This is a genomic window from Halosimplex marinum, assembly GCF_051414075.1.
GTDB lineage: Archaea > Halobacteriota > Halobacteria > Halobacteriales > Haloarculaceae > Halosimplex > Halosimplex marinum.
Map to the genome: position 1 here is coordinate 821,828 of NZ_JBLKNY010000003.1, position 112,114 is coordinate 933,941.

Consider the following 112,114-nt stretch of genomic DNA (forward strand, 5'->3'; position numbering starts at 1 on the left):
GCCGTCGCTCCGGCGGTCGAAGCCGTCGGGGAGCGGCCGGACGGACTCGTAGCCCGCCCGGAACGCCGAGAGCGTCGGCCGCGGCGGGCCGTCGGGGCGACGGAACACCGGGGTGGCGGTCCGCCAGTAGTCGTACTCGCCGGGTGCGACCAGCGCGTGTTCGAAGTCGACGACGGCCGCGAGTTCGGCCGCCCTCCCAGCCGGGTCGGCCGGCTCTCCCGCGGGGTCGGTCGCGAACCCGACGTGGGCGGGCAGGAAGTTCCCGTGACAGAGGACGGGAGCGCCCCCGCCGGCGAACAGGTCGGGGCGGTCCGCGACCAGCCGGCGCACCTCGCGCACGGGTTCGACCCACTCGGTGTCTGCGAGGTCGTCGGCCACCCGGTCCAGATACGCCCGGAGGACCTCGGGCCAGCGGCCGCGCCCGTCGACCCGCAGGCCGCGCTCGTTCCCCTCGGGTTCGCTGCGGGTCCCGCCCGCGGGCCGTGGAAATCCCGGCCGGGCGAAGGTGCCGGCGGTGGCCTCGTGCAACCGCCCGAGGCCGGCCCCGAGCGCTCGCGCGTAGCCGTCGTCGACTTCGCCGGGGTCGGGGGACTCGTCCGCGGCGGGGAGCCCGTCCAGCCACGAGGCGACGAAGTACCCCTCGCCGCTGGCGAGGACCGTCGGGACCGGCAGGTCGGTGCGGCGGGCGAGGTGGTCGACCACGGCCGCCTCCGTCGCGGGCTCGGCGGTCGGCCCCCGGGCGACCTTGCAGACGGCCCGGCGGCCGTCGACGCGGACCTCGTAGACCGCGTGGGGCGGTACGTCGTGGAGCTGTGCGCGGATCTCGTGGCGCTCGAACTGTGCGGCGAGCGCCCGGTGTACGTCCTGTGTCATAGGTTCCGCCGCGTGACGGGCGGCGGCCGGCCAGTGCCGGTGCTGCGGCTCTGACCCCGCGAGAACACGGAGTCAGATCGCACCGTTTCCGACAAAAACGTTACGGGACCGTCTACGCGAACCGCTCGACGACGTTGTACAGCCCCAGCCCGGCCACCGCCGGCCCGAGCGTGACGACGACCGCGAGCGTCAGCCACGCGAGGGCGGCGGCCAGCCCCTCCAGAAAGAGGACGTTGGAGCGGCCGAACCCGCCGGGCGCGACGAAGAGGACGGCGCTCGTGACCATCGCGACCGGCCAGCCGAGCGTGGCGTACTCCAGCGCCTCGTCGGCGTCCAGCAGCGTCCAGCGGCCCAGTAGCTGTCGGCCGATCACCACCGGGAAGACCGCCAGCACCAGCGCCGCGCCGGCGGCGACGCCGGCGAACGTCAGCCCCGCACCGGGGTCGACGAACAGCGCCAGTCCGACCGCGCCGGCGGCGGCCAGCCCGACCGCCACCGCGACGACCGAGCCGAGGGCGTCACCGAAGTAGTCGGTCCGCGTCGAGAGCGCCCACGCCCCGAGCGCGAGGACCGGCGACGTCGCGACCAGCCCGAAGGGGACCACGAGCGCGACCGCCCCGACGAACCCGTTTGCCATCGCCGAACCCTCGGCGCGCCCTCGCATAAGTTCCGGGGTCGCTCGCCGGCGATTTCGACCGAATTCGGCCGTGATCCCGTCGAGCCTGCCGTGCTCGTCACTCGAAGGCCGGAATGCCGGTCGCTGCCCGCCATTCCACCGGCTCGGACACGGGCGTCACTCGAAGGCCGGAATGCCGGTCGCTACCCGCCATTCCACCGGCTCGGACACGGGCGTCACTCGAAGGCCGGAATGCCGGTCAGGTCCTCCCCGAGGATCAGCGTGTGGATGTCGTGGGTGCCCTCGTAGGTGTAGACGGTCTCGACGTTCGCGAGGTGGCGCATCGGCGAGTAGTCCGTCGTGATGCCGTTGCCGCCGAGGGTCTCCCGGGCGGTGCGGGCCACGTCGCGCCAGGCCGCGACGTTGTTGCGCTTGGCCATCGACACCTGCTGGGGGCGAAGCTCCCCCCGCTCCTTGAGGTCGGCGAGCCGGTGGGCCAGCAGCTGGGCGGTCGTGATGGAGGTGGCCATCTCCGCGAGCTTCTCCTGCTGGAGCTGGAAGCGAGCGATGGGACCGCCGAACTGCTCGCGGTCGGTCGCGTACTCGCGGGCGGCCTCGAAGCAGTCCCGGGCCGCGCCGACGGCGCCCCACGCGATGCCGTAGCGGGCCTGCGTGAGACACGACAGGGGCCCCTTCATCCCCGACACGTCGGGGAGAACTGCCGAATCCGGGACGTAGCAATCGTTCAGCCCGATCTCGCCGGTGACGGAGGCGCGCATCGAGAGCTTGCCGTCGATGTGGCTCGTGGTGACCCCCTCCCGGTCGGTCTCGACGAGGAACCCCCGGACCGGGTTTCCCTCCGCGGAGCGGTCCTTCGCCCACACGAGCGCCACGTCGGCGATGGGGGCGTTCGTGATCCACGTCTTCGACCCGTTCAGGACGTAGCCCTCGCCGTCGTCAGCCCGCTCGGCGCGCGTCTCCATCGCGCTCGGGTTCGACCCGTGGTCGGGCTCCGTGAGGCCGAAACAGCCGACGGCGGATCCGTCCGCCAGATCCGGGAGCCACCGCTCGCGCTGCGTCTCGGAGCCAAAGGCGTGGATCGGGTACATCACCAGCGCGCCCTGGACGGAGGCCATCGAGCGGATCCCGGAGTCGCCCGCTTCGAGCTCCTGCATCACGAGCCCGTAGGCCCGCTCGCCGAGGTTCGCCGTCGCCTCGTGGTCGAGGTTCGGAGCGTAGAAGCCCAGCTCACCCATCTCCGCGATCAGCTCCTCGGGGAACGTGCCGGCCTCGAAGTGGTCGCCGATCGTCGGCCGGACCCGCTCGTCGACGAACTCCCGGGCGGTGTCGCGGACCAGCCGCTCCTCCTCGGTCAGGTCCGCCTCCAGGTCCACGTAGTCGAGCATGGCGACCCTTCGGCGCGGGTCGTGAAAAGCGCTCGCTGGGTCGGTCGGCCGAACACGACAAAGCACTTACCTGACGGGGCCGCCCTTCGACCGATGCGCTCGCTGGGTTCCGCACTCGTCTGTCTCCTCGGGGTCGCAGCGGGCTGTGCCGCGCCGGGCACACAGTCCTCGCCCGCACCGACCGACGCTCCCGGGACCGCGTCGCCGGTCGACACCACGTCGACCGCGTCCCCCGCTGGCACCGCTACGCCGAGCGCCACCGTCGCGGGAACGCCGACCGCGACACCGACGAGGACGCCGACGCCGGTCGCGGCCACGCCGGTCCCGCTCCGCGCGGCGGGACGGCCCTGCGACGAGGACCTGTGGATCGACTTCTGGCGCCCGCAGAACGACACGGGCGGGTGGACGGCCAGCAACGTCCGCGTGAGCTACACCCTGCCCGCGAACACGAGCATCTTCCTGGTGGCCTACGTCGACGGGCGGGTCGCGGGCGTCTCGTTCGACGCGGACTACGGGTCCGACCACTACCACGTCGACGGGTTCGGGTTCGATCTCGATCGGGCGTTCACCGGACCGCACCTGGTACAGGTCGCCGTCTACACCGACAGCAACGGGAACGGACGGTTCGACCGCGGCGTCGACAGCCCCTGTCTCGTCGACGGGGAAGTGCTCCAGGCGGGACCCGCGCATCTGAACTACAGCCGGTACGGGACCGGGTCGTAGGCCCGGACTCGGTCAGGAACGCCCGGCGACCTCGCGCTCCTCTTCGAGCGCCACGTCGATCAGGAACTCGGCGAGTTCCCGCCCGTCGGCGGGGTCCAGCCCCCGCTCCTCGAACAGCGACGCGTGGTGGTCCTCGACGACCGCCTCGCGGTCCTCGTCGACCAGGTCCCGGCCGGCCCTCGATTTCACGTCGGCGACGGCCTCGGCCGCGTCGACTCGCTCGGCGACGAGGTCCGCGATGCGCTCGTCGAGCCTGTCGATCTCCTCGCGCAGCGCCGCCAGTTCGTCGGGCTCGTCGGTCATCTCAGTACCTGTCGGTACGGTGTCGCGTCGGCGTGAAAAACGGCGGTGGTCCGGTCGTCGCCGGGTGTCGAACGGCGGTCTGCGGGTCAGTCGTCGGAGGCGACGGCGTTCTCGGAACCGCCGGCGGTCCCGTTCGCGTCGACCTCGCGGACGAAGGCGAGGAAGTTGTCGAAGACCTGCTTGGCCTCGCAGGCGGCGTCGTAGTTCTCGGGGGTGATCCCGTCGAGGACCGACTGGATGCGCTCCTCCGAGAGCTGGCCCTCCTTGCCGACCGTCACCTCGGCGGCGGCGTCCATGTCGTACTCGGGGTGGAACTGGACGCCGAAGGCGCGGCCCTTGCGGAAGCCGTGGACGCCGTAGTCGTTGGCGGCCAGCCGCTCGGCGCCGGGCGGGAGCTCGGCCACGTAGTCCGAGTGGGTGGTGAAGACGGTGAACTCGTCGTCGATCCCGTCGAACAGCACCGAGTCGCCCGAGTGCTCGACGGTGCGGTAGCCGATCTCGTACTCGCCCATGTCCTCGACGGTCCCGCCGAGCACGTCCGCGAGCAACTGGTGGCCGTAACACACGCCCAAAAGCGGCAGCCCGCGGTCGATCGCCTCGCCGACCCACTCCTTGGTCGGCGGGATCCACTCCTCGTCCCAGTAGACCGAGGCGCGGGAGCCGGTGACGACGCACCCGTCGAACTCGAACGTCTCCGGGAACTGTCCCGTCGGGAGGTGAAACTCCGTCAGGTCGGCGTCCAGTTCCCGGCGGAAGTTGCGCCGGTTGCCCTCCGCCTCGTGGGCTGCGTTCAACAGGGCGATGCGCGGCCGTGTCATCGTCGTATCCCAGCGGCTCGGCGACCAAAAGCCTGTCCACACTGGCAGCACTACGTCCCGTGCGATCGATTCTCGTCCGCGTTCCCGACGGGGTCGTCGGTTTCACTCCCCCCGGCGTGCTCGTGCTCGCCACCGTCGCCACCCCCGCCCGTCCGCGACCGGACCAGCAGCGCCGCGGCGACGCCGCCGTAGCCCGCGGCGACCGCGAGCAGCCACGACGGCCGGGCCGTCAGAAACCACGGGACTGCGACCCCGTATCCCAGCCCAAGGAGCGCGCCCGAGGCGGTCCGGACGGCGTTGACCCCTCGCCGCCGTGTGAACGTCGTGACCGCCCAGTCGACGAGCGCCGGCGCCGGCCCGCAGGCGACCAGCCAGGGCCACGCCGCCGGCGCGGTGCCGGTCAGGACGAGCGCGACACCCGACAGAATCCCGGGGTAGACGCCGCTGCAGCGGGCGCAGAGGTGGACCGTCCGGCCGCCGAAACGGAGGCGGTGACAGCGGTAGTACTCGGCGGGTTCGTGGTGGCTGAGGAGGTACCGACCGGTGCGCGCGAGGCCGGTGCGGAGTTCGCCGGTCGCTCGACGGGCGCGGGCGACGCGCCGGGCGTCCGGCCGTCCGGAACCGCCCGATCTAGTCGGCCATGTACTGCTCGTGAAACTCCTCGTCGCTCTTGGTGAGGTAGATGATCCCCTCGACGAGGCCGATGAGCGCCGGGATGAGCGTCCAGGAGAAACACAGGTAGACGATCCCCTGGCCGACCTTGCCCATGTAGAACTTGTGGGCGCCGAGACCGCCGAGGACGATCGCCAGGACCGCGGCGATGAGCCGCTCGTCGCCGCCGCTCGACCCGGCCCCCGGCTGGCGGACGCCGCACTCCGGACAGATCTCGGCCTTCTCGTTGATGACCGCGCCGCACTCGGAGCAGAACTTCTCGTTCGGCCCTTTCTGCTGGCCGCCGTCCGAGCCCGCGGACTGGCCGCCGGCGTCGCTACCGCCCGCGTCGTCGACGGTGCCCGCATCGCCCGGACCCCCCTCGGCGCCGGTCGACTCGCTCTCGTCGACGCTGTCGCTCACCCAGCTATCGTCGCTCCCGTCGTCGGTCCGGTCGCCGCCGTCGTCCGTCGGCTGCTGTCCGCCGCCCTGCCCGGATTCGGTGTCGCCGCCGTCGTCCGACGGCGGCCAGTCGCTGTCCTCGCCGGACTCGGTGTTACCGGGGTCTCCGTCCCGGTCGTCGGGCTCGTCGTTCGACATATCCCCGACGACGACTGTCGCCGCCGTAAAACTACCGGGGCCTTGCGAGTTCCGGCCGACGACCCGTCACTCGCTCCCCTCGAACGCGCCGAGCAGCGCGTCGTTGACCGCGGCGCTCTCCTCGACGAAGCAGAGGTGCCCGCCCTCCACGGCGGTGAACTCCCCGCGGGGGAGTCCCGCGGCCAGGTCTCGGCCCGCCTCGGCCGGGACGACCGCGTCGTCGGCGCCGTGGAACACCCGGGCGGGCGTCGTGACCTCGTACAGCGAGTCCGAGCGGTCGAAGCGCCGCATCGCGGCGGCCTGGGCCTCGAAGCCCGCGCGGTCGGCGTCCTCCTCGCGGCGCCAGCCGACGATCTCGTCGACCACGTCCGCGTGGGCGTCGATGTCGGCCGCGAAGGCGTTGCGCAGCGAGGCCCGGAGCGCCCCGGGGTCGTCCCGGGGCGCGAACAGCGAGTCGAGCGCGTCGGCGTCGACGCGGTCGCCGCTGGCCGCGGTCCCGAACAGCGCCAGCGACGCCGCCCGCGAGTACTGGTCGGCGTACTCCAGCGCGACCATCCCGCCGAGGCCGGCCCCGACGATGTGGGCGTCGGCGACGCCGTGGTCGGCGAGGACCGCTTCGAGGTCGCCCGCGAGCGTCCGGACCTCGTAGGGGCCGGCGGGCGCGTCCGAGCGGCCGGTCCCGCGCAGGTCCCAGGTGACCGTCTCGAAGCCCTCGGCGAGGGCGGCGTGTTGCCAGCCCCACACCCACGCGCCGTAGCCCGCCGGCTCGACGAACACCACGGTGTCCGCGGCGCGGTCCCCGTCTTCGGGCGGCCGCGGGTCGCCCCGCGCCTCGTAGTAGAGGTCGACCCCGCCGTTCGTGACGACTGTCATGGGTCACTCGTTGGCGCGGTCGCCGTAAGGGCGACTCGGTTCGCGGGCGTCCCAGGCGGCCGGAAGAAAGCACTTCACACCGGTGGACGGGTCCGGCGACCGCCATGGCCCTCCACAGACGCCGCGTCCTCGCGAGCGCCGCCGCGGCCGCCGGGAGCGTCGCGGCGGCGGGCTGTGCCGGGTTCGGGTCGAGCGTGACCGACATCACGCTCGACAACGAATCCGACGGCGAACAGACGGTGACGCTGGTCGTCACACCGACCGACGGCGGCGACCCGCTGCTCGACGAGACGGTCACCCTCGACCCGGGCGGGGGCACCGGCTACGACGAGGTGGTCGGGGCGGAGACCGTCGAGGTCAGCGTCTCGGTCGAGGGCGGTCCCGAGGAGACGCGCGAGTGGTCCGACACCGAGGCCGACTCGCGGGGGCTGCACATCGAGGTGACCGCCGAGGCGATCTCGTTCACAGAGGGGACGGCGTAGCGGTCGAGCGGGCGGCGCCGCGGCCCGTCGGGGTCCGCGACCGTCCGGGACTTATAGGTCGGCCGACCGTACCGTCCGGCGATGAGGTACCGGCGACGACTGGCCGCGAACCTCGCGTCGGAGTCGGAGGCCTACGGCTACACGCTGACCATCTGGGGGAGCGGGGCGCTGTTGATCCACGCATACAGCGTGCCCGGCGTGGCGCGCATCCTGTCGTTCGTCGCGGGCGCGCTCGCCGGGTTCGCCCTGCTCGCCGCGGTCGCGTTCGAGGGGTTCTCGACGCAGATGTCCGTCGAGGGATCGCCCTCGTCGCTGGTCGTCTCCGCGATCCACGTCCTCTCGACGGGCGGGGCGCTGGCGACCGTCAGCCTCTTTCTCGACGTGGCGCCCCAGCGGTGGCCGCTGGTCGTCTTCTTCGCCGTCGGCGCGCTCGCGACGGCGACCTACAACGTGCTGTTGCTGTTCGAGGCGCTCGCGGTCCGCGCGGTCGCCTGAGCGGCGGCCGCCGGTCGGAGAACGGAACGTAACGAACCGCACGAGGAAACGAACGGAACCGGACGACGACCGCCCACCCTACAGGGCGGTGTCGTCGGGAAGCCGAGGGTCGCCGCCGGGTCGGGAGTCGCCGCCCTCGGTCGCGGCGTCCGCGGGCGCGGCGCCGAACAGTTCCGGGGCCACGTCGAAGGCAGCCTCCGGGACCGACGCCGTGTCGGCCGACTCGGCCGCGATAGCGTCTCGCTCGGTCGGTGCGTCGACCATGGTCAGTCGTCCGCCGAGAGCGGCTGGCCTTCGGCGTCGGTCGGCGCGGGACTCTCGCCGTCGGCGAAGGGGTACCACGACTGCTTGCCGTCGGCGAGACAGGGGTCCTCGTAGCCCTCGACCTCCTCCGGTTCGGCGAGTTCGACGATGGTCTCGTGGCCGGTGGCGTCGACCCACTCGCGGAAGGTCTGCCCTTCCTCGCGCAGGGCGGCGTAGGCCTCGACGAGGTTGGCGATCATCCCCGGCACCTCGTCGGCGGGGACGCGCTGGCGCACCCACTCGATGAAGGTCGGGTCCTCGCCGATGCCGCCGCCGACGCCCACGTCCATGGCCTCGACCATCTCGCCGTCCTTCCGGGCGCGCATCCCCTGCAGGCCGATGTCGGCGGTCATCGCCTGGCCACAGTCGGCCGTACAGCCCGAGTAGTGCATCTTGATGCGGTCCACGTCGTCGGGCAGTTCGACCTCCCCGGCGAGCCACTGGAGCATCCGGGCCATCCGCGCCTTCGTCTCGGTCAGCGCGAGCGAGCAGAACTCCGTCCCCGTGCAGGCCATCGCGCCCTGCTCGAAGGGGTTCGGTTCGGGCCGGTAGGTCTCGAGCAGGTCCTCGTTGAGGAGGTGCGCGAGCTGGCCGTCCGGCACGTCCGTGATCAGCGGGTTCTGCCGCCGGCTCAACCGGATCTCCCCGGAGCCGTACGCGGAGGCCAGGTCCGCGAGCTCGATGGCGTCCTCGGCGGGCATCCGGCCGACCGGGACCGAGAGGCCGACGTAGTTCTTCCCGTCTTTCTGGTCGTAGACCCCGACGTGGTCGTGGGCGCCCTGCTCGGTGGGCTTGCCGGCGTTGTAGGTGTACTCGCGGCGGAAATCGGTGCCGGCCCGCTCCAGCTCGAAGTCCAGCCGCTCGTCGAGTTCCTCGCGGATGGCGTCGGTGCCGTGCTCGTCGACGAAGAAGCGCGCGCGGTTCTTCGAGCGGTTCTCGCGGTTGCCCGCCTCGTGGTAGTACTCGACGAACGCTCGCACGGTCGCCTTGGCCTGGTCGCGCGTGACGAACAGGTCGAGCGGGCGGGCCTCGCGGGGTTCGCGGCCGCCGAGGCCGCCGCCGACGCGGACGTTGAACCCCCTGACTTCTTCCCCGTCGATGAACTTGTGGGCGGGTTCGAGGCCGATGTCGTTGATCGAGTCCTGGGCGCAGCCCTGGCGACAGCCGGTCACCGAGATGTTGAACTTCCGGGGCATGTTGGCCAGCTCGTCGTCGCCGCGGATCTCCGCCTGGATCTCGTCCAGGAGCTCGCGGGACTCGACGTACTCCTCGGCCTTGCCGGCGACCGGGCAGCCGGAGATGTTGCGCATCGTGTCGCCCCCCGCCGAGCGCGAGGAGACGCCCACGGCTTCCAGTTTCTCCCAGATCTCGGGGATGTCCTCGAGCTTGAGCCAGTGCAGTTGAATCGACTGCCGCGTCGTGAAGTCGATCCAGCCGTTGCCGAACTCGGGGTTCTCGACGGGACCGTTCGCGTAGTCGCGGGCGACCTCGCCGATGGCCTTCAGCTGACCGGGTTCGAGCACGCCGCCGCAGTTGGTGAGCCGCATCATGAAGTACGACTCCTGGCCCCCGCGGTGGTGGAACACCCCCCAGAACTTGAACCGGGAGAACCACTCGTCGCGCTCCTCCTCGGGGATGGCGTCCCACCCCTTCTCCGCGAACTCCTCGATTTTCTCGCGCACCTCGTCGCCGTACATCTCGTCCTTCCAGGCTTCCTTCTTGTGTGGCATGGATTTCCTCGTTTTGATTTTGTCCGCAATTTCGGCAAATACCCAAACGTTCGTCTTCTGATTTACGTTTCAACTAGCCGACTGCGATGCATATAAGCATAATCGTTTAATAATTCGCGATATCGATACGGGATCCGGACGAACGCTCGAAATACAATGACCTTAAACGCATTTGGGTGGGGGCCACGCGGCGGTCGCGGTCGCGGCTCAGGTGCCGAGGCGGTCGGTCGCCGGCGCGAGGTCCGCGTGCGAGCCGGCGGTCAGCGGGTGGGCGTCCACGTCGGGCGCCTGGGCGTCGACGACAACGGGGTCGAGCCGCGAGAGCACGTCGTAGAGCCGGCCGGAGCCGGCCGCGAGCGTGTGGTCGCAGGCGACGCGGGCCGCGTCGGCGTCGTAGACGGCGTGCAGCGGGTGGAGTCGGCCGTCGCTGCGGGGTACCGCCGCCGTGTCGTCGCAGGCCTCGAAGCAATCGTCGAGCAGGGACGTGTCGACGGTGGGCACGTCGCCGGCGACGACGGCGACCGCGTCGCCCGACGCGACCCGGACGCCGGTCCGGATGGCCGCGACGGGGCCCTCGTCGGCGATGGGGTCGACGGCGAGGCGGTGAGGCAGGTCGCCGAGCGCCTCGGCGGCGTCGCTCCGGTCGTCGGCCGAGCAGGCGACCACGACCTCGTCGACCGCGGGCGCGACCGCGGCGGCGACCCGGCCGAGCGGCGCGTCGGCCGCCGGCGCGCCGAACACGTCCCCGACACCGGTCAGCAGGAGTGCGGAGCGCATCTCAGTCGTCCCCCGGGGCGGCCGACTCCGAGCCGCCGCTCGCGGCCACGAAGCCGCTCTCGGTCGCGATCTCGGCGATGTGGGGCTGGAACACCCACGCCGCCAGCAGGACGATCGGGACCATCGAGACGGCGACGACGGAGTAGCCGATGTGCAGGCTCGCCAGGAACGGCGCCGAGTAGACCAGCGGGTAGACGATCCCGCCGACCGTGCCGACGCCGCCGACGACCCCCGCGACCGCCCCGGAGCTGTTGGGGAACATCGCCGGCACCTGCGCGAAGATCGACCCCTCGGCGAACGCGCAGGCCATCCCGACCATGAACCCGGCGCCGACGGCGACGAGCACCTGGCCCGACAGGCCGGCCAGCGTCATGCCGAACATCGACAGGACGACGAAACACAGCGTCACGAACGTCCACTGCTCGCGGTAGCGGCCCTCGAACAGCGGGATGATGTTCTTCTCTTTCCGGGCGAGCACGTCGCTGACGTACCCGCCGATGGGCCGGAGCAGGCCGGCCGCGACGGAGAACGTCGCCGCGAACGTCGAGGCGAGCACGAGGTTGTCGGTGTCGAAGCCCTCGCGGTAGTAGGTCGCGAGCCAGCCGTTCATCGACAGTTCGAGGCCGAACGTCATCACGTACGCGAGCGCGAGGACGACCGTCCCGTAGCGGGTGGCGGTGTAGAACCAGCCCTTGAAGCTCGCGTTGTCGGCGGTGGCCTGCCGTTTCTCGTCGCTCTTTGCCGCCTCGCCGAGCGTGTAGTAGACGACCGCGAGGACGATCGACACACAGCCCGTGTAGAAGAACGCCGCCCGCCAGTTCGTCTCGAACAGCGGCCCGCTCCAGTTCGTGCCGAACACCCGCGGGAGGATCAGCGCGCCGCCGGCCGCGCCGGCGTTCCCGATGCCCGCGTAGACGCCCTCGGCGGTCCCGAGGTTCTCCTCCTCGAACCACTCGGAGACGTGCTGGATGCCGATGACGAACGTGATCCCCGCCGTCGCCACGATGAGCCGTTCGACGAAGAACACGGCGTAGCTCTGGGCGAACGCGCTCGCGATCGAGAACACGCCGACGTACGTCAGCACGATGGCGAAGACGGCCGGCGCCCCGAACTTGTCGGAGAGCCAGCCCGTCAGGATGCGGCCGAACGGCGCCAACCAGATGGCCGCGCTCGCCAGGATCCCGATCTCCGCCAGCGAGAGGCCGAACTCCTCGGCCATCGGCCCCGTGAACGGGGCGAACGAGAACCAGATCAGGAACGAGAAGTTGAACCCGACCGTGGCGAGCACCAGCGTCCGCCACTTGGTCATCCTGATCAGTCCCATGCCGGCACCCCCGCCCCACCGGCGGCCACACCGACGACCGCCGAACCGTAATTAACTATCATTTCCGTTTGTTCGTCCAGTATTTTGTCTTTTCCCATATCGAACGTCCACCTTTGTACGGATATCAGTTGGATGCTCGTAACATATAACGCTAGTCGTTTAGAAAATAAATCCAGACCCTGGGCAGCTGGACGAACGGGAGATATTAGGACGGATACTGAAGATATAAGGTTGTAATACGTCGAACCGGCACTTCGAAAACCGGACGAGCGTCGAATTTCGGCGCCGGACGGGAGACGGTCAGTCCGTCGATACCTCGCGGCGGTGCGAGCCGGGCGCGCGCCGGCCCCACGAAGTCGGTTCAGTATAATACAGCCTCGAAAGCGGTCGAGCGGGGGAGATCGGTGCGGAGAAATCGGGTCCGGTCGCGGGTCAGTCGTCGGCGCGCGCGGGCGAGGTGGCCGCGGCGGCGGCCCGGTCGGCGGGCGCGACGAGTCGGACGGCGCACTGCTTGAAGTTCGGCTCCTTCGACTGGGGGTCCAGGGCGTCGACGGTGAGTCGGTTGGTCGCCGGGTGGTGGATGGGGAGCCACACCAGCCCCTCGGGGACGGCCGGGTCGTCGTCGACTGTCGCCGGGACCGCGTCGCGGCGCGTCTCGACGATCACCCGGCCGTCGGAGACGGCGTCGCTGGCGGCGACGGTCTCGGGGTTGATCCGCGCGACCACCGGGTCGGGGTCGTCCACGTCCCGGGTGCGGACGCCGGTGTTGTACTGTTCGGACTCGCGGGCGGTCGTCAGCGTCAGCGGGTAGTCCTCGTCGACCGGCTCGGGCAGCCCCTCCTGGCGGGCCGTCGAGAAGCCCGCCTTGCCGCTGGGCGTCGGGAACGACCACGACTCCTCGCCGGTGTCCGGCTCCGGTGCGACCCCGTTGTCGCCGTCCCTCGGGACGTACCCGCGGTTGCCGTCGTCGCCGTCGTAGTAGCGGTAGCCGGCGTCGGTCTGGGCGTCGGGCGCCGGCCAGCGCAGCGCCTTGAGGTCTTCGAGCCGGTCGTAGGTGATCCCGGACATGTCGGCGATGCTCCCGGCGGTGAGGCCCGCGAACTCGTCGAACAGCGCTTCCGGGTCGGGGTCGGGGTCGTCGAACAGCTCGGGGAACAGCCGCGCGCCGATCGTGGCGATGATCCGCAGGTCGGTCCAGACGCCGCTGGGCGCTTCGGTCGCCGCCCGCACGCGCGAGACGGTCCGCTCCATGTTCATCGCGGTCCCCTCGGACTCGCCCCAGGTCGCCGCCGGCAGGACCACGTCCGCGAGTTCGGTCGTCTCGGTCCGGAAGGCGTCCTGGGCGACGAGGAACGTGTCTTCGAGCGCCGCCTTCGCCGCGCTCGCGTCGGGCATCCCCGCGACCGGGTTGGTCGCGACCGTGTAGGCGACTTCGACCTCGTCGTCGAACGCCTCGAACATCCCGACGGGGCCGGGGCCGGCGTCGTCGGGGAGCCGCTCGACCGGGATCCCCCACTCGTCGGCGACGAACGCGCGCTCGTCGGGGTCCTGGAACGGACGCTGACCCGGCCAGCTCCCCTTGCACGAGCAGACCCGGGTCCCCATCGAGTTCGCCTGCCCGGTCAGCGAGAACGGGCCGCTGCCCGGCCGGAGGTTGCCCGTCGCGAGGCAGACGTCGATCAGCGCCCGCGAGATGTCGGTCCCCTGGACGTGCTGGTTGACGCCCATTCCCCAGTAACACAGCGCGTTCCGTGCGAAGGCGTCCGCGAGGCGGTTCACGTCGGCCGACGAGACGCCCGCCCGCTCGGCGGCGGTCTCGCTGTCGGGCAGCACCGCCCGCAGGTCGTCGAAGCCCTCGGTCGCCTCGGCGACGAACTCGGTGTCGACGCGGTCGGTCTCGACGATCCGAGCGAGCACCGCCCGCGCGAGCGCCAGGTCCTGCCCGGGCTCGGGCGCGACGTGGGCGTCGGCCGCCTCGGCCGTCTCCGTCTCGACGGGGTCGACCGCGAGTAACTCGACGCCGTCCTCGCTGGCCGCCTGGCGGATCCACCGGAACATGACCGGGTGGGCCGCCGCCGGGTTCGCGCCCCAGACGACGTGGGCGTCGGCCGCCGGGATGTCGTCGTAGCTGCACGGCGGCGCGTCGCTGCCGAACGCCTGGTAGTAGGCGGTGACGGCGCTGGCCATGCACAGCGTCGTGTTCGCGTCGTAGTAGCGGGTCCCGAAGCCGCCGCGGGCCAGTTTGCCGAGGGCGTAGGCGGCCTCGTTGGTCTGCTGGCCGCTACCCATAACGGCCACCTCCCCGTCGCTGTCGACGGTCCCCTGGAACGCCTGGAGCGCCTCCGACAGCGCCACGTCCCACGTCGTCGAGACGAGGTCGCCGTCGCGGCGCACCATCGGTCGGGTCAGCCACTCCCCCTCGGGGTCGGCCGTCTCGCGCACGCCGCGCTGGCAGGCCAGCCCCTGGTTGACCGGGTGGGCCGCGTCGCCGCGCACCACGTCGATCCCGTTCCCGATGTCGGCCCCCCGCTGGAGGTGGCCGCACCCGACCGCACACCGCATACACGTCGTCGGTACCCAGTCGCTCACGGCGCGGTCACCACCGATCGCTGCCGGCTACCGGTTTGTCCCGATCTTCCACTATATTGTAGACGAACGCAAACCATTCTGTCGTCTACTAGCCCATACGCGCCATACAAAACCCTAACCCTTGGAGAATTAAAACACATATCGAGGGTTTCCGCACGGGTGTCCGGATCCGGCCTCGGGTCGGCGGGGACGGGTCGGCGCGGCGCACCTGATCCGCGTCAGCCCGGCAGGTAGTCGGACATCGACGACGACTCGGGTTCGGGCAGGTCCAGGTCCGCGCCGGTGACCGCCTCTGTCGCCGACGCGACGGCGACGGCGAACTCGTTCGGTTCGACGGCGACGGGGGCCTCCGAGAGGGCCGTCGTCTCGGCGGTCGGAACGGCCGCGTCGGCCGCCCCCACGGACCGGTCGCCGTCCGCGAAGTTCGCGACCACGGCGTCGACCCCGGCGTCCACGTCGGCCAGCCGGTCGCACAGGCGGGGGACGGCGTCGCTCCCCCGTTCGGTGTCGGGGACCGCGAGCGCGACCGCGTCGGCGGCGGTCACGGCCGCGACCGCCTGGTTGGCCCCCACGGGCGGCACGTCGACGAAGACCGCGTCGTAGCGCTCGGTCGCCGCCGACAGCCGCTCGGCGAGCCGGCGGGCGCACTCGCTCGTCTTCGCGCGGGCCAGTCGCTCGAACGGCGCCCGCGCCGGCGCGACGGTCACCGACCCCGGCGCGGGGAGCCCCAGCCGCGTCTCCGCCTCGGTCAGCGGCCGGTCGTCGGTCAACACGCCCGTCACGTCCGGGTCGATCCGGCCGGGCACGAACGCCGACAGCCCCTGCGTCGCGAACGCCGCGTCGACGACCGCCACGTCGCGGCCGTCCCGGGCCAGCGTCGCCGCGAACTCGACCGACAGCCGCGTCGCGCCCGCCCCGCCGACGCCGCCCACGACCGCGTAGCTGTCACCCTGCCCCTGCGTCCCGTTCATGTGGGGAGAGTGTCACCTACTCGTTGAAAAACCTACGTGTTCCGCGGCGTCCGACCGGGCGCGGGTGTCGATCCCGGGGACGCCTCACTCGGCGCCGTCGGCGATGGTCGCGGCGATGTCGTCGAGTTCGTCGTCGTCCAGATCCGGTCGCTCGCCGAATATCGAGTGGATCGGACGGCTACCGTCGTCCTCGAAGCGCGGGACGACGTGGCCGTGCGTGTGGGGTACCTCCTGGCCGGCGGCCTCGCCGTTGTTGAACGCGACGGTCGACCCGTCGGCGTCGACCGCCGACTCGATCGGGTCGACCAGCCGTTGCATCGCCGCGAACACGTCCGACGCGAGGTCGTTCGGCATATCCTGGACGTGTTCGTGGTGGGCCTTCGGGATGACGAGCGTGTGGCCCGGCGCGAGCGGGTTCGCGTCCAGGAACGCCAGCACGTCGTCGGTCTCGTAGACGGTGCGACTCGGGATCTCGCCCGCCACGATCTGACAGAAGATGCAGTCCTCGCTCATGTGCGAAGCGTCGGAGCGAGCCCAAATCAAGGTTTGTCCACCATCTTTTTCGCCGGGGGGTTTCCTCGGTCGCTGCGCTCCCTGCGGGAACCCCCCGGCCAAAAGCATGGGTGAAAACACCGTCAGAGCAAGCTCTGACGAGCCCTCGTTCGCGTTGCTCACGAGGAAGGCCGCCTCCGCGGGGCTCCGCCCCGCTCCGGCGGTGAACCGGCGCCGGAGGCGCCGGATGCTATGTGCAGGCGGTAGCTGTTGCGGTGAGCGGTTGCGGTGCTGTCGGCGCGCGCTGTCGCGCGCTCTCGTGCGCGCGACCGTAGCCGCGCGAGGGATGAGACGCGCAGGAGCCTGCGACGAGCATCGAATCGGCTGGGGAGGTGTGTGGCTGTCTGCGGTGCTGTGCGCGGTGGTCGCGGTGCGGTTGCGGTCCTGGTGGACTGAAAGGGCGAGGCGCGCTCGCGTTTATGGAGTCGCCTGAGCGACCCCTATCCGAAGCGGCCTCCGGCCGCGAGGATATGTCGCTCAGCGACCGCGAGCGGGCCGAGGGCTTTCAGCGCTCACCATCGAGTGCTGTCGATCCGACTCAGAGCGAGCGGGCCGAGAGCTTTCAGCGCTCTCCGTTTCCTGCGCTCACTCTCGCAGGGATTCATTTCACGAGATGTCCGACAGAAACAGCGACTCAACTCACACGCGAACCGAACACGATCCGTCGCGGCCGCCGGAACGCTCATATCTCGCGGGTGGCAACCGGCAGGCAAGATGGATCCGGCGGTTCGGTTCTGGTTGCTGATCCTCGCGCTCGCGGGGACGATCTCGGCGTCGATCCTGCTGGTCGTCTCGGCGTTCCTGCCGGGGGCGGTCCTCGGGACCGCCGACTCGGTCGGCTACGTCGTCTCCGTGTTCGTCGCGCTGATCTCGCTGGGACTGCTGGTCTGGTCGCTGACCGCCGACAGCGAGAGTCAGAGCGGCGGGTCGCCGGGAGCGCGGTGAGGACGGGTCGCCTGGCTCACGCCGACAGCGGGTCGCCTGGCTCACGCCGACAGCGGGTCGCCCGGCGCGCGCTGACGGCGGCCGACGGAACCGTCGGTCGGTCGTTTCAGCTCCGCATCGTGCCGCCGTCGATGGGCAGGGCCGTCCCGGTGACGTAGCTCGCCCGCGGGCTGGCGAGGAACGCGACCACGTCGCCCAGTTCCCCGGGGTCGCCCATCCGGCCGAGCGGGACGCCCTCCCCCCAGTCGTCGAGGCCGGCCCCGTAGTCCTCGTACTCGCCGCGCTCGACGGCGTCGGAGATGAGTTCCTCCATGCGCGCCGTCTCGTGGGCGCCCGGCAGGACGGCGTTGACCCGCACCTCGGGCGCGAACTCCCGCGCCTGGGTCTTCACCATGCCGATGACCGCCCGGCGGACCGCGTTCGAGAGCACGAGGTCGTCGATGACCTCACGGACCGACCGCGAGGTGATCGCCGTGATCGAGCCCTGCTCGGACTCGGCCAGGTGGGGGTAGGCGAACCGGGTCGTCCAGACCGCCGACATGACGAGCGTGTCGTAGGCGCCGTACCAGTCCTCGTCGTCCATCTCCAGGAACGCGCCGCTGGGCGGCCCGCCCGCGCTCATGACGACCTGGTCGATCCCGCCGAACGCCTCGGCCACCTGCTCGACGTAGGCCTCGACCTCCGCCCGGTCCGTGAGGTCGACCCGGACGGCGAGCACGTCGCCGTCGCCCAGCGATTCCAGTTCCGCCTCGGCCGATTCGAGGTGCGATTCCGTGCGGCCGCAGACGGCCACGTCCGCGCCCTCGCGGGCGAGCGCCTTCGCGCTCGCGAGGCCGAGGCCGCTCGAACTCGCCGTCGTCAGTGCCGCGCTGCCGTCGAGTTGCAGGTCCATACGCGGGTGGTCGGGCCGGCGCCCCAAAGAACCGGGAGGTTTCCGATCGCCGGCGGCCGGAAGCGCACCGTCCGGAACCGCACCGGCTCAGCCCCGCGAGAGCACGGCGCGGTAGCGGTCGCGGAGCGTGCCGGCCAGCCGCCGTTCGGTCGGCGTGAACCCGAGGAAGCGGAGCGTCGCCGCGTACGCCGCCAGCCCGGCGACAACGCCGACGACCGGCGCCGCCGGCCCGGCGATCGCGGCCTTCGCGCTCCAGGCGACGACGCCGAGCGGGACCGCGCCGGCCAGCGGCTTCCCGTGCAGCGGCGTGAACGGCTGGAGTCGCTCGAAGTGATAGAGGACGGCGACCTCCAGCCCGTTGTTCAGCGTCAACATGAGCACGTAGCTCGCCACGAGCCCGGAGAGGCCGTACCGTATCGTCAGCGGCACGGCGATCGCGGCCAACAGGAGGGTGATACAGACGTTGACCGCGAGGTATGGCCGCTGGTTGTCGGTCATCATCAGGAGGATGCCGACGCTGCCGGCGGCGCAGGCGCCGAACTGCGCGAGGACGAACCCGACCAGCAGCGGCGCGTAGGGGACGAACGCCGGTCCGAACAGCGACATCACGGTCTCGCGGTAGACGACCACCGGGACCGAGAGGCCGACGACGCCGACGAGGACGAGCCGGCTGGTGACGTGGTAGAACCGCGAGAGCGCGGCCCGGTGGTCGTCCTCGTGGAGCGCGGCGGCGACCGGCGGGACGAACTGGTTGAGCCCGATCAGCGGCAGCCGCACCAGCGACCCGACGACCATCCCGACCGCGAAGACGCCGCCCGCCACGTCCGTCAGATACAGCGCGATGAGCGGGTAGAAGCCCAGCCGCTGGGTCGTCGTCGCGACCCCGCCGACGAACAGCGGGGCCGTGTAGCGGACGTAGCGCCGCCCCACTGAGCGGAGGTCGGGACCGCTCGCGTCCCCCGCTCGTTCGGTGTCGCCGCCGTCTCTATCGGGTCTCCGGAACCGGAGCCCGATCCCTCGCTCGCGGACGAGCCACGCGGTCGCGGCGAGGCCGGTCAGTCCCGAGACGGCGACGACGCCGACCGCGACGGCGACGAGGTCGCCCAGGACCACCGCGCCGACGACGCCGACGAGCAGCTGCGCGACCGGGAAGCCGACCCGGAGCGCGAGGTTCAGCGCCGCGACCTCCTCCAGCCCGCGGAGCACCTCCGTCGCGGTGAACAGCCACACCGTCGCCGGCAGTCCGAGTGCGAACACGCGAAGCGTCGTCTCGAACAGCGGCCGCTGGTCGGTGAGCGACGTCACGAGCGGCGCCGCCAGGTACAGCCCGGCGCCGAAGACGGTCGCGACGGTCCCCAGCAGCAGCCCGGCGACCGTCACCAGGGCGTCGCGCTCGGCCGGCGAGTCGGCGTTCGGCAGGAACCGGCTCAGCCCGCTCCGGAAGCCCAGCGCGACGTGCAGCAGGAACTGCTGGAGCCGGCGGGCGACGGCGAAGACGCCGTAGGAACTCGCCGCGAACCCGTTGGTCAGGACCGCGGTGAACGCGACGGTCAGCCCGCGCTGGACGAGGATGCTCGGCACCGAGACCGTCGCGCCGTGGGCGACCCGCTCCAGGGCGTCGTCCAGGCGCGCCTCGACCGGGTCGGCGGGCTCGTCCCCCTCGTCGGGCCGCTCGACGGTCCCGTCTGACCGCTCAGCGAGCTCGCCGGACCGCTCGGCAGCCTCATCGGACCGCTCAGTTGTCCCTGCGGAGTCCGTCGACGCGCCGCTCCCGTCGCTGGTCGGCGTCGACTCGCCGCCGTCGGACTCGTCGGGGGCCGTCGGGTCGGGGACCACTGAGCTACCGTGGCGGATCGGGCGACAAAAAACCGCTGGAAGGCGACGGCGGGGAAGATCGGTTCCGCCGCGGTCGCGGCGGCCGCGGCGGTACGACTGTCCAGTCGGGAGCGCCGGCCGCGGCCGGGGTTACGAGCCCCAGAAGTTGTCGCGGCTGCCGAGGCGTTCGCGGTCGTCTTCGTCCTCCTCGTCGGCCTCGTCGTCCGCCTCGTCGGCGTCGGACTCGTCCTCGTCGTCGGGGTCGTCCGGGAGGCGTTCGAGCTCCTCGGCGCGGGCGTGGTTCGAGCGGACCTTGGTGATCTTCACCTTCGCGCGGGCCGGCGGCAGGACGCCGTCGACCATGATGATGAAGCCGTCCTCGGTGCGGCCGACGCCGGCGCCGCTCTCGTGGATGTCCTCGACGGTGACCACGACCTCCTGGCCGGGCTGGACGGGTTGGCTCTTGAGGTCCTCGATCGGCTGGTTGTAGTGATTGCACCACTCGGCGCCGCCGCGGTCGCCGTAGTGCGTACAGCCCATCCCCTCGATGCGCTCCTGAAAACTGGGGCACTCGTCCGCGAGTGGACAGTCGGGCATGACGGCGAGTAGCGCTGGGGCGAAGTAAACGCTTGCGCTCTCGCCGCCAGCGCCCGAAATCGCCGTTTCGATCCGCCGAACGGTCGTTCGCGGCCCCTGCGGCCCGTCCGCCGGTCTCCGGACGCTGGGGCGACCGCGCCCGTCACCCGCCCGGCCGCACGTCCTCGACCGTCACCCGTCGGGGCGCACGTCCTCGCCTGCACTCTCCGGGCGCACATCTTCGCCCGCCCCGTCGGGGTCGATCCCTAGCGTGTTCCCCGTCTCGACGTGGTCGATCCCGTCGACCTCGCAGACCGCGCCGACCCGCTCGTGGGCGACGGACACCTTCAGGGTCCGGAACTCCAGTTCGTCTTCGACCGTCGCGCCGGCGTCCGCGACGGCCGCGGCCACGTCGTCGATCGCCGCGTCGTCGGCGACTTCCAGCAGGAGGACGACCGACTCGCCCTCGACGGGGTCGTCGCGGATGGTGCGGACCGCTGGCGAGACGTACATGGTCGCCCCTTTGGCCGTCACCGCCGAAACGCTGGCGGTCCGCCGGGAGCGCGTCCCGTCGGCCCGGCATCCTCCCAAGGCTGTAGCCGCGGGGGAGTCCAACTGGGGGTGGAGCCCACGGACACGGAGAGGTTCGCAGGTTCGTCGTCACGGTTGACAGTGACCTGCGTTTGGGGCCGTGCCAGTACGGCCCCCGCCCCGGACAGCGATCTCGAGAACTTGCCCAAGGGTCACTTGCCGATGTTAAGCGCATCGTTCTTACATGTTTCCCGTTCGTCGTTAGAGACAATTGTCCAATATGGAAAAAATTGATTAACTCTCCAGGTACAATGGGGCCATAGTAGGGAAGAGACACAGCCGAAAGCTCCAGTCGAGACGGCACTGGGTTCAGTTGCAGGCGCTAGATAGATTAAACACGAGAGCGGAAACACACGGCACAATGGCAGATAGTCCCGACGAGGAGTCGTACCTCGTGGTGGTCGATTACGCGGAAGACACCGAGCGCAAGCGAGCGGAGTATCTGCTCGACAACTGGGACGAGGGGGAGGTCGAGTCGGTCCGCGGGCTCTCGCGGCGGGTCGTCGGCGTCGACATCGAGGAGCTGTACGAGCGGCTCGTCTCGAAGGTCCCCGAGGACCAGGTGGAGACGTACGAGCTCGATCCCGTCGACGCGTCCGCGAGCGAGCGGACCGAGCCGTTCGAGTTCGCGTTCGACACCGACCGCGACCGCGTCGAGTGGGCGATGGAGGCGATCATGAACAAGCGCAAACGCGTGACCCAGGACGCCGAGCACAACGTCTACGGGATCTACACGAAGAAGGGACGGGCGAGGGTCAGCTACTCGATCACGGAACTGCCCACTGGCGAGGTACGGCTCACCGGGGAAGTCAGCGGCTACGGCGAGGCGCCGGCGTTTCTCCGCGACTTCATCGGCGACGAACTGGAGTACATGGTGTAACGGCGCGCAGACGACAACGAACCGCGACAGATGAGCTTCCGGCCCGAACTGAACGAACTACTGAGCACAGCCGAGGCCGTCCTCAGAGAGGACCCCGTCAGTCTCAGGCGGATGGCGCCCGAGCGGAGGACGCGACTCTACAGCTCGGGACCGCGGACAGCTCGGCTCTCGTCTCCGCGGGAAGTGGCACTATTGCTTACAGGTTTCGCCTTCTGGACCTTGATGATTGCTTTCGGTGCAATGGGGGAGTTCCGGTGCGCCGAGCCCTCTTCGACGGCCCGTTCCCGGTTCGGGTGGCACCGCCGCCCGCCCGGCTCGCCCGCGGGCCCGAGCGGTCGAACGGTCGGCTCCTGACAGCCGGCGGCGTCTGCACGGTCGGGCGGTCCCCATCTTTTCCGCGGTCCGCCTCCGAGCGCGAGCGGGCGCGTTCCGCATCGCCACGAGGTCGCCCACCGTCGACGGACAGCGCGGCGGGGTCGGCACGACTCGTCAGTGGTCGTGGGTGTGGCCGCCGTCCGAGGCGGCGTCGCCGGTCCCGGAGATGTCGCCGCCGGCGACCAGGGCGTCGTGGTCGCCCTCGATCATGTCCATGTTCTTGAGGTTGTCCCGCTCCTCGAAGTCCTCGACGGCGTCCAGCAGATCCTGCTGGGTGAGGGTAGTGCGCTCCTCGGTCAGCGCGTCGAGCACCGCCTCGCGGAGGACGAGCCGGAGGTCGCTGCCGGTCAGCCCCTCGGTCTCGCGGGCGATCGCCAGCGGGTCGAAGTCCTCGATCTCCATGTCGCGGGTCACGACTTCGAGGATGTCCGCCCGCATCTGGTCGTCGGGCTTGGGGAAGTTGACGATCTCGTCGAAGCGCCGCCAGGCCGCGGCGTCCAGCTGGTCGGGGTGGTTGGTCGCGCCGATGAGCAGGACCTCGTGCTCGATGAGGCTCACCTCGTCGATGCTCTTGAGCAGAGTGTTGACCGCCCGTTTGATGGCGGCGTGTTCGTCGCTGGCGCGAGTCTTGGCGACGAAGTCGAACTCGTCCATGAAGAGGATACACGGCGACAGGCGGGTGGCGACCTCGAAGACCTTCTCGACGTTCTTGGCCGTCTCGCCGAGGTACTGGGAGGTGATCATCGACAGTTTCACCTCGACGAACGGCAGGTCGAGTTCGCTGGCCAGCGCGCGGGCGACGGAGGTCTTCCCGGTGCCCGGCGGGCCGACGAACAGGAGCTTCCCGATCTCCCGGAGGCCGATCCGGGCGAGGTAGTCGCGGTGTTCGATGGCCTTGACGATCTTGTGGATCTCGCCCTCCTGGTCGGGGGTCAAGACGAGGTCGTCCATGGTCATCTCGACCTCCTCGGGGGCGCGGATGTCGACGAGGTCGAGCATCTCCTGTTCGTCCTCGTCGTCCTCGTCGAAGTACTCCTCGAGGAGCTGGTCGATCCAGACGCGGTCGGCCCGAACGGGGCGGTTCTCCTCGCGGGCGAGTTCGTAGTCGGCGCCGTCGACCCGGTCCTCGTAGACGCTGGCGAGGACGGGGTTGTCGTTGAGCCGGTCAGCGTCGACCCGGTCGAGGAACCACTCCTCGGCCATGTCCTCGTCGGTGAAGGTGATGGTGCCCGAGAAGTCGTCGCGGTCGGTGAACATCAGCCCCGAGATCGCCTCCCAGGGCCGGTCCACGTCGGTCGCCTCCCGGGCCGTGGTCGTGGTGGCCGAGAGCGGGCGCTCGATCTCCCCGTCGCTCCAGAACACCGCCCGGTAGGCGGGCGGCAGGTCGTCGGCGTCTAAGTCGCGGTTGTCGCTGTAGGCCTGCGCCGTCAGCACGAACTCCACGACCGCAAGCTCCGGATCGCTCATTCCCACCGAGATTCGTCCCCCGACCGGATAAGTCTCGCGAACCGTCCGCGTCGTCCGAATATTGCCGGCGATCCGGTATCTAATCTGATACGTCTCGCCACGTTTATGTCGCCGGGGAAACGACACGCCGGACGAACCATGGACGAAGTCCTCGAAGTCGCGGAAGTCGCGGCCGATTTCGGACTAGAGGGCGTGTTCCGACTGATACTGGGGCTCGTCGGGTTCCTGCTGTTGGTGGGCGGCCTGGGACTGTGGCTGCTCACCGACATGGGCCTGCTCGTGCTCCCGGCGGTCCTGATGGTCGTCGGCGTCCTGCTGATGGTCGCCCCGGTCGTCCTGTTCGTCGTCGGCGACCTGCTGTAGTTCGGCGCTCCGCCCGTCGTCGCGACGCCCGAGAAACTCCGCGCGACGCGTCCGTCGTTTGTGAGGACTTAACACGTCGCGGCCCCTCCACGGATCCATGAGCGACGCGACTCCGGTCATCGTGCAGGCGCGGCGGACGCCCCAGGGAAAGGAGGACGGCGCCTTCGCGGACGTACGGAGCGAGGACCTGTCGGTCCCGCTGGTGAACGAGATGCTCGCCGACACCGGTCTGTCGGGCGAGCAGGTCGACGACCTGCTGTGGGGCTGCGCCCAGCAGCGCGACGAACAGGGCAACAACATGGCCCGCGTGGTCGCGCTCCTCTCGGACCTGGGCGAGGAAGTCCCGGCCGCCACGATCAACCGCTGGTGTGCCTCCTCGGCGGAGGCGATCATGCGCGGCGCCGACGCCATCGCCGCGGGCCAGCGCGACTGCGTCATCGCCGGCGGCGTCGAGTCGATGAGCCGCGTCGAACTCGGGCAGAACACCCACAACGTCCACCCGCGGCTGGCGGAACTCTACAACATCGGCGAGCTCCAGATGGGCATGACCGCCGAGAAGGTCGCCGAGGAGTACGGCGTGAGCCGCGAGGAACAGGACGAATACGCGCTCCGTAGCCACCAGCGTGCCGCCGACGCCACGGACTCGGGCCGGTTCGACGACGAGATCGTCCCCGTCGAGACGGAGGAGAGTACCGTCTCCGCCGACGAGGGCATCCGGCGGGACACCTCCCTGGAGAAGCTGGCCGGCCTGCCGACCGTCTTCAAGAGCGAGGGGACGGTCACGCCGGGCAACGCCTCCCAGATCTCCGACGGCGCCGCCGGCACGATGGTCACGTCCCGCGCGTTCGCGGACGACCACGGGCTGGACGTGCTCGCGGAAGTGGGCGACCACATGGTCGCAGGCGTCGACCCGACGGTCATGGGCGTCGGCCCCGTCCCCGCGGTCCGCAAGCTCTGCGAGCGCACCGGCCGGGACACCGACGACTACGACCTCGTGGAACTCAACGAGGCGTTCGCCAGCCAGGTCCTCTATTGCCAGCGGGAACTCGGCTTCGACGACGATATCTACAACGTCAACGGCGGCGCCATCGCCATCGGCCACCCGCTCGGGGCGTCCGGCGCGCGCCTGCCGGTGACGCTGATCCACGAGATGAACCGCCGCGACGCCGACCTGGGCCTCGCGACGGAGTGCGTCGGCTTCGGCCAGGGTGCGGCCGTCGAGTTCTCGCTGCCGTAACGTCCGCGCGCCCCTGGCGCGCGGTTCACCGGGCCGAGCGTTGCGAGGCCCGCTTTTTGCCCCATCTTTTTCGAGGAGCGGTGCCCACAGCGAGCACAGCGAGCGAGGACACCCGACGAGAAAAAGGTGGTAGCGGCGTGGCCGTCGAGTTCTCGCTACCGTAACGTCCGCGCGCCCCTGGCGCGCGGTTCCCCGGTCGCGAGCGAGCGAAGCGAGGTGCGACTAGTGAGGGACCGAAGGTCCCTCATACCATGCGAACGGGCGGCGAAGCCGCCCGTGAGCAGACGAAGGGAGTACCTCGTTGCGAACGGGGAACGGAGCGACCCGTGAGCGGAGCAAGCGGGTCGACCGGCTTTCTGTCCCATCTTTTCGCGCGTGGAGAGCGGTCGTCCGCCCGGAGGGGTGACGGTCCCGAGTGCGATCGGCGGAAATCGTAATTCAGTTTCGAAAAAATATTTATACTGTCAGTGAGGGTACCCCTGGTGTGCTTTCGGGGCCGCTGGTGGGAGGGTCGATACTGGGGGCCGCGGCCGCCGCGTTCGGGTGGTACGCGTGGCGGTTGCGGGGGGCGCGCGACAGGCCGGGGGGAACCGGGCTGGTCGCGATAGCCGCGCTGCTGGCGGTCGTGACGCTGGCCGAGGCGCTGGTCGTCGGGCTGGGGCTGCCCGCGGCGGCGCTCGCCCCGCTGACGCAGATCGTCGTCTTCGGCGGGGCGGTCTGCTGGGCGAAGTTCGTCATCGCGTACACCGGCCGGGACCCGGGCGGGCCGGGCGTGCTGGCGCTGGTCGTGTTGCTCCCGGCACTCGGGCTGGTCGGCGCGCTGGCGCGGTTCACGCCCGTCCTCCCGATGACCGAGCCGGTGAGTTCGGCCGGGCCGGTGAACGTCCTCCTCAGCAGCGTCGCCAGCGCGGCGTCGTGGGGGATCCTGATCGGACTGTCGCTCCTGTTGATCTGGGACGCGACCCGGTACGCCTCCTTCGAGCGCTCGCGCGGGGTCGCGCTGTCGCTCGTCGGTTTCGCGGTCGCGGGACTGCCGCTGGTCACGTCGGCGCTGGAGCTGGCGGACACCATCTCCATCGAGACGGGCGCGGTCGTCGCCCAGACGGGCGTCCTCGCGGCGCTGACCGTCGGCGTCGCGGTCGGCCGACCCTACCGCTCGCTGCCCATCGCGGAGGCGATCGGCCGCGACGCGGTCGTCTCGAACCTCAACGACGCCGTCGTGGTGGTCGACGGGGACGCGCGGGTCGTCGACATGAACGAGGCTGCCGAGGAGCTGTTCGAGCGGCCGCTCGCGGCGACCGTCCGCGAGCCGCTGTCGGCGCTGGTCGACGCGGACCTGCTGGGGCCGGACGGCCTGCCCGACGAGTCGACGATCGAGATCGAGGGGGCGGTCGGCAAGCGCTACTTCGACGTGTCGGTCTCGCGGGTGCGCCGCAGCGGCGCCGCCGCAGCGGGCCACGCGGTGGCGCTGCGGGACGTGACCGACGAGCGGATCCGCGGCCAGCGCCTGGAGGTGCTCGGGCGGGTGCTCCGGCACAACGTGCGCAACGACATGACGGCGGTGTACGCGATGGCCGACGCCGTCGCCGACGGCGGCGACGAGCGGACCGCCCGCCGGCTCCGCGAGACGGCCGACTCGCTGGTCGAGGTGAGCGAGCGGGCTCGCGCCGTCGAGGAGAGCATGTGTCTGGACCCCGCGACCGACGAGACGGCCGACGTGGGCGCGCTCGTGGCGGAAGTCGCGGCCGCGCTCCGCGATCAGGGCCACGACGTGTCGGTGACGGCCGACGGCGACGCGGCGGTCCGTCGGTCGCCGGAGCTTGTCGCGTCGGTCTGCGAACACCTGCTGTCCTACGCGACCGAGAACGCGGCGGGGCCGATAGCGGTGACCGTCGAGCGCGACGGCTGCTACGTCGACGTGACCGTCGAGAGCGACGGGCGGCTGCTGGCCGAACAGGACGCGGCGGCGGTCACGAACGGCGGGGAGACTCAGCTGGAACACGCCGACGACCTGGACATCTGGGCAGTCTCGTGGGGCGCCGAGCGGCTGGGCGGCGAGCTGGTACCCGACTGCGAGCGGGGTCGCCGCGTCGGCGTCCGGATCCCCGTGGCGTGACCGGGTGTCGGTCCCGGTGGCGCGACCGGCTGTCGACACCGACGGGTGGGCGGCCGCCGAACGCCCGGCCGTCAGTCCGGGTCGACGAGCTTCATGGCCTCGTTGACCGACTCGCGCCGGCCAAGCAGGGTGATGTGGTCGCCGAGTTCGACGACGTAGTCGGCGGTGGGCACCTCCGCGGATTCGTGGTCCCCCTTGCTGACCAGCGCGATGAGGCAGGCGTCGGGGAGCATCTTGCCGATCTCCCGGACGGGCTTGCCGGCGACCTCCTCGCTGGTGACCTCGACTTCCTGGACGTCACCGGAGCGGCCCACGTCGGTCATCCAGTGAGCGATGGCGGGGCGTTCGATCTGGTTGTCGATGGCCCAGGCGGTCGCCATCGACGCGGAGATCGTGCGGACGCCCAGGTCCTCGAAGGCGTCGACGTTGTCGGGGTTGTTCGCCCGCGCGATGACGTTCTCCACGTCGAACTTCGAGCTCGCCAGCTGCGAGACGAGCAGGTTCACGTCGTCGTCGCCGGTGGCGGCCACGATCGTCTTGGCGTTGTTCGCGCCGGCCTCCCGTAGCACCTCCGTGTCCGTGCCGTCGCCGATGACGGCGGTGAACCCCTCGTTGCGCACGCGTTCGGCGATCGATTCGTCCTCCTCGATGATGACCACGTTCTCGCCGCGGTCTTCGAGGCGTTCGGCGAGCGAGCGGCCCACCTTCCCGCCTCCGACGATGATGACTCTCATTGGTATCACGTCCAGGTACTGCGCCACGTGCCGCGCCAGCCCGCCCTCGACGAGGGCGGTCGCGAAGATCGCCAGGAAGACGACGCCCAGAAGCAGGTCCGCCTGGCCGACGAGCGTCGCCGCCTCCGCGCAGTGAGCCGCCGCCTCGCCGCTCAGGTCGGGGCGACCGCAGACGCTCGCGGCGGTGGCCCCCTCGCCGACCACGTCGGCCGCGTCGGCCCGCAGGGTGTCGGCGACGTTGCCGAGTTCGACGGCGAACAGCGTCGCGACCGACGCCGGGATGATCCCCCGCGGGCCGACGGCGCTGATGAACAGCCGCTCGTTGAAGGTGAAGCGGTCGCCGACCGTCGAGATCATCACGAGCAGCGGGCGGATCACCAGCGCGACGGCCGCGACGACCGCGAGCCCGGGCACCCCGACCTCCAGCAGCGTCTCGGGGTCGAGCTGGGCGGCCAGCGCGATGAAGACGAACGAGAGGACGACCAGCGTCACGTCGCCCTTGAAGTCGGTGATCTCCTCCTCGTAGGGGATGTCCAGGTTGCCGAGCACCATCCCGGCGGTGGCGACGGCGGCGACGCCGGCCTCGCTGGCCAGCGTGTTCGCGGCGGCGTACGCCGTCAGCGCGCCCGCGAGCACGAGCAGGCGGGCGTTCCGGGGCGCGTCCCCCGGCGAGAGGTCGACGTACCGAAGCAGGTAGTAGACAAGGGCGGCGACGACCAGCCCGACGAAGATGCCGATACCGATGCGGGTGGCGAACGACTGGACGAAGCCGGCCTGCGAGGCCTCGGGGTTCAGCGCCTCGAAGACGACGACCGCGATGATCGCCGCGGTCACGTCGTTGACGATCCCCTCCGTCTCCAGGACGGCCGCCACGCGGTCGCGGACCGGGACGACCTGCAGGATCGGGGTGACGACGGTCGGGCCGGTCGCGACCAGCAGCGCGCCGATCAGGAAGGCCAGCTCCCAGGTCGCCTGTTCGAACGCGAAGTAGACGGCGATCGCGGTCCCGACCAGCGCGATCACGGCGCCGATCGTGACCATCCGGAACGCCTCGGCGGGGGCCTCCTTGATCCGGTCGAGGTGGAGGTGGAACGCGCCCTCGAAGACGATGATGGCGACGGCCAGTCCGACGATGGCCGGCAGCGCCGCGCCGAACGTCTCGCTGGTCACCCAGCCGAGCCCGGGCCGCCCGATGACGACGCCCACGAGCAGGTAGAAGATGATGCTCGGGACCTGCAGGCGCGCCGCCAGTAGCTGTGCCAGGATGCCGAGCCCGATGATCCCCGCGACCAGCGGGATCAGGAGCCCGCTACCGCCGGCCGCCACAGTTTCCCTCCATCTGGTCGGATGGACGGAATCGCGCGACATAAACGCACTCACTCGCCGCTGCCGCGCGCCGCTTCCGCCCTCGTCGCGGCCGTCCTCCGTCGCCGCCGGCGCGCTCACCCGGGACGGCCACCGCGTCGTCCGGCCTCGGTGGGTCGACGCCTACAGCGGAACGTCCCACTCGTGGTCGCAGCCCGGGCAGCAGAAGGTGACCCGGGTCCCGGACTCGGCGGTCGCCCGCTCGACCACGTCCCCCTCGCGGTCGCCGCAGTCGGGACACAGCGCCTTCATCGGCCGGCGCCGGCCGCCCGGCGGCGGTCCGGGAAGCGATGTCGGGCAGTGCTCGGCCCGGGGGGTTCGGCCCGGTCGGTTCCGGGTCGGGGACCGTTCGAGCCGGACGGGGCACCGTCGGTGACCACGCGGTCCCTCAGTCCGACCGCTCCCGCAGGGCGCGGACCGCATCCACGCGGTTCGCCCCCGCGTCGTAGTCGAGCACGCCCAGGTCGGCCATCCGCGGCAGGTGGACGTGGTGCAGCGAGACCGCGAGCCGGTCGTGCCCGTCCGCGGACCCGCCCGCCCTCTCGCGCTCCCGGGCCGCCACCGCTTCGGCGAGTTCGTCCAGCGGCGTCGGCGCGCCCCGCTCGTCGAGGACGGCCAGCACCGCCCGCCGCCGCTCGGCCGCCAGTAGCTCGTAGCGCTCGTCAGCGCCGAGTTCTACGACCGCGCGCCCGTCGTCCGTCGTCCGCGATGTAGTCTGTGACATTGGTAGTCTCCGTTGGCGTACTATCTACCACCGCCCTCACCGGCGTAAGGGATCGCTAGAAGTGATTAGGTTCGGTCCCGGCGCGATGATGTGACTCAGATTTCACCTGTACTGATCCGAAAGTGACTGCTTGCGGGCGGATACGTACCGGACGCTGATCCGTGGAGATCGGTTTGTGCCTCCGCCGGCGGAAGGTTGTAGTGGCGGCCGGCCCTGGGTCGGCACGATGGAATCGCAGGGGCTGACCGAGAGTCTCCGGGAGACGCTCGCGGCGTTCGACGGGGACGGGGAACCGAGAACGACCAGCGAGGTGGCCGAGCGCCTCGACCTCGGGCGCCGGAGCACCTACGACCGGCTGGACCGGCTGGTCGACCGGGGGTACCTCCGGACGAAGAAGGTCGGGGCGAGCGCGCGCGTCTGGTGGCGGGTTCCGGACCCGGTCGCCGCCGGCGACGAGCCGGAGTGGCCGGCCGCGGCCGAGTCGCTCGTCGAGGACGTACTCGGCAAGGCGGCGGTCGGGGTGTTCGTCCTCGACGGCGACTACGAGGTGGCGTGGGTCAACGACGCGGCCGAACGGTACTTCGGCCTCGACCGCGCCCGCGCGCTGGGGCGGGACAAGCGCGAGCTGGTCGACGAGCGGATCGCCCCCGCGGTCGAGGAGAGCGAGGCCTTCGCCGACCGCGTGCTGTCGACCTATGACGGCGACGCTGGGGAGTCGCGCTTCGAGTGCCACGTCACGGCCGGCGACGGCCGCGCCGAACGCTGGCTCGAACACCGCAGTCGACCGATCGAGTCCGGCGCCTACGCGGGCGGGCGCGTCGAGGTGTACGTCGACGTGACCGAGCGCAAGCGCGCGGAGCTGTCGCTGCGCGACCAGCGCGACCAGTTCGAGTCGCTCGTCGACGCCGTCGAGGAGTACGCCATCTTCCGGCTGGACACGGACGGCCGCGTGCAGACGTGGAACCCCGGCGCCGAGCGCCTCAAGGGGTACGCGGCCGACGACATCCTCGGCGAGCACTGCTCGACGTTCTACACGGAGGCCGACCGCGAGGCGGGCGTGCCCGAGCGGAACCTCGCGACGGCGGCCGAGGAGGGGTGGGTCGAGGACGAGGGGTGGCGCGTCCGGGCCGACGGGACGCGCTTCTGGGCGAACGTGACGATCACGGCGATCCGCGACGACGACGGCGACCTGGAGGGGTTCGCGAAGGTCACCCGCGACATGAGTGACCGCCGCGAGTTCGAGCGGGAGCTTCAGCGCGAGCGGGACCTGCTGGAACGGGTCTTCGACGCCATCCCGGTCGGGGTCGCGGTCCTCGACGGGGACGGCGAGCCCCTCAGGATGAACGAACGGACCGAGCGGTACCTCGGGGTCGACGGCGGTACAGACGCCGACGCTGACGGGGAGGGCGGCGAGAACGGGGAGTCGGAGGCGCTCCCCGCCGGGACCGTCTACGACGAGGACGGGGAGCCGGTCCCGCCGGGCGAACGGCCCTACGATCGGGCGCTCCGGACCGGTGAGTCCGTCCGGGAGTGGGTCGGCCGGTTCGCCCTCCCCGGGGTCGGCGAGCGGTGGCTCTCGATCAGCGCCGTCCCGCTGACCGACGACGACGGCGAGGTCGAGCGCGTCGTCGTCTCCGCCGACGACGTGACCCAGCTGAAAGAGCAGGCCGAGCGGCTCGAACGGCGGCGGGCGGACCTCGAACACGAGCTCGACGACCTGCTCGAACGGGTCGACGACGGCTTCTTCGCGCTCGACGAGCACTGGCGGTTCACCTACGCCAACGAGCAGGCAGCGCAGTTGCTCGACCGCGACCGGGGCGAACTGGTCGGGCGGAACGTCTGGGACGCCTTCCCGGCGGCGGTCGACACGGCGTTCCAGCGCGAGTACGAACGGGCCCGGGAGACCGGCGAATCGGTCTCCTTCGAGGCGTACTTCCCGCCGCTGTCGGCGTGGTTCGAGGTGTCGGCCTACCCCTCCGAGAGCGGCCTGTCGGTGTACTTCCGGGACGTGAGCGAGCGCAAGGCCCGCGAGCGGGAGCTGGAGCGCTACGAGCGGATCGTCGAGACCGTCGAGGACGGCATCTACGTCGTCGACGAGGACGGCTACTTCACGCAGGTCAACGAGACGTACGCCGCGATGGTCGGACGCGACCCCGGGGAACTGGTCGGCGAACACGTCTCGAGGGTCGTCGACGAGGAGGCGGTCACGGCGGCCCGGCGGCTCGAAGACGCCCTGGCGATCGACGAGCGGGCGACGGCGACGCTGGAGGCGACGCTCGCCGGCCCCGACGGCGAGGAGTGGATCGGCGAGGCGACGTTCTCGCTGATGGAGACCGAGGACCCCGTCGACGAGGACGGCGAGACCGCCCGCGAGCGCATCGCGGTCGTCCGGGACATCACCGAGCGCAAGGAACGGGAGCGCGAGCTCGAACTGTACGAGCGGATCGTCGAGACGGTCGACGACGGCATCTACGCCGTCGACGACGACGGCCGGTTCGTGCTCGTCAACGACGCGTTCTGCGAGCTGCTCGGGTACGAGCGCGAGGAGCTGCTCGGGATGGCGGCGACCGACATCTACGACGAGGAGTACGCCCCCGTCGTCGAGGAGCGGGCGGCGTCGGTCGCGGCGGGCGAGCGCGACGCGGCGACCATCGAGTTCGAACTCCGCCGCGCCGACGGGAGCGCCGTCCCGGTCGAGACCCGCTACGAGCCGTTCCCCTACGGCGACGGCGCCGGCCGCTGCGGCGTCGTCCGGGACATCTCCGACCGTCTCGACCGCGAGCGGGAGCTCCAGCGGCGGGTCCGCCAGCAGTCGGTCGTCACCGAACTGGGCCGGCGCGCCCTCGAGGAGCGCGACCTGGACGCCCTGATGGCGGAGGCGGTCGAGCAGGTGGCGACGACGCTCGACAACGACTACTGCAAGGTGCTCGACCTGGACGACGACGCCGACGAGTTGCTGTTTCGCCAGGGGGTCGGATGGGACGAGGGGATCGTCGGCGAGGCGACCGTCTCGGCCGTCGCGGACGACTCCCAGGCCGCCTACACCCTCCGGTCGAGCGAGCCGGTCGTCGTCGAGGACCTCCGCGCGGAGGAGCGGTTCGGCGGCCCGGACCTGCTGCGCGACCACGACGTGCGCTCGGGGATCAGCGTGATCATCGGCTCGCCCGACGACCCGTGGGGGATCCTCGGGACCCACGACACCGACCCGGGGGGCGTCTCCGAACAGGACGTGAACTTCGTCCAGTCGGTGGCGACGGTCCTCGCGACGGCGATCAACCGCCGCCGCTACGAGGAGCGGCTGGTCCGCCAGCGCGAGCAGCTGGCGGCGCTGAACAGCCTCAACGAGGTCGTCCGCGGGATCACCGACGCCGTCGTCGACCAGTCGACCCGCGAGGAGATCGAGCGGGCGGTCTGCGACCACCTCGCCGCGGCCGACTCCTACCGGTTCGCCTGGGTCGGGGCGGTCGACAGCGGCAGTCAGACCGTCCAGCCGCGGGCGAAGGCCGGGACCGACGGCTACCTGGACGGGGTCACGGTCTCGGTGGACCCGGACGACGAGCGCAGCGGCGGCCCGACCGGCCGGGCGTTCCGGACCGGCGAGATGCAGGTCACCCAGGACATCCAGGCCAGCGACGCCCACGACCCCTGGCGCGAGCGCGTCGACAGCTACGGCGTCCGGTCGTCGGCCGCGATCCCAATCGTCCACGAGGGGACGACCTACGGGGTTCTGAACGTCTACGCCGGCCGTCCGAACGCCTTCGAGGGCCAGGAGCGGACGGTTCTGTCCCAGCTCGGCGAGGTCGTCGGCCACGCCATCGCCGCCGCCGAGCGCAAGCAGGCGCTGCTCTCCGACGAGGTGATCGAACTGGAGTTCCAGATCACCGACCTGTTCGCGGCGCTGGATCTGAACGAGCGGCCCGACGGGCGGTTCTCGTTCGACCACGTCGTTCCCGTCGGCGACGACGAGTTCCTCGTCTACGGGACGGCCTCGGCGGCGGCCGTCGACACCGTCGAGCGTCTGGTCGAGCGCCTCCCCCACTGGGCCGAGGTGTCGTTCGCCGACGAGGAGGGCGACGGCGACAGCGAGGGCGAGCGCGGGTTCGAGCTCCGGATGGTCGAGCCGCCCGTGCTGTCGACGCTCGCCTCGCTCGGGGGCTCCGTCGAGGAGGCCGTCGTCGAGGACGGCGACTACCGGATGACGCTGCACGTCTCGCCCACGGCCGACGTGCGGCAGGTCATCGAGGCCGTGACCGGCGCCTACCCCCAGGCGACGATGCTGCGCCGCCAGCAGGTGACCAGGGAGGACGCGCAGGCCCGCTCGACGCGGTCGCTGCTGGAGGGGCTGACCGACCGCCAGCGGACCACGCTGGAGGCGGCCTACCACGCCGGCTTCTTCGAGTGGCCCCGCGACGCCTCGGGCGAGGACGTGGCCGAGTCGCTGGGCGTCTCCCCGCCCACCTTCCACCAGCACCTCCGCAAGGCCGAGGGCAAGGTGTTCGGCGGGCTCTTCGAGGGGACCGCCGACTGATACGGATTATTGCAAGCGTTTCCCGGGTCGACCGCACGACTGCGTGCGGTCGATCCCGGAATGACTTGCAATGATCCGTATGAGAGCGGCCCGCTCCCTCGCCCGGCGAGAGCGCCGTTGCACCGCGACGGCGGCCCACTCGGGGGGCGCGCGACCAGTCGCCGTGCCAACATTTATTGCGGTATCGATAAATTCCCCCGATAATGGATAACGCGGGTCACGTATCGGCCGGGTGGGAAGACGTGGCACGGGCCGTGCCGGGCGGGGTGGGGATCCAGGAGGGGGAGACGCTGGCGTACGTCTCCCCGACGTTCGCCGGGATCGTCGGGCGCAGTCGGGAGAAGTTGCGGGACAGTCCGTGGGAGTCGCTGTTCGAACCGGGCGAGACCGAGCGGATGCGGGCGGCGCTCGACGCGGCCCGGACCGGCGGCCGCTGGCGTGGGGAGGTATCGATCGTGGGGGCGGGGAGAGTGCCCGCCGAGCTGACGCTGTCCTCGCCGGAGGGGGTCGAGGCCGTCGTCTGGTGGGTGTCCGAGCGGGACCCGGACGCGGCCGACGAGGGGGACGCCGAGGCGCTCCCGCGGGGCACGTCCGCCCGGCTGGCGCGGACGGTCCTGAACACCATCGACGACGTGGTCTACGTCATCGCCGAGGACAGCAGTTTCTGGTTCTGGAACGAGCGGCTGGCCGAGACGACGGGGTACAGCTACGAGGAGATCGCCGCGATGGACCCGATGGAGTTCATCCCGGAGGACCAACACGAGTACGTCCCGGGGCTGCGCCAGGCGATCGAGAGCATCGAGGACCGCCGCGTCGAGGTGGACATCCTCACCGCCGACGGCGAGCGGGTCCCCCACGAGTTCAGCGGGACGACGTTCGAGGACCCGGAGACGGGCCGGTCGTTCAGGTGCGGCGTCGCGCGCGACATCGCCGAGCGGCGCGAGCGCGAGCGGACGCTGCGCCGCCAGCGCGACGAGCTTGCGACGCTGAACCGCATCAACGCCCTCCTGTTCGAGACGGCGCGGGAGGCGATCCGGACGGGCAGCTGGGGGGCGGTCACGCGGGTCCTCTGCGAGCAGGTCGCGGCGTCGGAGTTCTACCGGTTCGCCTGGGTCGGCCGGTTCGACCGGGGGACCGACCGGCTCACCCGCGTCGCCGCCGACGGCGCAGCGGGCGGGCTCGAGACGGTCAGGACGGACGGGTCGACCGACGGGGAGGCTCGCGACGTGGTGGCGCGCGCGGTGCGCACCGGCAACGTCGAGGTGACGACGCGACAGGACGGGCTCGCGTGGCAGTGGGACGACCCCGCACGGGACGGCGGGACGGAGTCGGTCGCGGCCGTCCCGCTCGACCACGACGGGACCGTCTACGGCTGTCTCGTGCTCGGGACGGAGCGGTCGGACGCGTTCGGCCCCCGCGAGCGGACCGGCCTGGAGGTGCTCGGCCGGCTCGTGGGGATCGTGTTGCACGCCGCCCGGACCCAGAAGCTGCTGTTCGCGGACTCGGTCGTCGAGCTGGAGTTCGAGGCGACCCGGGGGGAGTCGCCCCTGCTCCCCGTCGGTGACGAACTCGACTGCACGCTGTCGCTCGACGGGTACGTCCCGGGCGGCGAGGGCTGGGTGCTCTACCTGTCGGCGGAGGGGGTGGAGCCCACCGAGGTGGCGGACGCCATCGGGGAGAATCCGCGGGTCGAGACCGTCCGGGCGATCACCGCGGGCGACCGGTCGGGGCGGTTCGAGGTGGTCGTCTCGGCGTCGGCGTTGCTCGACGCCGTCACCGACGCCGGCGCCACCGTGCGGACGGCCACCGTCACGCCGACGGGGACGCGGTTCGTCGTCGAGGCCCCGTTCGACGCCGACATCCGCCGGGTCGCCGACCGGGTCGTCGCGGCGTTCCCCGAGGCAGAACCGCTCGCGACCCGCGAGCGGAACCGCGAGCCCGCGACCGTCGGTCGACCCGGGGGCGTCCTCGACGAGCTGACCGCCCGCCAGCGGGAGGTCCTCGAGGCCGCCTACCGGGCCGGCTACTTCGCCTGGCCCCGCGAGAGCACCGCCGAGGAGGTCGCCGACGCGCTCGGGGTCGCCCCGTCGACGGTCCACGCCCACCTCCGGAAGAGCGAGGCGGCCATCCTGGCGGAACTGCTCGACGCCGCGGAGTAGCGGTCGACCGAACCGCCCGGCGGGAGCGACGAGGTGCCGCGTATCGCCCGACACGAGGTACGTAGCGTCCCGATTTATTAGAGCTATCTCACATTCTCCGGGCAGGAAAATATGAGAATACTGCAAGCACACGGCCCGTACCGACGCGGATCGAACACCGAGCGGCAGACGAACTCCCTCCCGGCGCCCGGAACGCGAGGTGGTCTATGACCGACGACGAGTCGCGGGGTCCGAACCGGCGGTGGGTCCTGAAGGCGCTCGGGGCGTCGGTCGCGGCGTCCGCGATAGCCGGCTGTTCGGGCGACAGCGACGAGGGCGACGGCGGCTCGGACGGCTCCGGTGGAGGCGACGGCGGTTCCGGCGGTCAGGACGGCGGCGACGGCGGCTCGGGCGGATCCGACGGCGGCGACGACAGCGACGGCGATGCCGGTGGCGACGGATCGAGCGGTGGCGGCGGTGCAAGCGGCGGCGGTACCGACGGCGCCGACAGCCCGAAGGCAGCCGTCGAGCGGTACGTCCAGGCGAGCCAGGACGACGACGGCGAGGCGATGTCGGCCATCGTCCACCCCGACGGGACCGCGACGACCTCGCCGGAGTCCGGCGGGGGGTCGACCGGGGAGGTGACCGTGAACTCGATGACCGTCACGGCGGAGTCGGACACCGAGGCGACGGTCGAGGTGTCCTTCGATCTGACGGTCTCCCAGGACGGCGAGGAACAGACGAGTTCCGCCGTGACGACCTTCGAGGCCCGGACGTACGAGGGCGAGTGGTTCGTCTACTCGGTGTCGGAACCCACCTTCGAGGATGGGGGCGACACCGGCGGCACGCCGTCTGGGGGCGGGGAGAGCACACCGTCCGGGAACGGGGAGAGCACGCCGACCGACGGCGGCGGCTCCGAGGAGTTCGTCCGGGAGTCGATGGGCAGCGTCGGGCGCGACGACATCGACGAGCTGACGATCGTCGCCTGGCAGTCCGAGGCCACGGACAGTCAGTTCAACGTGCAGATCGCGGTCCGGAACGACGGCGACCAGCGGGCCGACGCGCGGGAGTACACCTACCAGATTACCGCCTACGACGACAGCGGGGCGGAACTGGAGAGCATGGGCACGGCGGTCGCGTACCCGATGGAGACGGCGATGGCGCCCGGCGAGGTGGCGTCCGTGGTCGCCACGCCCGACGTCAGCGCCGACCCCGAGACCGTCGCGTCCTACGAGATCAGCTTCCACTGCGACGGGCCGTTCGCAGAGGGCGTCTACTGTTCGGGCTGATAGCCAGTGGCGGCCGCGACCGGGCGAGAGCGTCACCGCGGTATCGAGTAGACGTAGTGGTCGGTCGCGCCGACGTACACCGTCTCGTCGGTCACGACGGGGTCGGCGTAGACGTCCGACCCGAGTTCGAACCGCCACCGCTCGGTCCCGTCCGCGCTGTCGAGCGCGTAGAGGTTTCCGTCGCCGCTGCCGACGTAGACGGTCCCGTCCGCCACGGCCGGCCGCGACCGCACCCCGAACCCGGTCTCGAACGCCCAGGTCACGCTCCCGTCGTCCCGGTCGAGCGCGTACGCGCTGTCGTCGGTGCTCCCGACGTAGACGGTCCCGTCGACGACGGTCGGCCGCGTCCGAACCGGCCCGGTCGGGGCCGTCCACACCACGCTCCCGTCGGCCGTCGAGAGCGCGTGGGACCCGACGTAGACGACCTCGTCCGCGACCGTCGCGGCGCACTCGACGGGGCGGTCGAACTCGCGGCGCCACCGCCGGTCGCCCGTCGCCGCGTCGACCGCGTACGCGGCGCCCCACTCCTCGTCGTCGGTGACGTAACTCCCCTGGTTACAGCCGGCGTAGACGGTCCCGCCGTCGACCGCCGGGCCGTAGAAGTTCGTCTGCTCCTGCCAGAAGGTCCACCGTCGGCTCCCGTCCGCCCGGTCGAGCGCGTACAGCCGGTTCCCGACGCTGGCGACGTAGACCGCGTCGTCGGTGACGGCCAGCCCCGAGACGGCGACCGCCTCGGGCAGTTCGGCGAACCACCGCTGTTCGCCCGCGGCGGAGAGCGCGACCACCCCCTCGGCGCCGCCCGCGTAGACGGTGTCGCCCCGGACCGTCGGGTCCTGAACGTTGTTCCCGAGGACGTGCTCCCACTCCCGGGTCCCGTCGGCGGTCGAGACCGCGTACAGGCTCCCCTCGTCCGCGCCGAACACCTCGCCGACGTAGAGCGTCCCGCTCTCGACAGCGGGCGACCCCGCCCACCCCGACAGCTCGAACCGCCAGCGCGGCTCGCGCCCGGTCGGGGTGTCGCTCCCCAACTGCTCCGCGGCCTCCGAGAGCGAGTCCGTACAGCCGGCCGTCCCGGCGAGGCCGAGCGCCGCGGCCGTCCGGAGGAACCGCCGGCGTCCCGCCCGCCGCTCGTCGTTCCCCGTCACGGGTCGTGACGCCGGCGAGAGTCGTCGATCGTGTACACGAGCCCGATGTCATTCACGCCGGTCACCCCGTCCCGGTCCGCCCGCGGCCGTCGGACACCCGGCACCGTCGTCGCGACGATCATGCCCGAACGTCCGCCGAGCGGTACTTGAAACGGCGCGCTAATTACGCCGTGTGCCCGGGCGAACCGGGTGGTTCACGACGAGAGGTGGGGGATCACCGTCGGGGACGGCGGCGAGCACGACGCGCTCTCGTGCGTGTCACTCCTTCTCGCCGGCGCCGACCGCTGTGTGTCGCCGGCGAGCCCGACGCGCTCCCGTGCGCGTCACTCCTTCTCGCCGGCGCCGACGGCGCTCTCGCCGACGGGTTCCTGGCCCTCGATGACCGCCTGGCCGTCCATGTAGGGGCGCAGGGCCTCGGGGACGGTGACGGTGCCGTCGTCGTTCTGGTAGTACTCCAGGATGGCGACCATGACCCGCGGGACCGCGACGCCGCTGCCGTTGAGCGTGTGGAGGTACTCGGCCGACTCGTGGCGCTCCGGGCGGTAGCGCAGACCGGCCCGCCGGGCCTGGAAGTCCTCGAAGTTCGAGACCGAGGAGACCTCCAGCCAGCGGCCGCCCACGTCGGGACCGCCCTCCATGTCGTCGGCCGGCGCCCACACCTCGATGTCGTACTTCTTGGCCTGGGTGAACCCCATGTCGCCGGTACACATGTCGAGCACGCGGTAGGGCAGGCCGAGCCGCTGGAGCACCGCCTCGGCCTCGCTCAGCAGGCCCTCCAGCCGCTCGTAGCTCTCGTCGGGCCGGACGAAGTTGACGAGTTCGACCTTGTTGAACTGATGGACCCGCACGTAGCCGCGCGTCTCGGTGCCGTGTTCGCCGGCCTCCCGCCGGAAGTTCGGGGAGAAGGCCTGATGCTTGAGGGGGAGGTCGTCGTCCAGCAGGATCTCGTCGCGGTACATGTTGGTGACCGGGACCTCCGCGGTGGGGAGCAGCCACAGGTCGTCGTCGTCGTACTCGTCGTCCTGGCGGGCCTCGACGCGGTAGGCGTCCTCCGCGAACTTGGGGAGCTGACCCGTCCCGCGCATCGACGCCGAGTTAACCGGAATGGGGGGCATCACCTCGACGTAGTCCTGCTCGCGGTGGACGTCGAGGAAGAAGTCGATCAGCGCCCGCTCCAGGCGCGCGCCGTCGCCCTTGACGAACTGGAAGCCGCCGCCCGACACCTTCGCGCCCCGCTCGAAGTCGAGGATGTCCAGGTCCTCGCCCAGGTCGTAGTGGGGGGTCACCTCGTCGGGGTCGACCCGCAGGTCGTCGAACCCCTCGCGGTAGCGTTCGACGTTGTCGCTCTCGTCCTCGCCGGTCGGTACGGACTCGTGGGGCACGTTCGGGATCTCGAGGAGTCGCTCCTCTAGTTCGGCCTCCAGTTCGTCCGCGCGGTCCTCGACGTCCTGGAGTTCCTCCTTGAGTTCCTGGGAGCGCTCGATGGCCTCCTGGGCCTCCTCGTCTTCCCCTTCCTGTTTGAGTTCGCCGATCTTCGAGGAGACCTCGTTGCGCTCGTGGCGGAGGCTGTCGCCGCGGGCCTTCAGTTCGCGCCACTCCTCGTCGATCTCGAGGATCTCGTCCAGGTCGACGCCCGTGACGCCCTTGCGCTCGATGGCGTCACGGACGGTCTCGGGGTTCTCCCGGACGAACTGCCTGCTTAACATGGTCGCCGGTTCTCGATGGAGGGAAGTAGGCGTGTCGGTCCGATGTGAATCAGTCTCGGACGGTGTCGGTGGCGTCGTTTCAACTGGAGTATATGCTACCGCGACCGTAGCGAGAACTGGACCGCAGAACAGCGTGAAAGCCCCCGCGTGCTCCGCTCGCGCGCCTCGCTGCGCTCCTCGCTCACTCCGTTCGCTGTGGTGCTTGCGTCGTCGTGCTTCCCGGAGCACGCGGCCCCTTTCATTCCCGCCCGTTTCGGCTGATCGACTGGTCTGTGCGGGCGGGAATAAAAGGGGCCGCTCGCTCGTCGCCGCCCCGGCGACGTAAGCACTGCAACGAGCGAGTGAAGCGCGCAGCGAGCCGCGGCGGCACGAGCGAGCGGGGGCTTTCACGCTGTTCGCGGCGGTCGTCGGGTTCGCAGTCGGAGCAGTCGCATTAGGAACCGTTACACCTCGGAACGACACCCGTTTGTATACAGACCCGTACGTACGAACACATGACGGAGCCGTCGACGATCGAGTTGCCGGACGGCCGCACGCTCGCCTACGCCGAGTACGGCGACCCCGAGGGGACGCCCGTCTTCGCCTTCCACGGGGTCATCGGGTCGCGGCTGATGTGGTCGCTGTGCGACGACGCCGCCCGCGAACGCGGCGTCCGCCTCGTCGCGCCCGACCGCCCGGGCTTCGGCGGGTCGGAGTTCCAGCGCAACCGGCGGCTGCTCGACTGGCCCGGGGACGTGTGCGCGCTCGCCGACGAACTGGGCGTCGACCGCTTCGGCGTCGCCGGCTTCTCCGGCGGCGGCCCGCACGCGATGGCCTGCGCCCACGCCGTGCCCGACCGCGTGCGCGCGGTGTCGCTCGTGAGCACGGTAACGCCCCCCGAAACACGGGACCGCGCGGACCCGTTCAACGAGGCGGTGCTGTCTGCGACGCGGTTCGTCCCGGGCTTCTCGCAGGCGGCGTTCGCCTCCTCGGCGTGGCTGGCAGAGAACGCGTGGCCGCAGTTCCGGACGGCGCTGAAGGCGGGTTCGCCGCCCGAGGACCGGGCGGTCTTCGACGGCCCGGCGGGCGAGACGCTGTTCGCCGACGGCGCCGAGGCGTTCCGTAACGGCGCCCGCGGGCCGGCTCACGACCTGCCGCTGGTCGGCAACGACTGGGGGTTCGACGCCCGCGAGTGTCCCCGCGACGTGGACCTGTGGCACGGGCGGAGCGACGCGACGGTCGGCCCCGACCTGGCGCGGGCGTTCGGCGACCTGCTGCCCGCCGCGGACCTGCACCTCGGCGACGGCGCCCACTACTCGACGTACGTCGACAACCGCGGGGCGATCCTCGACGCCGCGGCGGGCTGAGAACGCGGGCACCGGCCGCGGTCGGAGAGCCGTCAGTCCGCCATGCCGGCGGGCTGGCCGCTCTGGCTGCCCGTCCGCTCGGAGCGGTGGAGCCAGTACAGCCCGGCGAACAGCGCGGTGGCGAGGGCGTTCAACACCAGCTTGTAGTTCAGCTCGATGGCGACCTCGGCGACCTCCGCCGAGGACGGATCGGGGACGAGCCCGGCCCAGGTGAAGACGAAGTGGACGACGAAGCCGACGACCACCGCCGAGACGAAGATCATCCCCGAGAGGACGGCGGCGAACGTGGTCCCGTAGTACTCCCGGTAGGCGTCCATGATGGGCGGGACGATCAGGTCGGCGTAGATATAGGAGAGGACGGCGCCGAACGGCAGGCCGTTCGTGTACAGCACCGTCGCGAACGGGACGTTCCCGACCGAGCAGACGAACGTGGCGACGCCGATGACCGCGCCGACGACCGCCGTCCAGAAGACGTAGACGGGCAGGCCGAAGACGGGGCCGGAGAAGACGCTCGTCCAGACGGACTCGGGGACGAACCCGGCGATCAGGCCGGCGAAGACGAAACCGATGGCGATCTCGTCCCAGAGCATCGCCCACTCCTTCCATTGCTTGTCCGCCAGCGCCTTCCAGCCCTCGACGGAGGTCGCGCGCTCGCGGACCGAGGTGTTCGCTTCCTCGGGGTCGAAGCTCTCCATGCACGACGCCGAGCAGAAGTAGTAGGTCTCGCCGTCGTGCTCCGTCGAGTAGTCGGTCTCCTCGGGGTCGACCTCCATGCCGCAGACGGGGTCGCGGGCGGTCTCGGGGCCGTCGTCGGTGACGTTCTCGCGGGCCCGGTCGACCACCTCGTCGGGGACGACGTAGACGAAGCCGACGGCCATCAACCCGATGAGCATGAACCCGCCGACCACGTCCGCCAGGAGGAACTCCCAGCCGAGCAGGATCCAGATGACGGCGCCGATCTCGATGACGAGGTTCGTCGAGGCGAACATGAACGCCCCGAGCGTCGCCGCGGCCGACCCGCCCTTCTTGAAGAGGTTCTTCGCCGTCGCGATGGCGCTGTAGGAACACGACGAGGAGACGAACCCGAACAGGGTGCCGTAGCCGAGTTCGCGGGCGCCGTGGCCGTCGAGCAGGTCCGCGACCTTCTCGTCGGAGGTCCAGGCCTCGACGCCGCCGGCGATGGCGAACCCGACGACCAGCGCCCACCAGGTGATCCACGCCATCGTCACCGTCGTCGTGACGAACGCCCGGGTGCTCTCGACGAAGAACTGCCCCAGCGGCTGGGTCGTCGTGAGGAGGCCGACGACGACCGGTACCAGCCCGACGACTGCCAGTATCGGATACTCCGAGCGGTCCATGTGCGGCTAGAGGGTCGCCTCTCTGAACCCGGTTGCCACTAGCGATTCCCCGTCGAAGGGGCCGGGAGAGTCCGGGTCGCAAACCGAGCGCCGACGGTTCGGACGGGCGACCGAACCGCGAGCGTCACTCGCTCCCGTGATCCGGCGGTCAGTGCCGCCGTTCGGCCGCGGATCGGGGTTTGGATCCCCAAGCGAGCCGGCCGGTACCGAGGGCCCGGCCGAACGGTTAACTCGCCGCCGCTCGACTCGTGGATATGGCCATCGGCGACGTATTAACGGTCGGCGACTGCACGGACCTGTCCTACGTCGACACGGGGATGTACGACACCGAGGCGTACGGCGCGGTGTACCTGGTCGACGACGAGCGACCGGCGCTGGTCGACAGCGGCATCGGGACCAACTACGAGCGCGTCCTCGACGCCGTCCGCGAAGTCGGCCTCGAACCCGCGGACATCGAGGTGATCGCCCTGACGCACGTCCACCTCGACCACGCCGGCGGCGCGGGATTTCTGGTCGAAGAGTGCCCGAACGCCGACGTGTACGTCCACCCGGTCGGCGCGCCCCACATGACCGACCCCGAACGGCTCTGGGCGGGCACGAAATCGGCCGTCGGCGACCAGATCAGGTTCTACGCCGAACCCGAGCCGGTTCCGGAGTCGCGGGTCGTCGAGATCGAGGGCGGCGACACCGTTGACCTGGGCGAGCACGCCCTCGAAGTCCACCACGCACCGGGCCACGCCCCCCACCAGGTCGTCTTCCACGACCCCGCCAGCGACGCGGTCTTCGCGGCCGACGCGGCGGGGATCTACGCGCCCGGACCCGGCGAGATCTTCCCGACGAGCCCGCCGCCGAACTTCGACCCCGAGGGGTGTCAGGCCGACATCGACACCCTCCGCGATATCGACCCCGAGGTCCTGTGTTACGCCCACTTCGGCCCGGCCGAGCGGGGCGACAAGCTGGATCGGTACGCCGACGTGCTCGACTCGTGGGTCGAGGCGGTCGCGGCCAGGCGAGCGGAGCTGGGCGACGACGAGGCCGTGATCGAGCGTTTCGTCGCCGAGGCCGACGCCGAGCGGGCGGTGTGGGGCCGCGAGAAGGCAGACGCCGAGGTGGCGATGAACGTCCGGGGCGTATTGGCGGCGCTGGACCGGGACGACGAGTAGCCCCTGCGGGACCCCGCGGGTTCTCATACGGATCATTGCAAGTCATTCCGGGATCGACCGCACGCAGTCGTGCGGTCGACCCGGGAAACGCTTGCAATGATCCGTATCAGTCGGTGTAGGTCTCGATCCGCTCGATCCGGCCCTCGGCCACCGAGAACACGTCGACGAACCCGGTGATCTCCGACCCGTCGGCGGCGCGCAGGCGGCCCTGGACGGCGACGCGCTCGCGGTCGGTGCCCGCGGTGCCGTCGGCGTCCCGGCCGCCCGTATCGCCGCGGGCCGCGAAGATCGCGTCGACGCGGTGGCCGGTGTCTTTCTGCGGGCGGTCCTCGCGCATGAACCGGACGAAGCGGTCGCGGCCGTCGATGGTTCTGTCCGGCCGGTCGTGGACGAACCCCTCGTCCAGCAGGGTCGCGAGCGCGTCGTAGTCGCCCTCGTCGAGCGCGCGGTAGTAGGAACGGGCGCGCTCGGCGGCGCGGTCGGTCATACCGACGGTTGGCGGGGCCGGGACAAGAGGACGGCGGTCCAGGGCGTCAGCGCCCGGGGATGTCCCAGTCCGCCCGCTCGTCCTCCTCGTCTCCGTCGTCACCCTCGGTCGGGTCCGCCAGGTCGAGTTCCGCCACGGACGCTTCCCCGTCCGTCCCGTCGCCGTCGGTTTCCTCCCCGTCGGCCTCGGTCGTCGCCGGCGCCACACCGGACCCGGCGTGCTCCCCGTCGCGCAGACCGGACGCCCCGTCCGGTTCGGTCGCTCGACCGGCACCTGCGTCGGCCTCCCCCGCCGGTCCGCCGCTCGCGCCGTCCGGCTCGTCGTCCGCCCCGTCCGACTGGCCGCCCGCGGCGTCGTCGGCCTGCTCGGCGGCCGCCACCGCGTCGAGATCCATCTCCAGGTCGCCCTCGACGGTGTCGCCCTCGACGGTGTCGCCCTCGACGTTCGACTCCTCGGCCTCGTCGTCCTCGTCGGCGGCCGCCTCGACGGCCTCCAGGTCCATCTCCAGGTCGCCCTCGACGGTGTCGGGCTCGTCGCTCCGCTCGTAGTCGTCGCCCTCGCCGGCGACGGCGGCGTCCAGGTCGGCGTCGTCGACCCCCAGTCCGGTGTCGGCGCCGCCTGCGTCGTCGGCCCGCCAGTCGTACCCCTCGTCCTCGACGGCGTCTCGGTCGACGACGACCGACTCGCCCAGTTCCACGCCGTCGGCGGTCAGCCGAAACGCGTCGGATTCGGGCGGCTCCGGGAGGTCCGTCGCGGCGTCGAGCAGCCGCTGGGCGTCCTCGCGGTACTGCGCGCCCTGCTCGCCGCGGCCGCTGGCGAGCGCGTCGGCGGAGTCGGCCAGCCACCTGGCCGCGTGAGCCAGCGTGTCAGCCTTCTCCTCCGTCCGGTCGACGACCGTCTCGAAGTCCGCCGTCTCGGCGAACCGCACCGCCGTGTCGAAGTGGTCGGCCGCCGCGGTGAAGGCCGGCTCGGCGTCCTCGAACCCGCTCCGGGCGTCCATCCACTCGCGGTCCTCGTAGTCGTCCATCGCCGCCCGGAACGCCTCGCGGCCCTCGGCGTAGTGGTCGTGGCCGACCCGGTAGCGCTCCAGGGCGGTGTCGTCGCCGCCGATGTCGCCGACGGCCGCCTTGACCGGCGCCACGTCCAGCGACGCCTCCAGACCGTCGGCCGCCCCCGCGTACTGGACGGTCCCGCGGTGGTCGACGACGAAGACCGACCGCCGGACGAGAGGCTCGCCCACCTCGTTCTCGGTCGCCACGCCGTAGGCCTCCGCGGCCTCGCCCTCGCGGTCGCTCAACAGCGGGACGTGTAGCCCGTAGCGCTCGGCGAACGCCTCGTGGCTGTACGTGCTGTCCGGGGACACGCCGAAGACGGACACGTCCTTCTGCATCGTGAACAGGTCCAGATCGTCCAGGTCCGACTCCCCCATCGTGCAGGCGGGGTTGAAGTCGGCCGGGTAGAAGGCGAGGACGACGATCCCCTCCCCGAGGTAGTCGTCCAGATCCACCCGACGGCGCTCGCCGTCGACGTAGGCCGGCAGGTCGACCGCCGGCGCCTCAGCACCCTCCGAGAGCATTGGTACACACACTGAATGTATCGTATTTAGTCCTTCCCAGCGTTTTCACGCGCTGTATACACCGTATTGCGGTCGAAAGGGGCGGTCCGAGCGGCTTTTGTCACCGCGGGGAGTAGCACGGTCGTGGAGTTACACGTCCGCTACGAGGGCGACGACGACCCCGAGAAGTGCTCGGCCCGCCGCCTCGCGACGTTCGACGAGGCCGAGCTCCACCGCTCGACGCGGGCGACGCCGCCGGGGATCGTCCTCAACCCCTTCGCCGACCGGGCGCTCTCGCCCGCCGACCGCGAGGGGACGGGCAGTCGACGGGACCGGCTCGTCGCGCTCGACTGCTCGTGGGAGACCGCCGAGCGCGAGGCGTTCGACCTGGAGGGGGTCCACCGCTCGCTCCCATTTCTCGTCGCGGGCAACCCCGTCAACTACGGGACCGCCTTCCGGCTGAACACCGTCGAGGCGTTCGCCGGCGCGCTCTGCATCCTCGGCGAGCGCGACCGGGCCGAACGGATCCTCGACCGGTTCTCCTGGGGCCACACCTTCCTCGAACTCAACGAGGAACCCCTGCGCCGGTACGCTGACTGCGCCGACTCGACGGAGGTGCTCGCCGTGCAGGACGACTACCTCGCCGACGAGGGCGAGGAAGAAGCGTAGAACCGGTCGAGTCGCCGTCCGACGGCGCCGCTCGGCGGGCGCGGTGTCACGAAAAGCCGGTCGGTCCGGGTCGTCAGTTCGAGGCGGCGAACGAGCCGAGCACGGGCAACGCGTATCGCTCGCCCTGGTAGGCCTTGAATATGAGCAACACCCACCCGGCAAACGCACCGAGCCCGACGACCGGGTACAGCAACGAGACCAGCGGGACGAGGATCACGTCGACGAACGGCACTACCGAGACGAACCCGATGAAGGCCCCGATAGCCACGTAGAGGCCGATAAGGACCGCGCCGAAGCCGATGCTCTGGATCGAGTGAAAGCGCACGAAGTCGTCCTCGTCGCCCTCGACCAGCAGCATGACGACCCCCGTCAGCGGCGCGAACAGGTACGCGATCGCCGCCGCGACGTTCGGCTCCAGGCCCGTCCCGCCCGCGGCCGGCCCGGTCATCTCGCCGCTCGGCTGCGTGCCCGTGGACCCACCGGCCTGTCCGCCGGTCTGCCCACCGGCCTGTCCGCCGGTCTGCCCACCGGCCTGTCCGCCGGTCTGCCCACTGGCCTGTCCGCTACTCTGACCTCCGGCCGACTGACCGCCGGTCGACTGTCCGCTCGCGGACTGCCCGTCGGTCGACTGGCCGCTCGTGAACTGCCCGCCGGCCGACGTTCCTTCGGTTGATCCCTCGGTCTGCCCGTTCCCGTCGGACCCGGCCGTTCCGGCGGACTCGTCGTCCGTCATCGGTCGGCCTCCGCGACGCGCTGACCCCGTCGATACCCCGTTCCCCTCGGTCGGTGCTTCCCAACCATGTCAACACGGGCGAATGCGTGGCTTGTAATATTTTTCACTGTTCAATGGCAGATCATCGTATATTTCTCGCGGTCCCGCCCGAGCTGGACCGCGTGGCGACTCCGGGGCTACTCGGCGCTCACGGCCGACGCGGGGGTGAACTGCGCCAGCGCGACGACCAGCGGCGCGGCGTAGTCGATGGCCGGTTCGTTCGAGGCGTAGGAGGCCGTCTCGTCGAGGTAGCACTTCGCCGGCGGCGGGTCCTCGGTCGCGATCAGTTCGTCGAGCGCCGGGTCGCCGCCCTCGGCGTTGGGGCCGCCGACGAGGTTCCCGGGGACGTTGACCCCTGTACTCTCGACGGTCCGGCTGTGGGGGTGCTCCGGGGCCGCCTCGCCCGACCCCGTGACGTACGAGCGGGCCGTCGGCGTCCGCCCGAGGACGTAGTGGACCTGGTCGAGCGCGGCGTCGACGTACGCCTCCCGGGCCTCGACTTCGTTCGCCAGCAGGAGCTTCACCCCCTGGGCGACCGCCAGCTTCGCCGACGCCCAGTAGTACTGGTCGGTCGACAGCGCGACGCGGTACCCCTCCGAGCGCACGCGTTCGACCAGCCGGTCGGCGTCGGCGACGAGCCGGTCGCCGACCGCCGCCCGCCGCTCGGGGTCGGCCGCCTCCGACGTGTAGTACGCCCAGTGACCCAGCAGGAGCGTGTTCGCCCACGAGACCGCCGGCGGCGTCGCCTCGAACTGCGGGGCGAGTTCGCTCTCCAGGTACTCCGCGAAGCGTGCGTCACCGATGGTCTTCAGCAGTTCCGCCGCCGCCCAGAACCGCTCCGTGCGGTCGGTCTCCTTGGCGTAGCCGCCGGAACCGGCGTTCTGCCCGTCGTCGCGCCGGAAGATCGGCTCCGGGTTCGCCTCCAGAAAGGCGAAGGCGTCGCGGGCGTTCGCGAGCATCCGGTCGGCGAAGTCGGCGTCGAACTCGCGGTAGACGCGCGCGGCCATCGCCGACACGGCGGCGACCATCCCCGTCCCGTACGTCGAGAGGCCGAACACGTACCGCGGCTGGGTGTCCTCGCTCGGGCGGGTGTCCATCCCCGGCCAGTTCCGGCCCGCGACCTTGTGGTAGACCGCGCCGTCCGGCCGCTGCATCCGTTCGAGCCACTCCAGCTCGAACTTCGCCTCCGCGAGCAGGTCCGGCAGCCCGGCCTCGCGCTCGGCCGTCGAGACGCCCGCCGGCAGCGACAACTGGCCCGACTCGAAGGTGTCGGGGTCGCGTTCGTAGGCCAGCAGCAACTGCGCGACCGTGACCGCGCCGGGCGTCACGTACTTGCCGTAGTCGCCCGCGTCGTACCAGCCGCCGCGCACGTCGACCCGCTCGCCCTCGTCGCGGAACTCGCCGTCGAAGTACAGCCGGGCCTCCCGGTCCTGGGGGTGGCCCGGACCGTATTCGAGGCCGGTCACCGGGTCCTCGATCCGGGTATTCGCCCGCCGGAGGGTGTAACGGCGGCAGATCTCCGCCAGCGTCCGCCCGTAGACGCCGGGGCCGACAGCGAACTGGTGGGAGGCAACCGCCCCGTCGCCGGCCGCGAGTCGGTAGGTGCCCGGCCGGGTCACGCCGTCGAACGTCGCGTGGCGCACCGTGTCGCCCGAGGCGTCGTCGTCGGCCGGTGCCGAGAGGTCGCCGCTCGCAACCGTCTCGCCGGTCTCGGCGTCGGTGACCGCGAAAGTCGCCGCGTCGACGCGCACGACGGCTTCCTTCGGGTCGTCGGGGCGGTAGCCGACCTGGTCGACGAGGACGGCCTGCCCCGGGTCCGCCGCGTCGCCGTCGCTCCCGGGCGCGTCCGCCTCCGCGTCGTCGGTCGCTGTCTCGCCGTCATCGCCCTCTCCGTCGTCGCCGTCGTGGGACGCCGTCGGCGTGTCGCCGCCGTCCGCGCCGCTGTCGCCGTCGCTCGGTCCCTCGTCACCGCCCGGCGTCGCGGTCGACCCGCCCCCGCCGGGACAGCCCGCGACTGCCGCCGCGCCCGCCACGCCCGCAGCGAGCAACGCCCGCCGCGACGCCCACCGTTCGCTGTCGTCCACCATAGCAAACGGTGTTGCCGGAGCACCGACTAATAATTTGCCCACAGGAACGGTGAGAAATTTACAGCGCGTTGTTGTGTAGCGGGGTCGTCAGTGACTCGCGGCTGGAGCGGTGGGCCGGCGGCATCCGGGAAAGCGAACCCGCGGCCGTCGCCCGACTGCGGCGGGCCGGGTTCGGGTGACCACGGCCGCCCTGGCCGGCCAGGGTAACGCTTTACTCCGGCGGGGAGCAGGGTTCGGCATGGAGACGGAACGACTCCGGGAGGCGCTGGAGCGCGCGGGGCTGACGGAGTACCAGGCGGCCGTCTACCTGGGATTGCTCGACCAGGGGACGGCGCCGGTCGTCGACGTGGCCGAGCGGGCGGGCGTGCCCACCTCGCAGGTGTACGACGTGGTGCGCACGCTGGAGGACCGGGGGTTCGTCGAGACCGTCGAGGGGGACCGCCTGCACGCCCGCGCCGACGAGCCCGGCGACGTGCTCGACGAACTGCGCTCGACGGGGGAGCTGCTGGCCGACGCCGCCGACGAGATCGAGGACCGCTGGGAGCGGCCGGACCCGAGCGAACACCGGGTCAGCGTCGTCAAGCGCCAGCGGACCGTCGTCGAGAACGCCCGCGCCGCCGTCGAGGACGCCGAGGTGTCCGTCGAGTTCGGCGGCACCGCCGCGCAGTTCGCCGACCTCCGGCCCGCCCTGGAGGCCGCCGCCGAGCGCGGCGTCGTCGTCCACGCCTCGGTCAGCGGCCCCGTCGACGCGGCCGGCGTCACCCCCGAGGAGTTGGCCGACTCGCCCGTCACCGAAGTGCGCCACTCCCGGCCGCCCGGCTCCTTCCTCGCCGTCGTCGACCGCCGGCAGGGGTTCATCTCGCCGAACGTCCACGGCGACGAGGAGTACGGCGTCCAGGTCGGCGACGACCTGCTGACCTTCCTCTTCCACTGGTCGTTTCTCACCTGCAGCTGGGTCCCCGGCGAGCGGGTCCACGTCGCCGACTCCGACGAGACCGTCTACATCAGCATCGAGGAGTTCGTCCGCCACGCCGCCGTCTGCTGGCGGGAGGGCGCCACCCTCACCGTGAGCGTCCGCGGCCGCGACACCGACACCGGCGACCCCGTGCGAGTCCGCGGCGAGTTGGTCGACATCCGCCTCGGCCCCGGCAACGACGCCGTCGCCGACCCCACCTACGACCAGCTCGGCGGGACGGTCAACATCGTCCTCGACACCGGCGAGGGCGAGGTCGAGGTCGGCGGCTGGGGCGCCGTCGCCGAGGACGTGGAGGCCGAGATCGTCCGCGTCGAAGCGGTCTCGGAGTAGCCGGCGGCGCGGCCCGATGGTGCCCCGCCGCCCGACCGTTCGCTCTCACTCCCGGGACCACCGCAGCCCGACCGGATCTCCCGGCGCCGCGAGCGGACTCTTCGGCACGTCCGCGTGCGGTTCGGGGCTGTGGTAGGCGCTGGGCGCGATGTCGTTCGGGGCGTCGGGGTAGAACGCCGACGCGAGGGCGTGGAGGTGTTCGCGGCCGACACCGAGTTCGTACTGGCCGCCGCCGTACAGCGTGATATCCCGTTCCAAGCAGTACTCGACCGTGTCGAGCAGGTCCGCGACGGTCCCGAACCGCGAGGGTTTGATATTGAGCCACTCCGGTTCGACGGGGACGGCCTCGACGCTCGCCACGTCGGTTATCGGGTAGTCCCACGAGAGCCGGTCGACGACCTCGTTCAGGATCTCGCGGGTCTCGTCGGTGAACTTCGCGTCCTCCAGGACGGCGTCGGGGAACGCCTCGGCCACCTGTCGGTAGCGTTCGGGGTCGGCGTCCGTGTCGACCTCGGTGCCCTCGTAGTAGCTCTTCAGGTCGAGGATGCGCACCCGGTCGGTCGCCGCCAGCTCGTCCATCAGCTCGGGCGTCCACTCGGCGGTCGGGTCGAGCTTGAACTCCATGTCGGGGTCGATCTCCAGCCACTCGCGGATCCGGTCGGCCGACGGGTCGCCGTCGGTGTCGAGCCGCGTCGAGACGACGAACCGGACGGGGTCGTAGCTCCGGTCGAGCGCCGCGGCGAAGGTCGTGTCGGCCTGCCGGAGCGCGAGGTCGAGCGCCGCGCTCTCGACGGCCCACCGGCGGTAGTGCCGCGAGACCTCGCGCTCGGGCGGCTCGGGGAACAACTCGGCGTCGTCCAGCGTCGCCGAGAACTCGTCGAACGTGTACTCGCCGGCGAAGTCCCAGCCGAGGTCGCCCGCCTCGTGGGCGTCGCGCAGCCGGTCGTGGTCCTCGGTGTCGTAGGCCACGTCCTCGCCGCGGCCGACCGTCCCGTCCGGTCCGCGTAGCTCGACCACGGTCGTCACGCGCGTGAACCCGGCGGAGGTGTCCATCTCGTGGCGGCTCAACTCGAAGCCCCCGACTGTCAGCGGCAGGTCCGCGATCCGGTCGTACAGGTCGCTCATACTGTGACTTCGGACGGGCGCCGGTTAACGCTGGTTCTCCCGGCAGGGGACGCTCGCGGACGGCGGCAGGGTCGGGTCGGGGGTCAGGGCCAGGACCGTCCGGCCGCGTCCAGCCCGGAGAGGCAACGTTTAAATGCGGTGACGAGGTAGGGCGGGTATGCCCAAGTTCGAACCCGCGGAACGGCGCGAGCTCGAGAAGCAGATCTGCATGCGCTGCAACGCCCGCAACTCCGTCGAGGCGAGTAGCTGCCGGAAGTGCGGCTACGGGAACCTCCGGCGCAAGAGCAAAGAGCGCCGCAACGCGTAACTCGGTCGTTCTCTCTTTCGCTCTCCGCTTCTCGCCGCGCCAGCGACGCCCCCGTTTCGGGTGGAGTGCGCTTTCGCGCTCACTCGTTGAGCGGCCGCGACCCGCTACTCGTCGGGGTACTTCGGTTCGCGTCGCTCGGCGCGTTCGAGCGCCCGCTCGACGACCGCGCGCACGTCGCCCTCGAAGACGCCGCCGTGGCCGCTGTACATGTGTTCGACGCCGTCGGGCATCCGCGCCAGGAGGTCCTCGATGGACTCGATGAGCCGCTCGCGGGACTGGCCGGCCATGTCGGTGCGGCCGAAGCTGCCGTCGTCGAAGGCGCCGTCGTCGTGGACGACCACGTCGCCCGAGAACAGGGAGTGCTCCGAGACCAGCGAGACGTGGTCGTCGGCGTGGCCCGGCGTGTACACCACCTCGCAGGTCTCGTCGCCGACGGGCACGGTGTCGCCGTCGGCGAGTTCGTCGGTGCGCCGCGGGTGGTCGGCGTAGGCGAGCAGGTCGGCGTCGAAGGCGTCGAGCACGGCGTCCAGTTGCGAGACGTGGTCGCCGTGCTGGTGGGTGAGGACCACCCGGTCGAGTTCGTCGGTGTGGGCTTCGATCACGTCGACGACGCCGGGCATGGCACCCGCGTCGACCAGCGTCGGCGACTCGCCGAGCGCGAGGTAGGCGTTGCTCGTGAACGTCTCTGCGTCGGCGGTGACGTTGACGACTTCCATATCCGTGTGCTCGGACGCCGTGCGCTTCAGTCTGGTGACCCGGTAGCTTCCGCTGTCTCCGATTCGGCTCCGGCGACAGCGACCGCTCGACCTACTGCGACAGTAACCGCACGTTCGGCCGCGACCGCAGACAGCGTGAAAGCCCCCGCCCGCTCCGGTCGAGGGGCTCGCTGCGCGCTTCGCTCGCTCCGCTCGCTCCAGTGCTTGCGTCGCCCGTCTTCCCGGAGCGGGCGGTCCCTTTCATTCCCACCCGCATCGGCTGATCGGCCAGTCTGTGCGGGTGGGAATGAAAGGGGCGGCCGTCTGCACGAACCCCGGCGAAGTAAGCACCGCAGGGAGTGCAACGACCGAGGAGCGCAGCGAGCCGCGGGAGTGCAGACGGCCGGGGCTTTCACGCTGTTCGCGGTCACAGTAGTCCCCGCGGTAGCAGTGCTGTCGGTTCCAATTGTCGCTCAAACGGTCGACACACCAGATCATCAGACTCCGGAGAGGGTTTCGACCACCCACAGAGTCAAGCGTCGGCCGCGTGAGAACGCGAGCCATGGGTCCCGAGTACGACTTCGACCTGGACGAGGAGCCCCGTACCCTCGACATCAGCGATCTGGAACGCATCGAGCGGTTCAAGGAGGCCGGATACGGCGGCAGCGTCGCCGACGCGCTGTACAACGTCGGCGTCCGCCGGTTCGTCTTCGACCAGGACTTCTTCGGCGTCAACCGCGGACAGACCCTCGCCGGCCGCGCGCTCCCGGTGAAGCTCCACACCTACCCCAAGACCGACGAGGTCGAGGCGTACCTCGAAGAGAAGTGGGACGAGGAGAACGACGGCGTCCACCCCCAGAAGCGGATGATGCGGACCGTCGAGGAGAAGGAAGACGGGACGGTTCTCTGTTTCGACACCGGCGGGGACACCCAGCCGGCCCACTTCGGCGAGATGTCCTGCACGCTGGCGAAGGCCCACGGCGCCCGCGGGATGCTCTGCGCGGGCAACGTCCGCGACACGCGCTACATCAGCGAGCTCGAGGACTTCCCCGTCTACACGCAGGGGACGGTCCCGAACTGGCACGGCGGCTGGGAGATCATCGAGGTCGACCAGCCGATCCACGTGCCCGGCCACCTGTCGCACTACGTGACGATCCGGCCGGGCGACTTCGTGTTCGCCGACTTCGACGGCGCCCAGCTCATCCCCCGCGAGGTCGTCGACGAGGTGCTGCTGCGGGTCGAGGCGATCCACGAGGAGGAACAGGAGGAGCGCCGGAAGATCGAGGAGGGGATGCCCATCGACGAGGTCTACGAGGAGTACGGCGTCCTCTGAGCGGGCTTGCGCTCGCCGGCCAGCCGCGTGGGATACGTCCACAGATCACGGGACGTGTCCGTCGCTGGCAGCCCTCGCCACTCTCCGAGGGTTTCGTGTGCAGGCCGGCCGCCGGGTTCGCGGCGGGCGGTCCTTTTCCCGGGCTTTCCGTCGCGCCCCACAGACTCACCCCGAGAGTTCCCGTAACCGGGGCACCCGCGAGGGTGACTGAGTACGAACATGACCGATCAGGACACGACTACTGGCGAGACGCGGCGATCGATCCTCAAGAAGGGCGCGCTCGCGACCGGCGCGGCGGCCGGCGTGGCCGGCTGTGCCGGCCTCGGCGACGAGGGGCCGGCAGCCGAGACGGACACGGACGGCGCGACAGATACCGACGTGCTCGGCGACGGGACCGACACCGACGACGGAACCGAGACGGACGACGACGGCGCCGTCGAGGGCGACGGCGGCAAGGCGCTGATGTTCGCGGACGCGTTCCGCGGCGGCGCGCAGTTCCGCGTCACGTCGCCGGTCATCGAGCAACAGCCCGAGGTCGAGGGCGTCGAGGACGGCGCGGTCTGGAGCGACTACAACACGCGGGTCGTCGAGTACGTCAACACCGAGGAGGACGTGCTCCTGTTCCCCGCCCACGACGCGGAGATCACGGAGGGGCGGGTGTACGAACTCCACGACAACTTCACGTGGCTGAGCGACGACGCCGGCGACCAGGGCGTCGTCGACGTGCGGTTCACCGAACTCGACCAGGAGGAAGTCTTCGACCCGGACGACGTGAACGTCTTCGACGAGGGCGGCGGGAAGGCGCTCGTCCGGTGGTCGAACTACCGGCCGGGCGCGATCCTGGAGATCACCTCCGAGGTCGTCGAGTGGACGCCGAGGGACGACGTGGCCGGCTCGGACATCTTCTCCGACTACAACACCCGCTTCGCCCGGTGGATCAACGGCGGGACCTTCCAGATCTACCCCGCCGGCGACGCCAGTATCGAACAGGGCCAGGCATACCGGATGACCAGCGAGTTCGACGTGACCGACCCCGAGGGCAACCTCGTCACGACCGACCTCGAACGCGTCGAGCTGTCCGAGGGGATCGCGACCGGCGACGTGGCGACCGACCCCCCGACCGACGGGACGGCGCCGAGCGACGACACCGCGACCGGCGAGGCGGGGACCGACGGCGGGACGGACACGCCCACCGAGTCCTGACCGGCCGTCACACCGTCGCGGGGCACCACACCGTCGCGAGGCGCCACACCGTCGCGAACACGGCGGCGACCCGTCGACGGCCCGCGCCGCGAGCGAAGCGGATGATTTTTGATGGGGAGTGACGTGGGCTATGGTATGTCGACACAGAGCGCTCGCGACGGGGCGGCCGGGCGCGGCGAGGGCGGGCTCCCCGACGCCGTCCCCGTCTCGCTCGACCGGACGACGCGGCTCAGCTGGGAACTGGGCGACCGCGTGACGACCGGGACCGACGCGACGCTGGTGGGCGAGTGGCGCTGTCACGCGACGCCGTGGGCGGTGGCCGTCTTCGACGTGACCGACCACACCGCCGTCGTCCGCGTCCGGACGCCGGTCGGCCGCGAGCAGTTCTACGGCGTCGCCGACGCCGACCTCGTCGCGGCCCGCGACGCCCTCGCCGACGCCCCCGACTGGGGACGCCGGGACTGACGGCGCCTCGCGGCCGGCCCGGCGGATGACCGGACCGCCGCGCTCGAACCGCCCCGCCGGATGACCGGACCGACGAGCACCTGCGAAGACCTGCCCAAGTCTTTTCGCCGCTTCGGCCGATATCGCGGTATGGAGTACGTCACGGCCGCGGATGTCGACGTTCCCGCCCTGGGATTCGGAACCGCCCGGATGGACGCCCACGAGGAGCGCCGCCGCGCCGTCTCGGCGGCGCTCGACGCGGGTTACCGGCACATCGACACCGCCCAGATCTACGGCAGCGAACCCGCCGTCAGCGAGGCCGTCAGCGACGCGACGGTCGACCGAGAGGAGCTGTTTCTCACCACCAAGCTCGCGGACGACAACCGCGCGTACGACGACGCCGTCGAGTCGACCCGCGCGAGCCTCGACCGGCTCGACACCGACTACGTCGACCTGCTGCTCATCCACTCGCCCAACGACGAGGTGCCCCACGCCGAGACGCTGCGGGCGATGAACGACCTCCGGGACGACGGGCTCGTCCGCCACGTCGGCGTCTCGAACTTCTCCGTCGAACAACTTCGGGAGGCGATGGACGCCTCCGAGGCCCCGATCCTCACCAACCAGGTCGAGTACCACGTCCGGGAACGGCGGGACGACCTCCTGGGCCTGTGCGTCGAGGAGGGCGTGATGCTGACCGCCTACAGCCCGCTCGACGTGGGCGGGCTGGCCGACGACGGCGACCTCGGGGAGATCGGCGACCGCTACGGCAAGACGGCCGCGCAGGTCGCGCTCCGCTGGCTGGTCCAGCAGCCGATGGTCTCGGCGATCCCGATGTCCGCGAACCCCGAACACATCCGATCGAACCTCGACATCTTCGACTTCGAGATGACCGCCGACGAGATGGAACGGCTGTTCGAGCGCGGCGGCCCGGTCGACGGGATCAGGTCCGTACTCGGGCTGTAGGGGCGGGATCCGGTGGTCGCCGGCCGAGGGTCCGGAGCCGACCGGGCGCCGCTCTGCACCGCTACCCAGCCGGCCGCGCCGGCGGACGGTGACTCCGACCCCCGCCGTCAGTCGTCGGCCTCGGCCGCGGCGTGCGCGCCGACCCGCCGGTCGAGGAAGCCGTCGAGCAGACGGAACAGCCGGAGCTTCTGTTCCTGGTCGGAGGAGGCGTGGCCCTCCTCCCCGAGTTCGACGTACTCGAAGTCGCCGTTCGCGCCGTCGACGGCGCCGCCGCCTTCCCGTGACGCCGGCGGCGTCACGCCCTCCTCGTAGCCGGCGTCGTCGAGCGCTTCGCGGACGATCCGGGCCTGCGAGACGGGGACGCGCCGGTCGTTGACGCCGTGGACGACCAGCAGCGGCGAATCGACGTTCTCGACGTGGGTGACCGGCGACCGCTCCTCGTACAGGTCGGGGTTCTCGTCGGGGGTCCCGAGATACTTCTCCATGAGTTCCGTCCTGAAGTGGGGCATCGTGTTCTCGTACATGTCCTCCAGGTCGGAGATGCCGATCCAGGCGACTGCGGCGTCGTACAGGTCGGGGTACTGGACGGCCTGCCAGTAGGCGGAGTAGCCGCCGTAGGAGCCGCCGAAGACGACGACGCGGTCGTCGTCGATCCAGTCGCGCTCGGCGATGACGTGTTCGGCGGTGGTCGCCACGTCGCCCTGTTCGGCGCCGCCCCAGTCGTCGAGCAGCCGTTCTTTGAACTCGCGGCCGCGACCGGTCGACCCGCGGTAGTTGACCTGCAGGACCGAGTAGCCGCGCATCGCGAGCACCTGCGTGTAGAGGTCGAACGACTTCGCGTCGCGGGCCATCGGGCCGCCGTGGGGGTTGACGATCAGCGGCGACGGCCGCTCGCCCGAGTCGTAGAGGAGGGCGCCGATCTCGAGTTCGTCGTAGGGGTCGTGCTCGACGGCGCGCTGGGGCGTGTCGGGCACGCCGTCCGACTCGACGGTGACGTACTCGGCGTCGGCGAAGTCGTCGGGCTCGAAGGGGCCGTGGTCGGCCTCCAGCAGCGTCTCCGAGCTGTCCGAATCGAGGTCGTAGGCCAGCAGTTCCGTTCGCCGGGTCGCGGTGGTGTGCTCGACGAGCACGCGCCCGTCGCCGAGGTCGGCGCTGGTGTAGGTCCACCCGGTCGAGGCCACGCCCTCGGGCAGGTCGAGTTCGCGCCCCTCGCCGGTCTCCAGGTCGTAGACGACGGGGACCGTCACGGCGTCGCGGTCGCGGCTGGCGAGGGCGCGGCCGTCGTCGACGAACGCGACCGCGTCCTCGTCGTACTCGCCGTCGCCGAGCCAGGTCACCGCGTCCGCGTCGAGGTCGTAGACTCCGACTCGCCCCAGGTCGGGCGTGTTGTCGCTGACGAGGAGGCGGTCGCCGTCCGGCCCCCAGTCGGCGGGGCCGCACTCGGCGCCGACCTCGCCGAGTTCGAGATTTCGAGGGTTCGAGCCGTCGGCGTCGGCGACGTAGGCGTCCTGGTTGTCGAAGTCGTCGGTCTCGTTGGTGGCGTAGGCGATACGCTCGCCGTCGGGCGAGAGGTGCGCGCCCCACACCGCCCGCTCGTAGTCGGTGAGCTTCGCCGTCTCGCCGGTCGCCAGGTCGCGGGCGTAGACGTTCATCTGCCCGTCCCGGGAGGAGCCGAAGACGATCCGGCTCCCGTCCGCGGCGACGCTCGTGAGCATACACTGGCCGTCCATCTCGACGACCGGTTCGACCGTCCCGTCGCGGTCGATGGCGTAGATGTCGTTCTGCTCGTCGCCGTCCTCGTCGCGGTGGAAGAACACGCGGTCGCCGTCGGCGCCCCACTCGAGGAACCAGCGGGCGTCGCGCGGCACCTCGCCGTCGGACCACTGTTCGAGCTCGCCCGTCTCGACGTCGAGCACGTGGAGTTCGTTGCGCCCGGTGGCGTCGTAGTACAGCGCCACCTCGTCGCCGTCGGGCGAGGCGGTGGGGTGGGCGACCGTCGGCAGGCTCGCGAGTTCTTCGAGCACGTCGATGTCGTCCGTCGGGGACATACGCGTGCTGTCGACCCGCCATCACTTCAGCCCTCGCAGAAGCGGGGTTCGGTAACGGATCCGAGAGGTCGCCGGCCGAACGGTTTTCGCGCCGGAACGACAACCGGACGTATGGCCCGCGACCTCGACGACGTGGACCGGGGGATCCTCCACGCGCTGCAGGAGAACGCCAGGGAGGCGACGGCCGCCGAGATGGCGGAGGCGGTGGACGTCTCCGCCAGCACGGTCCGCAACCGCATCGACCGCCTGGAGTCGACCGGGGTTGTCCGCGGGTACCACCCCGACATCGACTACGAGCGGGCGGGGTTCCAGCTGCACGTCTTCGCCGTCTGCCGGGCGCCGCCGGCCGAGCGGTCCGCCGTGGCCGCCGAACTGCTCGAGCTGTCGGGGGTCGTCCGCGTCCGCGAGCTGCTGACCGGGACCGAGAACCTCCACGTCGAAGCGGTGGCCACTGACTCCGCCGCCGTCGACGACCTCCTCGCCGAGATCACCGAGCTGGGGATCGAGATCGGTAGCTCCGACATCGTCAAGACGGAGCACGTCCAGCCGTTCAACCACTTCGGGACCGGGGAACCGACCGACGACTGACGGGCCCCGGTGCGAGAACTGCGAGCCGGTCGGGGAGTCAGCGAACCGGTCAGTTCCCGGAGGGAACTGCGGAATCAGCAGATATATCGCCTCTCCCTACAGAATCTCGCGTGCGCACCGCCACCGTTAAGCCGATCCCTGTCGGACGGTCGCACGGTGATGGGTGATATGTTGAGCACCAAGGTGAGCGCAGAGATCGCGGCGCGGGAAGGCGTCGACCCGTTGCAACTGGACCGACCGCTCTACGACGTGATAGACGTCGGCGCGCTGGAACGGCTGGTCGAGACGGCCGGACGGGGCGACGGGGCGTTCGAGGTCGAGTTCACGTACTACGGCTACGACGTGGTCGTCGACGGGTCCGGCGAGGTGACCGTCACCGGCGACCCCGCGGTCGGCGACACCGACGGCGAGTCGGCCGACCAGCCGGCGACCGGCCGATAACCGCGACTCCGCGCGCGAGAACGAGCCGCGAGCGGCCGCGCCGCCCGTCGTCCGGGGGTGGGTCGACGGCGGCGGCGAACGGAGCCGGGCCGTCGGTTCACGCCCGGCCGTCCGTCCCGTGGGCCCGTTCGACCGCCCGCCGGAGCCGGGCGCCGTCGGCGGCGTAGGCGAGGTGGGAGTCGCAGTCGCAGTCCGAGGCGCCGAACCCGTCGACGCGCTCGAACCTCTCTTCGTCGGCGAGCGTCCGGCTGACCGCACACTCCACGTCCGCCTCGGCCGTCCGGACGACCGCGTCGATACCGGCGTCGGGGTGGCCCAGCAGGTAGTCGACGTGCCAGTGGCGGGCGTCGCGCTCGCCGGCGGCCAGCTCGCGGTGGCGCTCGACGCGGGCGAACCCGCCCGGACCGAACGCGCTCCCGGTGTAGGCGTAGGCCCCCGCCGCGAACTCGCGCTCGCCCAGCGCCCCCACCTCGACCGTCGCCGGCGCGGCCAGTTCGACGACCAGCGTGTACGTCCCCGCCGTCATCGCCGCCCGCTTGGCCCGGCGCCGACAAGTGCCTGCCGGGTTCGGCCGAGCCGGGGTCCGGCGACTCTCCGGCCGTCACTCGCCGGTGGGGAGCCGCCCGGCGCGGGCGAGCGCGAACATCCCGACGGCGACGACGCCGACGAGGGCGGCGTAGGCGCGGAAGACGCCCGAATAGGAGAGGCCGAACTGGTAGAACGTCCCGACGGCGACGCCGCCGGGGGCCTGCATGAGCATCATGACGGCGCTGTAGCCCGAGTAGGCGCTGGCGCGGTTGTCGTCGGGCAGCGAGTCCAGCAGGTAGGCGTCGGCCACGGGAAAGAGGCCGTGGATGACCAGGCTCATGACGACGGAGACGGCGGCGACCGCGACCCACGAGGAGACGAGGGTGAGCGCGAACAGGGTGACGACGAACCCCGCGAGGATCGCCAGCAGGACCGGGAGGTAATCGAAGCGGTCGGCCAGCCGGCCGGCGACGACGAACGACGGGACGCCGGCGGCGAAGGTGATCGTCAGCAGGGTGTTGGCGGGACCGGCAGCGATGCCCTTCGCGCTAAGGTAGGTGACGTAGAAGTTGAACACGCCCTGCCAGACGAAGCCCGTGAAGCCGACGAAGACGACGCCCGCGGCGACGAGGCGCCACTGGGCGCGGATCGCCCCCAGCAGGTCGCGGTCGTCGACGCCCGCCTCGGGCAGTTCGGCCCGCCGGACCGCGAGGACGAAGACGGCGGTGGCGGCCACGGCGAGGACGGCCAGCGCGCGGAAGGAGAGCTGCCACGACCCGCGGGCGATGGCGACCGAGACGAGGAAGGGGGCGGTGACGGCGGCGACCTGCGAGGACATCCCGCGGAGGCCGACCGCCAGGCCCACCCGCTCGGGGTAGAGTTCGCTGACCAGCGGGTTGGCGGCGATGAAGAAGACCCCGGAGGCGAGGCCGACGAACAGCGCGCCGGCGACGGTGACGCGAATCGACGGCGAGTACGCGGTGAACGCGGCGGCCGCGGCGAGGAAGGCGCCCATCCCGGTGATGACGCGGTGGCGCGAGGCGACGGTGAGCAGATAGCCCGTCGGGAGCCGCGGGAGCGCGCTGCCGACCCAGACGGCGGTGGCCGCCAGGCCGGCCGTCGCGGGGCTGACACCCGTGCGGATGAAGTAGTCGACCAGGGGTGCGAACGCGATCCGGCCGAAGTTCACGAGGAAGGAGAAGGCGCAGATGGAGACGAACACGCCGGCGCGGCCGCGGGGCTTCGCTGCGGCCGCGGCGGTCGAACCGGACGCATCGCTCGTGGTCACGGCTCACTGTCGCGCCCGCGGTCGGTTTAACCCCGCGCTCGCGGCCGATACTTCCCGTTTGCGGTGCGGTCACAGTGCCCGGCGGGGTCCCACCCGGGAAGGACGACCGGGCCGGGAACAACCGACGCGGTGGCGCTCACCGCAGACAGCGCGCCCGGAGGTCGCGGACCCGTTCGAGGCAGTCGGCGACGGCGGCCAGCGCGGGACAGCGCCGCTCGCGGTCGCCGTAGAGGAAGGTGACCAGGCTCACGCCGTCGACGCCGGAGAGCGGGACCGCGGGGCGGCCGTGGACGAGCCGCTGGCGCTCGTCGGCCAGGTCGGCGCAGGTCGCCTCCGCGTCGGCCAGCCGCTCGTCGAGGCGGCTCAGCCGCTCGGCGTCGGCGCCGTCGAGTTCGCCCTCGATTTCGTCGAGGCGGCGCTCGCAGGCGGCGAGTCCGTCGCGGACCGCCGCCAGGGAGTCGCGCTCGCGCTCCAGCGAGCGGCTGAACCGCCGCCGCTCGTCGACGGCCCGGTCGGCGGCCGCGCGGAGCGCGCGGTACAGCGGCGGTGTCAGGCGAGCCCCGTCGACGACCTGTGCGGCCACGTCCGCCCCGAACTCGGCGGCGAGGCTCGCCCGGAGCGTCTCGTCGTACTCGGCCTCGAAGTGGGGGACCGCCATCACGGTCTCGCGGTACGCCGCCCGCACGGACCGGAGCGCGGCCCCGGCCCGCGGTTCGGACCGCGCCGCGACGGCCGTCGGACCGGCGCCGCCGAGCGCGGGTCCGGTCGCGTCCCCGTCGGCCGCCGCGGGCGTCCACGGCTCGACGTTCGAGAGCCGGGCGCGAAAGCGGTCGAACGCCGCCCGCTCGTCGGTGCTGTACTCGATCTCCCGGTCGACGATCCGGAGGGCTTCGGCGACCCGGTCGTGCGGTGTCTCGGTCATCGGTCCCGAACCGGGTGGACCCTCGCCGCCGGACCGTGTAATCTGTGCTATGAGGTGCCCGTAGCGCTCCCGACCGCTATGTAGCCGAGGGGAGCCGCCGCGACCGGCGACGGACGATCCGTCGAGACCTGTCACAGACCGTACCAAAACGGGGTTCAGCGAACCTTTATTCGCGTAGTGCGTCGATCCGGGTACATGACCCGCCCCGACGTGGTCGCCGTCTGCGGCAGTCGCCGCGAGGGCAGTTACACCCGCCGGGCCCTCCGGATCGCGCTCGACGCGGCCGCGGAGGCCGGCGCCGCCACCGAGTTGCTCGACCTGCGGACGGTCGACCTGCCGCCGTTCGACCCCGACGCCGCGGAGGGCGAGGCGGTGACCGAGTTCAAGCGGCGCGTCCGCGCGGCCGACGCCGTGATCCTGGGGTCGCCCGTCTACCACGGTTCGTACTCGGCGACGCTGAAGGACGCGCTGGACTACTGCGGCAAAGACGAGTTCACCGACACGACCGTGGGGCTACTGGCGACGGCCGGCGGCGGCAGCTACGCGAGCACGTTCGACCACCTGCGGACCGTCGTCCGGTCGGTCCACGGCTGGACGGTCCCCACCCAGGTCGGTATCCGCGGCGCCTCCGGCAAGTTCGACGGCGACGAGGTCACCGAGCCCGGCCTCGAAGACCGGATCCGACAACTCGGGCGCGAGGTCGCCGCCAACGCGGCCGTCGACCCCGCGGCCCGCCGGGAGCGCGGGGTCGCGGTCCCCGCCGACTGCGACGACTGAGCGAGCGGCCGCGCGGCCGTCGGGGTCGGCGACCGCCGTCCAGACCGCTCAGATCAGGTCGAGCGTCCGCAGCGTCCGCTCCAGTTGCACTTCCTGCTCCTCGCTCATCCGCTGGAGCGGCCGGCGCATCGGCCCGGGGTCGAAGTCGACCTCGGGGTGCAGGTCCAGCGCGGACTTGACGCCGCCGAGATACGGGCCCTGGTCGATGGCCTTCCACACGTCGAACACGCGGCTCTGCAGCTCGCGGGCGCGGGTCTCGTCGCCGTCGACGTACGACTCGTACAGCTCGACGGTCATCTCGGGGAAGACGTTCGAGACGGCGCTCACCAGGCCGGTACAGCCGATCTCCAGCTCGGCGAACAGAAGCGAGTCGAGGCCGGCGAGGTAGGTGAGCTCGGGGTGGCGGTCGATGGCCTGGCCGAGCCACGCCACGTCGCCGCTGGAGTCCTTGACGCCGACGATCCCCTCGATGGCCGCCAGCCGGTCCAGCGTGTCCAGGTCGAGCTTGTTGCCCATCCGGGCGGGGAAGTGGTAGATGTACACCGGGATGTCGACGGCGTCGGTCACCTCCTCGTAGTGTTCGACGATGGCCTCGCTGTCGATGGGGTAGTAGTAGGGGATCCCCACGACGACGGCGTCGGCGCCCGCCCCCTCGGCGTCCCGGGAGTAGGAGACGGTGTTGCGGGTGCTGGGCGCGCTGACGCCGGCGATCACGGGGACCTCCTCGCCGACCTCGTCGACGACGGCCTCGATGACCGCCTCGCGCTCGTCGGGCTTGAGCATCGGGAACTCCCCGTTGGTCCCCAGCGGGAAGACGCCGTGGACCCCCCGGTCGACGACGAACCGCGCGTGGGCGGCCGTCGCGTCCAGCGCCAGCTCCTCCTCGTCGGTGAACGCGGTGATCGTCGGCGGGATCACCCCGTGTATCGATACGTCGTGCGTCGGGTTTGTGTTCGCCATCTGTCGATCACTGCACGACCCGCGAGTATGAACCTGTCGCCACAGGTCAGTATTCGCACCGTTCGAGCGCGGCGAACGGCCGGTTCAGACGACGGAGTCGGGGTCGGGGAGGTCGGCCATCCCGCCGGCGCGGGTGGTCGCGGCGGCGGCGACGGCGTTGGCGCGGTCGAGGACCGCGGTCAGGTCGCGCTCGCCGCCGGCCAGCGCGTCGACGACGCCGGCGGTGAAAGCGTCGCCGGCCCCGGTGGTGTCGACGGTGTCGACGGCGTATCCCCCGTGGGACGCGTCGGCGGGGCCCCAGGGCGCGTCGGCGGTCGCACGCGCGGCCGCGCCGCCCTCGCCGAGCGTCAGGAGGACGGTGTGGGGGCCGCGCTCGTGGAGTTGCGGTGCCACCGCGTCGATGTCCTCGGTGTCGCCCTCGACCCCCGCGGGCCCGAGGTCCTCGGGGGAGGCCTTGACCGCGTCGACGGCGGGGAGGAGCCGGTCGACCTGCCCGGCGAAGTCGGCGTCGGTCCACAGCTCGGGGCGGGCGTTCAGGTCGAAGACGACGGTGCAGCCGCGGTCGTTCGCGCGGTCGACGAGGTCGTGGATCGCCTCTCGCGAGGGCTCGCTGGCGAGGGGGACGCTACCGACGACGACCCACCCGACGGCGTCAAGGGCGTCGTCGGGGACGCGGCCGGGTTCGAGGCGGGTGTCGGCGGTGCCGTCGCGGTAGAAGGTGAAGCGGGGGCCGCTCGACGGGTCACCGCTGACGAACGCGAGCGTGGTCTTGGCCGAGGGGTCGCGCTCGACGAAGCGGTCGGGGACGCCGCGGTCGGCGAGCGTCTCCGCGAGGAACTCGCCGAAGGGGTCGCTCCCGACGCGGGTCCAGAACCAGGCGGGGCGGTCCAGTTGCGCGAGGCGGACGGCGACGTTGGCGGGGGCGCCGCCGGGCCGGCGGGCGAACTCTTCGGTGGCCGCCAGGGGCGTGGCGCTCCCCGGCAGGAAGTCGACGAGCGTCTCGCCGGCGACGAGAACGTCGGGCATGGCCGGGGCTACCGGGGCGGCGACGAAAAAGCGCGGGGGTCCGCGGTGTCGCGGCGGACCCGGGCGACGGCGGGGTCGCCGTCGCGAGTCACCGGTTCGACGCGCCGACGCGCTCGCGGCGGGCGGTCACTCCGGCGGTTCGAACTCGGTGTCGGTGCTGGCCTGGGTGAGCCCGGTCATGATGGTGCCGGTCGCGACGCTGGTGTTGCGGGCGTAGTCCAGCGCCTGCTGGTCCGCGCCGGGCCAGTCGAAGTCGCGGACGTTGCCCCAGACGCCGGACAGCGACTGTGCGAACACGAAGTCGGGGAGGTAGAAGTTGTAGTACTGCGCGCAGGTGCGGTACAGCTCCAGCACCCGTTCCTCGGAGTTGCCCGGCTGGCGGATCTCCTGGACGACCTCGAACATGTCGACCTCGCGGCCGTTCTCCAGGTCGGGGTCGATCCCGGCCTCGTCGGGCGCCTCGATGGAGCCGACCTCCTCGGGCAGCTCGACGTGGACGGGCTTGTTCTGGGTGTCGCGGTCGTCCTCCTCGGTGAGTCGGAAGACGCTGCTCGCGGTGGGACTGCCGCCCAGCAGGGCCTCGCCCCACCAGGCGCCGCGGTCGTTGTACTTGCCGAAGATCGTGTCGGTGTCCGACCAGAACAGCGACGTGTCGAAGTTCAGGCCGTCGCCCTCGGGGTTGAGGTTGTTCGACCACGTCGAGAATCCGGTCGTCGAGAGGTTGACGCCGAAGCCCCAGTTGGCGAGGTTCGCCCGGATGGTCTGGGAGCCCTGGACGTAGCTGTTGTTGCCCGACTGGGCCATCAGGTCGATCTGCGCGGTGTTCCCGTTGGGGTCGACCCACTGGCCGCCCTGCTTGCTGTAGCCCGCGTTGCGCATGTACTGGTTGGCGTTATCGAGGTTCTGCTCGCGCGAGTAGGTGTGCAGGCTGTCGAGGAACTCCTCGGAGAACGTCGACTCGTTCTCCGAGTCCATCAGGAACGTGTCGTAGGAGGTCGTGATGCCCGTCTCCTGGCCCCAGCCGTTGGCGACGACGGCGTTCCAGTCGACCGCCTCGACGAGCGCGCGGCGGACCCACAGCCGCTGGAGGTGCTCGTTGTGCCAGTTCATCAGCCACTGGGTCCCGAGCGTGGCGTTGAGCCACCGCGACAGCTCCTGTGCGTGGTCGGGGAGCATCTCGCGGCTGAAATCGGAGTTCGGCGTGACGGCGCCGCCGTTCATGTCGAGCGAGCCGTTCGACGCGAGCGTCTGCCGTCGGCTCGAGTCGGCCCAGTAGATCTCCAGCTTCTCGACGTTCGTGTGGCCGGCGTTGGGGTGGTCGTCGTCCTTGCGGAGGACCATCGACTCCGACCCCACGTCGTCCATGGACTCGAGGACGTACATCCCCGAGCCCCAGCCGTTCTCCTGGACCCGCTGGAGGGTGATGCGGTCGCTCCCCACGTCGTCGCTGACCTGCGAGACCTGGTCCGCGGAGCTGGCGTCCTCGTAGCGCTCGTGGTACGGCTCCGTGAAGTCGGGGTGCATCGGGTAGTTGAACAGGAGGCCGGTCGCCGTGTCCTCGAGGATGGGCCTGGCGACGGGGTTGGGTTCCTGTTCCGGCGTCTCGCCCTTGTCGTACCAGCCGTGGCGGACCCACTGCTCCTCGGCCTCCTCGTTGAACGTCTGCCCTTCGGTGAACGCGTTCCCGTTGAAGTACCACGCCACGTGGTTGTGCGTGACCAGCGTCGGCGCGTCGTAGGGGTCGCCGTTCCACCACGACGCCCGGTCGTCGTACGTCTGTCGCCAGTCGTAGGGCTCCTCGACCGACCAGTCCTCGATCCACGTCATCAGCTCGACCTCCTCGTGGTCGGGCTTGTGCGGCGTCGGCACCGTCGTCCCGCTGTAGCCGTTGTCGGGGATGTGGACGTTGTTGAGCCCGTTGAGCTCGAAGAGGAACCTGTCCCCGGTGGTGTTGTCCTGGGGGGTCCACGGGTTCGCGTCGAACACGTCCGGCGAGTTGTTGACCGCCACCCGGATCGTGTCGGTGACCGCCTGGCGGTCGGTGGCGGTCTCGCCGCCCTCGGACTCGGTCGGCGTACTCCCGCCGTCCCCACCGTCACCGCCGTCCCCGCCGTCCCCGGACTCGGTGTCGGCCGGACCGGAACCGCCCCCGCCGTCGGTCGGCGTGCCCCCGCCGCCGCTCGGGCACCCGGCCACGCCGGCCGCACTCAGGCCGGCGAGTATCTGCGCGTACTGTCGCCGTGACAGGTCCGAACCACTGCCAGTGTGATCGCGTGGCATACACCATTCGACCACCGTCGGATATATAACGATTTCCCACGTTATCGTAACAGATTTCGGCATTCTAAATCCGAACGCGCCAGTATACGGGGAAAAAGCGCTATCGAAGCTGAATCCGTTCGTACTTATATCACAGTTTCATCGTCGATACTGTTTGTCGATAGGGAACGCACGGCTATCGTCACCCGCGGCGGTTGCAGGAACCGGGGATTATTGCAGGTTCCGCGCGAGGACGGCGCTGCGGCCCGCCCGGCTCCCGGCGACGGAATCCCGCGGCGTGAGACGCTCCGCTGGGCCGTCCCCGGTGGTCCGGACACGGGTTCAACTCACCGGAACGGGAGGCGGGGTTTCCAACATGGATGGATCGTGAGGGGGCGTTCCAGAAGCGTATCAGCGCCTGAATGTCCGAAGTCGCGCTCGTTACGCCCTCTCGGCCCGGATCCAACATGAGTGGATCGTAGCGACGGGGACACTGAGTCGACAGGCGGACGGACACGCCCATGTCGGTGCGGGTGGAACCGGCGGCCATGGGAGCGACCGAGTTCGACTTCGCGGGCGAGACGGTTCTGGTCACCGGCGGCAGTTCCGGCATCGGTCGGGCGCTGGCGCTTTCGTTCGCCGACGCCGGCGCGGCGGTCGTCGTCGCCGACAGGCGGGAGGCGCCACGGGGCGACGACGCGGCTGTCCCGACCCACGAGGCGGTCGAGCGCGACGGCGGCCGCGCCGCGTTCGTCGAGACGGACGTGTCCGACCCGGCGCAGGTCCGGACGGCCGTCGAGGCGACACGCGAACTCGGCGGCGTCGACGTGATGGTCAACAACGCCGGCGTCCACCTGACCGAGTCGGTGCTCGACATCGACCCCGAGCAGTTCGACCGACTGCACGCCGTCAACGTCCGCGGCTGTCTGTTCGGCTGTCAGGCCGCCGCCCGCGACATGCGCGAGCGGGGCGTCGAGGGCTGTATCCTGAACATGTCCTCCATCTCGGCGACGATGGCCAAGCCCGAACAGATCGGCTACGAGTCGACCAAGGGCGCGATCCGGATGATCACCCGCAGCGCGGCGCTGGAACTGGCGCCCGACGTCAGGGTCAACGCGGTCGCGCCCGGGCGGACGGCCACCGAGTTCGGAGGCAGTTCGGCCGCCGAGAAGCGCCGCTCTGTCGAGACGGGCGACCTGCTGAAGCCGATCCCGATGGGGCGGGCCGGAACCGTCGACGACGTGACCGGCGCCGCTCTCTTCCTCGCCAGCGACGCCGCCGGCTACGTCACCGGCGAGACCGTCCACGTCGACGGCGGCTACCAGGTGGTCTGAGCGCCCCGGGGACGCCGCCGGTCGGCGGGCGCCGGATGGCCGGCGGGCGCTCCCGGCCGTGAGTCGTCGGCCGGCGCGGCTACGAGCCGTCCCCGGCGGGCGCGTCCTCGGGGCCGGTGACGCCGTCCAGATACGCGAAGAAGGCCTTCTTGCGGGGCGTGTTGGCGTCCCAGCGGACCGGCGGCGACTGGTAGCCGTGCCAGTAGTCGTTCCCGCCGGGGTCGAAGTAGCCCCACGAGGCGCCGGCCTCGACCGCCGCGTCGAGGTTCGACTCGGAGCCGAACGCGAAGTGGTCGTCCTCGTTGAAGACGACGGGCATCGGCTCGTAGGACGGACGCTCGCGGACCTCGGCGACCATCTCGCGGACCCGGTCGGGGTCGTCGACGCCGTTGCCGTGCAGGAGCGCGAAGTCCGAGTCCGCGACCACGTCGTCCGGCGGGACGACGCCGCCGCTGGTGCTCACGCCGACGGGGTATCGGAAGCCGTCGCGCTCGATCCCCTTCACGCGCTCGATCAGCTCCGTCACCCGCTCGACGTCGATGATGTCGTGGTCGTAGTTGATGTCGCACTCGTTTGCCACCTCGACCAGGACGTTCGTGTACTCCCGGTCGAGCAGCCACTCGACGGCCTCGTCCACGGCGCGTTTCACCGCCGCCTCGTCCTCGAGGACGCCGTCCTGACCGAAGTAGAACAGGCCGAGGATGACGACCAGGCCCAGGTCGTCGGCGCGGTCGAGGACGCGCTCGACGCGGGCCATCCACTCGGGCTTCAGCGAGCCGTCGGGCCGGAACGCCGAGACGGTCCAGGGCTGGGTCTCCGAGTACCCCTCCGGGCTGCCACACTGGAGGTTCGCGGCGACGGCCCGCAGGCCGTGGTCGCGGTAGTCGGGCAGCGCCGCGCAGAACTCGGCGACGTTGCGCTCGGGGTCCCACTCCCCGGTGTCGGGGTAGGCCCACTCGTCGCGCGTCTCGGGGTTGTCGTCGTCGAACCACGCGTGGACGAGGCGAGCGTTGAATAGCCGCCCCTCGATGGAGGTGCCTTCGTGGCTGCGCCCCTCGTAGGTCGGGCGGCCGTCGACCGTGAACCGCTCGCCGTCGATGCCGACGCGGGTCGCGCTGGATTCGCCGAACACGTCTCCCCTGTCACCAACCGCCCGTAAGACGGTTTCGGCCGTCCCGGTCCGCGGCTTCGACGGGACCCGGCTCGGCGCCCGACCGGGGACGGCCGCCGCGTTTACCCGTCTGCGGGCAGTCGGTGGCGACCATGAGCATCGCAGTCGGACTCGTCGGCGCGGGCGGCGTCGGCGAGACGCACGCCGAGAACCTGGTCGGATCGGAGCGGGCGTCGCTCGAGGCGGTCTGCGACCTCGACGGCGAGACGGCGCGCGCGGTGGCCGAGGCCGCCGACGCGCGCGCCTACACTGACACTGCCGAGCTGTTCGCGGACGCGGACCTCGACGCGGTGTACGTCGCGACGCCGCCGCGGACGCACGCGGACCTCGTCCGCGAGGCGACGGCCCGCGGGCTCGCGGTCTTCTGCGAGAAACCGCTGGCCGCGTCCGTCGAGGACGGGCGCGAGATCGTCCGCGCCGTCGACGAGTCCGGCGTCCCCTTCATGACGGGGTTTTGCCTCCGGTTCGCAGAGCCGTGCCTGCGGCTGCGCGACCTCGTCGCCGGCGGGGCCCTGGGGGAGCCGGTGACGCTGTTCAGCGCGCGGAGCGGCAGCGGCGTCCCGTCGGCGGGGAACTGGCGGGTCGACCCCGAGCAGGCCTGCGGCGTCACCGTCGAGTCGGCGTCGCACAACCTCGACCTGCTCCGGTGGCTCGGCGGCGAGGTCGCCCGCGCCGCCGGCGCGACGGCGAACGTGAGCCACCCCGAGATCGACGGGTTCGACGACAACGTGGTCGCGACGCTCACCTTCGAGTCCGGCGCCGTCGGCTGCGTCCGCAACAGTTGGACCTCGTCGGTCGAGACCCTCCGCCACGGCGTGATCGGCACCGAGGGCGCCGCCGTCCTCGAGGGCGACGGCTGGTGGCGCCACGACCGGCTCACGTACCGGACGGCCGGCGACCGCCACGCGACGACCGTCGCGTTCGACGACGGGACGGCGACCGACACCGGGTACCGCGGCGAGACGCGGGCCTTCCTCGACGCGGTGGCGGCCGACGCGGACCCGCCCGTCGACGCCCGCGACGGACTGCGCGCGCTCGAACTCTCCCACCAGATCCTGTCGGGGTAGGACCGCCCCGGCCCCGAATCGGCCCGGCCCTGAACCGGCCCGGTCCCGAACCGGCCCGTCAGTCCCCGTCGGCGCGTTCGGTCAGGTACGCCGGCGGGACGCGCTCGGTCGTGTACGTCGCCCGGCCGCGCCGGGTAATATCGTGGCCGTCGTCGGTCATCGCGGCCGCGTCGACGGCGAAGACGACCGGATCCGCGGCGTGGCGGGCGCCGACGCGGCGGGCTTCCTCGACGCTGCCCGACAGGTGGACCAGCTGGCGCGACATCGGCCTGAGCCCCTCGGCGCGGATCGCGTCGACGTTGCCGGGCGCGGTGCCGTGATACAGGGTGTCCGGGACCGGACCGTCGCCCGATTCGAGGTCCACGTCGACGGAGTGACCGTAGGCCGCCCGGACGCGGTCGTCCGACCCGTCCGGGTCGTCCGCCTGCGCGGCGTCGCCCGCCCGGGAGCCGCCGGTGCGCTCGAAGCGGCCGTTCGGGTCGGTGGCGACGACGGCCGCGACCCGCTCGCGGTCCGCCCAGTCGTACTGCCGCTCGGCCGCCGCGACCAGTTCCCCGAAGGCGGTCCAGCCCGCGTCGTCCAGCGCCAGGCCGGCGTCGTCGGGGAAGTGCCTGAGCGCCCCCGAGCAGAACTTCGAGAGCCGTCGGCGCCGCTCGCCGCCGAGGACCGCGCGGCCGGGGTCGTCGCAGACCGGGCAGGTCTCGCCCTCGAAGTAGCCGTGGTCGTCGCAGGCGCGCACGTCGCTCATCGGGAACGCGTTCGTCGGCCGACGGGAAAACACGCTCGCAGCGGCGACCCGAACCGCCGGACCAGACGAGGCCGGACGTGACAGGCGGTGACACGTCGCGGAGGCGAACACGACCGCACGGTTTTTCCCTCGGATGCTACTAGGTGACTTCGCAATGGGCTTCGGGAGCTACGACGAATCCGAACAGGAGAACCAGAGCGACGACGCGGACTACGACGAGGAGGACGCCGTCAACGTCCACGAACACGACCACGAGGGGGAGGTCTCCGTCGAGGGCGCCGACTCCGCCGACGAACTGGTCGACCGCCTGCAGGACATGAAGTAGCGCGCGGCGAACGACTCGATCCCCGCGACCGGACCGCGTCCGACCGCACGCGCGACCCCGCCGCGCCCGCTCAGTGGGCGGGCGCGTAGGCGTCCGAGAGGGCGTTCAACACGACGACGCCGGCGACGACGAGCGCCATCCCGGCGACCCCGGCCGCGTCGATGTTTTCTTCGAAGACCGCGACGCCGACCAGCGCCGTCGCCACGATGCCGACGCCGGCCCACGTCGCGTAGACCAGCCCGACCGGCAGTTCCTCCAGCGTCAGCCCGAGCAGGTAGAACGAGCCGACGTAGCCGACGACCACGACGGCGGTCGCCAGTGGCTCGGAGAACCCGTCGCTGGCCTTCAGCGCGGTCGTCCCCGTCACCTCCGCGGCGATGGCGAGCGCGAGCGTCAGGTACGGATGCACGACCGGGCGGTCGCCGGCCGCCGGAAAGTCGCTTGTCGAACCCGTCGCCACTTCCCGTCAGTTTCCGAGCACTTTTGACGGGGGCGCGCCCACCGCCGGGTATGTCGGAGCTGGGGGAGCTGGGGCTGTCGAGCTACGAGGAGAAGGTCTACCGGGCGCTGCTGTCGCTCGGGTCGGCGACGGCGGGGGAGGTCTCCGAGGCCAGCGGCGTCCCGATGGGGCGGATCTACGACGTGTTGAACGGGCTGGACGCTCGCGACATCGTCCGCAGCCAGTCGACGGAACCGACGCGGTACGCGGCGGTCGACCCGGAGCGGGCGGTCGACCGCCTGCTCGCGGAGCGCCGGCGGGAACTCGACGCGAGGGCCGAGCGCTACGAGTCGATCGCCGAGGGGATCGGCCCGGAGCTGGCGGCGACGAAACCGGCCGAGAGCCGCTTCTGGACGGCGCCGCTGGGCAGCGACGCGGCTGTCTCGCTGGAGCGGGACCTGTTCGCGACCGCCGGCGACACCGTCCGGTCGGCCATGAGCGACCCCTACGCCGCGGCGCCGTGGGAGCGCTACGAGCCGGAGGTCGACCCCTTCTACGAGGTGGTCGACGCAGGGGTCGACGTGCGGATGCTCGGCCACGCGGCGATGCTCGACGGGGCGCCCTCCGAGGCCGTCGAGCGGGCGGCCGACGCGCCCGCGAACGTCGCCGTGCGCGTGACGACGGACCTGGAGACGACCTTCGACGTGGTCGACGGCAACGAGGTGACCTTCCACGTCCCCCACCCGCTGGCGGCCGGCGAGCGCCTCGGGGTGATCCACGTGCGCGACGAGTCGATGGCCGGGCGGCTGGTCGAGGCCTTCGACCGCGCCTGGGAAGCGGCGACGCCGCTGTCGGCTGTGATCGAGGGGGAGGCCCCCGCCGGGGAGTGAACCCGGCGCCGCCGCCCCCACGGCGCCGACCCGGCGGACGCCGCCCCCACCTACTTGTCGCTGGCTCGGCTAGATCGGGGTGATGTCGGTCCCGGACGAGGTCGACCTCTCGGGCGACCGCAAGCGCCTCTACCGGTTCGTCGAGCGCCACGGGCCGGTCGAGCCCAGCGCGGTCGCCGAGCGGGTCGGCGTCGACCCCGAGTCCTTCCAGCACCACCTCTCGATCCTCAAGCGCGACGACCTGCTCGCGGAGGACCCCGACGGCCGCCTGCGTCCCCGCGTCCAGTCCGGCGAGGCCGAGGAGTTCGAGGAAGCGGGCGTCGCCTACACGGTCCGGCCGGCCCGCCCGGCCGACTTCTCGGGCGTCGTCGGCGTCATCCGCGAGGTGACGGAGGCGGGGACCTACGTCACCGCCGAGACGGTCGCCGAGGAGTTGACCTACGACGAGACGCTCTTCCGGCGGACCCCGACGGAGTGTCGCGTCGTCTTCGTCGCGACGGTCGCCGAGGAGGTCGTCGGCTGGGCGCACGTCCGCGGGCAGGAACAGGCCAAGCTCCGCGGCACCGCCGAGCTCACCGTCGGCGTCCTGGCGGGGTACCGCCGCCACGGCATCGGCAGCCACCTCCTCCAGCGCGGCGTCGCGTGGGCCGGTTCCCGCGGCTGCCGGAAGGTGTACAACGGCCTCCCCGCGACGAACGACGACGCCGTCGACTTCCTCGAACGCAACGGCTGGCGGATCGAGGCCGTCCGCGAGGACCACTACGAGATCGACGGCGAACTGGTCGACGAGGTGATGCTCGCCCGCCGGCTCGACGAGCGGTGAGCGAGGACCCGACCGCCGGCGGGGTTCACAGCGGCACAGCGCGGAATCCCTTTAGGGGTGGGAGCAAGCGCGTAAGCTCCGTGGAACAACCCACCGACATTGGCAGGCCCACTCCCCAACGCTGACACAGAATATATAAACAACCCGTTCGCACGTGAGGGTCTGATGGAGGTCAAACGCACCGTTCCCGTCAAGCTTGACGTGCCCGAGGAGCGGCGTGACGACCTCCACCAGACCATCCAGCAGTTCAACACCGCCGCCAACTACACCATCGCCCACGGTAGAGACGACGATGGCGACCTGATCCTCAACAAGTCCACCATCCACGACGAAGTATACCATGACCTGCGCGACGAAACCGACCTCCCCGCCAACCTCGTGGTACGCGCCTACTCGAAAGCCATCGAAGCGATCAAAAGCACCGTCGCCGAGTGGGAGAAAGCCAACAGCCGCCCGCTCCCATCCTTCGATGAACCTTCTGCCGTCTATGACAAACGCACCCTGACGATCAAGAACGAATACGCGACACTTTCAACGGTCAACGGGCGCGTTGAAGCCGAGTTCGTGCTTGGTGAGTACCAGCGGTCGTACCTCGAAGACGACGATTACGAGAAACGGATGGGAACGCTCCACTACCGTCCCGACGAGGATGCGTTCTCCCTCCATGTCGTCATTCAGAAAGAGGTCGACCAGCGGGACGGCGACCGGGTGCTTGGTGTGGATTTGAACCTGAAGAACGTCGCCGTGACCAGCACGGGACGATTCTTCGATGGCGGTGATCTGCTGTGGGGGCAGAACCACTACTTCCGCGTGAGGCGAAGCCTTCAGGACAAAGGCACCCGTTCCGCTCGGCAGGCGTTGCGGCGACTGTCGGGACGGGAAAACCGCTTCGTCCTGAACCGCCTGCACAATATCTCTCGCGGAGTAGTGGAGGAAGCCCTGCGTTACGACTGTTCGTACATCGTCGTCGAAGACCTGACCTACATCCGCGAGCGAATGGACGCTCACGATGACCGACTGAAACGACAGATGCACAACTGGGCGTTCCGCGAACTGCAAGAGCAAATCGAATACAAGGCCGCCGAGTACGGGATTCGCGTCGAGTCGGTCAACCCTGCTTTTTCCTCGCAGACCTGCTCGAAGTGCGGCCACCAGTCCAGCACGAACCGCGACACAGAGACAGGCTGGTTTGCGTGCAACGACTGCGGGTACGAGGTGGACGGCGATTACAACGCGGCGAAAAACGTTGGTCTTCGGTTGTTAGCTTTACCATCGGGCAAACGCCCCGATGGGTTGGGCAACGGTCAGCTTGCCCTGAAGTCGGGGACGTTGAACGTAAGCGACGTGTCCAACGTCCACTCCAGCTTGGAGTTTGAACGGGAGTCCACCGACAAGCCCACCGCTTCAGCGGTGGGTAGCTGACTCGTCCCAGTCGTCGCTGGACCACTCGGCCCCGTCGTCGGCGTCGGCGCGCTCGCCCGCCCGCGGGAGGACGCGCGACAGGACCACGTACTCGACGAGCGCGAGCGACAGGGCGACCGCGACCGGGAGGAGCGGCGTCTCGAAGACGAACAGGAGCGCGAGCGCGACGACGCCGGCCCCCGACAGCGCGTAGCCCGCGGCGCCGGGGTGGAAGCTCCGGGCGAGGTTCGGGTGGGCGTCACGCGCGTACTCGGGGTCGCCCCGCCGGATCGTGTAGGGAACCGTCAGGAAGATGCCGGCGCCGGAGAGCGCGCCGACGAGGACGCCGACCGCGATCCGGTCGAACAGCAGGACGGTCACGTAGGCGAGCATCCCGAAGGTCACGACCGCGGCGACCCCGCCGACCGCGGCGGGGCCGACGGGCCCGTCGTCCGCCATTGCGTCCGACATATGCGGGCCGTCGCGCCGCTCGGGAATAAACAGCGGGGCCGCCGGCGGTCGCCGGCGGTCGGGCCACCGACCGGCCCTCACCCCGTCCGGAAGGAGAGATCGAGCGTCGGCGCGGAGTGGGTCAGACTCCCCATCGAGACCACGTCGACGCCGGTCGCGGCGTAGTCGGGGACCGTCTCGACGGTGATACCACCCGACGCCTCCGCGAGCACCTCCCGACTCAGGTCGGCGGCAGCCTCGCGGAGCAGTTCGGCCGCCCGCTCGGTCGTCCCGGGGTCCATGTTGTCCAGCAGGACGATGTCCGCCCCGGCCTCGGCCGCGCGGGGGGCGTCCGCCGGGTCCTCGACCTCGACCTCGACCTTCGTGGCGAACGACGCCCGCTCGCGGAAGTGCTCGACCGCGCGTTCGAGGCCCATCTCCGCGACGTGGTTGTCCTTGACCATCACCATGTGCGAGAGGTCGAGGCGGTGGGTGTCGCCGCCGCCGGCCACCACGGCTCGCTTCTCGACGCCCCGGAGGCCGGGCGTGGTCTTGCGGGTGGCGGCGACGCACACGTCCTCGCCGTCCGGCGCTCCCGCCCGGGCCGCCTCGACGGCCTCGCGGGTCTTCGTCGCCACGCCGGAGGCGTGGCCGGCGATGTTGACGGCAACACGCTCGCCGCGCAGTACCTCGCGGGCCGGCCCCTCGACTTCGAGGACGGCCTCGCCGGCGTCGGTCCGGTCGCCCGCGGCCGCGCCGTCGACGACCTCGACGCCGAGGTACTCGAAGACGGCGCGGGCGGCCTCCAGGCCGGCGACGACGCCGCTCTCCGTGGCGACCAGCCGGCCGGTCGTCTCGCCGGGGACCTGATTCGTCACGTCGTGGTGGCCCACGTCCTCGCGCAGCCACCCCTCTATCTTCGAATCGGGGATCATTTCGGGTCGAACGCCCCGTTCAGTCGGCCCCCGGTGTCGCGGGCTCCTCGACGAGGTTGTGCGTTCCCACGGATTCGTCGTTCTCGGCGGCGGCGCGGGTCACGAGCAGCGCCGTCACCGAGGCGTGGCGGAGTTCGTACAGCGACCGCGCCGTGCGCGTGCGGACGTACGCGTCGACCTCGCCCTTGAGCCGCCGGAGCACCGCCTGGGCGCGCCCGAGGTCGTCGGGGTCCCGTTGCAGGCCGACGTACTCGTCCATCACGCGGCGCAGGCGGTGGAACTTCTCGCGGGCGAAGTTGTCCGGGAGCGCGGGGTCGCGGTCCAGCAGTTCCGGCGCCTCGACGACCGCCGGGTCGTAGGCGGCGGCGTCCTCGCCCGCGCGGAGGCCCCAGACGAGCCCCTCCAGCAGGGAGGTCGAGGCCAGGCGGTTGGCGCCGTGGACGCCCGTCCGGGAGCACTCGCCGACGGCGTAGAGCCGGTCCAGCGAGGCCCGGCCCCGGGTGTCCACGTCGACGCCGCCACAGAGGAAGTGCTCGGCGGGGCCGACGGGGATGCCGGACTCCCAGTCGACGCCGCGCTCCTCGCACTTCTCGGCGAGGTCGGGGAACTCCCCCGCGAAGTCGAGCGGGGACACGTCGAGGCGGACCTCGCCGGTGGCCTCGCGCTCTTTCTGGACGGCGCGGGCGACCACGTCCCGGGGCGCGAGTTCGGCGTCCTCGTGGTAGTCGGGCATGAACCGCTCGCCCTCGCCGTCGACCAGGCGGGCGCCCTCGCCCCGGACGGCCTCGCTGACGAGGAAGGGGCCGTCACCCTCCTCGTCACTGCCGGGATAGACCGTCGGGTGGAACTGCACGTACTCCATGTCCTCCACGTCGGCGCCCGCGAGCGCGGCCATGGCGATGCCGTCGCCCGTGGACCCGTCCGGGTTGGTCGACCGGGAGTAGAGGTCCCCGATGCCGCCCGTCGCCAGCACCGTCGCGCCCGCGAACGTCGGCGTGACATCGCCGTCGCGCTCCAGCAACGCGCCGTGGACGCGGCCCTCGTGGCTGACGAGTTCGAGCGCCGCGGTGTCGTCCAGGATCGTCACGCCGTCGCGCTCGTCCAGATAGTTCAGGAAGGGGACGTGGATCGCCTTGCCCGTCGAGGCGTCGACGTGGAGGATCCGCGGCTCGTCGTGGGCGGCCTCGCGGCCGAAATCGAACTCGTCGTCGGCCCTGTCGCCGGTGCGCTCGCCCGTGGTATCGAACTCGACGCCGAGCGTGTCGACCAGCACGTCCCGGACGGCGTCGTTGGCCTCCTCGACGAGCACGTCGACGGCCCCCGGATCGGCCGTGTCGGCGCTGGCGGTCAGGATGTCCTCCTTGAACTGGTCGGGGTCGTCACGGGAGACGGCGATGCCGCCCTGTGCCCACCAGGAAGACGCCCCTTCCGGCCGGGTGGCCTTCGTCGCCACGGTCACGTCGGCGCCCTCGCGGGCCGCGCCCAGGGCCGCGGCCAGCCCCGCGATCCCCGACCCGACCACGAGCACGTCCGTCGTCCGGTAGTCGTCGTAGTCCTCTAATTCTGTCCCGCTCATGGTCAGATCTCCAGCATCCGGTCGAGCGCGACCTGCGCGAGCTCCTTCTCCTCCGGGGCGACCTCGATGACGTTGCGCTCGCGGCCCTCGACCAGTTCTTCGAGGACCCACGTCAGGTAGTTGGGGTCGATCTGTCGCATCGCGTTGCAGTCCATGCAGGCGTCGCCACAGAGGGGTAGCACCTCCACCTCGGGGTGCCAGCGGTCGAGGTGCTTGGCGAGGTGGATCTCCGTGCCGATGGCCCACGCGTCGCCGGGGTCGGCCTCGGCGACCGTCTCGCAGATGGTCGAGGTGGAGCCGACCACGTCGGCCGCCTCGACGACCTCGCGGCGACACTCGGGGTGGACGACCACGTTCGCGCCGGGCCGTCGCTCGCGGAGGTCCTCGATGTGAGACTCGCGGAAGCGCTCGTGGACCTGGCAGTAGCCGTCCCAGAGGACGATGTCGTTTGCGACGACTTCCTCGGCCTCTTTGCCCTCCGGGTCCCACGGGTCCCACTCGGCGATCTCGTCTTCCATTCCTAACCTGTGGGCCGTGTTCTCCCCGAGGTGCTTGTCGGGGAGGAAGAGGACCTTGTCGCCCTTCTCGAAGGCGTACTCGAAGGCCCTATGGGCGTTCGAGGAGGTGCAGACCAGGCCGCCCTGCTCGGCGCAGAAGGCCTTGAGGTCGGCGTAGCTGTTCATGTAGGTGATCGGGATGATCTCCTCGTCGGGCGCCGCACCCGTGATCTCGGCCCACGCGGCGTCGACCTGAAGCGCCTCGGCCATCCCGGCCATCGGGCAGGAGGCCTCCATGCTCGGGAGGATGACGCTCTGGGAGTCGTCGGTGATGATGTCGGCCGACTCGGCCATGAACGTCACGCCGCCGAAGATCACGTACTCGGCGTCGGCGTTCGCCGCTTCCTTGCTGAGCTGGTAGGAGTCGCCGACGAAGTCGGCGTGCTCGACGATCTCCCGGCGCTGGTAGTTGTGGCCGAGGATGACCACGTCGTCGCCGAGTTCGTCCAGGGCGGCCTCGATGCGTTCGCTCCGCTCGGCCTCCTCTAAGTCGCGGTAGGCCGGCGGCAACTGTTCCAGGTTGTCGTACTTGAAGAGGCTCAGGTCGGTCTCGAACTGAGCAGTTTCCATCTCGGGCATGGTGGTCAGTTGGTTGCCGGTGCTATCGACCACCGTATTGAAAAAGTTTTGTCTTCAACACCCCAGACCGGTGACTCGCTCGGTTGGGACGAGTCGTCCGACGGGCGTATCGAGAACGATATCCGGGATTGTCGATTCGTGGTGTATGGTATCGCGAAACACACCGGAAAATGCGGACGGGCCGCCCGGAGCGTGCAGGTTGCCACACCGGACACCAGCGAGTGAGACGGAGGAATTATGCACGGGCGGCCCGGCGTTGGGACCAGTGAAACGCCGTCAGGCGCTGAAGGGCCTCGGCGCGGTCGGTAGCCTCGGGTTCGTCGGGTGTTCGTCCCCGCTCGGTTCCGGCGGGGTCGTCCTCGGGTGGATCACCGTGGTCAACCTGTCGACCACGCCGACGACCGTCCGGCTCGCGGTCGAGGCCGACGACACGCTCCTCGACCGCCGGATCTCGCTCGGTCCCGTCGACGGCGACGACGGGCGGGCCCGGACGACCATCGCACCGACGTGGACGGAGAGCCGGCCCGAGTACAGCGTCTGGGCGCTGTACCTCGACGAGGACGGCGAACGGGCGTCCGACTCCTGGGAGTACACGTTCACGCGCGAGGACTACGAGCGGTACTACGGGGACGAGACCGCGGACCCGGGGTGTATCGGCGCCGTCGTGACGGTCGGGGACACCTCGGGTTCGGAGTACCCGCCGATCGGGATCAGCCCGACCCGCGTGGCCGACCCCTGTGAGGCCTCGGCGTCCGAGTGACCGCCTACACGACCTGTTCGCCGTCGTCGTCGTAGACTTCGATGGCGTCGACGGGGCAGGCCCGTGCGGCGAACTTCGCGTCTAATTCTGCGCCGTCGGGCACCTCGCGGACGAAGATATCGTCCTCGCGCTCCTCGCCGTCGACGAGGACGGCCTTCCCGGCGTCGCTGTCGCGCTCGAACCCCTCCCACTCTGCCACGCACTGGAACATCCCGATGCAGGTGTCGCGGTCGTACTCGATTCGCATACCGGCGGTTCGGACCCGGCCGCCAAGAGGGTGGCGTCCGGCGGCGACCCGACCGCTTCCGCTCGGGGTTCCGGCGGACACGCCCGATTTTCAGGGGGAGACGGACGCCGTCGACTCGAAGAGGAGCCACTCGCCGGCGTACCAGAGCCCGAGCGCGGGGTCACCGCTGTCGGTGTTGGTTCCGTCGTCGACGGCGAGTTCCCACCAGTTCGTGCCCGACCGCTCGCTGAGGTCCTCCCCGAGCATCTGGAAGTACGCACGGCCGGGCTGGGGCCGCACCTGGCCGTCCTCGCCGAGGAGCAACCGGGTCCCGCCGTCGGTCTCGAAGACGACCCCGGGGTCGGAGGGTCGCACGATGAGCGTCGAACCGCTCCCGTACTCGACCAGTCGCAACTCGCCGCCCCGGAGGTCGAGCCCGACCGAGCCCTCGGCGTCGGCGGCCGTCGCCGCGTGGTCGGCGGCCAGGTCCGAGACCACCGTCACCCCCGGGCCCTCGACCGCGTGCTGGGACCGGTCCGGGTCGGCGTCCCAGATGCGGCCGTACACCGTCAGCGACGGCTGGTCGGTGGCGTTGCGGACGCCCACGGCCCCCTCGTGCCAGCTCGTCTGGACCGCGCCGTAGAGGTCGCTGAGCAACAGCCCGTCGCCGGTCCCGGTGTGGAGGAAGCCCACCCTGTTGCCGGTCAGCTCCAGGTCGAACCGGACGGAGTTGATCCAGCCGCCGTTCCGGACGTCGGCCCGGACCCCGCGCTCGAAGTGGGCCACCGTCCCCGCGAACCGACAGCCCATCGTGATCCCCGCGTCGGCGACGGACTCGAACGCCGCGCCGTCCGAGACCAGCTCGATCCCGTTGCCCCCGACATCGTCGACGTTTCCGAGGACGTGCCCCTCGAAGGTCGCGGCGGTGTCCCGGCCGTCGCCGGCGTTGTACTTGCCGTGGGTCGACCGCGTCACGTCGAGGGCGACCGCGCTACTCGAGTAGTTGTCCGCTGTCACGTCGATGCGACCGTCGACCACCGTCGACCCGGTGTCCAGGAAGAGTCCGTCGTGGTCGCCGGTGATCTCGACGACCGCGCGGTTGCAGTCCAGCGTGACGCCCGGTTTGACGCGGACCGGCGCGTCCCCGTCGTACGTGCGACCCGCCTGGAGACGGACGACCCCGCCGCCCGCGCCGTCGGCCGCCTCGTCGATCGTCGCCTGGATCTCCCCCGGTTCGGCGTACAGGACCCGCCCCTCGTCCAGGGCTCGCCCCTCCGTTGGCCCGGACTCCTCGTCCGCGTCCGGTTCGGAGGTCTGTGACGGGGTCGATCCCCCGGTCGGCGCCGCGTCCGTCCCCTCCGCGGTCGGTTCCGTCCCGGTCGGAGCCCCGTCGCCTCCCAGGTCGTTACATCCCCCGAGCGCCGCGAGTCCACCCATCATCGCGGTGACGTACTCCCGGCGCCGCAGTCGCTCGAACACCATCTCCCGACCGTTCCGTCCCCGGAACTAATAGTTTTTTGACAGAGTCGGCGACCCGCTCCGGTCGTGACCTCGATCCCGGCCGGACGAGGTGCTTCGAGAGCGCGGAGCTCGCTCAAGCGGTCGGTATAAACGCCTGGAGCGGCTACTCGGGCGTATGTCAGAGCACGAGGACGCGATTCCGGACTCCGACGAGGAGTGGCGCGAGCGGCTGACCGAGGAGGAGTACAAGATCCTGCGCGAGCGGGGGACGGAACCGAAGTTCAGCGGCGAGTACCTCGACGTGGACGAGGAGGGGGAGTTCACCTGCGCCGGCTGCGGGACGGAGCTGTTCTCGACGGACCAGCAGTTCGACTCCGGGCACGGCTGGCCGAGCTTCTTCGACGTGGTCGAGGAGGGCAACGTCGAGACGAAACTGGACACCAGCCACGGGATGCGCCGGACCGAGGTCGTCTGTGCGACCTGCGGCGGCCACCTCGGCCACGTCTTCGACGACGGGCCCGACCCGACCGGCAAGCGCTACTGCATCAACTCGGCCGCGCTGGACTTCGAGGGCGACGAGTAGCGACCCGAGCGGCCGCCCGGGCGCGACTGCGGCCGACGACCGCCCCGCGGACTATCATTTCGATCGAAGCGGGGGGAAGCCTTTTTGAACTGCTGCGCGCTTGGACGGGTGTGAGTTCAGAACACGCGGACGACCCGGGGGGCGAGGAGGGGTCCGGCGACCGGACGGTGTCGGTCCTCGGCACCGAGGTCGTCGTCGAGGAGGCGTTCGTCTCGTTCCCCTGGCGGGCGGGGATGGCGCGGGCGCCCGGCGCTTTCTTCGCGGTCTTCGTGCTGACGGCCGCGGCGGCGGCGGTCGGCGGCTTCGGCTCCGGGTCGCTCCAGCGGCGGTTCGCGCTGCTCGGCATCGTCGTCTTCAACGCCCACAACATCCCCGCGACGACCGGCGCCGTGCCGGGGTTGCTCGCCCCGGTGGCCGACCCGGTCGTCGCGCTCCCGGGTATCGGCCGACTCCTCCGCGGCCTGTTCACGTTCGGGACCGGCCACGCGGACCCGCTCTCCCACGTCGGCGGGATCGTGAGCGGGCAGACGGCCGAGATCGGCCACCTCAACCTCATCGCCCAGCAGGGCGAGACGGACGTGCCGGCGGTCGTCTACTACCTGCTGGCGCCGGTCGCGCTGGTCGGCGCCGGCTACGAGTTCGCCGACAGCTACTGGGCGGAGACGACCACGGAGTCGTTCGTCGAGGTGGCGCGGTTCGGCCTCGCCATCGCCGCCGGCTACGTCGTCGTCCTGCTGGTCGGGTCGGTGCTGTTCACCGCGGTGCTGGTCAGCGGGCTGGCGGGCGAGGTGACGATCCTCCCCGACCGATACCTTGCCGTCGTCTACGGGTTCGCCTACCCGACGGTCTTCGCGACGCTGGGGGCCTGGATCGTCTACCGGGACAGGACGTGAGAAGCTACGCGTAGCTCTTGTCGAGGTACTCGACGATCTTCTCCGATTCGGCCATGGTGACCCCGCGGTCGTCGTCGACGAGGACGGGGACGCCGCGCTGGCCGGAGACCTCCTTGACCTCGTTGCGCTCGGAGTGGAGCGCGTCGACCCACACCGTCTCGTAGTCCAGGTCCAGTTCGTCCATCCGGTCGGCGACCTTCTCGCAGTACGGACACCCGTCGAGCTGGTAGAGCGTGAACGCCATACCGGGAGTTCGGAAGCGACCGGCAAGTGCGTTGCGCCTACCGGTCGAACTCGATGCCGTGGAACACGGTTCCACGAGCCCTCGGTCACTCGCTCCCGAGGACGCCGGCGAACTCGAAGCGGGCGCCCCGCGAGGCGCCGTCGGTCGGCGTCCGCGCGTCGGTCAGCCGGACGCTCCAGCCGTGCGCGTCGGCGATCTTCCGGACGATCGCCAGGCCCATCCCGGTGTTGCCGTCGGCCTTGTTCGTGGAGTAGCCGGCGTCGAACACCCGCTCGCGGTCGGCCGGGGCGACGCCCGGCCCGTCGTCGGCCACGAAGAACCCGTCCGTCGTCGCGCCGACGGTGACCGTCCCGCCCCCGCCGTGGTCCAGCGAGTTCCCGAAGAGGTTCTCCAGCAACTGCGCGAGGAGGCTGGCGTCCGCGAGGACCGTCACGTCGTCGCGCACCTCCAGCGACGCGTCGCCCGTCTCGACGTGCGACCAGGCCTCGCGCGCGACCGTCCCGAGCCGGACGCGTTCGGTGTCGACGCTGTCTGACCCCCGCGCGAGGACGACCGCGTCGTCGACGATGGCGTTCATCCGCTCCAGGGCGGACAGTATCGACGCCGCCCCGTCTGCGACCGCCGCGGCGTCGGCGCCGGGGTCTTCGACCAGCTGGTCGGCCCGCCCCATCGCGACGTTCAGCGGGTTGCGCAGGTCGTGGCTGAGGACGCTCGCGACCGTCGACAGCGTCTCGTTGTTGGCCTCGACGCGGAGTTCGCCCTCCTTGCGGTCGGTGATGTCGACGTGCATGACCAGCGCGTGGGCCTCGTCGTGCTCCGGGAGCGCTATCGCGCGCATCAGGAACCACCGCCGCTCGTCCGGCGAGTGACAGGGGTACTCCAGCGTGACCTCCGGGCGCTCGCCCGCGAGCACCGACCGGATACCCGCGGCCGCCTCGCTCGCCGTCTCGTCGTCGGCGGCGTCACAGACCGCGAGGTAGTTCTCGCCGACCATGTCGGGGTCGCCCTGGAGGTCGTTGTCCAGCCCGAACTGGCGCCAGGCGCGGTTGGTCGTCCGGATGACGCCGTCGGCGTCGACCACCGCGACCTGCGCCGGGAGCGCGTCGAACGCGGCGGCGACGAGGTCGCTCCCCTCGCCGGCCGACCGCGCGTCGTTCCCCTCTCCGTCCGCCATTACGACCGGACGGACGTGTTCGGCGGATAAAAACCCGCGCACGGTGGACTACGGACCCGTACGGCGGGTCCGCCGCGGCCCGGCCGGCCTACTCGTTCATCAGGCCGTCTTCCTCGACGCGCATGACCGCCTCGCCGTCGGGGAGGTTCGGCGCGTCGACGAGCTTGACGATGCGCTTGTCGCCCTTGGACTTGCGGAGGTAGATGCGGAACGTGGAGGTGTGGCCCAGGATGTTGCCACCGATGGGCTGGGTCGGGTCCCCGAAGAAGGAGTCGGGGTTGGAGGCGACCTGGTTGGTGACGACGACGGCGGTGTTGTGGAGGTCGCCGACGCGCATCAGGTCGTGGAGGTGCTTGTTGAGCTTCTGCTGGCGCTCGGCCAGCTCGCCGCGGCCGACGTACTCGGCGCGGAAGTGGGCGGTCAGCGAGTCGACGCAGAGCAGCCGGATGGGGAACTCGTCGTCCTGGGTCTCGCTGGCCAGCTCCTGAGCCTGCTCGGCCAGCAGGATCTGGTGGTTGGAGTTGAACGCCTTCGCGACGTGGATGTTGTCGAGCATCGTCTCGACGAGCTCGTCGAGCATCGCCTCGTCGGTGGCGTCGGCGTCCTCCTCGTCCTCGACGAGGCCGTGGAGGACCATCGCGTCCTCGAGGACCTCGTCGTCGTGGCCCTTGACCATCTGGTCGATCCGCTCGGGGCGGAACGTGTCCTCGCTGTCGATGAACATCGCCGACCCCTCCAGGCCGCCGTGCTCGCGGGGGAGCTGGACGTTGACGGACAGCTGGTGGGTGACCTGGGACTTGCCGGCGCCGAACTCGCCGTACACCTCGGAGATCGACTGGGTCTCGATGCCCCCGCCCAGCAGGTCGTCGACCTCGTCGACGCCCCAGGTGAGCTTGCCGATCTGCTCGCGCCGTTCGAGGACGGCCGCGCCCGTCTCGAAGCCGCCGATGTCGGCGGCCTCCCGCGCGGCGTTGATGATGTCCGCCGCGCTGGACTCGCCGATGTCCGCCGTGTTCGACAGCTCGCCCGGCGAGGCGACCGCGATGCCCTGGTAGCCGTCGAACCCGTTCTCCCGTAGCTTCTCGGCCGTCGCCGGACCCACGCCCGGCAGCTCTTCGAGGTCTTCTGTCGCCATACCCAGCGGTTGCGCCGCCCCTCATATAAACCCTCGTTAACACCAAAGTGAAAGTGAAACCGCGGGCCGGGTCGGCGCTCGGATCGGACCGTTCCGAAGGTTGATACGTCAGGGGGCGGTCGCGGCGCGGACGCCCGCCGCGCTCAGCCGCGGGCGCCGAGGTAGACCACGCCGAGGACGCCGAGGAAGTAGACGGCGGTGAGCCACGACTCGGTGACCGAGAGGACCCGGTGGCCCTGGTGGCCGACGACGACCAGCGCCAGCGCGACGGCGGCCAGCGCCGGGCGAGCCAGCAGGCCGGCGACGAACGCCCGCAGGTTCCAGACGACGCTCCCGGCGAACCGGCGTGCCCTCTCGCCGGCGGGTCGGTTCCCGTCGGGGTTGTCGGCCGGCTCGAACCCCGCGAACGTCTCGCGGTCGACGGTTGCGACCTCGCCGGTATTGACCCGGTAGCCGTCGGCGTCGCCGACCCGCAGGAGCGTGACCGTCCCCTCGTCGACGCCGACGACGCGGTAGACGCCCGGTTCGACGGGCGAGCGGTCCGCCGCTTCGCTCGTCGGGCGCACGTGGTCGTAGACCGCGACTCCGGGCGCGCTCATTCCCAGGGGTGGTTTCCGGGCCGGTCCGGCCAGAGGGGGTACCAGTACTCCTTGTCCGGTTCGACGGTCAGCTCGCCGTCGAGTACGCTCTGGAGTTTGATCTCGGTCTGGTTGTGCCTGTCGTGGTCGCCCTCCGGCGCGAAGGGGTAGTACTTCCCCCGGCGGAACGAGTAGACCCAGTAGGCCACCCGGTCGTCCTTCTCGAAGGCGAAGACGGCCGCGAGCAACCGGGAGCCGTAGCCTCGCTCGATGAACTCGTCGGCGGCGAAGTGGATGCTCGTCACCAGGTCCTCGGGGTCGTCGTCCTCCAGGACGACCCACTCGTAGCCGTGGTCGTCGGTGGTGAACCTGGCTTCGGTGCCGGTCTCGACCTCGCCGGCTTCGAGGATGGCCTCGACGTTCTCGACGGCGTCCTCGAAGTCCGTGCTGTCGACCTCGGCGAAGCAGAGGGCGGCCGCCCCCGCCGGCGCGAACCCCAGGTCGGCCTCCATCGTCATGTAGGCCGTGCTCATCCCGAACAGGTCCTCCGGGTCGGCGTCCCGGGTCGCGTCGGCCTCCGCCTTCATCCCCAGCGCGGACTTCAGGCCGTCCAGCAGTCCCATGCCCGTGTATTCGGCCGAGCGCCTAAAAGTCGCTTCCCTCCGGCGGTCGCTCGTTGCCGCCGATCCGGCGGTTGCCCCGCCGGTTCGTCGGGCGCGACCGGCCTACTCGTCCCACGGCGCGCCCTCGAAGTCGATCTCCCGGTGACCCCGGTCCAGTTCGGCGATCCGGTCCAGGTCCCCGTCGTCCAGATCCACGTCGTAGGCGCCCCAGTTGTCGCGGATGTGGTCGGCGCCCGTGGCCTTCGGTATCGCCGCGACGTTGTCCAGCGACAGGAACCACGCCAGCGTCACCTGCGGGACGGTCGCGTCGTGTTTCTCCGCGATGTCCTGGAGCACGGGATCGTCCAGCACCTCCGTCCGCGCCAGCGGCGAGTAGGCGACGACGGTGTGGCCGTGCTCGCGCGCGTATTCCCGCAGTTCCGCCTGCTGGAGGTACGGGTGCATCTCCACCTGGTTCGCGAAGATCGGGGCGTCCAGCACTTCCCTCGCCTCGTCGAGATGGCGCGGTTCGAAGTTCGAGACGCCGACGTTGCGGATCGCCCCCTCGTCGTACAGTTGCTGGAACGCCGAGAGCGTCCCCTCGGGGTCGTAGGCCTCCGTCGGCCAGTGGACGTACAGCAGGTCGAGGTAGTCGACGCCCAGCCGCTCCAGGCTCTCCTCGGCGGTGGCGAGCACGTCGTCATGGGCGAGGTTCGCGGTGTCGACCTTCGTGGCGAGGAAGACCTCCTCGCGCGGTACGTCGGCCTCCGCGATCCCGCGACCGACCGCTTCCTCGTTCTCGTAGGCCTGCGCGGTGTCGATGCTCCGGTACCCGAGTTCCAGCGCGGTCCGCACGCTCTCGGCGCACTGCTCGGGGTCGGTGTTCTGCCAGGTGCCCAGTCCGAGCCGGTGCAGGTCGAGTTCACTCATGGTATCCGTGTCTTGGCTCGCGCGCCCCTAACGGCTTGGGAAGCGGTCGCTCTTTCCCGATGTGCTCGCCGGTTCGGACCAGACGGGCAGTCGTCGACGCCCGACTCATACGGATTATTGCAAGCGTGTACCGGGTCGACTGCACGACTGCGTGCGGTCGATCCCGGAATGACTTGCAATAATCCGTATCACTCCTCCAGCTCGGCGGCCAGCTCACGGAGTTTCCGGATCCGCTTGTGGGTCGGCGGGTGGGTCGCGGGCAGTCCGAGCGAGGGCGACGGCACGATACAGAAGGCGTTGAACCCGGCCATCGAGCGCATGTCCTCCTCGGGCGGCTCCGGCAGGCCGTGCAGTTCGGCCAGCGCTTCCGCGAGCGCGACCGGCTTGCCCGTGATGGCCACGGCGCCGCGGTCGGCGGCGTACTCGCGGTAGCGCGAGAGGACGAGCGTCCCCGGGAGGCTCACCAGCAGGAGCGGGAGGCTCAGCAGTGCCAGGAACACCGCGGCGCCGAAATAGCCCAGCACGATGGCCCAGCCGTTCATCCCCTCCAGCGCCGTCGAGAGCATCGCCAGCGCGACCGTCGCGGGGAACCCCGCCACGGTCAGCACCGACGAGTCGCCGTTCTTGACGTGGGCGAGTTCGTGGGCCAGCACCGCTTCCAGTTGCTCGTCGTCGAGTTCCTTCAGCAGCCCGAGCGTCACGCAGACGACGGTGCGGTTCCCCGTGCCCGCGGACATCGCGTTCGGCTCGTCGCTGGGGACCACGGCGACGGCCGGCCGCGGTACGTCGGCCTGCCGGGAGAGCCGCTCGACGGCGTCGAACAGTTCGGGGTGGTCCTCGCGCTCGATCGCGACGGCCTTCGTCGCGAGGTATGCCAGCCGGTCGGCCTCCAGCACGAGCCCCCCGAGGACCGCCAGGAGGACGCCGCAGACGACGAGCGCACCGGCGGGCGGGAGGACCCAGACCACCGGGCCGAGCAGGGCGGCGTAGCCGAGGAGGGCCAGCCCCAGGGCGAGGACCATCCGGCGGGTCAGGCGGCTGTCGGTCTGCCACTCCATACGGGACGTTCACTCTCGCTGACTTATGAGTCTTCGGTCGGCACGGGAGGCCAGGGCGGGGCCTTACGCCGTCTCCATCTCGCCGGCCAGATCCTGCAGGCGCTCGACGCGGCGCTCGGTGGTCGGGTGCGTGCGGAAGAGGTTCGCGATGACGCCGGAGTCGATGGGGACGATGAAGAAGGCGTTCATCTCCGACTGCTCGCGCAGGTCCTCCTTCGGCACGCGGTCCATCCGGCTGTCGATGGTCATCAGCGCGGAGGCCAGCGCGGCGGGCTTGCCGGTGATGGCGGCGCCGCCGCGGTCGGCGGCGTACTCGCGGTAGCGCGAGAGCGCGCGGATGAGCAGGAACGAGACGATCCAGACCACCAGCGAGGCGACGACGGCGACGATGATGCCGCCGCCTCCGCCCTGGCGGTCGCGGCCGCCGCCGCCGAACAGGAAGCCCCACCGGAGGATGAACATCGCGATGGTCGCCAGGAACGACGCGATGGTCATCACCGCCACGTCGCGGTTCTTGACGTGTGCGAGTTCGTGGGCCATCACGCCCTCCAGTTCCTCCTGGTCGAGCGTCTCCAGGAGCCCCGTGGTCACCGCCACGGTCGCCGACTTCTGTGAGCGCCCCGTCGCGAAGGCGTTGGGCGTCCGCGTGTCCGCGACGGCCACGGTCGGTTTCGGCAGGTCGGCCTGCTGGGAGAGCCGGCCGACCATCCGGTGTAGCTCGGGGTACTCCTCCTCGGAGACCTCGCGGGCGCCCATGCTCCGCAGCGCCAGCTTGTCGCTGAAGAAGAACTGCGCGATCAGGAAGACGCTCATGAACCCGACGATGAGTACGAACGACTGGTTCGTCCACAGCAACACCCCGAGGAAGGCGATGTACAGGGCTGCCAGGAGGAACATCGTGAAGAACATCCGCCCGCGGAGACCCCAGTCGGTTTTCCACTCCATAGCGAAAATAGGGGCCGGCCGCCATATCAATCACTCGTGTCACTCGCCGGCACGCCGACTCGTCGGCGGGGCCCGTCGGAGTCTCCTCGGCACCGTTCAGTACAGGCGGTAGCTGTTGCGGTGAGCGGTTGCGGTGCGGTCGGCGCGCGCTGTCGCGCGCGTTCATGCGCGCGACCGTAGTCGCGCGAGGGAGGAGCGACGGCAGGAGCGAATCGGCTGGGGAGGGTCGTGGCTGTCTGCGGTCGCAGTGCGGGCTGGTCGCGGTGCGGTTGCGGTCCTGGTGGACTGAAAGGGCGAGGCGCGCTCGCATCCATTTTAGTCGTCTGAGCGGGCACTATCCGCGCGGGCGGTGCGGAGAGCGCGGATATCCCGCTCAGCGACCGCGAGCGGGCCGAGGGCTTTCATCGCTTACTGGCAAGTGCGGTCGCAGTCGTCACTATTTCTTTCACTACTCGATCAGCAGGAACAACTACCCAACTCGCACGGTGAATCTATCAAACTTGGCTCGATATCCTTTTCTATCCTCTATTGGCCCTGTTTCGTCGAGGTGGCAGCCGCTACCCAATCAAGCGCACGCTTGCGTTCGGGCAGTTCGTAGTAGCGCATCTCGGCCGGTGCAACCGGCCAGACCGGGGCGATCGCACGCCACTGGTGGTACAGTAGTTTTGCCCACCGTGAATCACCGACTGCGGCATATCGGTCGATTTCAAATTTCGGTCCTGTTCGCAAATCGGGGCGGATGCCGTGCAGGTGTGAGAGGTACGTTGTCATCGTCCATCCTCGTGCCTCCTCATACACGTGTACTGAGCCGTACTCGTTAGTCTTCTCGACGAGCAAATCGTAGAACTCTCGATACCCGGCAGGCGTGCCGTGATGCATCCGAACAGCGACAACGTCCTCGGAGGTTGCCTCAAGAACCTCAAACATCGGGGAAGGCGTCTGCCCGGTGGCTCTCAACGCGGAGGGGTCGTTCTCGGTCATGGGTAGTGGTGGTGGGTATTTAGGCGCGTGTCGCGCTCTCCGTACCCAGGACACAGTTCAACGGTGGCGTGGTCAACGCCGTATTTTGCAAGAGCCTCGTGAACGCGGCGGTTCACTGTCTCGGCGTCGGTCATGGAATCCACATCAGTTTCAAGATGTGTCGTAGCGACCGTGATCTGACTGCAGATCTGCCAGGCGTGGAGGTCATCCACCGCGGTAACGCCGTCGATTTCCTCCAAGATTGCACGCACGTCGCTCTGCTCAAACGGCGTTCGGTGCAGAAAGATTGCGCCGCTTCCGCGGAGAACCTTCCCTGCTGACCACACGATGAGGATAGCGATCAGCCCCGCGATGATCGGGTCGATGATCTGCGTGCCGGTCAGTTCGATAACGATCGTGGAAACGATGACGGCAACCGAGCCGCCGACATCGCCGAGGAGGTGGTAGAACGCTCCCCGTTCATTGAGACTCATCTCGCCACCCCGCAGGATGTACACCGAGCCGACATTGACCAGCAGACCGCCGAGCGCGATGGCGAGCGTTGGACCAGTACCGATAGCTACCGGCTCAAGGAACCGCTGGTAGGACTCCCAGAGGATGAACGCGACCATGGGCAGTAGCAGGATACCGTTGAGGAACGCCGACAGTGGTTCGAGACGATGAAGACCGTACGACCAGCGATCCCCTTCGCCATAGCGTTCGGCGGCGTGGGCAGCGGCAAACGCCATCACGTACGCCAAGGCGTCGAACAGCATGTGGAAGGCGTCGCTGAGGAGTGCGACCGACCCGAAGAGAAGGCCACCCGCGAGTTCAGCGACGAATCCTACCAGGTTAATGACCGAGACGGCAGCCAGCTTTCGGCGGCTCGTCGATGACGTGTCATGCCCGTGGCGATGGTCCTCGTGTGAACCGTCGTGGCCGTCGCCCGAGTTATGGTCGCTCATGTAGTCTCGACTTTTCCATCCCAGATTTATTAAATTAGTTGCTATTAAATCGAATTATATAACCATATCTTAATAAAGTTTGCAGATTAGATTATTAATACGGTGGGTGATGCAATGAGTGCTCCTGTGCTGGACAGGCACACCGAACCCAGCACCGACCGACGGGTAAACACACACCTCAAGTCGTTCCAGCCCTACTCCCGGGTAATGAGCGACACCGAGGGACCCCTGTCGCCGGACAGGCCGGACGCCGAGAGCGAGTTCCGGGTCGACGCGCCGTTCGAGCCGGCGGGCGACCAGCCCGAGGCCATCGAACAACTCGCCGAGGGGTTCCGGCAGGGGATGGACAAACAGACCCTGCTCGGAGTCACGGGGTCGGGCAAGACCAACACCGTCTCCTGGGTCGTCGAGGAGATCCAGAAGCCCACCCTCGTCATCGCCCACAACAAGACCCTGGCCGCCCAGCTCTACGAGGAGTTCCGTGAGCTGTTCCCCGACAACGCCGTCGAATATTTCGTCTCCTACTACGACTACTACCAGCCCGAAGCCTACGTCGAACAGACGGACAAGTACATCGAGAAGGACGCCTCCATCAACGACGAGATCGACCGCCTGCGCCACTCCGCGACGCGCTCCCTCCTCACCCGCGACGACGTGATCGTCGTCGCCTCGGTCTCGGCCATCTACGGGCTCGGCGACCCGCAGAACTACGTCGACATGAGCCTCGAACTGGAGGTGGGTCAGGAGATCGACCGCGACGAGGTGCTCTCGCGGCTGGTCGACCTCAACTACGAGCGCAACGACGTGGACTTCACGCAGGGCACCTTCCGGGTGCGGGGCGACACCCTGGAGATCTACCCCATGTACGGGCGCTACGCCGTCCGCGTGGAGTTCTGGGGCGACGAGATCGACCGGATGCTGAAGGTCGACCCGCTGGAGGGCGAGGTGAAATCCAGCGAGCCCGCCGTATTGATCCACCCGGCGGAACACTACTCGATCCCCGAACAGCGCCTCCAGCGGGCCATCGCGGAGATCGAGGAACTCAAAGAGGAGCGGGTCCGCTACTTCGAGCGCCAGGGCGACCACGTCGCCGCCCAGCGCATCGACGAGCGGACCACCTTCGACCTGGAGATGATGCGGGAGACGGGCTACTGCTCGGGCATCGAGAACTACTCCGTCCACCTCTCCGAGCGCGACTCCGGCGACCCGCCCTACACCCTCATCGACTACTTCCCCGACGACTTCCTCACCGTCATCGACGAGTCCCACCAGACGATCCCACAGATCAAGGGGCAATTCGAGGGCGACCGCTCCCGGAAGGAGTCGCTCATCGACAACGGGTTCCGGCTCCCGACCGCCTACGACAACCGGCCGCTCACCTTCGAGGAGTTCGAGGAGAAGACCGACAAGACGCTGTACGTGAGCGCGACGCCCGCCGACTACGAGCGGGAGGTCAGCGACCAGGTCGTCGAGCAGATCGTCCGCCCGACCCACCTGGTCGACCCCGCGGTCGAGGTCTCGCCGGCGGAGGGCCAGATCGACGACCTGCTCGACCGGATCGACGACCGCGTCGAGCGCGACGAGCGGGTGCTCGTCACGACGCTCACCAAGCGGATGGCCGAGGACCTCACCGAGTACCTCGAAGAGGCGGGCGTCGCCGTCGAGTACATGCACGACGAGACCGACACCCTCGAACGGCACGAACTCATCCGGTCGCTCCGGCTGGGCGACATCGACGTGCTCGTCGGGATCAACCTCCTCCGGGAGGGGCTGGACATCCCCGAGGTGTCGCTGGTGGCCATCCTCGACGCCGACCAGGAGGGGTTCCTGCGCTCGGAGACGACCCTGGTGCAGACGATGGGGCGCGCCGCACGGAACGTCAACGGCGAAGTCGTCCTCTACGCCGACGACCCCAGCGACGCCATGGAGTCGGCCATCGAGGAGACCAACCGCCGCCGGGAGATACAGCAGGAATACAACGAGGAACACGGCTTCGAGCCGACGACCATCGACAAGGAGATCGGCGAGTCCTCGCTGCCGGGGTCGAAGACCGACACCGACGGCGCCTCCTCGATGGACCCCGACGACGACGAGGAGGCCGCCCGCGCTATCGAGCGCCTCGAGGAGCGCATGGAGGAGGCCGCCGACAACCTGGAGTTCGAACTCGCCGCCGACATCCGCGACCGCATCCACGAGCTCCGCGAGGAGTACGACCTCGCCGGCGGCGACGACGAGGAGGGCGTCGTCCCCGAACCCGTCGACGAATTCTAAAGCCCACTTTTTGCGGCGGAGAGCTCCTCGCGCGCCGAAGGCGCGCTGCGGGGATCCTCCGTCTGCGCACGGCGCTTCGCGCCGTTCGCATGGTCCGAGGGACCTCCGGTCCCTCGCTACCGCAAAAACTTGGGGAAAAAGGCCGGACGACTCGCTCACTCCGTTCGCTCGCGTCCGGTGAACCGGCGCTTCGCGCCGGATGCTACTTCCGTTCGAACGGCCCCCAGCCGCCCCGTGATAGAACGTCACACACCCACCGAACACTTTTTTCGAACCCAACCGGATCGCCGCCGATGAACTCGGACTGCTGACCGGGCCGGTGACGGCGCGACACCGCTCGAATCCGCGATAGTCGCCCGTTCGCCGCTCCGGTCGCCGCCGGCCGCCGCACTCGATAGCCGCGCCGGCGGCGTTCTCCCTTCTCAGGACCGACAGCCGTCAGTCCGTCCGTCGCCCCGGCGGACGGACGCGCCCGCAGACCGACATCACAGCCACACCACACGACGATGACCGACCGAACGATCCCGCACGCACAGATCACCGAACTACTCGGCCGCATCCGACCGACCTGGACGGTCGAGTCGGCGACGCCCGCCAGCGACGGCTCCCACGTCGTCTACTTCCTCGACGTGACGACCCCGGAGGGGCCCCGGGAGTGCGTCCTCAAGGCGACGCGCCGGGACCAGGACCCCGTCTGCGACGACGAGGCGCGGGTCCTCGCCGTCCTCGGCGCCCACACCGACCTCCCCGTCCCGGAGGTGTTCGGCGTCGTCGACGACGAGCCCGACCTGCCGACGCCGGCGTTCCTCGCGTCGGTGCTCCCGGGCGCCAACCACAGCCGAACGGCGCTCCCGGAGTTCTCGCCCGAGGCGGTCCGCGAACTCGGCTGTTCGACCGGCCGCCTCCTCGCCGAGCTCCACCGGTTCGACGCCGTCGACGCCTACGGCTTCGTCGGCGCCGACCGCGACGCCTCGCTCGACGGCGGCCGTCCGAGCACCGATCCCGGTCAGATCACCGTCCACGACCCGACAGACGACTGGACCGACTACCTCCGCGGCGAGGTCGACCGACTGGACGACCGCCTCGCGGACACCCGCTTCGCCGACCTGCGCGAGGAGGTCGTGTCGGCGCTCGACGCGCTGGTCGACGACCTTACCGGGGAGTTCCGACCGGCGCTCTGTCGGATCGACCAGTCGCTGGACAACTCGCTGGTCGACCCCGAGAGCGGCGCCGTCACGGGCCTGCTCGACTGGGAGTTCGCCGTCGCCGCGACGCCGGCCTACGACCTGGCGTTCGTCGAACACACCCTCGCCGGCGGCCACTGGCCGCTGGTGCCCGACCAGCCCGACTACAGCGAGCGGATCCGCGCGGGCCTCCTCGCGGGCTACCGCGAGGCCGGCCCGAGCCACGTCGTCGAGCAGTTCCGGGCCAACCGCGAGTGCTACGCGCTGCTCGTCGAGGTCCACTCGATGCTGAACTTCGACTCGTGGTTCGACCTGCGGGGGATCGGCTCCGGCGACCGCCGCGAGGCCGCCGCCGAGGCGCTCCGCGAGCGCGTCGGGTGCCACCGCTGAACCGGGGGTCGCTCGGACGACCCCGCCAGTCTCATATCCGATACTGGCGCGGCGACAGTTCCGCTATCGAACTGTATCGCCACCCAGAAACCGCCTCGGCGCCGTTTCAGTGCGGTGTAAATTGGTAACGTTCCGACGATTATTTATCAGTATCTGATGAATGGATGGGTATGACGGGGAGTTCGTCCGCGGAGGCCGGTGGCTTCCCGCGGCAGTTGCTCTGGTCCGCCGCGCTACTGGGCGGATTCGTGGCCGTGGAGGGGGTCGCCCGCGCCGGCGGGTGGCTGGGGTGGTTCAGGGGGGACGCCCTGATGTTCACGGGCGAGTTCCTGGTCGGGGTCGTCACGACGCTCCCGTTCGTGGTCGCGATCGGGTACGCGGGCTACCGCTTGCCCGGAAGTGACCTCGACCCGGAGCGCTACCCGCGGATCCGGCGGTGGGTCGTCGGGACGGTCGCCGCGTCGGTGGTGTTCAACCTCGTGCTCATCGCGGTGATCGGGGTCACTTCGACCGGGATGTTCGTCGCGTGGCTTCGCTGGGGCGTGGCCGTCGGTGCCGGACTCGGACTGGCCGTCGGCGTCTCGGAGGCGAGGGCCGTCCAGCGGTCGGTCGACGCCGCTCGCGCGGAGTTCCGGGCCGAACACGCCGTCAGCCAGCGGGACTTCCTCGACTACCTCAACGGGCTGCTCAGACACGAGATCCTCAACGCGATGCAGGTCATCGCGGGGAACGCGGAGGTGCTCCGCGACGACCACGAGTCCGGAACGCCCGCGCACGAACGCGGCGAGACGATCTACCGTCAGAGCCGGGACGTGACGGACGTGATCCAGAACGTCCGGGAGCTGCTGGAGGCGACGCGAGCGGAGCGGCCGCTCGAACCGGTCGATCTGGCGGCGGTCGTCAGCGAACAGGTCGAGACGGCCGACCGCCGGTACGACGGGGCGACGTTCGAGACCGACCTGCCCGAGCGCGCGCTCGTCGAGGCGGACTCGCTCGTGGGTCGCGTGTTCGGCAACCTGCTGAGCAACGCGGTCGAACACAACGACGACCCCCTGTCCGTGTCGGTGACGATGACCGTCTCCGACGAGGCAGTGACCGTTCGCGTCGCCGACGACGGGTCGGGAGTCCCCCGGGAAACGGTCCCGGAGCTGTTCGATCGCCCGGACACGTTCGCGGTCGACCACGGCATCGGCCTCTACCTCTCCGCCAAACTCGTCGACCGGTACCGCGGCCGCATCGACCTCGTCGAGAACGGCGACGACGGCGCCGTCTTCCGCGTCCGTCTCCCCAGGGCCCCAGGCGACGGGACCGAGTCTGCCGGGTCCGCCACTGCGTCCGCCGAACCCGCCGACCCGACGGCCACCACACCGGACGCCCCCTCCGAAACCGGCTGACCGGCGCCCCGTCGGTCGACCGGATCCAACGCGATTCGGACGGAAAACAATCGAGATTGTACTAATGAAACTTCTGTTGGAAACCTTTATTCGGGGGGCGCCGGACAGGATAGAACGCACCGCGAACGGCCGTAATCGGGTTCCTCGGGCTATCTCGCCCGGGTAGCCGAGCGGCCGCGCGTGCCGTCTCGCCACCGAACAGTGGCGACACTACCCATGAGTACGCTGACAGCGCAGTCGACGATCCGCTCCGTGCTGGAGCGCGCACGCACAGGCCACGAAGACGTGATCGACGACGGGACCGTAGGCGAGCTGGTCCAGTCCGTCGAGCGGTCGCTGTACGACGGCGTCGACGCCGACGAGCGCGACGAGGGCATCGTCGGGCAGCTGACCGCCCGTATCGAACGGCATCCCGCCTACGACGACGCGGCGGCCCGCGTCGCCCGCCGCAAGCACTTCCGGGCGGTCACCGGCGAGGACCCGCCCGGCGACGGCTGGGCGCTCCCCGCCGACGAGGACGGGCGAGTCACCGACGACGCCGACCTCGACGACGACTACGCCGACGCCTACCGCGAGGCGTTCGTCGAGGGGATCGAGCAGGGGGTTCGCGCCGATATCATCGACGAGCGACTGCTCACCTACGACCTCGATGAGATGGCGGCGGCGATCCGCCCCGAGCGCGACGAACGGTTCGACCACATCGCCGTCGACACGCTCGCCCAGCGGTACTTCCTCGACGACGACGGCGACCCGCTGGAGCTCCCCCAGGCGTTCTGGATGCGCGTCGCGATGGGCATCGCCCTGCGCGAACCCGTGGGCGACCGCGCCGAGTACGCGAAGGAGTTCTACGAGTTGCTCTCGACGCTGCGGTTCGTCCACTCCTCCCCCACGCTGTTCCACGCGGGCACCACGCACCCGCAACTGGCCTCCTGTTACGTCACGACCGTCCCCGACGACCTGGAGGGCATTTTCGACGCCTACAAGGCCCACGCCAAGCTCTCGAAGTGGTCCGGCGGCCTGGGCACCGACTGGACGCCGGTGCGGGCCTCGGGCTCGCTCATCGAGTCGACCGGCGTCGAGTCCACCGGGACCGTGCCCTTCCTCAAGATCTCCAACGACGTGACCGCCGCGATCAACCGCTCGGGCAAGCGCCGCGGCGCCGCCTGCGCCTACATGGAGCCGTGGCACCTCGACTTCCCCGACTTTCTCGACCTGAAACGGAACACGGGCGACGAGCGCCGGCGCACCCACGACATGAACACCGCCGCGTGGGTCCCCGACCTGTTCATGAAACGGGTCCGGGCCGACGAGCAGTGGACGCTGTTCTCGCCCGACGAGGTCCCGGGCCTCCACGAGGCATACGGCGAGGAGTTCGAACAGCTCTACCGCGAGTACGAGGCGAAGGCGGACGCCGGCGAACTCCGCCAGTACGAGCGCGTCGACGCCGCCGACCTGTGGCGCGATACGTTGACTCGCCTCTTCGAGACCGGCCACCCCTGGATCACGTTCAAGGACGCCTGCAACGTCCGCTCGCCCCAGGACCACGCCGGCACGATCCGCTCCTCCAATCTCTGCACGGAGATCACGCTCAACACCTCCACCGAGGAGACGGCCGTCTGCAACCTCGGCTCGGTCAACCTCGCCGAGCACGTCGACGAGGACGGCATCCAGCGGGAGAGGCTCGAATCGACCGTCGAGACCGCGATGCGGATGCTCGACAACGTGGTCGACCTCAACTTCTACCCGACCGACCGCTCGGAGCGGTCGAACATGGAACACCGGCCCATCGGGCTCGGGATGATGGGGTTCCACGAGGCGCTGATCGAACAGCGCGTCCCGATGAACGGCGAGGCGGCCGTCGCGTTCGCCGACGAGGTGACGGAGTTCGTCGCCTACAACGCGATTCTCACCTCCTCGAAGCTCGCCGCCGAGCGCGGTACCTACGACAGCTACGAGGGCTCGAAGTGGGACCGGGGTATCCTCCCCCAGGACACCGTCGAACTGCTGGAGGAGGAGCGCGGGCGCGACGTGGGCGTCGAGGTCGAAGAGCGCCTCGACTGGGACCGCGTGCGCGAGCACGTCGCCGAACACGGGATGCGCAACTCGAACACGATGGCCGTCGCGCCCACCGCCACGATATCGACCATCGCCGGCACCTCCGCGTCCATCGAGCCCCTCTACTCCAATCTCTACGTCAAGTCGAACATGAGCGGCGACTTCACGGTCGTCAACGACGACCTGGTCGCCGACCTCGCCGCGCGGGACCGCTGGACCGACGAGCTCCGCGACCGGATCAAGTTCCACGACGGCTCCGTCCAGGAGATCGCCGAGGTGCCCGACGACCTGCAGGAGCTCTATCGGACCGCCTTCGAGATCGACCCGCGCCACCAGCTGCGGCTGTCGGCGGCCAGGGGCGTCTGGATCGACCAGAGCCAGAGCCACAACGTCTTCTTCCCCGAGACCGACGGGAGCCTCCTGGCGGACGTGTACGAGACCGCCTGGGACCTCGGCCTGAAGACGACCTACTACCTGCGGACGCTGGGCGCCAGCCAGTTCGAGAAGTCCACCCTCGATATGAGCGAGTACGGCCGCACCCAGACCAGGGAGCGCGGCGGCGACGTGGCCGACGGGGACGCGAGCGACGAGTCCGCAGACGCCGACGGGGACCGCAGCGACCGCGACCTGCCGAGCGTCGAGGACCCGACCTGCGACGCCTGCCAGTGAACACCGACCCGCGAGCGACCACCAGGAGCGACTCACGATGCCGATAACCTACACGACGGACAACGACACGCACGACCCGAACAAGATCCTGCCGATGGACTACGAGTGGGCCCGCGAGTACTACCAGTCGGGGGTCGCCAACAACTGGACGCCCGAGGAGATCCCCATGGGCGAGGACGTGAAACAGTGGAGCGACGGCACCCTGACGGAGGCCGAGAAGGACCTGGTCGAGTGGAACCTCGGCTTCTTCTCGACCGCGGAGTCGCTGACGGCCAACAACATCGTCCTCGCCGTCTACGACTACGTCACCGCGCCGGAGTGTCGACAGTACCTCCTGCGCCAGGCCTACGAGGAGGCCGTCCACACGGACACGTTCATCTACTGCTGCGACTCGCTCGGGTTCGACCCGGAGTACCTCTACGGGATGTACGACCGCATCCCCGCCATCGAGGCGAAAGACGACTTCGTCGTCGACCTGACCCGCGTCGTCGACGACCCCGACTTCACCATCGACGACGAGGCGGACGTGCGAGCGTTCCTCCGCGACCTGGTCGGCTTCTACGTCATCATGGAGGGCATTTTCTTCTACGCGGGCTTCGCGATGATGCTCGGGCTCAAGCGGCAGAACAAGCTGACGGGGATCGGCCAGCAGTTCGAGTACATCATGCGCGACGAGTCGCTCCACCTCGGGTTCGGGGTCGACCTCATCGACCAGATCCGGACCGAGACCGACGCCTGGACCGACGACTTCGAGGCCGAGGTCGTCCAGCTGGTCCGCGAGGCGGTCGAGCTGGAGGGGCGCTACGCCCGCGAGGCCTGCCCCGAGGAGATCCTGGGGATGGGGCCGGAACAGTTCGCGGAGTACGTCGAGTACGTCGCCGACCGGCGGTGTGCGCAACTCGATCTCCCGGAACAGTACGGGACCGACAACCCCTTCGACTGGATGTCGGAGGCCGCCGACCTCAACAAGGAGAAGAACTTCTTCGAGACGCAGGTCACCGAGTACCAGAGCGGCGGCCAGCTGGAGTGGTAGGCCCGACCGGGTAGCCGGCCGAAGCGGCCGGCCGGATCGGTCAGCCCGCGAGCGGTCCCGTCGCCGGCCGACCCGGGCGCCGGCCGTCGCCAGTCCTGTGCCAACGGAAAACTATTTCCGGGGAGTCGACAGTTACCTCGGTATGCAACGGGTTCAGGGCGAGCGACGGCGGACGGACGGGCGAACGGACGCGAACGGGGGCCGCCGATGAGCGGCGACGGCCGGGCCAGCAGGCGGCGGTTCCTCGGGGCGCTCGCGGGCGCGGGACTGCTGGGCAGTGTCGCGAGCGGCGCGGACGCGGCGGGCGACCGGCCGGCGGACTCGGCGGACGGCGGCCCCGCCGGGGCGGCCGCGACGACCCACACCGAGTGGCCGATGTTCGGGCAGAACGCGGTCCACCGCGGCGCGACGAACGACCAGGCGCCGGTCGACGGCGTCCAGGTGGGCTGGCGGACGGACCACGGCGCGACGACGGCGCCGGCGCTCAAGGACAACCGGCTCGCGTTCGGTACGGCGGACGGGATCGTCGCGGTCGGCGACGCGGAGGGCGAGCGCGACTGGACGTTCGAGACCGAGACCCCGGTGGGCGGCTGCCCGGCCTTCTACGGCGGGGACGTGTTCGCGGGCACCGAGGGCGGGACGGTGTACGCCGTCGACGCCCGCACCGCCGAACAGTCGTGGGAAGCGACGGTCGAGGGGGCGGTCGTGGCCCCGTCGATCACCACCTCGATCAGCGACTCGGAGGTCCACGTGGGGACCGACGCCGGCTTCGTCTACGAGTTCGACCCGGTGCGGGGACGGGAGAACTGGGAGTACGACGCCGGCGACGCGGTCTCGACGGCGGTCGCCGCCTCGCGGGAGACCGAGACGGCCTACGCAGTCACCGAGTCCGGGACCGTCCACGGCATCGACATCGAGACCGGCCGCGAGCGCTGGACGACGACCGTCTCGGGGAGCGTCGGCGGCTCCGTCTCGATCAAGGGGAACTTCCTCTACGTGGGGACCGACGCCGGGACCGTCTACGGGCTCGACTCCCGCAGCGGCGACACCCGCTGGTCGTACGGCGTCGACGGCGCCGTCTCCGGGACGCCGTCGTTCGAGGGCCGGCGGGCGTACGTCGGCACCGAGGCCGGGAGCCTCTACGCGGTCGGCGACCAGGACGGGGAGGAGGTCTGGCGGGTCGACGTCGGGAACCCGGTGGTCGGTGTCCCCGCCGTCGGCGACACCACCGTCTACGTCCCGACGACCGCCGGGGAGGTCGTCGCCTTCGACCGGCAGGGCAACGAGCTGTGGCGGGCGCACCTGGGCGTCGGGACGCCGTCGCTGGCGGTCTCGGACGCCGTCTACGCCGTTGGCGACGGTATCACGTCCATCGCGGCGGGCGACCGGACGACGATCACCACGCCGACCCCGACGCCGACGGCGACGCCGACCGCCACGCCGACGCCGACGGCGACGTCGACACCCACGGCCACGCCCACGGCGACGCCGACGCCGACTGAGACGGTCACGCCCACGGCGACCCGTACGGCCACGCCGACAGCGACGCCCACGGCGACCCGCACGGCCACGCCGACCGACACGCCGACAGCCGCGTCGACGGCCACGCCGACAGCGACGCCCACGGCGACGCCGGCCGGCAGCGGGGACGACGGGAGCGGCGGCGCGGCGACGACGACCAGCGGCGGCGGCTCGCTGCCGGCGTGGGCGGCGCTGGCCGGTATCGGCGGGCTGACGGCCCTGGGCCTCCGACGGGCGGGCGACCCGACCGACGGCGACGGGACCGACGGCGAGGCCTGACGGGCCGGCGCGGACCGCTCGCGGAGTGGTGACGGACCGTGGGCGGGCGGATGACGACAGGCCGTGCGCGGGCCGGTGGTGGCGCAGGGTCGCTTGCGCTCGCAAGCGTCGTGCGACAAGATATTTGACGGCCCCGGACGACTCCCCGACAGAGGTCCGCCCGATGGACGATACGACCCCGCACTCAGAGACGACCCGCGCCGCACCGACGCGGCGACGCTTCCTCGCCGGCCTGACCGCCGCCGGCGTCGTCGGTTCGACCCTCTCCGCCGCCGCCGGCGGTCAGCCCTCGGCCGCCGGGGGCGCCGCCAGCGCCGCGTCCCGCAGGTGGCCGATGTACGCCGCCGACGCGGCGAACACCGGATACAGCACCGCGAGCGCGCCGACCGACGGGATCGCGGTCCGCTGGGACCGCGCCATCGACGCGACCGGGGAGCCGACGTTCGACGACGGCACCGCCTACGTCCGGAGCACGGACGGCAGCCTGTACGCGCTCGACCCCGGGTCGGGCGAGACCCGGTGGCGCTACCGGACCGACGCCGGGGACGGCTCGCCGACCGCCGCGGCTGTCTCCGACGGCACCGCGTTCATGGACGACGGCGCCGCGGTGCTGGCGGTCAGGACCGGCTCCCAGCGCCAGTACTGGCGCACCGAGGTCGACGGCGTCGTCTCGGCGCCGGTGACGGTGACCGACTCGCGGGTCCTCGCGGGGACCGACGCGGGGACGCTGTACTCGCTGAGCCGCGACGGCGGCGCCACCAGGTGGTCGTTCGACGCCGGCGACTCGGTCGCGGCCGCGCCGGCCCGAGCCGGCGACCGCGTCTTCGTCGCCGCCGCCGACGGGACGGTCTCCGCCCGCGACGCCACGGGAGGCAACAGCCGCTGGCAGTTCGAGACCGACGCCCCCACGGAGGCGGTCCCGCCGGTCGTCGACGGCGGCCAGGTGTACATCGGCGACAGCGGCGGGACGATGTACGCCATCGACCGGACGGACGGCCGGGTTCACTGGCGGGTCGACCTGGACGGCGCCGTCGTCGGCGGGCCGACCGTCGCCCGCAACACCGTCTTCGTCCCGACCGAGGAGGGGACGCTCCACGCGCTGAACACGACCCGCGGGAGCGAGCGCTGGTCGGTCGACCTGGGCGCGACAGCGAGCCGCAAGCCGGTCGTCACCGACGACGCCGTCTACGTCGCGACCGACGAGGACGCCGTCTACGCCTACACGCGCGCCGACGGGACCGAGAGCTGGCGGGCGGACCTGCCCGTCGACGACCCCTCGATCTCCGTGGTAGACGACCTGGTCGCCGTCGTCGGCGGCCTCTACGTCGCGGTCGAGAGCGGCTCGGAGACCGCCATCGACCGCGGGTCGTTCGACGCGGTGACGACGCGGTGGACCTACGAGACCGACGGGGCGGCGACGGGCTCGCCCGCGCTGACCGGCGACGCGCTGTACACCGCCGACGACGAGGGGATCTGTCACGCCCTCGACCCGGCCGAGGGGACGGAGCTGTGGCGCCACGGGACCGACACCGACCTGACCGGGCCGGTCGCCGACGCCGACGGCGTCTACCTCGGCGGTGCCGACGAGACCGTCCGCGCGCTCGAAGCCGGCGACGGCGCCGAGCGGTGGACGTTCGAGACCGACGACCCTGTCCCGGCCGCCCCCGTTCGCTGGGCGGACCTGGTCGTCGCCATGGACTCGCAGGGGCGACTCTACGGGATCGACCGCGCGGACGGAACCGAGCGATGGGACGGCCGCGTCGATAGCGGCGGGACGAGCCCGGCCGCGGGCCCCGACCGGATCTACGCGAGTTCGCCCAGCGGCGTCGTCTCCGCGTTCGACGCCGCCAGCGGGGAGGAGCTGTGGGGCTTCCGGGCCCGCGAGAGCGCCACCGTCGCCGCTCCCGCGGCCACGACCGACACCGTCTACGTGGGCGACCGCAACGGCCGCCTCTACGCCCTGAACGCCGAGCGCGACGACCGCGTCACCGAGCGGTGGTCGGTCGAGCTGGACGGGGCCGTCAGGGCCGCTCCGGCGGTGGCCGGCGAGACCGTCTACGTCGGGACCGTCGCGGGGACGCTCTACGCCTTCGACCTGGAGGGCGACCGGCGGTGGACCGCCGAGGCCAGCGGGGCGATCCGGTCGACGCCCGGCGTCGCGGGCGACCTCGTGACGGTCGGCAGCGAGGACGAGAGCGTCTACGCCTTCGACGCGGCCGACGGGAGCGAACGGTGGGCCTACGACACCGCCGCGCCGCTGCGGACGACCGCGGCCTTCGGCAACGACACCGTCTACGTCGCCAGCGCGGAGGTCGCGGCGCTGAACCCGCCGAACACCGTCCAGACGCCGACGCCGGCGGCCACGCCGAGCGACACGCCGACGGCGACACCGACCGACACCGCCACGCCGACTGGGACGCCGACTGATACGCCGACCGATACCCCCACGGCGACGCCGACCGATACCCCCACGGCGACGCCGACGGACACTCCCACCGGGACGACGCCGACGGACACTCCCACGGCGACCGGCGGGACGGCCACGCCGACCGGCGGGACCGCCACGCCGACCCGGACGCCGACGACCGCGCCCGGCGGCGCGACCGACCCGACGGCGACGCCGACCGACGCCCCGACGCCACCGGCGACGACCACAGGGAGCGGCGCCGGTGGCGGTGGCGGCGGCGATAGCGCCGGGCCGCTCGACGGGCTCGACATCGAACCCGACTGGCTCCCCTACGCCGGCGCGGGGGCGGTCGCCGCCGTCGCCGCCCTCGGCGCCGCGGTCAAGCGGTTCGGCGGCGGGGGCGGCGGGAGCGGCGGCACCGGCGGCAAGCAGGCCGACGCCCTCGACTGGGGCGGCGGCCTCGACGACGACAACTGACCGACCACTCTTTCTCGCAGTTCGCCTGTCCCGCCAGCCGTGTCCGTCCGATCCGGACCCGACTTTCGTATCGCGCCATCTGATTTATGACCCTCGGTCGCGGTCACCGCGACGCCGCGGCCGACCGCCCGAGGTCGGTCAGGGATCGCCGACGAACGCCGTCAGGACGGCCGATTCCGCCCGCCGCAGGAGTTCGCCCGCCGTACTGGTCGCGCAGTCCAGTTCCGCCGCCACCTCGGCGACCGAGCCCGACCGGTCCACGTCGTAGTAGCCGGCCGCGACGGCCGCCTCGAGGGCCTCCCGCTGGCGGTCGGTCAGCCGCGCGGGCTCGGGCCACCGGCGGAACTCGCGGACGCGCACCACGTCGGTGTCGAAGGCGGCGTTCAGGTCCGCGTAGAACTCGGCGAGCGCCTCGTGTTCGCCGACCGCCTCGAACCGGGCCGTCCCCGAGGCCCGGAACGTGACCGGCGGGACGAACGCGACCCGGGCCTCGGCGACCGCGTCCAGCGCCGCTCCGGGGAGTTCGTACGCCGACTGGCGGACGAACGCGTAGGTCCCGCCGCCGGAGCCTCGGTCCGGCGAGGTGGCCGTCGCCTCACTCGCGCCGCCCTCGGCCGCGACGAGTCGCGTCTCGGTCACGGAGTCGACCGCGCCGAGGACCTCGCGGACGGCCGCCGGCTCGGCGTCGAACCAGATCAGCGCCGTCACCGCGGCGGTCGGCCCCCAGATCAGCAGGTCCGCCCGGCTCGCCGGCCCGTCGGCCATCAGCCGCCGGTGCAACGGGTGGGCCGCCGCCGGCGGGTAGGTCGTCTCGAAGGTGACCTGTCGCATCGGTCGCTCCTCCACACTCGATATAAAAGACCGTACTGATCCGGGACAACTGCCGAGGCGACGGCCCGACTACGGTCGAGTGATGCGCCACTCGCCGCCCGCCCCCGAGCGCGCCGACGGGACCGTCGCCCAGACGCAGACCCCCGACTCGGGGAGCGACACGCGGACGGTCGAGTACGGGACGGCGGGGCGCCGTCTGACCTACGCCGAGTACGGAGCCTCCGCCGGCGAGCCCGTCGTCTTCCTCCACGGGACGCCGGGGTCGCGGCGGCTGGGCGCGCTCGTCGACGACGCGGCACACGAGGCCGAAACTCGCGTGCTCGCACCGGACAGGCCGGGGTTCGGCCGGTCGTCGGACTGGCCCGATCGGGAGCCGACCGACGCGGCCGACTGGTTCGCGCCGCTCCTGTCGGACGCCGGCGTCGAGCGGGCGCGCGTGGTCGCCTTCTCCGGCGGCGCCGCCGACGCGCTCGCGCTCGGCGAGCGGCGGCCGGACCTGGTCGACGGGATCGACCTCGTCTCCGGGGCTGCGCCGCCGTCGGTCGCCGCGGCGACGCCGCGGCTCCAGCGGGTCCTGGGCCGACTGGCCGCCCGGACGCCCCGCCTGCTCGGGGCGGCCCTCCGCGGTCAGGCCCTGCTGGCCGAACGCGGCGGCCGCTCGACCGTCCTCGCGCAGTACACCGACGACCCCGGCGAAATACCGGACGACGCGGGCAGGACCGTGTACGCGGACTTCCTCGAAGGCGTCGGCCACTCGCGCAACGGCGCGGTGACTGAACTGGCCTGGGTCGCCGAGGGGTGGGGCGTCGCACCGGCGGACGTGTCGGTGCCGGTCCGCCTGTGGCACGGCGACGCCGACGCGAACGTCCCGCTCGCCGACGCCGAGCGCCTGCGCGACCGGTTGCCCGACGCCGACCTGACCGTACTCGACGGCGACCACCTGACGACGCTGCTGGCCGCCCGGTCGCGCGCGTTCGATATCGCGCCCGGAGATTGATTGTCCCGGCCGCCGACCGGCCGGTATGGTCGAGGCGAGCCACGAGACGGCCGTCGTCGACGGCCACCGGATCCACTTCCTGGCCGCCGGCGACCCGGCGGACCCGCCGCTGGTGCTGCTGCACGGGGGGATCATCGACGCCGCGAGCGTGAGCTGGGGAGCGGTCGTCGAGCCGCTCGCCCGCGAGTACCGGGTGGTCGCGCCGGACCTCCTGGGCTACGGCCGCAGCGCCAAACCCGACGTGACCTACTCGCTGGACACGCACGTCGACGTGGTCGCGGAGTTCGTGGCGACGGTCGGCCTCGACGGCCCCGCGGTCGCCGGCATCTCGATGGGCGGCGGCGCGGCGCTGGGGCTCGCGCTCCGCGCGCCCGAGCGCGTCGACCGGCTCGTTCTCCTGGACAGTTACGGGCTCGGCCAGGAACTCGCCAACGGCGCGCTCACGCGCCTGCTCGCGAAACAGGGGCTGACGAACAAACTCGCCGTCGCGCTCATGCGGCGGAGCCGCGGGTTCACGAAGGCCAGTCTCGGGAACATCGTCCACGACACCGACGCCCTCTCGGCCGACGCGGTCGACGCCGTCTGGGCGGAGGTCAAGCGCCCCGGCGTCGGGAAGGCCTACCGGAGTTTCCGCACCGCGGAGGTCAGTCCCGACGGCTACCGCACGGACTTCTCCGACCGGCTGGACGGCCTCGACACCCCGACGCTGCTGCTCCACGGCGAACACGACGAGGTGTTCCCACACCGCTGGAGCGAGCGGGCGGCCGCCCGCATCCCCGACAGCGAGTTCCACCTGCTGGACGACTGCGCCCACTGGGCGCCCCGCGAGCGTCCGGACACGGTGGTGGACCTGATCGAGGGGTTCGTCCCGCGGTAACAGCCGTCGGCCCCGTAGACCGACCGGATCGGCCCCGCAGACGGTCCTCGACAGCGATCCGGAGTCGCTTCTCCGGGCGAGTCGACCGTCGATAAATCATATGTCGCGATATGAATTCGGGTCGTGGCGGAACAGCCGCCGGAAGTCGCGAGTCGAGTGTCCGTCCGGTCGGGCGGTAAATTTTCCACGCGCCGCTGACAATTCGGCCCAGATGTCGTTTACCGCCCGGATCAGGGAGGGGGTCGCGTCGTCCTCGCGGCGGACGACACTGCTGGCGGCCGCGTGGGCGTTCGTCCTCTTCGGCACGCTGGCGCCGATGATCGTCGCCGAGGCGGTGCTCGGCGACAGTCCCTTCTGGCTGACCCGGGTCCAGCTACTCGCACTGCTCGGGTTTCTCGCGCTCACGTTCGGAGTCGAGACGCTCCGGCCGCTGCGGTCGCTGGCGCTGGCGTTGCTCGCGGGCTACGGGACGTTCAACGCGTCTGTCGCCTGGCTCGGGCTGGTCGGCGTGACGGAACTGCCGGACGGCGCGTTGTTCACGCTGTCGACGGAGGTAGTGCAGGGCGTGTTCACGGTCGGGTTGCTCGCGGCGCTGGTGGTTGCCGGCGCCGACCGGGCCGATCTGTTTCTGCGGGTCGGCGACCCGTCGGCCGCCGCCGAGCGGGAGTGGGTCCCCGGGTTCCGGCGCGAGCGACCGTGGTGGAGAGCCGCGCTGCTGTGGGGCGGCCTCCCCGGTGGGATACTGGTCGCCGTGAACGCGACCGCGGGCGCCTATTCGGACGTACCCACCCTCGCGTCCGCCCTCCCGGTCGTCGCGCTCGCGGCGGTCCTCAACGCGTTCACGGAGGAGTTCGTCTACCGCGCGGCGCCGCTCGCGGACCTCGTCGACGCCGTCGGGAAACGCCACGCCCTCGTCCTCCTGGGCGCGTTCTTCGGCCTGTCGCACTACTACGGGAGCCCGGGCGGGCTCGTCGGCGTCGGCATGACGGCGTTCTACGGGTGGCTCCTGGCGAAGTCGATCTACGAGACCCGCGGCCTGGCCGTCGCGCTCTCGATCCACGTTGCGGCGGACCTGATCATCTTCCTGACCTACGTCGACTGATGTCGCCGCCGGTCACAGCGAGTCGAGGAAGGCGTCGACGGCGCCGCTCTCGGGGTGGCAGTGGCAGTAGGTGCCGAGCGTCCGGTACTCGGTGAGGCCGTCGCGGCCGTCGGCGATGCCGTCGCCCCGTTCCACGTCGAACGCGAACCGGGCGTCCGCCGCGGGGTCGGCCGAGGAGTAGTGGAACTCGTGGCCGCGGCGGCGCTCGCCCGAAGCGGCGGTGAGCGTGTCCTCGCGGGCGCGCAGTTCCACGTGGTCGAGCGCCTGATACCGGTCGTGCATCGTCACGTCGGCGGGAAGGACGCCGGTCATCTCGTACGTCTCCCCATCGGTCGTCGTCAGCGACTCCGCCAGCGCCATCAGGCCGCCGCACTCGCCGAACGCCGGGAGGCCGTCGGCGGCGCGGTCGGCCAGCGTGTCGAGCGCCGGCCCCGCGGCGAGGTCGGCGGCGTGGTTCTCGGGGTAGCCCCCGGGGAGGTAGACGCCGTCGCACTCCGGCAAGTCATCGCCGTCGGCGGGCGCGAACGGGACGAGTTCACCCCGGGTGCGGATCCGTTCGAGCGTCGCCGGGTAGACGAACCGGAACGCGTCGTCGCGCGCGACGGCGACGCGCGGGCGGCCGTCCTCGCCGCCGGGCCTCGACTCCGCCGGCGCGGCCGCGCCGCCCGACGTGTCGACCGCGAACTCGGATTCGGGTTCGGGCGGCTCCCGGGCCACCTCGCGCAGCCGGTCGACGCGGAGGTGTTCCGCGGCGGCGTCCAGCGCCTCATCGCCGAGCGGCGACTCCTCGCCCATGTGGAGGCCGAGGTGGCGGTCCGGAATCGTCAGGTCGTCGTCGGGCGCGATCCGCCCGAAGTAGTCGAGTTCGTCGGGCAACGCCTCGCGGATCCCTTCGGCGTGGCGGCCGCCGTGGGCGCGCTGGGCGAGCACGCCCGCCACGTCGATGTCGCGGTCGATGCGGGCGGCGTACTCGCGGAATCCCAGCGCCGTGGCCGCGACGCTCTCCATGCCGGCCTTCGCGTCGACGACGAGGACGACCGGCAGGTCGAGCGTCTCGGCGACCATCGCCGTCGAGGAGGCGTCGCCGTCGTACAGGCCCATGACGCCCTCGACGACACACACGTCTCCCTCGCCGCGGCGGTAGTTGCGCCGGAAGCCGTCTTCGCCCTGGAGCCAGCGGTCGAGCGTCCGCGAGG

General features: G+C 70.9%; 101 protein-coding genes and 2 pseudogenes (2 of these 103 cut by a window edge). 42 read left to right on the plus strand and 61 right to left on the minus strand.

Translation table 11 applies throughout. The annotated features are described in order from the left end of the window. The 3 genes from ACMGFI_RS05125 to ACMGFI_RS05135 form a co-directional block, all read right to left on the minus strand. A protein-coding gene (locus tag ACMGFI_RS05125) for a phosphotransferase (protein ID WP_436907845.1) crosses the window boundary here: on the minus strand, nt 1-873 show its 5' portion. 144 nt of this gene lie to the left of the window's left edge; only the first 873 of its 1,017 coding nucleotides appear in the window; its start codon is at nt 871-873; its stop codon lies off the left edge, out of view. Between the two features lie 112 nt (nt 874-985). After that, nucleotides 986-1,510: a hypothetical protein gene (locus tag ACMGFI_RS05130; RefSeq protein ID WP_436907846.1), complete on the minus strand. Its 525-nt coding sequence runs from the start codon at nt 1,508-1,510 to the stop codon at nt 986-988. Between the two features lie 215 nt (nt 1,511-1,725). Further along, nucleotides 1,726-2,895 carry an acyl-CoA dehydrogenase family protein gene (locus ACMGFI_RS05135; protein ID WP_436907848.1) on the minus strand — a complete coding sequence of 390 codons (1,170 nt, stop codon included), beginning with the start codon at nt 2,893-2,895 and terminating at the stop codon, nt 1,726-1,728. Between the two features lie 93 nt (nt 2,896-2,988). On the opposite strand from ACMGFI_RS05135, the gene ACMGFI_RS05140 reads away from it, so the two are divergent. Further along, nucleotides 2,989-3,618 (plus strand): RAD23 family protein, encoded by a 630-nt coding sequence (locus ACMGFI_RS05140; protein ID WP_436907851.1) that lies wholly within the window; start codon nt 2,989-2,991, stop codon nt 3,616-3,618. Nucleotides 3,619-3,630: 12 nt separating this feature from the next. Here ACMGFI_RS05140 and ACMGFI_RS05145 read toward each other — a convergent pair whose 3' ends face one another. The 5 genes and pseudogenes from ACMGFI_RS05145 to ACMGFI_RS05165 all read right to left on the minus strand — a co-directional run bounded on the left by ACMGFI_RS05145 (nt 3,631) and on the right by ACMGFI_RS05165 (nt 6,863). Next, nucleotides 3,631-3,921, minus strand: a complete 291-nt coding sequence (locus ACMGFI_RS05145) for a chorismate mutase (RefSeq protein WP_436907853.1) — start codon at nt 3,919-3,921, stop codon at nt 3,631-3,633. Nucleotides 3,922-4,007: 86 nt separating this feature from the next. Then, on the minus strand, nt 4,008-4,739 hold the full coding sequence (locus tag ACMGFI_RS05150) for a type 1 glutamine amidotransferase (RefSeq protein ID WP_436907855.1): 732 nt from the start codon (nt 4,737-4,739) through the stop codon (nt 4,008-4,010). Nucleotides 4,740-4,789: 50 nt separating this feature from the next. Beyond that, nucleotides 4,790-5,218, minus strand: a pseudogene (locus ACMGFI_RS05155) (DUF2085 domain-containing protein); the annotation flags it as partial. A 151-nt stretch (nt 5,219-5,369) separates the two neighbouring features. Then, a complete protein-coding gene (locus tag ACMGFI_RS05160; RefSeq protein WP_436907856.1) occupies nt 5,370-5,990 on the minus strand; it encodes a zinc-ribbon domain and TM2 domain-containing protein in 621 nt (206 codons plus the stop codon). 66 nt (nt 5,991-6,056) lie between these two features. Beyond that, nucleotides 6,057-6,863 carry an alpha/beta fold hydrolase gene (locus ACMGFI_RS05165; RefSeq protein ID WP_436907858.1) on the minus strand — a complete coding sequence of 269 codons (807 nt, stop codon included), beginning with the start codon at nt 6,861-6,863 and terminating at the stop codon, nt 6,057-6,059. Nucleotides 6,864-6,967: 104 nt separating this feature from the next. Between ACMGFI_RS05165 and ACMGFI_RS05170 the strand changes: the two genes are divergently transcribed. Next, nucleotides 6,968-7,345: an Ig-like domain-containing protein gene (locus tag ACMGFI_RS05170; protein ID WP_436907861.1), complete on the plus strand. Its 378-nt coding sequence runs from the start codon at nt 6,968-6,970 to the stop codon at nt 7,343-7,345. 81 nt (nt 7,346-7,426) lie between these two features. Next, on the plus strand, nt 7,427-7,840 hold the full coding sequence (locus ACMGFI_RS05175; protein WP_436907863.1) for a hypothetical protein: 414 nt from the start codon (nt 7,427-7,429) through the stop codon (nt 7,838-7,840). Between the two features lie 78 nt (nt 7,841-7,918). Here ACMGFI_RS05175 and ACMGFI_RS05180 read toward each other — a convergent pair whose 3' ends face one another. The 7 genes from ACMGFI_RS05180 to ACMGFI_RS05210 all read right to left on the minus strand — a co-directional run bounded on the left by ACMGFI_RS05180 (nt 7,919) and on the right by ACMGFI_RS05210 (nt 16,047). Further along, nucleotides 7,919-8,104 carry a hypothetical protein gene (locus tag ACMGFI_RS05180; protein WP_436907865.1) on the minus strand — a complete coding sequence of 62 codons (186 nt, stop codon included), beginning with the start codon at nt 8,102-8,104 and terminating at the stop codon, nt 7,919-7,921. Between the two features lie 2 nt (nt 8,105-8,106). Next, nucleotides 8,107-9,873, minus strand: a complete 1,767-nt coding sequence (locus ACMGFI_RS05185; RefSeq protein WP_436907867.1) for a nitrite/sulfite reductase — start codon at nt 9,871-9,873, stop codon at nt 8,107-8,109. A gap of 207 nt (nt 9,874-10,080) precedes the next feature. Continuing rightward, a complete protein-coding gene (gene mobA, locus ACMGFI_RS05190) occupies nt 10,081-10,650 on the minus strand; it encodes a molybdenum cofactor guanylyltransferase (protein ID WP_436907869.1) in 570 nt (189 codons plus the stop codon). A gap of 1 nt (nt 10,651) precedes the next feature. Continuing rightward, nucleotides 10,652-11,959: an MFS transporter gene (locus ACMGFI_RS05195; protein WP_436908841.1), complete on the minus strand. Its 1,308-nt coding sequence runs from the start codon at nt 11,957-11,959 to the stop codon at nt 10,652-10,654. A 447-nt stretch (nt 11,960-12,406) separates the two neighbouring features. Beyond that, nucleotides 12,407-14,563 (minus strand): assimilatory nitrate reductase NasA, encoded by a 2,157-nt coding sequence (gene nasA / locus ACMGFI_RS05200; RefSeq protein WP_436907872.1) that lies wholly within the window; start codon nt 14,561-14,563, stop codon nt 12,407-12,409. Between the two features lie 218 nt (nt 14,564-14,781). Further along, a complete protein-coding gene (locus tag ACMGFI_RS05205; RefSeq protein WP_436907875.1) occupies nt 14,782-15,534 on the minus strand; it encodes a ParA family protein in 753 nt (250 codons plus the stop codon). Nucleotides 15,535-15,618: 84 nt separating this feature from the next. Beyond that, nucleotides 15,619-16,047 (minus strand): HIT family protein, encoded by a 429-nt coding sequence (locus ACMGFI_RS05210; protein WP_436907878.1) that lies wholly within the window; start codon nt 16,045-16,047, stop codon nt 15,619-15,621. Nucleotides 16,048-16,800: 753 nt separating this feature from the next. On the opposite strand from ACMGFI_RS05210, the gene ACMGFI_RS05215 reads away from it, so the two are divergent. Further along, complete coding sequence (locus tag ACMGFI_RS05215; RefSeq protein WP_436907880.1) at nt 16,801-17,031, plus strand: hypothetical protein; 231 nt, start codon at nt 16,801-16,803, stop codon at nt 17,029-17,031. Nucleotides 17,032-17,137: 106 nt separating this feature from the next. Here ACMGFI_RS05215 and ACMGFI_RS05220 read toward each other — a convergent pair whose 3' ends face one another. The 4 genes from ACMGFI_RS05220 to ACMGFI_RS05235 all read right to left on the minus strand — a co-directional run bounded on the left by ACMGFI_RS05220 (nt 17,138) and on the right by ACMGFI_RS05235 (nt 20,827). Beyond that, entirely contained in the window at nt 17,138-17,923 is a 786-nt protein-coding gene (locus ACMGFI_RS05220) for an SDR family oxidoreductase (protein ID WP_436907882.1), read from the minus strand. A gap of 87 nt (nt 17,924-18,010) precedes the next feature. Beyond that, entirely contained in the window at nt 18,011-19,759 is a 1,749-nt protein-coding gene (locus tag ACMGFI_RS05225) for a lipopolysaccharide biosynthesis protein (protein ID WP_436907884.1), read from the minus strand. A gap of 129 nt (nt 19,760-19,888) precedes the next feature. Next, complete coding sequence (locus ACMGFI_RS05230) at nt 19,889-20,335, minus strand: TRAM domain-containing protein (protein ID WP_436907887.1); 447 nt, start codon at nt 20,333-20,335, stop codon at nt 19,889-19,891. A gap of 171 nt (nt 20,336-20,506) precedes the next feature. After that, complete coding sequence (locus ACMGFI_RS05235; protein WP_436907890.1) at nt 20,507-20,827, minus strand: hypothetical protein; 321 nt, start codon at nt 20,825-20,827, stop codon at nt 20,507-20,509. A gap of 439 nt (nt 20,828-21,266) precedes the next feature. On the opposite strand from ACMGFI_RS05235, the gene ACMGFI_RS05240 reads away from it, so the two are divergent. Then, the gene (locus ACMGFI_RS05240; RefSeq protein ID WP_436907893.1) at nt 21,267-21,785 is read left to right on the plus strand and encodes a hypothetical protein; all 519 of its coding nucleotides are present in this window, start codon (nt 21,267-21,269) and stop codon (nt 21,783-21,785) included. Nucleotides 21,786-22,274: 489 nt separating this feature from the next. On the opposite strand, the gene ACMGFI_RS05245 is transcribed toward ACMGFI_RS05240, so the two are convergent. Then, the gene (locus tag ACMGFI_RS05245; protein WP_436907895.1) at nt 22,275-23,627 is read right to left on the minus strand and encodes an ATP-binding protein; all 1,353 of its coding nucleotides are present in this window, start codon (nt 23,625-23,627) and stop codon (nt 22,275-22,277) included. A gap of 138 nt (nt 23,628-23,765) precedes the next feature. Here ACMGFI_RS05245 and ACMGFI_RS05250 point away from each other — a divergent pair, with 138 nt between their 5' ends. From ACMGFI_RS05250 to ACMGFI_RS05260, 3 genes are all read left to right on the plus strand, one after another. Further along, nucleotides 23,766-23,990: a hypothetical protein gene (locus tag ACMGFI_RS05250; protein ID WP_436907898.1), complete on the plus strand. Its 225-nt coding sequence runs from the start codon at nt 23,766-23,768 to the stop codon at nt 23,988-23,990. A gap of 97 nt (nt 23,991-24,087) precedes the next feature. Next, nucleotides 24,088-25,227 (plus strand): thiolase family protein, encoded by a 1,140-nt coding sequence (locus tag ACMGFI_RS05255; protein ID WP_436907901.1) that lies wholly within the window; start codon nt 24,088-24,090, stop codon nt 25,225-25,227. Nucleotides 25,228-25,711: 484 nt separating this feature from the next. Further along, nucleotides 25,712-27,343, plus strand: a complete 1,632-nt coding sequence (locus ACMGFI_RS05260; RefSeq protein WP_436907904.1) for a PAS domain-containing protein — start codon at nt 25,712-25,714, stop codon at nt 27,341-27,343. A 71-nt stretch (nt 27,344-27,414) separates the two neighbouring features. On the opposite strand, the gene ACMGFI_RS05265 is transcribed toward ACMGFI_RS05260, so the two are convergent. The 3 genes from ACMGFI_RS05265 to ACMGFI_RS05275 all read right to left on the minus strand — a co-directional run bounded on the left by ACMGFI_RS05265 (nt 27,415) and on the right by ACMGFI_RS05275 (nt 30,166). Beyond that, entirely contained in the window at nt 27,415-29,445 is a 2,031-nt protein-coding gene (locus tag ACMGFI_RS05265; protein WP_436907906.1) for a cation:proton antiporter domain-containing protein, read from the minus strand. A gap of 120 nt (nt 29,446-29,565) precedes the next feature. Then, entirely contained in the window at nt 29,566-29,694 is a 129-nt protein-coding gene (locus ACMGFI_RS05270) for a hypothetical protein (protein ID WP_436907909.1), read from the minus strand. 136 nt (nt 29,695-29,830) lie between these two features. Next, nucleotides 29,831-30,166 (minus strand): DUF7344 domain-containing protein, encoded by a 336-nt coding sequence (locus ACMGFI_RS05275; protein WP_436907912.1) that lies wholly within the window; start codon nt 30,164-30,166, stop codon nt 29,831-29,833. A gap of 226 nt (nt 30,167-30,392) precedes the next feature. Between ACMGFI_RS05275 and ACMGFI_RS05280 the strand changes: the two genes are divergently transcribed. From ACMGFI_RS05280 to ACMGFI_RS05290, 3 genes are all read left to right on the plus strand, one after another. Further along, nucleotides 30,393-34,694 (plus strand): PAS domain S-box protein, encoded by a 4,302-nt coding sequence (locus ACMGFI_RS05280; protein ID WP_436907915.1) that lies wholly within the window; start codon nt 30,393-30,395, stop codon nt 34,692-34,694. 203 nt (nt 34,695-34,897) lie between these two features. Next, nucleotides 34,898-36,853 carry a bacterio-opsin activator domain-containing protein gene (locus ACMGFI_RS05285; protein WP_436907918.1) on the plus strand — a complete coding sequence of 652 codons (1,956 nt, stop codon included), beginning with the start codon at nt 34,898-34,900 and terminating at the stop codon, nt 36,851-36,853. A 206-nt stretch (nt 36,854-37,059) separates the two neighbouring features. After that, nucleotides 37,060-38,121, plus strand: a complete 1,062-nt coding sequence (locus ACMGFI_RS05290) for a nuclear transport factor 2-like protein (protein WP_436907919.1) — start codon at nt 37,060-37,062, stop codon at nt 38,119-38,121. A 32-nt stretch (nt 38,122-38,153) separates the two neighbouring features. On the opposite strand, the gene ACMGFI_RS05295 is transcribed toward ACMGFI_RS05290, so the two are convergent. From ACMGFI_RS05295 to serS, 3 genes are all read right to left on the minus strand, one after another. Continuing rightward, nucleotides 38,154-39,266 carry an outer membrane protein assembly factor BamB family protein gene (locus tag ACMGFI_RS05295; protein WP_436907921.1) on the minus strand — a complete coding sequence of 371 codons (1,113 nt, stop codon included), beginning with the start codon at nt 39,264-39,266 and terminating at the stop codon, nt 38,154-38,156. Then, the gene (locus ACMGFI_RS05300; RefSeq protein ID WP_436907923.1) at nt 39,263-39,388 is read right to left on the minus strand and encodes a hypothetical protein; all 126 of its coding nucleotides are present in this window, start codon (nt 39,386-39,388) and stop codon (nt 39,263-39,265) included. The genes ACMGFI_RS05295 and ACMGFI_RS05300 overlap by 4 nt, the downstream gene beginning before the upstream one ends. Nucleotides 39,389-39,589: 201 nt before the next feature. Next, nucleotides 39,590-40,972, minus strand: coding sequence for a serine--tRNA ligase (serS, locus tag ACMGFI_RS05305; RefSeq protein WP_436907926.1), 1,383 nt, complete (start codon nt 40,970-40,972; stop codon nt 39,590-39,592). Nucleotides 40,973-41,466: 494 nt separating this feature from the next. Here serS and ACMGFI_RS05310 point away from each other — a divergent pair, with 494 nt between their 5' ends. Continuing rightward, nucleotides 41,467-42,318, plus strand: coding sequence for an alpha/beta fold hydrolase (locus ACMGFI_RS05310; protein WP_436907928.1), 852 nt, complete (start codon nt 41,467-41,469; stop codon nt 42,316-42,318). A 32-nt stretch (nt 42,319-42,350) separates the two neighbouring features. On the opposite strand, the gene ACMGFI_RS05315 is transcribed toward ACMGFI_RS05310, so the two are convergent. Next, a complete protein-coding gene (locus tag ACMGFI_RS05315) occupies nt 42,351-43,676 on the minus strand; it encodes a permease (protein WP_436907931.1) in 1,326 nt (441 codons plus the stop codon). Between the two features lie 254 nt (nt 43,677-43,930). On the opposite strand from ACMGFI_RS05315, the gene ACMGFI_RS05320 reads away from it, so the two are divergent. Beyond that, complete coding sequence (locus tag ACMGFI_RS05320; protein ID WP_436907934.1) at nt 43,931-44,839, plus strand: MBL fold metallo-hydrolase; 909 nt, start codon at nt 43,931-43,933, stop codon at nt 44,837-44,839. 106 nt (nt 44,840-44,945) lie between these two features. On the opposite strand, the gene ACMGFI_RS05325 is transcribed toward ACMGFI_RS05320, so the two are convergent. Next, nucleotides 44,946-45,326, minus strand: coding sequence for a nuclear transport factor 2 family protein (locus ACMGFI_RS05325; RefSeq protein ID WP_436907936.1), 381 nt, complete (start codon nt 45,324-45,326; stop codon nt 44,946-44,948). Nucleotides 45,327-45,372: 46 nt separating this feature from the next. Next, nucleotides 45,373-46,902: a peroxiredoxin gene (locus tag ACMGFI_RS05330; RefSeq protein ID WP_436907938.1), complete on the minus strand. Its 1,530-nt coding sequence runs from the start codon at nt 46,900-46,902 to the stop codon at nt 45,373-45,375. A gap of 123 nt (nt 46,903-47,025) precedes the next feature. Here ACMGFI_RS05330 and ACMGFI_RS05335 point away from each other — a divergent pair, with 123 nt between their 5' ends. Continuing rightward, a complete protein-coding gene (locus ACMGFI_RS05335; protein WP_436907939.1) occupies nt 47,026-47,550 on the plus strand; it encodes a DUF367 family protein in 525 nt (174 codons plus the stop codon). A 73-nt stretch (nt 47,551-47,623) separates the two neighbouring features. Here the strand turns inward: ACMGFI_RS05335 and ACMGFI_RS05340 are convergent, their stop codons facing one another. Together ACMGFI_RS05340 and ACMGFI_RS05345 are read right to left on the minus strand one after the other, a co-directional pair. Further along, nucleotides 47,624-48,283, minus strand: a complete 660-nt coding sequence (locus ACMGFI_RS05340) for a DUF4870 domain-containing protein (RefSeq protein ID WP_436907940.1) — start codon at nt 48,281-48,283, stop codon at nt 47,624-47,626. A 176-nt stretch (nt 48,284-48,459) separates the two neighbouring features. Continuing rightward, complete coding sequence (locus ACMGFI_RS05345; protein ID WP_436907942.1) at nt 48,460-50,409, minus strand: glycoside hydrolase family 9 protein; 1,950 nt, start codon at nt 50,407-50,409, stop codon at nt 48,460-48,462. Between the two features lie 238 nt (nt 50,410-50,647). Here ACMGFI_RS05345 and ACMGFI_RS05350 point away from each other — a divergent pair, with 238 nt between their 5' ends. Further along, complete coding sequence (locus tag ACMGFI_RS05350; protein WP_436907943.1) at nt 50,648-51,715, plus strand: TrmB family transcriptional regulator; 1,068 nt, start codon at nt 50,648-50,650, stop codon at nt 51,713-51,715. Between the two features lie 45 nt (nt 51,716-51,760). On the opposite strand, the gene ACMGFI_RS05355 is transcribed toward ACMGFI_RS05350, so the two are convergent. Then, a complete protein-coding gene (locus ACMGFI_RS05355) occupies nt 51,761-52,840 on the minus strand; it encodes an enolase-like domain-containing protein (protein ID WP_436907944.1) in 1,080 nt (359 codons plus the stop codon). Nucleotides 52,841-52,997: 157 nt separating this feature from the next. On the opposite strand from ACMGFI_RS05355, the gene ACMGFI_RS05360 reads away from it, so the two are divergent. Continuing rightward, entirely contained in the window at nt 52,998-53,147 is a 150-nt protein-coding gene (locus ACMGFI_RS05360; RefSeq protein WP_436907945.1) for a 50S ribosomal protein L40e, read from the plus strand. Between the two features lie 104 nt (nt 53,148-53,251). Here the strand turns inward: ACMGFI_RS05360 and ACMGFI_RS05365 are convergent, their stop codons facing one another. After that, nucleotides 53,252-53,863: an MBL fold metallo-hydrolase gene (locus ACMGFI_RS05365; RefSeq protein WP_436907947.1), complete on the minus strand. Its 612-nt coding sequence runs from the start codon at nt 53,861-53,863 to the stop codon at nt 53,252-53,254. 541 nt (nt 53,864-54,404) lie between these two features. Between ACMGFI_RS05365 and ACMGFI_RS05370 the strand changes: the two genes are divergently transcribed. The 4 genes from ACMGFI_RS05370 to ACMGFI_RS05385 all read left to right on the plus strand — a co-directional run bounded on the left by ACMGFI_RS05370 (nt 54,405) and on the right by ACMGFI_RS05385 (nt 57,785). After that, a complete protein-coding gene (locus tag ACMGFI_RS05370) occupies nt 54,405-55,175 on the plus strand; it encodes an RraA family protein (RefSeq protein WP_436907948.1) in 771 nt (256 codons plus the stop codon). A gap of 219 nt (nt 55,176-55,394) precedes the next feature. Then, nucleotides 55,395-56,378 carry a hypothetical protein gene (locus ACMGFI_RS05375; protein ID WP_436907949.1) on the plus strand — a complete coding sequence of 328 codons (984 nt, stop codon included), beginning with the start codon at nt 55,395-55,397 and terminating at the stop codon, nt 56,376-56,378. A gap of 135 nt (nt 56,379-56,513) precedes the next feature. Further along, nucleotides 56,514-56,843, plus strand: a complete 330-nt coding sequence (locus ACMGFI_RS05380) for a hypothetical protein (protein WP_436907950.1) — start codon at nt 56,514-56,516, stop codon at nt 56,841-56,843. A gap of 129 nt (nt 56,844-56,972) precedes the next feature. Next, complete coding sequence (locus ACMGFI_RS05385) at nt 56,973-57,785, plus strand: aldo/keto reductase (protein ID WP_436907951.1); 813 nt, start codon at nt 56,973-56,975, stop codon at nt 57,783-57,785. 107 nt (nt 57,786-57,892) lie between these two features. Here ACMGFI_RS05385 and ACMGFI_RS05390 read toward each other — a convergent pair whose 3' ends face one another. Further along, nucleotides 57,893-59,833: a S9 family peptidase gene (locus tag ACMGFI_RS05390; protein WP_436907952.1), complete on the minus strand. Its 1,941-nt coding sequence runs from the start codon at nt 59,831-59,833 to the stop codon at nt 57,893-57,895. A gap of 111 nt (nt 59,834-59,944) precedes the next feature. Between ACMGFI_RS05390 and ACMGFI_RS05395 the strand changes: the two genes are divergently transcribed. Beyond that, complete coding sequence (locus ACMGFI_RS05395) at nt 59,945-60,421, plus strand: Lrp/AsnC family transcriptional regulator (protein WP_436907954.1); 477 nt, start codon at nt 59,945-59,947, stop codon at nt 60,419-60,421. 159 nt (nt 60,422-60,580) lie between these two features. Further along, nucleotides 60,581-60,862 carry a HalOD1 output domain-containing protein gene (locus ACMGFI_RS05400; RefSeq protein ID WP_436907955.1) on the plus strand — a complete coding sequence of 94 codons (282 nt, stop codon included), beginning with the start codon at nt 60,581-60,583 and terminating at the stop codon, nt 60,860-60,862. A 97-nt stretch (nt 60,863-60,959) separates the two neighbouring features. Here the strand turns inward: ACMGFI_RS05400 and ACMGFI_RS05405 are convergent, their stop codons facing one another. The 3 genes from ACMGFI_RS05405 to ACMGFI_RS05415 form a co-directional block, all read right to left on the minus strand. Next, the gene (locus ACMGFI_RS05405; protein WP_436907957.1) at nt 60,960-61,388 is read right to left on the minus strand and encodes a GIY-YIG nuclease family protein; all 429 of its coding nucleotides are present in this window, start codon (nt 61,386-61,388) and stop codon (nt 60,960-60,962) included. 75 nt (nt 61,389-61,463) lie between these two features. Further along, the gene (locus ACMGFI_RS05410; protein ID WP_436907959.1) at nt 61,464-62,678 is read right to left on the minus strand and encodes an MFS transporter; all 1,215 of its coding nucleotides are present in this window, start codon (nt 62,676-62,678) and stop codon (nt 61,464-61,466) included. A 136-nt stretch (nt 62,679-62,814) separates the two neighbouring features. Beyond that, entirely contained in the window at nt 62,815-63,600 is a 786-nt protein-coding gene (locus ACMGFI_RS05415; RefSeq protein ID WP_436907960.1) for a DUF7260 family protein, read from the minus strand. Between the two features lie 195 nt (nt 63,601-63,795). Between ACMGFI_RS05415 and ACMGFI_RS05420 the strand changes: the two genes are divergently transcribed. Beyond that, complete coding sequence (locus tag ACMGFI_RS05420) at nt 63,796-64,377, plus strand: NADPH-dependent FMN reductase (protein ID WP_436907961.1); 582 nt, start codon at nt 63,796-63,798, stop codon at nt 64,375-64,377. A gap of 48 nt (nt 64,378-64,425) precedes the next feature. On the opposite strand, the gene ACMGFI_RS05425 is transcribed toward ACMGFI_RS05420, so the two are convergent. The 3 genes from ACMGFI_RS05425 to ACMGFI_RS05435 form a co-directional block, all read right to left on the minus strand. After that, a complete protein-coding gene (locus ACMGFI_RS05425) occupies nt 64,426-65,337 on the minus strand; it encodes a dihydrodipicolinate synthase family protein (RefSeq protein ID WP_436907962.1) in 912 nt (303 codons plus the stop codon). A gap of 84 nt (nt 65,338-65,421) precedes the next feature. After that, nucleotides 65,422-66,363 (minus strand): carbohydrate kinase family protein, encoded by a 942-nt coding sequence (locus tag ACMGFI_RS05430; RefSeq protein ID WP_436907963.1) that lies wholly within the window; start codon nt 66,361-66,363, stop codon nt 65,422-65,424. A 126-nt stretch (nt 66,364-66,489) separates the two neighbouring features. Then, the gene (locus ACMGFI_RS05435) at nt 66,490-68,643 is read right to left on the minus strand and encodes a periplasmic substrate-binding domain-containing protein (protein ID WP_436907965.1); all 2,154 of its coding nucleotides are present in this window, start codon (nt 68,641-68,643) and stop codon (nt 66,490-66,492) included. Nucleotides 68,644-69,170: 527 nt separating this feature from the next. On the opposite strand from ACMGFI_RS05435, the gene ACMGFI_RS05440 reads away from it, so the two are divergent. Continuing rightward, nucleotides 69,171-69,956, plus strand: a complete 786-nt coding sequence (locus ACMGFI_RS05440; RefSeq protein WP_436907968.1) for an SDR family NAD(P)-dependent oxidoreductase — start codon at nt 69,171-69,173, stop codon at nt 69,954-69,956. 79 nt (nt 69,957-70,035) lie between these two features. Here ACMGFI_RS05440 and ACMGFI_RS05445 read toward each other — a convergent pair whose 3' ends face one another. Then, complete coding sequence (locus ACMGFI_RS05445) at nt 70,036-71,088, minus strand: hypothetical protein (protein ID WP_436907969.1); 1,053 nt, start codon at nt 71,086-71,088, stop codon at nt 70,036-70,038. Nucleotides 71,089-71,219: 131 nt separating this feature from the next. Between ACMGFI_RS05445 and ACMGFI_RS05450 the strand changes: the two genes are divergently transcribed. Next, nucleotides 71,220-72,194 (plus strand): Gfo/Idh/MocA family protein, encoded by a 975-nt coding sequence (locus ACMGFI_RS05450; protein ID WP_436907971.1) that lies wholly within the window; start codon nt 71,220-71,222, stop codon nt 72,192-72,194. A gap of 58 nt (nt 72,195-72,252) precedes the next feature. Here ACMGFI_RS05450 and ACMGFI_RS05455 read toward each other — a convergent pair whose 3' ends face one another. Next, nucleotides 72,253-72,942 (minus strand): RNA 2'-phosphotransferase, encoded by a 690-nt coding sequence (locus tag ACMGFI_RS05455; protein WP_436907973.1) that lies wholly within the window; start codon nt 72,940-72,942, stop codon nt 72,253-72,255. Between the two features lie 154 nt (nt 72,943-73,096). Here ACMGFI_RS05455 and ACMGFI_RS05460 point away from each other — a divergent pair, with 154 nt between their 5' ends. Beyond that, entirely contained in the window at nt 73,097-73,267 is a 171-nt protein-coding gene (locus ACMGFI_RS05460; RefSeq protein ID WP_436907975.1) for a DUF5786 family protein, read from the plus strand. Between the two features lie 70 nt (nt 73,268-73,337). Here the strand turns inward: ACMGFI_RS05460 and ACMGFI_RS05465 are convergent, their stop codons facing one another. Beyond that, nucleotides 73,338-73,676, minus strand: coding sequence for a DMT family transporter (locus tag ACMGFI_RS05465; RefSeq protein ID WP_436907977.1), 339 nt, complete (start codon nt 73,674-73,676; stop codon nt 73,338-73,340). A 101-nt stretch (nt 73,677-73,777) separates the two neighbouring features. Here ACMGFI_RS05465 and ACMGFI_RS05470 point away from each other — a divergent pair, with 101 nt between their 5' ends. The 3 genes from ACMGFI_RS05470 to ACMGFI_RS05480 all read left to right on the plus strand — a co-directional run bounded on the left by ACMGFI_RS05470 (nt 73,778) and on the right by ACMGFI_RS05480 (nt 76,841). Further along, nucleotides 73,778-74,596: a TrmB family transcriptional regulator gene (locus ACMGFI_RS05470; protein ID WP_436907978.1), complete on the plus strand. Its 819-nt coding sequence runs from the start codon at nt 73,778-73,780 to the stop codon at nt 74,594-74,596. An 82-nt stretch (nt 74,597-74,678) separates the two neighbouring features. Continuing rightward, nucleotides 74,679-75,419, plus strand: a complete 741-nt coding sequence (locus ACMGFI_RS05475) for a GNAT family N-acetyltransferase (protein ID WP_436907979.1) — start codon at nt 74,679-74,681, stop codon at nt 75,417-75,419. Nucleotides 75,420-75,584: 165 nt separating this feature from the next. Beyond that, on the plus strand, nt 75,585-76,841 hold the full coding sequence (locus ACMGFI_RS05480) for an RNA-guided endonuclease InsQ/TnpB family protein (protein ID WP_436907980.1): 1,257 nt from the start codon (nt 75,585-75,587) through the stop codon (nt 76,839-76,841). Here ACMGFI_RS05480 and ACMGFI_RS05485 read toward each other — a convergent pair. From ACMGFI_RS05485 to nadA, 4 genes are all read right to left on the minus strand, one after another. Then, nucleotides 76,824-77,291, minus strand: coding sequence for a hypothetical protein (locus ACMGFI_RS05485; protein ID WP_436907982.1), 468 nt, complete (start codon nt 77,289-77,291; stop codon nt 76,824-76,826). The genes ACMGFI_RS05480 and ACMGFI_RS05485 overlap by 18 nt on opposite strands. A 77-nt stretch (nt 77,292-77,368) precedes the next feature. Further along, nucleotides 77,369-78,205 (minus strand): carboxylating nicotinate-nucleotide diphosphorylase, encoded by an 837-nt coding sequence (gene nadC, locus ACMGFI_RS05490; RefSeq protein ID WP_436907983.1) that lies wholly within the window; start codon nt 78,203-78,205, stop codon nt 77,369-77,371. A 19-nt stretch (nt 78,206-78,224) separates the two neighbouring features. Then, nucleotides 78,225-79,781, minus strand: a complete 1,557-nt coding sequence (locus ACMGFI_RS05495) for an L-aspartate oxidase (RefSeq protein WP_436907985.1) — start codon at nt 79,779-79,781, stop codon at nt 78,225-78,227. 2 nt (nt 79,782-79,783) lie between these two features. After that, nucleotides 79,784-80,917 carry a quinolinate synthase NadA gene (gene nadA, locus ACMGFI_RS05500; RefSeq protein WP_436908842.1) on the minus strand — a complete coding sequence of 378 codons (1,134 nt, stop codon included), beginning with the start codon at nt 80,915-80,917 and terminating at the stop codon, nt 79,784-79,786. A gap of 265 nt (nt 80,918-81,182) precedes the next feature. Here nadA and ACMGFI_RS05505 point away from each other — a divergent pair, with 265 nt between their 5' ends. Beyond that, nucleotides 81,183-81,677, plus strand: a complete 495-nt coding sequence (locus ACMGFI_RS05505) for a hypothetical protein (protein ID WP_436907987.1) — start codon at nt 81,183-81,185, stop codon at nt 81,675-81,677. Between the two features lie 4 nt (nt 81,678-81,681). Here the strand turns inward: ACMGFI_RS05505 and ACMGFI_RS05510 are convergent, their stop codons facing one another. Both ACMGFI_RS05510 and ACMGFI_RS05515 read right to left on the minus strand, forming a co-directional pair. Further along, a complete protein-coding gene (locus tag ACMGFI_RS05510) occupies nt 81,682-81,924 on the minus strand; it encodes a ferredoxin (protein WP_436907989.1) in 243 nt (80 codons plus the stop codon). Between the two features lie 90 nt (nt 81,925-82,014). Further along, nucleotides 82,015-83,385: a hypothetical protein gene (locus ACMGFI_RS05515; protein ID WP_436907990.1), complete on the minus strand. Its 1,371-nt coding sequence runs from the start codon at nt 83,383-83,385 to the stop codon at nt 82,015-82,017. Between the two features lie 154 nt (nt 83,386-83,539). On the opposite strand from ACMGFI_RS05515, the gene msrB reads away from it, so the two are divergent. Further along, nucleotides 83,540-83,947, plus strand: a complete 408-nt coding sequence (msrB, locus tag ACMGFI_RS05520; protein WP_436907992.1) for a peptide-methionine (R)-S-oxide reductase MsrB — start codon at nt 83,540-83,542, stop codon at nt 83,945-83,947. Between the two features lie 110 nt (nt 83,948-84,057). After that, on the plus strand, nt 84,058-84,840 hold the full coding sequence (locus tag ACMGFI_RS05525) for a DUF7978 family protein (RefSeq protein ID WP_436907993.1): 783 nt from the start codon (nt 84,058-84,060) through the stop codon (nt 84,838-84,840). A 4-nt stretch (nt 84,841-84,844) separates the two neighbouring features. On the opposite strand, the gene ACMGFI_RS05530 is transcribed toward ACMGFI_RS05525, so the two are convergent. The 10 genes from ACMGFI_RS05530 to ACMGFI_RS05575 all read right to left on the minus strand — a co-directional run bounded on the left by ACMGFI_RS05530 (nt 84,845) and on the right by ACMGFI_RS05575 (nt 93,431). Beyond that, nucleotides 84,845-85,084, minus strand: a complete 240-nt coding sequence (locus ACMGFI_RS05530) for a glutaredoxin family protein (RefSeq protein ID WP_436907994.1) — start codon at nt 85,082-85,084, stop codon at nt 84,845-84,847. An 85-nt stretch (nt 85,085-85,169) separates the two neighbouring features. Further along, nucleotides 85,170-86,258 (minus strand): sensor histidine kinase, encoded by a 1,089-nt coding sequence (locus ACMGFI_RS05535; protein ID WP_436907996.1) that lies wholly within the window; start codon nt 86,256-86,258, stop codon nt 85,170-85,172. Between the two features lie 88 nt (nt 86,259-86,346). Then, entirely contained in the window at nt 86,347-87,393 is a 1,047-nt protein-coding gene (gene radA, locus ACMGFI_RS05540) for a DNA repair and recombination protein RadA (RefSeq protein WP_436907998.1), read from the minus strand. 143 nt (nt 87,394-87,536) lie between these two features. Further along, a complete protein-coding gene (locus tag ACMGFI_RS05545; protein ID WP_436908000.1) occupies nt 87,537-87,992 on the minus strand; it encodes a hypothetical protein in 456 nt (151 codons plus the stop codon). Then, the gene (gene pspAB / locus ACMGFI_RS05550) at nt 87,989-88,594 is read right to left on the minus strand and encodes a PspA-associated protein PspAB (protein ID WP_436908002.1); all 606 of its coding nucleotides are present in this window, start codon (nt 88,592-88,594) and stop codon (nt 87,989-87,991) included. Before pspAB ends, ACMGFI_RS05545 begins: the two co-directional genes overlap by 4 nt. A gap of 102 nt (nt 88,595-88,696) precedes the next feature. Beyond that, a complete protein-coding gene (locus ACMGFI_RS05555; RefSeq protein ID WP_436908003.1) occupies nt 88,697-89,503 on the minus strand; it encodes an aldo/keto reductase in 807 nt (268 codons plus the stop codon). A 188-nt stretch (nt 89,504-89,691) separates the two neighbouring features. Further along, nucleotides 89,692-90,561, minus strand: coding sequence for a M48 family metalloprotease (locus ACMGFI_RS05560; RefSeq protein WP_436908005.1), 870 nt, complete (start codon nt 90,559-90,561; stop codon nt 89,692-89,694). Between the two features lie 63 nt (nt 90,562-90,624). After that, nucleotides 90,625-91,506, minus strand: a complete 882-nt coding sequence (gene htpX / locus ACMGFI_RS05565) for a zinc metalloprotease HtpX (protein ID WP_436908007.1) — start codon at nt 91,504-91,506, stop codon at nt 90,625-90,627. A 525-nt stretch (nt 91,507-92,031) separates the two neighbouring features. Next, nucleotides 92,032-92,487, minus strand: coding sequence for a SpoIIAA family protein (locus ACMGFI_RS05570; RefSeq protein ID WP_436908008.1), 456 nt, complete (start codon nt 92,485-92,487; stop codon nt 92,032-92,034). Continuing rightward, on the minus strand, nt 92,484-93,431 hold the full coding sequence (locus tag ACMGFI_RS05575) for a cation diffusion facilitator family transporter (protein WP_436908010.1): 948 nt from the start codon (nt 93,429-93,431) through the stop codon (nt 92,484-92,486). The genes ACMGFI_RS05570 and ACMGFI_RS05575 overlap by 4 nt, the downstream gene beginning before the upstream one ends. A 207-nt stretch (nt 93,432-93,638) precedes the next feature. Between ACMGFI_RS05575 and uvrB the strand changes: the two genes are divergently transcribed. The 7 genes and pseudogenes from uvrB (at nt 93,639) to ACMGFI_RS05610 (ending at nt 107,111) form a co-directional block, all read left to right on the plus strand. Continuing rightward, on the plus strand, nt 93,639-95,702 hold the full coding sequence (uvrB, locus tag ACMGFI_RS05580; RefSeq protein ID WP_436908012.1) for an excinuclease ABC subunit UvrB: 2,064 nt from the start codon (nt 93,639-93,641) through the stop codon (nt 95,700-95,702). A gap of 506 nt (nt 95,703-96,208) precedes the next feature. Further along, nucleotides 96,209-97,276, plus strand: coding sequence for a phosphotransferase family protein (locus ACMGFI_RS05585; RefSeq protein WP_436908014.1), 1,068 nt, complete (start codon nt 96,209-96,211; stop codon nt 97,274-97,276). A gap of 170 nt (nt 97,277-97,446) precedes the next feature. Next, a complete protein-coding gene (locus ACMGFI_RS05590) occupies nt 97,447-98,670 on the plus strand; it encodes a sensor histidine kinase (protein ID WP_436908015.1) in 1,224 nt (407 codons plus the stop codon). 216 nt (nt 98,671-98,886) lie between these two features. Next, complete coding sequence (locus tag ACMGFI_RS05595) at nt 98,887-101,394, plus strand: ribonucleoside-diphosphate reductase subunit alpha (protein WP_436908016.1); 2,508 nt, start codon at nt 98,887-98,889, stop codon at nt 101,392-101,394. A 19-nt stretch (nt 101,395-101,413) separates the two neighbouring features. Next, nucleotides 101,414-102,427, plus strand: a pseudogene (locus ACMGFI_RS05600) (ribonucleotide-diphosphate reductase subunit beta); the annotation flags it as partial. Between the two features lie 207 nt (nt 102,428-102,634). Next, nucleotides 102,635-104,227 (plus strand): outer membrane protein assembly factor BamB family protein, encoded by a 1,593-nt coding sequence (locus ACMGFI_RS05605; RefSeq protein WP_436908018.1) that lies wholly within the window; start codon nt 102,635-102,637, stop codon nt 104,225-104,227. Between the two features lie 163 nt (nt 104,228-104,390). Beyond that, on the plus strand, nt 104,391-107,111 hold the full coding sequence (locus ACMGFI_RS05610) for an outer membrane protein assembly factor BamB family protein (RefSeq protein ID WP_436908020.1): 2,721 nt from the start codon (nt 104,391-104,393) through the stop codon (nt 107,109-107,111). Nucleotides 107,112-107,249: 138 nt separating this feature from the next. On the opposite strand, the gene ACMGFI_RS05615 is transcribed toward ACMGFI_RS05610, so the two are convergent. Next, nucleotides 107,250-107,942 (minus strand): helix-turn-helix domain-containing protein, encoded by a 693-nt coding sequence (locus ACMGFI_RS05615; RefSeq protein WP_436908021.1) that lies wholly within the window; start codon nt 107,940-107,942, stop codon nt 107,250-107,252. Between the two features lie 82 nt (nt 107,943-108,024). Between ACMGFI_RS05615 and ACMGFI_RS05620 the strand changes: the two genes are divergently transcribed. From ACMGFI_RS05620 to ACMGFI_RS05630, 3 genes are all read left to right on the plus strand, one after another. After that, nucleotides 108,025-108,939, plus strand: a complete 915-nt coding sequence (locus tag ACMGFI_RS05620) for an alpha/beta fold hydrolase (RefSeq protein ID WP_436908022.1) — start codon at nt 108,025-108,027, stop codon at nt 108,937-108,939. Between the two features lie 25 nt (nt 108,940-108,964). After that, nucleotides 108,965-109,816: an alpha/beta fold hydrolase gene (locus ACMGFI_RS05625; protein ID WP_436908024.1), complete on the plus strand. Its 852-nt coding sequence runs from the start codon at nt 108,965-108,967 to the stop codon at nt 109,814-109,816. A gap of 211 nt (nt 109,817-110,027) precedes the next feature. Next, the gene (locus tag ACMGFI_RS05630) at nt 110,028-110,918 is read left to right on the plus strand and encodes a CPBP family intramembrane glutamic endopeptidase (RefSeq protein ID WP_436908025.1); all 891 of its coding nucleotides are present in this window, start codon (nt 110,028-110,030) and stop codon (nt 110,916-110,918) included. Nucleotides 110,919-110,930: 12 nt separating this feature from the next. Here the strand turns inward: ACMGFI_RS05630 and ACMGFI_RS05635 are convergent, their stop codons facing one another. Beyond that, nucleotides 110,931-112,114 carry the 3' portion of a cobyrinic acid a,c-diamide synthase gene (locus tag ACMGFI_RS05635; protein ID WP_436908027.1) on the minus strand. Its footprint extends 163 nt past the window's final position, so 1,184 of the gene's 1,347 nt are visible here — the last part of the coding sequence; its start codon lies beyond the right edge, outside the window; the stop codon is at nt 110,931-110,933.

Coding starts and splice junctions, on each gene's coding strand:
- ACMGFI_RS05130 (WP_436907846.1), bottom strand. CDS start 1,510: ATGGCAAACGGGTTCGTCGGGGCGGTCGCGCTCGTGGTCCCCTTCGGG.
- ACMGFI_RS05135 (WP_436907848.1), bottom strand. CDS start 2,895: ATGCTCGACTACGTGGACCTGGAGGCGGACCTGACCGAGGAGGAGCGG.
- ACMGFI_RS05140 (WP_436907851.1), top strand. CDS start 2,989: ATGCGCTCGCTGGGTTCCGCACTCGTCTGTCTCCTCGGGGTCGCAGCG.
- ACMGFI_RS05145 (WP_436907853.1), bottom strand. CDS start 3,921: ATGACCGACGAGCCCGACGAACTGGCGGCGCTGCGCGAGGAGATCGAC.
- ACMGFI_RS05150 (WP_436907855.1), bottom strand. CDS start 4,739: ATGACACGGCCGCGCATCGCCCTGTTGAACGCAGCCCACGAGGCGGAG.
- ACMGFI_RS05160 (WP_436907856.1), bottom strand. CDS start 5,990: ATGTCGAACGACGAGCCCGACGACCGGGACGGAGACCCCGGTAACACC.
- ACMGFI_RS05165 (WP_436907858.1), bottom strand. CDS start 6,863: ATGACAGTCGTCACGAACGGCGGGGTCGACCTCTACTACGAGGCGCGG.
- ACMGFI_RS05170 (WP_436907861.1), top strand. CDS start 6,968: ATGGCCCTCCACAGACGCCGCGTCCTCGCGAGCGCCGCCGCGGCCGCC.
- ACMGFI_RS05175 (WP_436907863.1), top strand. CDS start 7,427: ATGAGGTACCGGCGACGACTGGCCGCGAACCTCGCGTCGGAGTCGGAG.
- ACMGFI_RS05180 (WP_436907865.1), bottom strand. CDS start 8,104: ATGGTCGACGCACCGACCGAGCGAGACGCTATCGCGGCCGAGTCGGCC.
- ACMGFI_RS05185 (WP_436907867.1), bottom strand. CDS start 9,873: ATGCCACACAAGAAGGAAGCCTGGAAGGACGAGATGTACGGCGACGAG.
- mobA (WP_436907869.1), bottom strand. CDS start 10,650: ATGCGCTCCGCACTCCTGCTGACCGGTGTCGGGGACGTGTTCGGCGCG.
- ACMGFI_RS05195 (WP_436908841.1), bottom strand. CDS start 11,959: ATGACCAAGTGGCGGACGCTGGTGCTCGCCACGGTCGGGTTCAACTTC.
- ACMGFI_RS05205 (WP_436907875.1), bottom strand. CDS start 15,534: ATGAACGGGACGCAGGGGCAGGGTGACAGCTACGCGGTCGTGGGCGGC.
- ACMGFI_RS05210 (WP_436907878.1), bottom strand. CDS start 16,047: ATGAGCGAGGACTGCATCTTCTGTCAGATCGTGGCGGGCGAGATCCCG.
- ACMGFI_RS05215 (WP_436907880.1), top strand. CDS start 16,801: ATGGATCCGGCGGTTCGGTTCTGGTTGCTGATCCTCGCGCTCGCGGGG.
- ACMGFI_RS05220 (WP_436907882.1), bottom strand. CDS start 17,923: ATGGACCTGCAACTCGACGGCAGCGCGGCACTGACGACGGCGAGTTCG.
- ACMGFI_RS05230 (WP_436907887.1), bottom strand. CDS start 20,335: ATGCCCGACTGTCCACTCGCGGACGAGTGCCCCAGTTTTCAGGAGCGC.
- ACMGFI_RS05235 (WP_436907890.1), bottom strand. CDS start 20,827: ATGTACGTCTCGCCAGCGGTCCGCACCATCCGCGACGACCCCGTCGAG.
- ACMGFI_RS05240 (WP_436907893.1), top strand. CDS start 21,267: ATGGCAGATAGTCCCGACGAGGAGTCGTACCTCGTGGTGGTCGATTAC.
- ACMGFI_RS05245 (WP_436907895.1), bottom strand. CDS start 23,627: ATGAGCGATCCGGAGCTTGCGGTCGTGGAGTTCGTGCTGACGGCGCAG.
- ACMGFI_RS05250 (WP_436907898.1), top strand. CDS start 23,766: ATGGACGAAGTCCTCGAAGTCGCGGAAGTCGCGGCCGATTTCGGACTA.
- ACMGFI_RS05255 (WP_436907901.1), top strand. CDS start 24,088: ATGAGCGACGCGACTCCGGTCATCGTGCAGGCGCGGCGGACGCCCCAG.
- ACMGFI_RS05265 (WP_436907906.1), bottom strand. CDS start 29,445: ATGTCGCGCGATTCCGTCCATCCGACCAGATGGAGGGAAACTGTGGCG.
- ACMGFI_RS05270 (WP_436907909.1), bottom strand. CDS start 29,694: ATGAAGGCGCTGTGTCCCGACTGCGGCGACCGCGAGGGGGACGTGGTC.
- ACMGFI_RS05275 (WP_436907912.1), bottom strand. CDS start 30,166: ATGTCACAGACTACATCGCGGACGACGGACGACGGGCGCGCGGTCGTA.
- ACMGFI_RS05280 (WP_436907915.1), top strand. CDS start 30,393: ATGGAATCGCAGGGGCTGACCGAGAGTCTCCGGGAGACGCTCGCGGCG.
- ACMGFI_RS05285 (WP_436907918.1), top strand. CDS start 34,898: ATGGATAACGCGGGTCACGTATCGGCCGGGTGGGAAGACGTGGCACGG.
- ACMGFI_RS05290 (WP_436907919.1), top strand. CDS start 37,060: ATGACCGACGACGAGTCGCGGGGTCCGAACCGGCGGTGGGTCCTGAAG.
- ACMGFI_RS05300 (WP_436907923.1), bottom strand. CDS start 39,388: ATGATCGTCGCGACGACGGTGCCGGGTGTCCGACGGCCGCGGGCGGAC.
- serS (WP_436907926.1), bottom strand. CDS start 40,972: ATGTTAAGCAGGCAGTTCGTCCGGGAGAACCCCGAGACCGTCCGTGAC.
- ACMGFI_RS05310 (WP_436907928.1), top strand. CDS start 41,467: ATGACGGAGCCGTCGACGATCGAGTTGCCGGACGGCCGCACGCTCGCC.
- ACMGFI_RS05315 (WP_436907931.1), bottom strand. CDS start 43,676: ATGGACCGCTCGGAGTATCCGATACTGGCAGTCGTCGGGCTGGTACCG.
- ACMGFI_RS05320 (WP_436907934.1), top strand. CDS start 43,931: ATGGCCATCGGCGACGTATTAACGGTCGGCGACTGCACGGACCTGTCC.
- ACMGFI_RS05325 (WP_436907936.1), bottom strand. CDS start 45,326: ATGACCGACCGCGCCGCCGAGCGCGCCCGTTCCTACTACCGCGCGCTC.
- ACMGFI_RS05330 (WP_436907938.1), bottom strand. CDS start 46,902: ATGCTCTCGGAGGGTGCTGAGGCGCCGGCGGTCGACCTGCCGGCCTAC.
- ACMGFI_RS05340 (WP_436907940.1), bottom strand. CDS start 48,283: ATGACGGACGACGAGTCCGCCGGAACGGCCGGGTCCGACGGGAACGGG.
- ACMGFI_RS05345 (WP_436907942.1), bottom strand. CDS start 50,409: ATGGTGGACGACAGCGAACGGTGGGCGTCGCGGCGGGCGTTGCTCGCT.
- ACMGFI_RS05350 (WP_436907943.1), top strand. CDS start 50,648: ATGGAGACGGAACGACTCCGGGAGGCGCTGGAGCGCGCGGGGCTGACG.
- ACMGFI_RS05355 (WP_436907944.1), bottom strand. CDS start 52,840: ATGAGCGACCTGTACGACCGGATCGCGGACCTGCCGCTGACAGTCGGG.
- ACMGFI_RS05360 (WP_436907945.1), top strand. CDS start 52,998: ATGCCCAAGTTCGAACCCGCGGAACGGCGCGAGCTCGAGAAGCAGATC.
- ACMGFI_RS05365 (WP_436907947.1), bottom strand. CDS start 53,863: ATGGAAGTCGTCAACGTCACCGCCGACGCAGAGACGTTCACGAGCAAC.
- ACMGFI_RS05370 (WP_436907948.1), top strand. CDS start 54,405: ATGGGTCCCGAGTACGACTTCGACCTGGACGAGGAGCCCCGTACCCTC.
- ACMGFI_RS05375 (WP_436907949.1), top strand. CDS start 55,395: ATGACCGATCAGGACACGACTACTGGCGAGACGCGGCGATCGATCCTC.
- ACMGFI_RS05380 (WP_436907950.1), top strand. CDS start 56,514: ATGTCGACACAGAGCGCTCGCGACGGGGCGGCCGGGCGCGGCGAGGGC.
- ACMGFI_RS05385 (WP_436907951.1), top strand. CDS start 56,973: ATGGAGTACGTCACGGCCGCGGATGTCGACGTTCCCGCCCTGGGATTC.
- ACMGFI_RS05390 (WP_436907952.1), bottom strand. CDS start 59,833: ATGTCCCCGACGGACGACATCGACGTGCTCGAAGAACTCGCGAGCCTG.
- ACMGFI_RS05395 (WP_436907954.1), top strand. CDS start 59,945: ATGGCCCGCGACCTCGACGACGTGGACCGGGGGATCCTCCACGCGCTG.
- ACMGFI_RS05400 (WP_436907955.1), top strand. CDS start 60,581: ATGGGTGATATGTTGAGCACCAAGGTGAGCGCAGAGATCGCGGCGCGG.
- ACMGFI_RS05405 (WP_436907957.1), bottom strand. CDS start 61,388: ATGACGGCGGGGACGTACACGCTGGTCGTCGAACTGGCCGCGCCGGCG.
- ACMGFI_RS05415 (WP_436907960.1), bottom strand. CDS start 63,600: ATGACCGAGACACCGCACGACCGGGTCGCCGAAGCCCTCCGGATCGTC.
- ACMGFI_RS05420 (WP_436907961.1), top strand. CDS start 63,796: ATGACCCGCCCCGACGTGGTCGCCGTCTGCGGCAGTCGCCGCGAGGGC.
- ACMGFI_RS05425 (WP_436907962.1), bottom strand. CDS start 65,337: ATGGCGAACACAAACCCGACGCACGACGTATCGATACACGGGGTGATC.
- ACMGFI_RS05430 (WP_436907963.1), bottom strand. CDS start 66,363: ATGCCCGACGTTCTCGTCGCCGGCGAGACGCTCGTCGACTTCCTGCCG.
- ACMGFI_RS05435 (WP_436907965.1), bottom strand. CDS start 68,643: ATGCCACGCGATCACACTGGCAGTGGTTCGGACCTGTCACGGCGACAG.
- ACMGFI_RS05440 (WP_436907968.1), top strand. CDS start 69,171: ATGGGAGCGACCGAGTTCGACTTCGCGGGCGAGACGGTTCTGGTCACC.
- ACMGFI_RS05450 (WP_436907971.1), top strand. CDS start 71,220: ATGAGCATCGCAGTCGGACTCGTCGGCGCGGGCGGCGTCGGCGAGACG.
- ACMGFI_RS05455 (WP_436907973.1), bottom strand. CDS start 72,942: ATGAGCGACGTGCGCGCCTGCGACGACCACGGCTACTTCGAGGGCGAG.
- ACMGFI_RS05460 (WP_436907975.1), top strand. CDS start 73,097: ATGGGCTTCGGGAGCTACGACGAATCCGAACAGGAGAACCAGAGCGAC.
- ACMGFI_RS05470 (WP_436907978.1), top strand. CDS start 73,778: ATGTCGGAGCTGGGGGAGCTGGGGCTGTCGAGCTACGAGGAGAAGGTC.
- ACMGFI_RS05475 (WP_436907979.1), top strand. CDS start 74,679: ATGTCGGTCCCGGACGAGGTCGACCTCTCGGGCGACCGCAAGCGCCTC.
- ACMGFI_RS05480 (WP_436907980.1), top strand. CDS start 75,585: ATGGAGGTCAAACGCACCGTTCCCGTCAAGCTTGACGTGCCCGAGGAG.
- ACMGFI_RS05485 (WP_436907982.1), bottom strand. CDS start 77,291: ATGTCGGACGCAATGGCGGACGACGGGCCCGTCGGCCCCGCCGCGGTC.
- nadC (WP_436907983.1), bottom strand. CDS start 78,205: ATGATCCCCGATTCGAAGATAGAGGGGTGGCTGCGCGAGGACGTGGGC.
- ACMGFI_RS05495 (WP_436907985.1), bottom strand. CDS start 79,781: ATGAGCGGGACAGAATTAGAGGACTACGACGACTACCGGACGACGGAC.
- nadA (WP_436908842.1), bottom strand. CDS start 80,917: ATGCCCGAGATGGAAACTGCTCAGTTCGAGACCGACCTGAGCCTCTTC.
- ACMGFI_RS05510 (WP_436907989.1), bottom strand. CDS start 81,924: ATGCGAATCGAGTACGACCGCGACACCTGCATCGGGATGTTCCAGTGC.
- ACMGFI_RS05515 (WP_436907990.1), bottom strand. CDS start 83,385: ATGGTGTTCGAGCGACTGCGGCGCCGGGAGTACGTCACCGCGATGATG.
- msrB (WP_436907992.1), top strand. CDS start 83,540: ATGTCAGAGCACGAGGACGCGATTCCGGACTCCGACGAGGAGTGGCGC.
- ACMGFI_RS05530 (WP_436907994.1), bottom strand. CDS start 85,084: ATGGCGTTCACGCTCTACCAGCTCGACGGGTGTCCGTACTGCGAGAAG.
- ACMGFI_RS05535 (WP_436907996.1), bottom strand. CDS start 86,258: ATGGCGGACGGAGAGGGGAACGACGCGCGGTCGGCCGGCGAGGGGAGC.
- radA (WP_436907998.1), bottom strand. CDS start 87,393: ATGGCGACAGAAGACCTCGAAGAGCTGCCGGGCGTGGGTCCGGCGACG.
- ACMGFI_RS05545 (WP_436908000.1), bottom strand. CDS start 87,992: ATGAGCGCGCCCGGAGTCGCGGTCTACGACCACGTGCGCCCGACGAGC.
- pspAB (WP_436908002.1), bottom strand. CDS start 88,594: ATGGGACTGCTGGACGGCCTGAAGTCCGCGCTGGGGATGAAGGCGGAG.
- ACMGFI_RS05555 (WP_436908003.1), bottom strand. CDS start 89,503: ATGAGTGAACTCGACCTGCACCGGCTCGGACTGGGCACCTGGCAGAAC.
- ACMGFI_RS05560 (WP_436908005.1), bottom strand. CDS start 90,561: ATGGAGTGGCAGACCGACAGCCGCCTGACCCGCCGGATGGTCCTCGCC.
- htpX (WP_436908007.1), bottom strand. CDS start 91,506: ATGGAGTGGAAAACCGACTGGGGTCTCCGCGGGCGGATGTTCTTCACG.
- ACMGFI_RS05570 (WP_436908008.1), bottom strand. CDS start 92,487: ATGACCGAGAACGACCCCTCCGCGTTGAGAGCCACCGGGCAGACGCCT.
- ACMGFI_RS05575 (WP_436908010.1), bottom strand. CDS start 93,431: ATGAGCGACCATAACTCGGGCGACGGCCACGACGGTTCACACGAGGAC.
- uvrB (WP_436908012.1), top strand. CDS start 93,639: ATGAGCGACACCGAGGGACCCCTGTCGCCGGACAGGCCGGACGCCGAG.
- ACMGFI_RS05585 (WP_436908014.1), top strand. CDS start 96,209: ATGACCGACCGAACGATCCCGCACGCACAGATCACCGAACTACTCGGC.
- ACMGFI_RS05590 (WP_436908015.1), top strand. CDS start 97,447: ATGACGGGGAGTTCGTCCGCGGAGGCCGGTGGCTTCCCGCGGCAGTTG.
- ACMGFI_RS05595 (WP_436908016.1), top strand. CDS start 98,887: ATGAGTACGCTGACAGCGCAGTCGACGATCCGCTCCGTGCTGGAGCGC.
- ACMGFI_RS05605 (WP_436908018.1), top strand. CDS start 102,635: ATGAGCGGCGACGGCCGGGCCAGCAGGCGGCGGTTCCTCGGGGCGCTC.
- ACMGFI_RS05610 (WP_436908020.1), top strand. CDS start 104,391: ATGGACGATACGACCCCGCACTCAGAGACGACCCGCGCCGCACCGACG.
- ACMGFI_RS05615 (WP_436908021.1), bottom strand. CDS start 107,942: ATGCGACAGGTCACCTTCGAGACGACCTACCCGCCGGCGGCGGCCCAC.
- ACMGFI_RS05620 (WP_436908022.1), top strand. CDS start 108,025: ATGCGCCACTCGCCGCCCGCCCCCGAGCGCGCCGACGGGACCGTCGCC.
- ACMGFI_RS05625 (WP_436908024.1), top strand. CDS start 108,965: ATGGTCGAGGCGAGCCACGAGACGGCCGTCGTCGACGGCCACCGGATC.
- ACMGFI_RS05630 (WP_436908025.1), top strand. CDS start 110,028: ATGTCGTTTACCGCCCGGATCAGGGAGGGGGTCGCGTCGTCCTCGCGG.